Origin of the sequence: Ruminobacter amylophilus (assembly GCF_900115655.1) — a bacterium.
Lineage (GTDB): Bacteria > Pseudomonadota > Gammaproteobacteria > Enterobacterales > Succinivibrionaceae > Ruminobacter > Ruminobacter amylophilus.
The window spans coordinates 1-115,343 of the sequence record NZ_FOXF01000002.1; the positions used below are offsets into that span (position 1 = coordinate 1).

Genomic DNA, 115,343 nt, shown 5'->3' on the forward strand with positions numbered 1-115,343 from the left:
TACCCCTAACTCCGCAGATCATAGTTTCTAATTTTTGATTTGCTTCTTTGGGTAAGGTATGCCGAACAAGTCGAAGAGATCTCTGGTTTTTTTAGGGATCTCTTTTGTTATGTAAGTACCTCTTCCCGGTGCCTTTGTGGCCTGAAGCTTTTTAAGCTGTATCATTGCCTTTTCCAATGATTCTCCTGGAAGTACCTTTCCGTCCGCTTTATGTCCGGCAGCGCTAACGCACATCATCATCCTCAAGGTCTGAGCCAGTAGATGAATGAATATTTTTCCCTTATATGTTGAACCGGTGGCATAGAGGCGTTCTCCTCCGTTCAAAACCTTAAACTGTTTAAAGGCTACTTCTACGATATTCCTTTCTCTGTATATAACAAGAGCATCAAACGGGTTGGAAATTTCATTGGTTCTTAAAGCGAAATATCCATTGTAACGGCAGGCTTTTTCCACTGCGTCAGCTTTCAGATACCAGGTCTTTGTTTTCTTATCCTGCTCTAAATATTTTGAGTATCTCTGCCATAAATTCCGATCGATTTTTAATTTGTTGTTCTGGATGTCTAAAAGTCTCTGTACATCACGCATGAAGTTAACATTTTCCTGTTCTCCTAAAGTTCCTGAGTGATAAAGATGGAGGTAGACATCATGGTCTATGGTATAACCGTCGCAGGTAGAGCTCCATTTCTCGACTTCACCGGTTCTGGCATAAACACCCAAGGCTCCATTCATGAAAACAGGATTGCTCAGTCTTTCCTTATATCGGTCAATCTTTGCCTTTACGGCGTCTTCTGTAAGCTTAACACCAGTTAGAAATTTTATTTGAACGTTAATCTGTTTTTGAACGTTCATAACAGAGGAATAACCACGGTCTGTAACTACTAAAATGTCAGACAGATCCATACCAATGTTTCTCATCCGCATAATAATATCCGGAAATATGGTCATGTCGTTAACAGAGCCTTCTGATTCATATGCATAACAGACATCGCCGGATTCATAATCCACACATAGAGTCAGATTAACCTGTTTGAGAAAGTCATCCTGTTTGGCATGACCAAAAGCCGCATCATCAATCGACTTTGAATATGTGCTGATGCTGGTTGAATCCATGGCCATCATCATGGGAGGTACATACTGCCCTTTCTTATGGGCATATTCCTTTCTTTGCTGATGAAGTTCAGTAAGTCTCGAAAGGCGTAATTTAAAATAATTGTCTATTTTTTCCTGGGTAACAGTGGCCAGAAGCCTGCTGATTTTCTGACTGGATAAAGGTTGGGCATCAGGAAGATAATACATGGAAAGCCAGTCTTCATAATTATGCATGGCCATGGCATGAGAACATAACTCATAAATACCGAGTCTAAGAAGCTCAATGCCATCTTCTCCAAAAGCTGCTTTTAATGAACTGATTATTCCATATCGTTTTGCCATTTCCCACAGGGAATAGGTCAGACCGAATGAGATGCAGTCACATCTCCAGGACAAATCAATATCAGCATCCCGCTGAATGGATAAAGCTTCTTCATCAGACCTGACAACAAGTCGGTTGTCTTCATAAAAGACAGAACAGTCTATATATTCAGGGTGTTGTTCAAGATAGGTTTTTCCCAATGAAACCTTTCCGTTATCGGTATTAAGTCTGCCTACATGAATACGTTTGGCGACACGTGACTGCTTTTTTACTGAATCCCATTTATTGTAGTAAGAGATGATGTAGGTTCTACCTTTTTTGTCTGTATAACTGGAGAAATTCCACTTGATGTCTGTTGAGTCTGTCATATAAATAGTTCATTAGATATATCATGGACTATGTTATACCCATAACGAAAAAAAATAAAGAGAATTTTTTAAAAACATGGGAATAAATGTGATATTTAATGGTTTTATGATGAGATTCGCCCTAGTTATAAACTAGGGCGTGCGGAGTTTAGGTAATACGTATTTTTCTGTAAAGATATAAATACTGAAAGAGTCTGACAGATGTCAGACTCTTTTTTTGTTGAAAAGATAATGTTATAAAATTGTTGCAAAAAAGTATTTAAAACGTGATGTGATTACGTTATTCAGTCAATTTCAGAGAAGATACACATTCTTTATAATAAAATATCAAAATCATTATTTTGATTTTCAAAACAGTACATAAAAAACAAAAACAAAAATAAAAAGATAAAACTGGTCTGTTACTGTTAACCTGTCGGAATAAGAAATTAAATATTAAGAAAAAATAAGACGGGATGATAAATAAAGTAAATATAAACGGGCAGGCAAGAGGTTTTGATGCTTCAGAGAAATATACTGATTGTTGATGATGACAAGAATAATGTTCTTGTGTTAGGGGATTTTTTAAAAGGGTTCAGATTACTGGAAGTATCAAATGTCAGGGAAACCATGCAGACCGCTGCATTGTCTCCTTTTGAATTAATCATTATAAACATGCAGACCAAGGGTCTGGATACTATTCACCTTATAGAGTCACTGAAAAGATTACCTTTAACCAGTTCAATTCCAGTGGTGGTACTGGGTAACGGTGTAAATACCTATGTTGAAGACAGAGCATTCGAACTAGGTGTTGATGATTATATAAATTTAAAATCATCAATTTCCACCATCAGTTCAAGAATTTTAAGGGTTATTGATTATCAGCGCTGCCTGAAAGAAATAGCCCTTAAGGATGAAATTGCAGAGGATAAGATTGAACGGATGCAGAAGCAGATAATAGAATCATTTGCTTCAATAATCGAAGGTCGGGATTCTTCAACAGGAGCTCATATTAAAAGAACGGCAGCTTACGTGGAGATCGTTATACGCGGTCTGATTGAGGCAGGGGATTATCTTGATGAGCTTACCGATGATTTCTGCGAATCATGTGTTGCTGCGGCACCTTTGCATGATATCGGTAAAATAACTGTTTCAGACGTGATTTTATGTAAGCCGGGAAAACTTACCGTGGATGAATTCATGATTATGCAGACTCATGCCAGAATCGGCGGAAAGATGATTGCTGAAACTCTTTCAGGAATGGAAAGTTCACTGATGCTTTCAACTGCAGTGGACATGGCGACTTACCATCATGAAAAATGGAACGGAACCGGATATCCTTTTAATCTGGTGCGAGAGGATATTCCTCTGTGTGCCAGAATAATGGCGATCGCCGATGTCTTTGACGCCCTTGTTTCAAAAAGGTGTTATAAGGAGCCCATAAGCTACGAACAGGCTTTTGATATTATTCGTGACGAATCAGGACGACACTTTGATCCGAAGATTGTTGAAGTTTTCATGAAGTTAAAGGATGAGGTTGTCAAGGCGTCAGATTGCCTGTATCCGTCAGAAAACGGAGTGTGAAATTGCGAAATTAAATAAAATACTGCAAAGGATTTTATTTAATTTCAGTTTATCAATGTGTGTCAGTACTTTCTTTTGTATGAGGCATAAGCAAGCTCACCGAGTGCCTGTCTGTATTCTGAGTCGTTAAAAATGCTTATTGCTTCAATTGCTTCCTTAATCAGTCTGTCAGCTACTCTGTCACATTCGCTGATGGCTCCAGTCTCATTGATGAGTCTGATAATGGCATCAATATCATTGCCGTTTATGGCTGCATAAACTGTTTCAGGAGAAATGCCCTGTCTGTTGTGAATGGTATAGATTAACGGCAGGGTAATTTTCTTTTCCTCTATGTCACGGCCAATGTTTTTACCGAGTACGCTGCTGTCGGAGGTGTAATCCAAAATATCGTCGGCTATCTGGAATGCATAGCCAATGTTTCTGCCGTATTTTGCCAGAGATTCAATTTCTGCGTCACTGCAGTTAAGGACTAATCCCGGAATCTTTGTAGTGATTTCGAACAGAACTGAAGTCTTGGAATATATGGTTTTAAAGTAACTTTCTTCAGTAACCTCCAGATTGGCTGTGTTTGACATCTGGGTGAGTTCTCCCTGAACAAGAGTGGTCAGGGCATCAGAAAAAGTTCTGCTGATACGCGCGTCAGTTGTTTTAATTGTTGCGTTATAGGCTTTGGTGAAGAGATAGTCGCCTCCGAGAACAGCCACCTTGTTTCCAAAAGCACTGTTGGTACTCGGGATACCTCTGCGCATAAGACCTTCATCTATGACATCGTCGTGCATCAGTGTGGCAGTATGAAGAATTTCGACGGCTGCCGCCAGAGACAGAATATTCTCGTTATAAATATCTTTCGGAGAAATAAGGCCGGTAATAAGAGTCATTAGCCTTGGTCTGATGCGTTTACCTCCGGCGGTTATCAGGTGATAGCATGCCTGATTTAACAGTTCTATAGGTGATTTGATCTGCTCTATGATCAACCTGTCTATTTCTTTGACCGGCTCTTCAGTCAGTTTCATAAATAAAGATTCAGACATATCTTTCACCTAATTGCTAATAATGTTATCTAATAAAAGACAGCATCTGATGCTGTCATGCCAGAGATTATCTCCTTATTATATTACATAAATCGCATAATTAAGTTATAAATGATGATATGTGAATAAAAAGATTAGATTGTAATACTTCTCAATATGTGGATTGTTCAGAAGATTTACAGGAATATGGCTGTGTTTTTCCCATAGCAGATTAGTATCAAAGTGCTAAATTTATTTTTTTTGATTTTATTCAAATTTTACCTTGCATAAAGGATAACAAATCTGTATAATTCGCACCATTATCATGTTAAGAATTTTTATGTACCTAGCCTAGCTGGGTACTTTTAAGAGGATTATATAATGTACGCAGTTATTTCAACTAGCGGCAAGCAGTACCAGGTAGCTGTTGACGATGTATTAGAAGTTGATTTAGACGCTTCTAAGAACGTTGGCGATTCTGTAGATTTCGACAAGGTACTCATGGTTGCCGATGGAGACAACGTAAAGGTTGGTGCTCCATATGTAGAAGGTGGTAAGGTAGTTGCTGAAGTAATTAAGTCTATTGGTGGCGAAAAGGTTAGTATTACTAAGTTCCGTCGTCGTAAGCATCATCAGAAGGTTACCGGTCACCGTCAGTGGTACACTCAGGTTAAAATTACCGGTATTAATGCATAAGGAGTAGACAATGGCTCATAAGAAAGCTGGTGGTAGTACACATAACGGTCGTGACTCCCAAGGTCAGCGTTTAGGTGTTAAGATTTTCGATGGTCAGGCTGTTTCAGCTGGTAGTATTCTTGTACGTCAGCGTGGTACTCAGTTCCATGCAGGCAGCAACGTAGGTGTTGCAAAGGACTATACCTTATTTGCAACCAGCAATGGTAAGGTTAAGTACACCGTTGGTGGCCCTAAGCATCGTAGATATGTAAGCGTTATCGCTGACTAATATCTAAGAGATTGACAAAGAGACTCTGCCCTATGTGTTAAGGTAGAGTCTTTTTTTTTGTAGGTTTATGTTTAACGGATTTACTGAAAGGAAATATCATAATGAAATTCGTTGATGAAGCTAAAATTCGTGTTGAAGCCGGCGATGGCGGTAACGGTATTGTAAGCTTTAGAAGAGAAAAATTTATCCCTAAAGGCGGTCCAGACGGTGGTGACGGCGGCAATGGCGGTGACGTTTATATGCGTGCTGATACCAGCGTTAATACATTGATAGACTTTCAGTTTCAGAAGTTTTACATGGCTGGAAGAGGTAAGAACGGCGGTCCGGCCAACTGTACCGGTGCCGCTGGGGAAGATATCATTATCAGGGTGCCTTTGGGAACTCGTGTTATAGATGATGATACAGGTGAAGTTATAGGCGATCTTATAAAGGAAAATCAGGTTCTTCTGGTTGCCAAGGGCGGTTTCCATGGTTTAGGCAATACCCGTTTTAAGAGCTCTATCAATCGTGCTCCTAGACAGAAAACCAATGGTACTTCCGGCGACAAACGATACCTGCGTCTTGAGCTGATGCTTTTGGCTGATGTTGGTATGCTTGGTCTGCCTAATGCCGGCAAGTCAACATTTATAAGTTCTGTAAGTGCGGCCAGACCTAAGATTGCCGATTATCCGTTTACTACTCTTGAGCCGTCACTCGGCGTTGTAAGAGTAGGGGAAGGAAGAAGCTTTGTTGTTGCGGATATACCAGGTCTGATTGAAGGTGCGTCACAGGGGGCTGGGCTCGGTCACAGGTTCTTAAGACATCTTGAACGTTGTCGTGTTCTTCTGCATCTTGTTGATCTTCAGCCTGTTGACGGTTCTGATCCTGTTGAAAACATTATAACCATTGAACAGGAACTTGCTCTGTACAGTGAAAAGCTTGCACAGAAGACCAGATGGCTGGTGTTCAACAAGTGTGATATTCATACTGAAGATGAACTTAAGGAAATTATTGATGATATCCTTACCAGACTGGATCGCAAGGATCAGAAGTACTATGTTATTTCTGCTGCTGCAGGAATTAATGTTAAACCTCTGTGCAGTGACGTCATGAATGAGCTTGAGGCCATCAGAATGAATGAAGAAGCTCAGACTGATGAAGACAAGGCTCAGGCTAACAACGAGAACTTTGTATGGGATAAGCCTGAACCTCCTCAGCCTAAGTTTGATGACGATTTCTTTGATGATGAATTTGATGATTTTGATGAAGAGTCATTTGAGGATGATGATTTACCGGAAGAAGACGATTCATTTGAAGATGTTGGCAATTCAGACAAAGAAAGTTCTGAAAATGAAAATCAAAAGTCAAAAGAGTAGTTTTTACAGAACAGTCTGACGTTGATTGATATTGAGGGCGGGAAAAATTTTTTCCCGCCTTTTTATTATTATGAGTGAAGATGGAGATCTGTTACGGATGTTCTGTTATTCTTTATCCGTATGGCAGGATTCGGTTGCTGTGATTCTATGAGAGGTAGATATGGGATTGTTCGACAGTTTATTTGCTCGGAGACGGATTAAACAGACGCCGTATGATCCGAAGATAGAAGAACCTGTATTACGTATAGGTATCTGTACCGGCGAAAAAGTGGCCGGATTTTCCAATTTAAGAAACGGACATTTCAGAGAGGTAATGCTGATTACTTCAGATAAGGAACTGGATGAATTCTGCCGGCGTTATGACGTAGACAGAAAAAGTATTAAGGAAATAACGGCCGGCTGACTGCTATAGCCGGCCTGAACATTTATCTGATTTTTTCGTAAGTTATAAAATCCAGATCATATTTGTTTTTCTCATCAGCACTGTAATGTTCTGTTCTGATGATTTTGTAGGAGTTCCTGTTGTACTCAGGGAAATATGTGTCACCTTCAATATCTGTATTGATAAGAGTAATGTAGAGACGATCAGCTCTGTCTATAAACTGTTTATATATTGAACCTCCGCCTATAACAAAGAGTTCTGATGCATTTTTGGCGGCTTCAAAAGCTTCCTCTACAGTTTTTACGTATTTAAGGTTTGGATTTTCCGAAGACTGAGGGTTACTGGTAAGAACAATGTTCAGCCTTCCGGGAAGCGGTCTGCCTATACTTTTAAACGTGCGGCTTCCCATCAGTACTGGAGAACCCATGGTGGTTCTTTTAAAATAAGCCAAATCTGCAGGCAGGCTCCAGGGCATACCTCCATCTTTGCCGATAACCATATTTCTGGTGTGCGCTACAATAATGGATAAAATCATAATTATCTCTCTTGCTGTTATTTGTCGAACTTGCTTGGCTGTCTGCTTGGTACACTGTAGATTGTGTCTGTATCATAGCACCATCCGGTCAGACGGTTTCCCCATACACATCCGGTATCAAGCGATTTTATTCTGGGATGCAGACATTTACCGGTAAGTGCTGCCCAGTGACCAAATACCAGTGTATAGTCTCTGTCGGCTTTCAGTGCATCATGACTAAGCAGATCAAACCATGGAACCAGTCCTTCTTCTCTGGCTTCTTCAGGGGAGTTTTTATTTTTAAAATCAAGACTTTTATCCGCATAGCATAATCTGATTCTGGTAAATACATTGGTAATGTATCTTAATCTTGATATACCTGAAAGGTTGTCAAACCAGCAAGAAGGATCGTCACTGTACATTTCTGAAAGAAAGTTGTCCAACTGTTTTTCATCACGTATGACCTGTTCCATTTCTCTGGCACAGCTGATGGCAGTCCCGATATTCCATTGAGGGGTAATTCCCGCGTGAACCGTGCATACGGGTATTTCAGGGTGAATATACAGCAGAGGCTGTTTTCTCAGCCAGTCTGTGATGGAGTCGATTTTTGAAGATTTCAGAATGGGGCTGAGATTATCTTTTTTCTTCGGCTGGTTATGGCCGAAGATAACTGCCAGAAGATTGAGATCGTGGTTTCCAAGAACCATGTGGGCTCTGTCTCCTAAACTTCTGACGTATTCGATGGTTTCAAGCGGGTGAGGTCCCCGGCCAATGATGTCCCCGGTTAAAACAAGTTCGTCATCATTCGGATTGAATTCCATTACGTTAAGCAGATCCTGCAGTTCATGAAAGCAGGCATGCACATCTCCAATAAAATAGACAGACATAGTTAACACCTCTAAAAAACAGGGTATATCATAACACATTTATTAAAAAGGTATGATTGTCAGAGCAGTATCCACAGTTTTAAAAATGAATAGGTCATTTTTGGTTAAATAAAGTGAATACGGTGAACAGAATAAAAAATATGTTTATATTTCTTCTTTGTTTCGTGTATACTGATTTTATATATTTATGGACTCATGGTAATTATTTTATGATGTCCGGATTGGTGGAATGAACCAGTACAACTGACAGGACTGAATGCTGTGTTTCATGTATTCCACTGAGAATGAAATAAAAATTTATAAAACTTAAGGTCGAAATTTAGAAATAAGATAGTATATGTATGTGTGAAGGATTGTAATATGCCAAGAATTAAAGAAAGTTTTATAAACGAACTCCTTGAAAGAGTTGACATAGTTGACGTAATCAGTTCACGTATTAAACTGAAAAAAACCGGTTCGGGCTATATGGCCTGCTGTCCTTTTCATTCAGAAAAGACTCCGAGTTTCAGTGTAAGTCCTCAAAAACAGTTCTTTAACTGTTTCGGTTGCCATGAAGCCGGCAACGCATACCGTTTCATAATGAAATATGACAATGTGAACTTTACTGAAGCTGTTGAAGAAGTTGCCAAAATTGCCGGTATTTCAGTTGAGTATGATGAAAATTCAAAATACAATCCGGAAAAAACACTGGATACATTTGAATTAACGAAAGCAGCCGCCGGTTTCTATCATCAGGAGCTTTTTAAACATCCGGAAGCCCGTCAGTATCTGCAGAATAGAGGTATAACTCAGGAAACCATAGAAAAGTATCAGATTGGTTTTGCTCCGAATAACTGGGATTTTATTTTCAAATCATTATGTGCGGACAGTCGCCAGAATCCTGACAAGGTTTCAAAGCTTCTTGATATAGGACTGATAAAGGAAAATGAATCCGGTCGTTATTATGACATGTTCCGTAATCGTGTGATCATTCCAATTAGAGATAAAAAAGGTAATGTGATAGCGTTTGGCGGACGAGTTCTTGATAATTCAAAGCCTAAATACATCAATTCCAAAGAAAGTGAAATATACAAAAAAGGGTACGAGTTATTTAATCTAGACTATGTCAGAAAACTTCCAAAGGAGGAACTTAACTGCATAATCATCACTGAAGGGTACATGGATGTTATAGCTCTTGATCAGTATGGAGTGCATAATGCGGTCGCCTCTCTCGGAACTGCTACGACTCCTATGCAGCTGAGTCTGCTGTTCAAACAGACCGATAAGATAGTTTTCTGTTATGACGGTGATGATGCCGGTCGCCATGCGGCATGGAGAGCTTTCGGTCTTACTCTTTCTGCCGTAAGGGATGATAAGGTGCTGTCTTTCTGCTTCCTTCCTAAGGAACATGATCCCGACTCGCTTGTTCGTGCACAGGGGGCTGCCGGTTTTAGAAAATACCTTGAAAATTCTCTGTTTTTTAAAGACTATCTGATGAGTGAACTCAGTCATCGTTATGATCTTGGGTCTGATGAAGGTCAGATTAAAGCCGTGGATGAATTCTGCAGTCTGGTAAAACGGATTACAGATGCTCCTATAATGTTGCAGTCCTTGATTGTGGCCATGGCGAAACTTGTAGGGTGGGAGGAAAGACGTATTGAAATCTGCCTTCAGAACAAACAGACGGATGTTCATGAAAGTGAGCCGCAGGAGCGTTCGCAGATTCAGAATCAGAATTCACAGATTGAGATAACCGCCTTACGGGGACTTGTTGCCAGAATTATTCAGAATCCGTATCTGGTGAATCAGATTCCTGAACAGGACAGACTGAACAGACTTCTGAGTGATTATGCTGATCAGAAGGCGGCAATAGTTCTTGATTTGCTTGAAAAAATCAGAGCTAAACCGGATATAACTACAGGAGCACTGCTTGAACAGTACAGAGGTTCGGTGTATGAGAGGATTATGAATCTTCTTGCAGCTGTTAAGCTGGATGACAGTCTGGAGAACGTAAAAATATCCAGCATGCTGATTTTTATAAAAATGTATCTTTCTGAAGCGGTTGAAGCCAAAATATCCTGGCTGCGCCGGGAAAGTTCACGCAGAAATCTGACTAACGAAGAAATGGCTTTATCTACACTGCTGGAAAGAAAATTAAGAAATATCAAATAAATTCACAGATCTTATGAAGCCGCCGGGTGTCCGTCGGCTTCAGTTGATAATATATATAAAACATATGTTTCACGGTTTTATAAAAATCTGATTGAAAAATTCATTTTCGGGCTTATGTATACACGTAGACTGAAGATTAATTTATAAATATAGATCCAGGTTATATTTTTGGAATGATAAGCAATAAAATGCTTGAGATTATTCACGAAAGATCTTGTTTGGTCTTTGAAAAAAGCCTGATAAGTATTTATAATAATGTGTCTGCTTAGTGTGTAATTATTATTTTTTTCTGTTTGTACTTTAGATAGACTGGTCGGCATATATTTAGTTAAGACAGCTATACATTATTGAAATTCAAAAAAACAGGAAATACGCCAAAGGGCTTCAGTTTCTGCTTCCTGCATGAACTGCGGCGTTATCTTAAACAAAATTAGAAAGGTTAAGCAATGGATAGTAAACCGGTTAGTTTTTCTTTGAAGCAACTTCTAAGAGATGGCAAATCCAAAGGTTACTTAACAACTGAAGAAATAAAGGAATTTTTCCCGGCAGAATATCTAGATTCTGAGAAGCTGGAAGAGTTTTTTCAAAGATGTGCCGACATGGATATTCAGATCTGTGAAAAGGCACCGGAGTCAACAGATGATTTAATGCTGCCTCAGAATGTGGCAGAAATCGAAAATATCATTTCTGATATCGGTAAGACCACAGACCCCGTAAGAATGTATATGCGTGAAATGGGCAGTGTGGGACTTCTTGACAGAAGAGCAGAAGTTGATATCGCCAAGAGAATTGAAAACGGCATCAATCAGGTTCAGAGCTGTGTTGCAGAATATCCAAGCGCAATTGATTTTGTGCTTAAGCTGTATGATCAGTATGTGGATGAACAGATCAGACTCAGTGATATCATTACAGGTTTTGCTGAAAATACAGGTAATGAAGAAGAGGAAGTTGCAGTCAAGGACGATGAAGACGAAGTAGTTTTAGACGACGTTAATCTTGATATCGACGCCTCCATAGATCAGGATGGTGAAGCATCCATTGATGATGATGGTGATGATTCATCAGACAAGGTTCAGGTCGACGACGATGATGACGAAGACGGCGATGAAGATGATGAAGACGAAGAAAAGTCTTCAAAAATGATGGATGATGATGAATCCGGTCCTGATCCGGTTTATGCCGCTCAGATGTTTGAACAGCTTAAGGACAAATATAACAATACCACTGAATGTCTTAAGAAGTATGGCCGTGATTCAAAGAGAACACAGAATTCCATTAAGGAACTTGCTGAAGTATTCAAGCAGTTCCGTCTGGTACCGAAGGTTTTTGAACAGCTTATCAAGAACATGAATGATGTTATGGATAAGGTAAAGGTTCAGGAAAGAAGAATCCGTGAAATCATGATCAGATGCGGTATGAAGCCAGAAGATTACCGTGTAAGGTACATTGAATCAAAGAAAGAATCTTCAATGGAATGGTTTGAGAAGATTGTTAAGCTCAAGAAGCCTTTTGCTGAAAGAATGAAGGGGTATGAGAAGGAAATTACCGGTATCGTAGAGCGTTTACGTGAAATCGAGAGTGAAACCGGTCTTCCTATCTGCAAGATTCGTGAAATCAACACCAATATGAAGGTTGGTAATGCTCATGCTCGAAATGCAAAGTCTGAAATGATAGAGGCAAACCTTCGTCTGGTTATTTCCATTGCAAAGAAGTATACCAACAGAGGTCTTCAGTTCCTTGATCTTATTCAGGAAGGTAATATCGGTCTGATGAAGGCGGTTGATAAGTTTGAGTACCGTCGAGGTTATAAGTTCTCTACCTATGCAACCTGGTGGATCAGACAGGCGATTACACGTTCTATAGCCGATCAGGCCAGAACCATTCGTATCCCTGTGCACATGATCGAAACCATTAACAAGCTCAACAGAGTATCTCGTCAGATGCTTCAGGAAAACGGCAGAGAAGCTACTCCGGAAGAACTTTCCAAGAAAATGGGAATTCCTGAAGATAAGATTCGCAAGGTTATGAAGATTTCCAAGGAACCTATGTCCATGGAGACTCCTATAGGTGATGATGATGATTCGCATTTAGGAGATTTTATTGAGGATGAATCACTGCCTCTGCCATCTGATGTGGCAACTTCAGAAAGTCTCAAGGCTGTAACCGAACAGGTACTCTCTGCATTGTCTCCGAGAGAAGCCAAGGTGTTGAGAATGCGTTTCGGTATAGGTATGAATACAGATCATACTCTTGAAGAAGTCGGCAGACAGTTTGATGTTACCAGAGAACGTATTCGTCAGATTGAAGCCAAGGCTTTGAGAAAACTGCGTCATCCAAGCAGATCTGAACCTCTCAAGAGCTTCCTTGATGATTAATTTCTGATGGATTCTGAATAATTAATGCCGATACCGTTTAAAACAGTATCGGCATTATTTTTTGAATGAAGCTGTGGATAAATATTAGTCAAATGATTGGTTATAACCGTGATTTTGAGCAAATACTGAAGTTTAAACTCGACAAATATGAATCACATATGTATAATGCACATGTCTTAATTCATTGGCCCATTAGCTCAGTCGGTTAGAGCAGACGACTCATAATCGTTTGGTCTCCTGTTCAAGTCAGGAATGGGCCACCATCAAATCTCTTGAATTTTTTCCGTTTTTTCTTCTCTTATTCTTTTAATACCATCTATTGCTTAGCATTTTTGTTCAATTGTATTTTTTGAAAGTAATCCTGATAATATAATATATCAGAGTTCATTTATTATAGTTATATCCGAGAGGTTGCTTATGCTCGAAGTCGGTACGATTGCTCCTGATTTTGCATTACCGGATCAGAATGGTATTATTCATAAACTGAGAGATTTTCGCGGGAGAAAGGTAGTTCTGTATTTTTATCCCAAGGACAATACTTCCGGATGCACAAAACAGGCCTGTGGCTATTCTGAAAATATTGCCAGATTTACTGATAACGGAATAGTTGTTTTAGGTATCAGCAAGGATTCTGTTGGTTCGCACGGCAGATTTGCTGATAAGTTCGGACTGCAGTTTACTATACTTTCTGATGAAGAACTTGCCGTGATCAGAAGTTATGACGTGTGGAAAGAGAAAAAACAGTACGGAAGATCGTATATGGGGGTTGTAAGAACAACTTATCTCATTGACGAGAATGGTTTTATCGTTATGGCTAATGATAAAGTAAAGGCTGCAGACGATTATGCTAAAATGCTTGAGTATCTGAAAATTTAAGTTTGTGGAACAGTTGTTTTTTTTCTGAATGTTTCAGGAGTAGGATTTAATGCAGAAAAGTATTCTGGAAATAATTTTAAGATTTTTATTCAGCGGTTCCTCTCAGAGATACGGAAGAGGTTATGGTAGAAGTTACGGGAGAAGAGGAAGGTTCAGTATCATAGGTATTATACTTCTGCTTATAGGAGTCGAGTTTGCCAGTTTATGGACTAACGGTGATGCTAAATTACCCACTTCTCTGGAACCTGAAGCTTATCAGCAGCAGACGGAGCGTGTCCAAGATTCTGAACGAACTCAGACATATGCTGATTCTCAGCAGCTGAGACATCATTACACTTTCAGAAATGACAGACTTTTAAACCAGCATTATGAAAAACACGGAAGAGAAATGGGGTTTTCCAATGCTCAGGCATATCAGGAAGCCGCATTGAATGTTGTAAACAATCCCGCATCTTTTCACAAGGTTGAGATGGATGATGGCGATGATGTTTACTATCTTGAAATCACAAACGAGTTTGTGATTGTATCAACTGACGGTTACATTCGAACCTATTTTAAGCCGTCTAACGGAATCAAATATTATTACAGCAAGTAGTTTCTTATATCTTTTGTGGATCCTTTTTTGATTTATCTGTTTAAAGGAGTTGTTTTTTTTTTAAGACAGCGGCAAATTATTCGGAGAATAAAACGGACATTTTAATGGAAACAGTATTGGGTATTACTAAAATAATTGGATAAAAGATTGAAAAAGGAAAATGTCAGAGAATTGCTTTTGGCAGGGGCGGTAAGACTCGAACTCACAACCGTCGGTTTTGGAGACCGCTGTTCTACCATTAGAACTACGCCCCTAAGCACATGAACAATTATACATATAATTAAGTAAAAATAAAGAAAAAAATCACTTTTGTAAAAAAAAATTGTTTATATGTATAAAACGTATACAAATAGGGGCTTTGCGCAATTTATGATTGACCATTTTTTATTAAAAAATCAAATAACTGAATTTTTTTATTTTTTAAGATGGAATAAAGCTATATAATGTGTACTTCAGATAGCAACGCTAATCTGATGTCCTGAAACCTGATTCTTTATGTCACATTAGCCTTGCTGGGTTTATGAGAGTAGATAATATCTACGTTAGTCAAACCAGGAAAAGATGATGGCAAACAATTTATTCCAGAAAGACATCATTTCAATATCTGAATTTTCTCGTGACGATCTTGAATTGATTATCCACACAGCTCAGCTGTTAAAATCCAATCCTCGTACTGATCTTCTTAAAAATAAACTTGTCGCTAGTTGCTTCTTCGAAGCTTCTACCAGAACAAGATTATCTTTTGAGACTGCAATTCAGCGCCTGGGAGGCAGAGTTATAGGCTTTTCTGATGCAAGCAATACCTCTTTAGCCAAGAAAGGTGAAACTTTTGCAGATTCGATTCGTATTATTACCTCATATGCAGATGCTCTTGTGATGAGACATCATCATGAGGGTGCGGCAAGACTTGCAGCTGACGTATCCCCAGTGCCAGTAATCAACGCTGGTGACGGTTCTAATCAGCATCCTTCACAGACTCTTCTCGATTTATTTACAATTTTTGAAACTCAGAAACATCTTGATAATTTAAGTATTGCATTCGTAGGTGATCTTAAATACGGCAGAACGGTTCATTCTCTGTCTCAGGCTTTATGCAAGTATAATGCGAAGATTTTCCTGGTATCTCCTGATTCGCTGGCCATGCCTGAATATATTATTGATGAGTACGAAGAAAACAATATCGAATATCATATTATGGATAGAATGGAAGATGTTATTCCTGAAGTTGATATTCTGTATATGACCAGAGTTCAGAAGGAACGCTTTGACGAAACTGAATATCGTCACATAAGAGCCAAGTATATTCTTACTCCTGAACTGCTTGAAGACGCAAAGCCTAATCTTAAGGTGTTACATCCTCTGCCAAGAATTGATGAAATTACCGCTGAAGTGGACAAGACTCCTTATGCATATTATTTCCAGCAGGCTGCCAATGGTGTTTATGCCCGCCAGGCTTTATTGTCATTAGTTTTAAACGAAGAGGTTTAACATGACCGAAAAAGAACAGCTTCAGGTTGAAGCCATAAAGAATGGTACTGTAATAGATCATATTCCTGCAGGACAGGCACTGAATATTCTCAAGCATTTCCATATTCTTGATAATAATGACCGTATAACCGTCGGTTTTAACCTTCCTTCAAAAGCTAACGGACATAAGGATCTTATTAAGGTTGAAAATGTTCGTTTTACTGAAGAACAGGCAAATCAGTTAAGTATTTTTGCCCCAAATGCAACTGTTAACATCATTGAAGATTATAAGGTTGTAAACAAGAGAAATATAGATTTGCCGGAAAGTGTGACTGCTGTATTCAAGTGTCCTAATTCCAACTGCATTACAAATGTTGAAAAGACTGCGGTTACCAATTTCAAGGTAATTAATAAGAATGGTAAAATCCAGCTTAAATGCCGTTTCTGTGAAAAGGTATTTAACAAGGAAATCGTTACCGATAATATCTAAAGCTTATTCTTTATTGAAATAACTTTTTATGAAGAGTCTGTCATGTTTGGGTGACAGGCTCTTTTTCTTTCCGTCGGAATATTCAGAGTATAGCAATTTCAGCTAAGCTTATCATAATAAAAGGAGCGGTTGTGGTTATATGTGGATATCTGTTGATTGATATTGAGTATTGTTTACGAAATACTGGGGATAATTATTTGTTGTTTAAATAATAATCAGTATGAGTTGTTAACAAAAAGATGTACACATTTAATTGAATGATTGTTCACAATAAGAACATGCAAAACAGTGGGTAACTATATTTTGATGAAGTTAATATTTTATGAAAATATTTTCATGTAAATTGTGATAATTTATCAAGTAATTAAGTATGTTTTTTGTAAACACGTTATAGACAGGCTATTATTAATATTATCCGCATTAGTCTAAAATTTTGATTGTAGCATTTTTTATTTATTCGTAATGTGGTATATTCTAACAGCATGCTGTTGATTTTCTGTGATTAAAATGTATTAAACGTGTTGACTGATGTATTCAAATTTTTATCCTTCGTAAGGAATTAAGGTTTTTTGATTTTTTACGATGCTCTGACTCTATCAGCAGCTTTTTATTAGGCGGTACATTGCTGAGTAGAGTGAATGATTATAACCTGATAGAGTGACAAAATACCAATATGAAACTGATCAGAATCTGTGCTTTATTTGTTATGTTATTACCTGCAGTTTTTCTGCTTCTGGCTGATGCCGTGGCAGAGGAACCGTCTAAGGTTGTGCGCGTAGGTTGGTTTGATTCTTCTTACAATAACATTGATGGTTCAGGAAGACGAACCGGTTATTCTTATGAATATCAACAAAAGATAGCCGCATACACCGGATGGAACTACGAATATGTTGAAGGTAACTGGGGACAGCTTGTACAAAAGCTCATTAATGGTGAAATTGACATGCTTGGAGGTGTGTCCTATACGGAAGCACGTGCAAACGTTGTTCAGTTTTCTTCATATCCAATGGGAACAGAGGAATATTATCTGTTTATGAATGGAGACAAGGTAGCGGAATATAACGAAGATTTTTCTTACTTCAACGGCAAGAAGATAGGTGTAAATAAACAGAGTGTTCAGCTGGAATTTTTCAAGGAGTGGGAGAAACAGCATAATATTCAGACTGAACTGATTGAACTCCCTGATGGTGAGTCAAAATCAATGAAACTCCTGAAAGATGGCGAGATTGATGGTTTTGTATCTGTGGATAATTATCTTTCTGTTGAAAACATTGTACCAGTGGTAAAGATTGGTTATTCAGATTTCTTTTTTGCCGTAAGCAAAAAAAGATCAGACATTCTGGATGAACTGAATGTTGCCATGGGGAAGATTCAGGACGAAAACCGTTATTATGGCGATGAGCTGTTCATTAAATATATTCGTAATTCAAGAGCAATCACTTATCTCACTCACGATGAACAGCAGTGGTTATCAGAACACAAAACAATCAGAGTTGGATATGTGGATGATTATCTTGCTTATTGCGCTAAGGATAAAGAAACAGAACAGGTAACAGGGGCTCTCAAGGATTATTTACGTAAGGCCAGAACCAGTTTTTCCAATGGCATATTAAATTTTGAAACAAAAGCCTATGATTCAATTTCCGATGCCATGTCTGCAATGCAGAGAGGGGAGGTTGATACTGTATTCCCTTCAAATCTGAGTGTTTATGATGCTGAAGAGGCCGGTGTTCTTATTACACCTTCCATTGTTAATGCGAATCTTTATCTTGTGGTTCGAGCATCAAATGTTGAATATCTGAAAGATATGCAGTACATAAAAGTTGCAGTAGTCGGTGGTGATGATAATTATGAATCCATAGTGAAAACCAAATATTACAACTGGCAGATATATAACTGTGACAATGTTCATGCGTGTATAAGAGACGTGGCCAATGGGAAGGCTGAAGGTTTTTTGATTTCCAACTACAGGTATAACAGCATCAGCAGATTGTGTAGCCAGTATCATCTTGTTGCATTGGATACGGCAAAGGATCTGGATTTTAGATTTGCCGTAAAAAAAGGAGACATGGAACTCTATTCTATTGTTGCCAAAACCACAAACATTGTACCTACATCCTACGTCCATGCCTCATTGACCAAATACTTTTCTGAAGAAGGAAAAATGACAGTATGGGAACTGATTTGCGACAATAAGGCAATTGTGATTTTCCTGATTACGTTAATTATTTCGATGTTATGGCTTATTGTGGTACAGAATCGCCTTATACGTGCCAAGAATGAAGCCAAGAAACACAGTATGAAGGTTCGGGAATTAAGTCATCGTGTTTTTGTGGATGCCCTTACAAGTGTTCGAAACAAAGGTGGATATGATGATTACATACTGCATTTGAAAGAAAGAATTAAAAAGAAGGATGTTGTGGAATTCGGTATCTGCATGTTTGACTGTGATAATCTTAAAGTTATTAATGATAAATACGGACATGAAAAAGGGGATGTGTATTTAAAAACTGCCGCAAAGGCAATCTGTGAAGTATTTCAGCATAGCCCTGTATTCAGAATAGGCGGAGATGAGTTTACTCTGATTTTATTGAATGAAGATTTTAAGAATCGTACAGAATTGATCAATTTGTTTAAGGTAAACTGCAATACTGTTAACGAACAGGCAAAAAATGATTGGGAGCAGATTCATATTTCGATAGGATGTGCTGTCAGTGAATTAAGTAACATGGCGTCTGTTGATGATGTTTTGAGAAAAGCGGATCAACTGATGTATGAAAATAAGAGAAAAAGGAAGGGGAGCAAAGAAGTCCGTTAATCTGTCGTTTTCACAATGTTGGAAGAAAGTTGACTTACAACAGGCTTCTAATGATATACAATAGGTCATGCTTAGGTGATAATCAGGGTTTCACTTTGAAAAGACGGAGCCAGTAGATGTTTAATTTTTTAAAAATCTTTTCCAAGACTGAATGCTACCATTCAAAGTTTATTGTTGAGGGTATGCGGTGTGAAAAATGTGCAGCCAGAGTAATTTCTGCTGTCTCACAGCTTACCGGTGTGCTGAAAGTTGAAGTTTTTATTGAAAAGGATCTTGTTAACGTTTATTCAGATTATGAAATGGAACTGTCTGTTATCGAAGCTGTTATCTCTGACTGTGGATATAAAATTAAAAGCAGTCAAAACCTCGGCAGTGTAATGGTTCGAATCTAACAATGACTAATATCAATAGTGAAATACTGCAGTCAATGAATATAAAGCTGTATTCATTGCGAAAGCCTTCCTTAATAAAAAATGCATCCTCGGAAAACCTGTATTCAGATGTCCTGCGAAGTTTTCCGTTTTTTATTTTTGTCGGTGAAGACAGATATAATAAGGAATGGGTTTTTAATCTTGTAGGATATCTGAAATACATATCCTATCCATGCGGATGGTATGGAAAGGTGAGTGTAAATGCTGAAAGCACTTTAACCATATGTCCTGCTTCAATAAAGGTACTTCCTGATAATTCTGCCCCGGATATTCCTGTCTACCCAGGAGAGAGTGGAAAAAGAAATTTATGGAGCGTTGTGAAAAAATATGTTCAGGAAGTTGAAAAACTTGGAATCGTCAGAACCAGGGTTGAAAAACCATGCTTCATTATAGAGAGTCCTGAAAAGTGCAAGTGGATATTTAATCTGGCTGGTTTTTTTGATTATAACGATATTCCTTTTTCCTGGAATAAAGATGACAGTGACGGGAAAACCATATATATCGGTTTTGATACTGATGATTTTGCCGATAGAAAGATTGTTATTACAGGTAATGGCGAACTTGAGCAGAAAAAACAGGTTTTCAATGAGCTGCTTGGCAGAGGATTCTTGGAAACGGAAAACGGCAGAATAAAGTTGGGAAAATATTTTACTGAAAATGGAAATAAAGAGAATTCACCGGAATGAGCTGGATGCATATCTAAAGCGAATTTTGAGCATTGAACAGCTAGTTCAGGTGCACCCGTGGACTGAAAAGAATATTCTTGAGTCGATTGCAGATAATTACAGATTTTATGTCCTGCTCGATAATGATAATGTTGCGGGCTATGCTGTGTATGACTTTGTACTTGATGAATCCACTCTGCAGAATATTTCAATTTCAGCAGAGTATCAGGGAAAAGGATATGGAAAAAAGCTTCTTCTTGAAAGCATAAAACAGTTAAAAGAAGAGCTGAAAATTGTCAAAGTTATGCTTGAAGTCAGAATTTCCAACAATAAAGCCATTAATCTTTATAAAAGTGTGGGCTTTGAAGAGGACATGATAAGAAAAAATTATTATCCTATGCCCGACGGCTCAAGAGAGCATGGTGTGCTGATGAGTCTTTCGTTTTCTTAAAACTTAATACCATGGTTTTTTAAGTAAAAATATTTTTAAATATAAGTTTTCTAATTATGAAGATTCATAAATTGTTTTCTGTAATAGCCTCTCTGGTGATTGGTGCCGCATGTTTTGGCACGGCAGAGGGTAAAATCCTGCGTTATGTGGATGAAAATGGTGTTGTTTATTACACTGATGATGAAAATTCGGCACAGAGTAGCGGGTATCAGTACGATTCATATGACGACTGGGTTGAACCAGAGCAGGATAAGGTATCGTTAAGTTTTGATCCTGAAACTCATAAACTTTATATTGTTAATGAATTTGCCAGTGAAGTAACGGTAAAGATCAAAGCGTCAGATAAATCACTGATTAAGGATACCAATATTCCTTTTGATGAACCTATTGAAGTCGAGGGAAATCAGAATTATCTTGTCGGCTACGTTATTTATGGCGGCGAGGGGGAACTTACATTATCCAGAACCTTTGATATAGGTAAGATATTCCGTGGTTCGGATTCCTTTTACTATACAACCAATCCTAATGAACTTATTGTTCCGTTTAAAGGGGCTTTCAAGGTTACTCAGGGATGGGAAGGCGGTTTTACTCATCAGGGGCCTAAAAACCGTTACGCAATTGATGTGGCAATGCCGGTGGGAACTCCAGTGCTTGCTGCTAAAGCAGGCAAGGTCGTTGATATGAGAATGGGATCAACATCCGGCGGAAATAATCCAAGTTTTAGACCAATGGCCAACTACATAAGAATTCAGCATGATGACGGTACAATTACAGTGTATGTTCATTTAAATGGAAATTCTCAGTATGTCAGAGTAGGGGATGTTGTTAAGCAGGGGCAGATAATCGCACAGTCCGGTAATACAGGATATACAACAGGTCCTCATCTGCATTTCGCTTTACAGACCAATACTCCTTCAGGAGTTAAATCCATCAAGTTCAAGCTGAACGGTGTTGAACCTCTCAGTGGAGTTCTTCTGCAGAACAGATAAAACAGAAATCAGCTTTCATTTAGAAAAAGGAGCCGAAGGATATTCGGCTCCTTCAGTCGGCATAAATTCCTAACTATATATACGTAAAGTATTCCATTTAAGTGCATAAAAATTTATAAAAGTACGACTCTTCGTAGAAGAAATCGTTTTTTCTGAATAAATATGTAAATTCACGTTATGATAAATAAAAAAAATCATAAAAGAACAGGAGTGCGAATAAGTAACTAATATTGCGTGATAAAGTGAGTAAATACAAAGGTTTATAAAAAGATAAAATCAATGTCTTAATAAAATTTATTTGAAAAAATCTGTACTGAATAACATTTTTAATGCATATTTATGTAAATATTAGTGTATAATTCACTGTTATTTGTGACAAACATAACTATAACTTTTAAATATTTTTTTTATTTAGGAATGTGAATAAATGCAGATAGGTATACCTAAGGAAAGCTTTGCGGGAGAAACTCGCGTTGCTGCAACACCTACTACAGTTACCGCTCTCCAGAAGTTAGGTTTCACTGTTCTTGTTGAATCAGGTGCAGGTGAAGCTGCCAACTTTGCAGATGATGCATATGTAGCTGCAGGTGCAACTATTGGTAATAGTGCTGATGTTTGGTCTAGCCCACTCATCTACAAGGTACTTGCTCCAAATGATAAAGAAATTGAAAAGCTCAAAGAAGGTACTACTTTAGTATCATTCATTTGGCCTCGCCAGAATCCAGAGCTCGTAGAAAAGCTCAATGCTAAGAAGATTACTGTTTTAGCAATGGATATGGTGCCTCGTATTTCAAGAGCTCAGGCTCTCGATGCTCTTTCATCAACCGCAAACATCAGCGGTTACAGAGCAGTTGTAGAAGCAGCTCATGAATTCGGCCGCTTCTTCTGCGGTCAGGTTACTGCAGCAGGTAAGGTTCCACCAGCTAAGGTTCTCGTAATCGGTGCAGGTGTTGCCGGCCTCGCAGCAATCGGTGCTGCAAGTTCTCTCGGTGCTATCGTTCGCGCTTTCGATACCCGTTTAGAAGTAGCTGACCAGATTCACTCAATGGGTGGTGAATTCTTAAAGCTTAACTTCAAGCAGGAAGACGGTGGTTCTTCTGACGGTTATGCTAAGACCATGAGCCCTGAATTCATCAAGGCTGAAATGGAACTCTTTGCAGAACAGGCTAAGGAAGTTGATATCATTATCACTACCGCTGCTATTCCTGGTAAGAAGGCTCCTTTACTTGTAACTGCTGATATGGTTGCAAGCATGAAGGCTGGTTCTGTAATCGTTGACCTGGCTGCCGCTACCGGCGGTAACTGCGAATGCACCGTTCCTGGTGAAGTTGCTCTTACCACCAACGGCGTTAAGATTATCGGTTATACTGATTTACCTTGCCGTTTACCAACTCAGTCTTCACAGCTGTATTCTACTAACTTGGTTAACTTAACCAAGTTATTATCAAAGGAAAAAGATGGTAACATCAATGTAAACTTTGAAGATGTTGTATTACGCAACATGACCATCGTAAGAGATGGCGAAGTTACCTTCCCGCCTCCACAGATCAGTGTAAGTGTTGCTCCACAGAAGCCGGCAGCCGCCGCTCCTGCAAAGGAAGAAAAGAAGCCTGCAAGTCCGGCAGTTAAGTATGCAGTTCTTGCTGCTCTCGTAGTAGTTATGTCATTAATCGGCTTTGTTGCTCCTGAATCTTTCTTACCTCACTTCACCGTATTCGTTCTGTCATGTGTAGTAGGTTACTATGTTGTATGGAATGTAAGTCATTCACTTCATACTCCTTTAATGGCTGTAACTAACGCTGTTTCAGGTATTATTGTTGTTGGTGCTCTTGCTCAGCTCGTAAGCACTTCAACCTATCAGCCTAACGCGTTAATTTATGTTTTATGTCTGGTTGCTATTCTTATTGCTTTCATCAATATCTTTGGTGGTTTCGCAGTAACCAAGCGTATGCTTAAGATGTTCAGAAAGGATTAAGGAGATAATTAAGAAATGACTGGTTTAATTCATGTAGCATACATTATCTCCGCCTTACTCTTTATTTTGAGTTTGGCTGGATTATCTAAGCAGGAAACTGCCAGATTAGGCTGTACCTCCGGTATTATCGGTATGGTTATCGCCTTAGCTGCTTCACTCGTAAACGTAAATACCTGCTGGGGCTGGGTTATCATCGGTGTAGCAATCGTTATCGGTGCCGGTATCGGTCTGTATCTTGCTAAGAAAGTTGAAATGACTCAGATGCCAGAACTCGTTGCAATGCTTCACTGCTTCGTTGGTCTTGCTGCCGTTTTAGTTGGCTTCAACAGCTTCTTCAGCCTTGAACCAAGTGCTGTTTCAAATGCTATCAGCATTAATGTTCCAGCCGGTGCATCTCCTGATCAGATTGCTGAGCTTCAGAAGATGTCTGCCGATGCTATCAAGAAGGCCTCTGAAGTTTCAGCAGTTCCCGGCTTAAGCGGAAAGGAATTATATATTCACCTCGTTGAAATTTTCCTTGGCGTATTCATCGGTGCTGTAACCTTCACCGGTTCTATCGTTGCTTACGGTAAGCTTAACGGTTCATTCAAGCTCGTTATTTTCAAGTCAAAGGCTCTCGTATTACCTGGTAAGAACCTTCTGAATGTTTTAGCTCTGGTTATTTCAGCCGTATTAATGGTTGTATTCCTCGCTACAAATTCATATGCAGTTCAGTTAGGCTGTCTTATCCCAATGACCATCATCGCTTTCGCATTCGGTATTCATCTGGTAGCTTCTATCGGTGGTGCTGATATGCCTGTAGTAATCTCAATGCTGAACTCATATTCAGGTTGGGCTGCTGCTGCTGCTGGTTTCATGCTTGATAACGACTTACTCATTGTTACTGGTTCATTAGTAGGTTCTTCAGGTGCAATCCTCTCTTACATCATGTGTAAGGCAATGAACCGTTCATTCCTCTCTGTAATTCTCGGTGGTTTCGGTAACAAGCCAGAAGCTGCTTCTTCAGATGAAGAACAGGGTGAAATTCGTGAACTTAAGTGCTCTGACGTTGCTGATATGCTTAAGAATGCAAATTCTGTAGTTATCACCCCAGGCTATGGTATGGCTGTTGCTCAGGCTCAGTATCCAGTTGCTGAACTTACCAAAAAGTTACGTGATAAGGGTGTTAACGTTCGTTTCGGTATTCACCCTGTAGCAGGTCGTTTACCTGGTCACATGAACGTTCTTCTTGCTGAAGCTAAGGTTCCTTATGATATCGTTCTTGAAATGGATGAAATCAATGATGATTTCTCTGACACCGACGTAGTACTCGTAATCGGTGCTAACGATACCGTAAACCCAGCTGCTCTTGAAAATCCAAACAGCCCAATTGCAGGTATGCCTGTACTTGAAGTTTGGAATGCAAAGAACGTAATCGTGTTCAAGCGTTCTATGAACGTTGGTTACTCAGGTGTTCAGAACCCATTATTCTTCAAGGAAAATTCTTACATGTGCTTCGGTGATGCTAAGAAGACCGTAGAAGAAATCGTAAGCAATATCTAATCAGATATCTGTTTAATTGATTGAAGAAGAGGGAGTTTAACGACTCCCTCTTTTTTTGTACTTTAGGATGAAATATACAAAAAAGGCATGATATTAAATATCATGCCTTTTACAGTTTACGTATTCTTTCTAACGCTGAGGCTGATCCTCTTTGGCGTTTTCATTATTATTTTTAATGCGAATCTTCATGATTGGTGTGCTTCCGTGTGTGCACCTTTCTGTCATTTTTTCTAATGAAATCAGATTAGGTAATGAGTTCGCAGAAATGAGAATAGGTGAAATAGTGGATTTGAGTCGCTTCTGCAACAGTTCCAGATTGAAATCCATAATTGATTCACCTGCTTTTATGATGTCACCTTCCTTTACGACAGGTGAGAAGATTTCATTGCTGCCAAGATCTACGGTATCAATACCTATATGAATAAACAGGAGAAGGTCATACGGAATTGTCTTCAGTATCAGTGCATGTTTGGTTTTAAAAATTGATTCAACAACACAGTCACACGGAGCAACGACCTTATTGCTTGTAGGTTTGATGGCAATACCGTCTCCAACAATCTTTTCAGAAAAGACCACATCAGGCACATCTTCAATGGGAATTGCAGTCCCTGATATTGGTGCCAGTAAGGTTAAATCAGCATCGTTTTCGTCTTCTTTGGATAATTTGAAATTAAACCACATTATATATAATCCTTATAGAAGGTCGTAAAGTGAAAACATTAATACTTTAAACATGTCAAGCGCTGATAATATCATAACATTTTTTAAGGTAAATATTTACTTAAATTAATTCTCTGACTTTGTGAATTAATCACAAAATGTTTCAGCTTTAATGCGTACTTAAAAGGTATCAGTCAGGAAAAATTGTCAGTCAATCATTCCGGAGTGTCCGAAATTCTGGGCAATAAGGCTTTTATTGAGTTCTATAATTTCCTGTTTTGTGCGAACTGCATTGATTTTGGTAGCAAGATTGAGATCAATTCTTACTTCAAGTTCATGAATTTTTTCCAGAAGTTTGTTGAGGTAGAACGGAGCCACACTAAAGTCCCTTAACCCGATGCTGATGAATAAAGCGAGATAATTGAGGTTGTGAACAAGTTCTCCGCATATGCACACGGGAATGCGGTGTTTTCGTGCATTCTGAACAGTAAGATATATAAGTTTCAGTACGGCAGGTGTTAATTCATCGTTTCTGTGTGTTGCCGCTTCTCTGCTGCATGCTTCCGTATACTGAGTTAGATCATTGGTTCCTATGGAGAAAAAATCCACCAGAGGGGCAAGAGCGTCAGACATCAGGGCTCCTGCAGGAGTTTCGATCATGATTCCTGTTTTAATTCTTCCTGTATCATATCCCTGAGCGGTAAGGTTCTGTTTTACGGTGTTGAAGAGATCAATAAGTTCCATGGTTTCTTCATATCCGGCCACCATAGGAAACATGATTCGAATCTGTCTCTGAGCTGAGGCTCGCAGGATTGCCCTGAGCTGTTTTACCAGTGTGTTTCGGTGATGCTGATTAGTATCAACGTTGAAAGCAGATGACATGCTCATGTACAGAGGAAGCTTATCTGCGTTAAAATCAAATGTTCTGAATGTGATTTCGTAGTTGCTTGGCAGCATGTCCATGATTTTTTTATAAACAAGGTACTGCTGTTCTTCATCCGGTTCCTGACTGCAGTTCATAAACAGAAATTCTGTTCTGAATAAACCGATGCCTGAACTTGGCAGACAGGTGAGTTTATTAATCTCTGAAACGGAATTGATGTTGGCGAGTATGCGCATTCGTTCCCCGTCAGATGAGGTTTTGTACTGAGCCATGAGTGGTTTGATTACATCCACTCTGCTGCTGTCAGTCTTATGGTACTTCTGCGCGTTCTTGTTGGCCTGCCATATCAGTTCATCCAAAGGATCCAGATAAACTCTGTTGGCATAAGCATCTACCAGTACGTTGGTTCCTGGCGCAATAAGTTTTGTTGCATTCGATACGTTGAATATGGCCGGTATTTTGGTGCTTCTAAGGACTATGGCAAGATGACTCTGGGTATTTCCGTCTTCCAGAAGAATCCCCTTGATATGACTGGTATTCATGGTAAGAAACTGAGCAGGTGTTATGTTATTGCATACCAGAATGGAATCTTCGCTGATTTCGGGAAGAACCACCTTCTTTTTTCTTAACTCAAGAATAAGTGTTTCAGCCAGATTATGAATCTCGAACTCGTTGTGCATGACAAAAGGATCGTTAAGACTAATCAGTTCATTGATATAGTCGTGATAACAGCGCATCACTGCTGATTCAGCGTTACACAGTTCGTTGCGTATGCGATCCTCAATAAGTTTTTTTACATAATTGTCTGTCAGATACAGAATTGCTACATCAAGAAATTCTTTTGCCATAACGGACTGAACATTGTTTTTTTCATCCAGAAAAAGACGATGGGTACGTTCAAGTGTGGTATGGTAAAGTTCGATTTCTTTTTCTACGTCTTCTGGTGCTATATGCACTATATTGACCATCGGCGGGTCATTTTTGAAAATAACAGCTGGTGCACAAGCAACACCTTCAGTTATAACAAATCCTTCTTGCACAGTAGCACCTCTATTGATTCTTTCTGACTCTATAGCGAGTAGGCTGTCATTATATGACTAAAGAAAGGGGTTTAAAAGATGGTGATAGACATTTCATTTCAATAATGAAAAAAGTCTTGTTAAAGCTAATAGTCAGATTATAAATCTTTACGCTAATCTGAATGGAAAAATATCAGAATAATTTAACAAAAATCATGTTTTAAATTAAGGATTCAGATAATGAGAACGTGAAAGGCACGTATTGTAGAATGCACGTTGTTAATTTGGGGTGGCAAGGCCACAAAAACAGCTAAAAATTAGGTTAAGTTTTTATCCTCTGATATAATAACGTTGCGTGTACGTATTAGTTGCGGATTTTTAAATAATCTCGTCGGATATTCTTATAAAAACCGCCTCAGTGAAAGCGGTAGATACAGAATGTTAACAGTTAAAATAATGAACAGAATTAAATTCATCTTTTTGGTTGCATGTGTGTTTCTTATCAGTGTAACAGGCGCCAGTGCTAATGAAGTGACGCAGCCGTCAACAAATCTTCAAAAAGAAATACACTTTCAGTTACTGGAACTGGCTGTCGCCAATTTTGACAAGAGTTACTATCGTCAGTATATGCGCATGAGACAGAGTGTGGGAACACCTGACTACGGAACAGAACTGGCCATCAGTTATCTAATGGTAAGAAATTTCAGAAACAGTATCCGTTCAATGAGCTGGGAGGATATTCAGAATTTTCACTTCAGAAAGCATGAACAGCAGTTCACTACTAAAGAAGTCGATCTTTATGAGGAAAGTATCAGAAACGGTTCACTTGAACATATTTTGAGAAATCTTAGACCTGAGATACCGAACTATCTTTCGTATCGTCATGAGATGATTGAACAGTTAAGAAGCACAGCATCAGAGGTGGCTCCGTATCCTTTCAGAATGCTGAAGGAAGGCAGTTCAGGAAAAGAGGTGGATGCACTGAAAATCGCTCTTCAGAAACTGGGGTATCTTGATGTGTACAGCCCTATTAATGGTGATTTTGATTTTGAATTGACAGAGGCTGTGAAGAAATTTCAGGAAGACAAAGGGCTCAAGGCTGATGGTATAGTAGGTAAGCTGTCGTACGATCTGATATTTAAAACACATGAATCCAAAGCAGTCAGTATTGCCCGAACAATAATACGTATGAGTGACAGGGAACTGTACAGATCCCCTGAGTATGTCTTTGTTAACATACCAAAGATGGAGCTTAACGTTTATTATTCAAATAAGAGTGTTCTGGAAAGCAAGGTTGTTGTCGGCAGATTTGATCGTCAGACCCCAAGACTTAAAAGTCTTATTGACAATGTCGTTCTGAATCCTACATGGACGGCCCCAAGTACCATTTCAGAAAAAGATTATCTGCCTAAATTACGTAAGGATAGGGAATATCTGACAAAGAAAGGGCTGACAATGTATTACTCTGGTTATGAGATAGACCCGAACACACTTACGGCTGAAGATTTAACCCCTTCAGGAATCAAGAAATTCAGAATAGTTCAGAAGCCAGGTACCGGTAATGCCATGGGGTTGTATAAATTTAATTTTCCGAACAGTGACAGTATTTATCTTCACTCCACAAACAGTCCTGGAAAGTTTAGAGGAGCATCCAGAATGTACAGTTCAGGATGTGTAAGAGTTCAGAAATCAGATGAACTGGCAAAGTATCTGTTAAAAGACGATCTTAAGCCTGAAAGAGTCGATAAAATTATCGAGTCTGCCAAAACAACATGGCTTAAATTGAGCAGAAAGGTTCCTATTTACCTTGCATACTGGACGTCGTACATCGGTGAAAACGGTCAGGTGTATTATCTTCCTGATATTTATCAGATTGATTCTCTCGATGACAGGTTGCCACCTGATTTACTTCAGTCACTGAAATAGAGGTCGAAGCAGAATGAACTCCATGGATAAGACAAAAATTCTGGAATGTGATTATTCCGTCCTGAGATTGGCCGGTTTTGTATCCTGCGATGAACAAGGCGGTGTTTCCGAACAGGTTGTTACCTGTATAAGAAATATTATTAACAGCTATATGGATTCAAACAGCATGACACTGCTGATTCATGGATTCAAGGAAGGTGTCAGGAAAGGGTATAAAACTGACAGAGATATTAAAATACTGAAAAATGCCTATGGAACGGAGATTGATAATTATCTCAAGGTATTGAGTCTTCTGATTACGGTTCTTCTGGCTGATAGAATTACTGTCTTTTCCCGTGAAAAACTTTATGGAATTGCCGCCTCCTTCGGACTGGAAAAGGATGAACTGGATCTTCTGATAAGCAGAATGGATACTGGTCGTTCGGCAAAACATGAATACACCAGATCATTAATGACTCTGATTGGCTGGATAGCTGCTGCAGACGGGGAAATGACCTCAAGACAGAAAGAGTACGCAAATACGGTGATTTCTGAAGTAGGAGACGTAACATCTGACTTTTATGGTGATTTTGTTCATGGTTTTGAGCTGGATAAGGTTCCTGAATCTGAGATAGGTATTGTTTGCGGTTTTCTTTCAAAATCTTTTGAAAGTGATATTCAGCGTTACAATAACGTCAGAATCGGCTGCCTGTGTCTGTTGATTGGCGGAGTAAGAGAAGATAGACGTCCTCCGGCAGGAGAAACCTACAGCAGACTTCTGATTGTGGCGGAGGCATTGGGATTTTCTGATAATGAACTGAATGCCGTAATAAGGCACCTTGAAAATTCGGAAGACTAACCGGAAAATTCAGGCTCCTGATGTTCTATCAGGAGCCTTTTACTTAATTTAATGTGAATCAGTGTTGTGAGCCACATTATTGTTTTTTATTTTTTCTGCAAAGTTCGGTCTCAGTATATCAACCCATAGAGCAGTGCCTCCACATACTGCGGCAGGAATGATAAACAGATTCAAAAAAGGTATGAGCAGAGATAACCACACGCAGATTCCAAAAATTAGACATGTTTTTCGGTATCTTTTCAGGGCTGGATACGTAGCTTTCAGCGGTATATGATTGTTTTCAAAACCATAGCTTGTAAAGTCCAGAGCATAACACCACCCACCTGTAACCGCGATGACTATCTGGCCTATAACGGGAACAAAAAGCATAACCAGATTAAGCAGCATAATAGGTATTCTATAGACAAACTTTGCCAGTTCACGCCATATCATTGCAGGAGTTTCCTTTAATGTCTGACTAATGGGAATGTCCGGAGTGGGGATGTTCAGCAGGATACTTTCCGTTTTTTCGGCAAGAATACTGTAAAAAGGGGCACCTATTACCAGTGTTATCGTAGTGAACATAAAAAAAGACAACAGAATCACTGCTACAAAAATTACCGGATATAGAATAAAACGAATCCAGTGAAGCCAGTCTGGTGTGATGGAACTGATGAGGTGGCCGGTATAATCAAAAGAATACTTAAAGATGAAGTAGTACCCTATGATCATGAGAATGGTGTTGATGACTATAGGTAGAAAAGTATACCTTTTCATTCCTTTCCCGGTACTCAGACTGAATCCCTTTATAAAATATTTGAATCCAAGGATAAAAGAATTCTGATTAGACTGTTCTCTCATTGATTTAGGTCTCGAATAGAAGTGAATCCGTTCTTTAAATATCAGGCATTATACCGCATTATTTTATGAGAACTCATATAAAATATTTGCAGGTATTGATGACATGTTTTTTGATTGCAGCTACTTTCGTGGCTGAAGGATTTGATTAGTTGCAAGATTAACTGTTTTAAATAAGTAAAAATGTTGTAAACTACGTAAAAATGCGTTTTCATGGGATGATGAAAGCATGATAAGTTTTAATGTTGCTTTTCTTCATGGAAGAACTGCCTTCATCAATTAATGAAATATGTTGAATACAGTATGGAGAACAGTTTGTAATTTTGTTGTCTTGCTCACTGATAATATTTAGATTAGCATCCTTAAACGTGATACCATATACCCGTAAATGTAAGAATGCCTGGGCAGTGTTTATGATTCAGTTTTGAGCAGAAATTCTGCTGGTTTAATTCTGGAAACGGATAAATAGTGATGTAATGAATAAAAATAGGCAAAAAAAAGCTATATTGTAACTATTTTGTCTAAAATGATTAGAGTGTTTTGGGATTTTTGAGCAGATCGAGCATTTTTTATTTATAATTACCCAGTCATGTTTCGATTGTCTGTTTGTAGTATTTAGGATGGGATTTCCATGGATTTGCAGGTTTTAGTCATTATATTGGGAGCGCTGGCTATAGTTGCTTTTATTGTTCACGGTTTCGTAATGGGCAGAGTAGACAGACGTCCGTTGGTACGTGACAGAATGGCTGAAAGTAATGCAAAAGCCAAGACTCCGACATCAAATGACATGGGGCAGGTTCAGGGCTCCGTAAAGATTATTGATAAAGATGTTATCAATGTTGATAACAAGGAATTTATTGATAATGCTGAGGATGTGGTACTTTCAAAAGATGATGCGGACATGAATCAGAATACTCAGAATCAGAAAGAAGATTCTTTTGAAAACGAACAGCAGAATATCAATAGCATGGAAGCTGTTGATTCACCGGCTGACCAGAAAGCTGAGTCAGATACAAAACAAGAGGTTGATAATGATATGTCAGATAATAATTCCATAGTTTCAAGTTGGTGGAAGAAGTTTTGCGGTTTGTTTACCGGCAGTAAGAAGGACGGTAAGAATGCGGAAAATGATATGGAACCGTTGTCTGTGTATCAGATAAATGTGCGCAGAAAGGACGGGCAGCCTATCAGTGCTACTACAGCCGTTAAGATTTGTGAGAACTGTGGCCTTGTTCTGGGAGAACATGACATTTATTATTTTTTTGACAAGAATAATCCTAATAATGAGGTTTTCCGTGTGTGTGGCGGTAAGGATCCATACGGTTTTGCCAAGAGTTATCAGGAATCAGTCAGTTATGAGGTACTCTGTCTGTTTATGCCTCTTCCTGAAAGAGGATTTGCTGAAGATGCCTACCTGCAGATGGCTTCTTTTGCCTATCGTTTCGCACACCAGATTGATGGTGAAATGATCGATAATAACAAGAGAGCCATAGGTGAGTCATTTGTACTTCATCATAGAGAAGTGCTGGCTGCATATGACAGATTGAAGTAGTATCTGTCCTTAGTAATTCATTTCATTAAAAATATGGCAGATAACTGCCATATTTTTTCTTATTAATACGGATCAAAGACTGCTATGACAACACGTACTGAAGATTTGCATGAGATGAAGGAGTTGGTTACCCTTCTTAACAGATATGCTGATGAATATTACAATCAGGATAATCCGTCAGTTCCCGATGCAGAATACGACAGACTGTACAGACGACTCAAAGAATTGGAAAAGGCTTATCCGGACTCAGTTCTTCCAGACTCCCCGACTCACAGAGTCGGCGGAAGCGGTAAAGCCGATTTGGAAAAGTTTGAGCATAAAATTCCAATGCTGTCTTTGGATAATGTTTTTAATGATGAAGAACTGAGTGACTTTGTTGAAAAGGTGGCTAATGGTCTGTCAAAGGCTGAGCAGGAGATTGAATTCTGTGCAGAACCAAAGCTTGACGGTCTGGCTCTCAGTCTCATATATAAGAATGGAGTTCTCGTAACTGCGGCTACCAGAGGAAATGGTCGTATCGGAGAAAATGTAACTGCTCAGGCTAAAACCATTAAAAACATTCCTCTTTCTTTGAAAGGTGACAAGATTCCTTCTTATCTTGAAGTGCGTGGCGAAGTATTTATGCTTCACAGGGATTTTGAGGCTGCCAATGAATTTTTCAGAAAAAGAGACGGCATAAAGGCAAAGCTCTATGCAAATCCCCGAAATGCTGCCGCAGGGGCACTGCGTCAGCTGGATCCTGCAGAAACAGCAAAACGCAAACTGACATTTAATGCGTATTTTGTAACAGAGTGTGAGGGGGCGGATCTCCCTGATAATCATTATGATCGTCTGATGTATGTGGCTTCTCTGGGGCTTCCTGTGAATAAGGAAATTAAATTCGGCAGGGGGCTGGCTTTTCTGCGCGATTATTTTTCAGATATGCACAACAGACGTATGAGTCTGGATTATGATATAGACGGAATTGTTTACAAGGTTAACAGTACTAAGCTTTGGGATGTACTGGGCTTTGTTTCCAGAGCTCCAAGATTTGCCATAGCACATAAGTTTCCTGCTCAGGAACAGATCACTACTCTTAATGCAGTTGATTTTCAGGTGGGGAGAACAGGTGCGGTAACACCGGTTGCAAGACTTGAACCAGTACAGGTGGCAGGTGTAACCGTGAGCAATGCAACTTTGCATAATTTCGATGAAATTGAAAGACTGGGGGTGAAGATTTACGATCGGGTGGTCATCAGAAGAGCTGGTGACGTAATCCCTCAGGTAATGAGAGTCGTAACTGAAGCCAGAACCGGAAAAGAGATTGATATTGAATTTCCTTCAGTATGTCCGATTTGCGGCAGTGCACTGGAAAGAATGCCTGATGAAGCGGTTATTCGCTGCACCGGCGGACTTTCATGCAAAGCCCAGTTAAAAGAATCAATCTGTCATTTTGTTTCCAACAAGGCAATGGATATAAGAGGACTTGGCGATAAAAATATTGAGGCAATGATAGATTCCGGACTGGTGAATGCTGTTCATGATTTATATCATCTTTCTGTAGAAGATATAAAAAATGTCTGTCAGAAAACAGATGATGACCTTCAGGTTAATACAGAGACTGATGGAGATGATTCTGAAGATACTCGGAAGAACAGTCCTCGCGGAAGCAAAGGTGATGATACACCACCAGATGATACCGGCATGTTTGATATGTTTGATTCCATCAATAAGGATGCGGTCTCAAATTCCGTTGCCAAAGAGGCTCCTGATTCAGATGGTACCGGAGAATCCAGGTCTAAAAGATCCAAGAAGAGTAAAATCATCGGAGAAAAAGCTGCCGTCAAAATTATGGCAAGCATTGAAGCCAGCAGAACCAGACCTCTCAATCGTTTTATCTACGCCCTTGGTATTCGTGAGGTGGGTGAAAATACGGCTATGTCATTAGCAAGAGAGTTTGAAAACATTTATGAACTCATGGCTGCTGATGTTGACAGACTTCTTGCCATCAAGGATATAGGGGAAGTAAGCGCGAGACACATAGTTAATTTTTTCAGGGAAAAGCACAATCAGATTATTATTGATGATCTTTTGAAGTCACAGCTTCTTGGCGGATCCGGAGTGATACCTCAGAGGGTGAAGCCTGATGATGCTGATTTGGAAAAGATAAAAGACAATCCGTTTAACCTGAAAACTATCGTTCTGACAGGTACTCTTTCAAGTATGAAGCGAGATGAGCTCAAGGCTGTTTTGCAGAATTACGGAGCAACAGTTTCAGGTTCTGTTTCAGCAAAAACCCATTTGGTTATAGCCGGAGAGGCTACCGGTTCAAAACTGGATAAGGCTACAAAACTTGGAATTCAGATAATGTATGAGGATGAACTGCTGAAGATTCTTGAGGAACTTGAGCAGAAGTAAGCTGTTTTTTGAAAAGTTTAAAAGCTTCCATAATATGATTATGGAAGCTTTTTTGTTCTTCAAATGCTGAGGCAACGATTCTGCCTGTTGTCTGTTCAGACAAATGTAAACTTATTTCTTTGAGCCTGACTTGACATTGCTCTTTGCAATATCATTGGTTTTCCCTTTAAGGGTCACATTTTTGGTCTTGGCCGCTGCAGTTGTATTTCCTAGTTTTTTACTGCTCGCCGAAGCTTTGTTTTTTCCTGCAGATGACTTTGCTGTAGTCACTTTGGCAGAGGCTGAATTCTTTGTGGTGGCAGCTGAAGTCACTTTAGTCGTATTCTTTTTTGCTGTTGATGCCTTTGCAGTAGTAGACTTTCCGTTGGCTTTGTTCGCTGTCCTGGCAGTTGATTTGGAAGTTTTGCCAGAAGCCAGCTCGGTTTTCTGTTTCTTTCTGGTTCCTTCAGCGGCAACTTTAGTATTGCTTTTCTTGGTTGTTTTTGCAGTACTGATGCGATTTGTTGTTGCCTTAGGGATGGAAGGAGTTTTATCAGAATTAGGCTGTTTGTCTTTCTGTATTCTGTTATTCATGGCAGTCTGAACCAAAGCGTTAGACTGGTCTTTGCAACTCATTGATGACGCATTACTAAGTTCTTCCTCAGCTTTTGCCATCATCTGTTCGTAAGCCTTCTGCTCTGCCTTAATGTTAGCGGCAATAGCGTGTTTTCTGTATGATTCTTTTGGTGGATTTGTCACTTTCTGTAAAGAATAGTTTTCAGGTAAATCCATGTTGTTTATAGGCAGAAGCGCATAATTAACCATAGTGGTCGGTTTGTTTTCATTCAAGAATCCTGGATTGAGTTTTTTTAATCTTTCGATCGAAATTCCGGTTTTTTCTGACAGAGATTTTAAAGTAGTACCGGCAGCGATAGGGGTTTTCTTGAATACCGGTCTGTATGGCATGTCAGGGAATTTCAGATTGTTGTGCTTGGCATTACGCAGAAGATCTGTGTAGGCATGAAGCTTTTCAACGTAATTAACTCCGGATCTTGGCAGAGGAAGACTCCATAAATCAGTAGGTCTGTTTTTACTCTTACTGATTTTTATGGCTTTTAATACTGTACCTTCCCCTAAATTATAGGCGGCAATGGCAAGATTCCAATCATTGAAAATCTTATAAAGGTAATTGAAATAAGTCAGGGCGGCATCTGTTGATGCAATAACATCCCTGCGCATGTCATAGGTGGAATCAACTCTTAACTTGAAGTTTCTTGCCGTGATAGGAACAAACTGCCAGATGCCTTTTGCACCGGCAGGAGAAACAGCATATGGGTTAAAGTTACTTTCGATAATCGGGATAACCGCAAGTTCAAGAGGCATATCCCTGCTTTTAAGTTCATTAACAATGTGATAAAGGTACAGATGGCCGTTGGCAAGCTGTTTTTCGAAATATTTCTGTTTTTTCTTAACCTGATTAATCTGCTGGGTTATGTATTTATGCTTGGGATTCACGAGTCCCATGTCGAACACGGCGTATTCCCACAGGCTACTGGTATTACCGGCATCCTTGAGGGCATCCTCTTCATTCTTGTAGTGGACGTTATAACTGTGAATGAGTTCTTCCGCGTAGTTATTGATTGTACTCATTTCAACTTCGGATGGACTCTGACAGAGATCAGATGAGACAGCCTCATTTTCAGGAGAAATAAGGAATGCCTCTTCAGGATTGTGATTGTTGGTAACGCAGCCAGCAAGTATAAAGGATACAGTAGCAGTCTGAAGGATTTTATACAGTATTTCTGTAACCTTCGTCCTGCAGGAGATCTTCTCCCTGTGCTGCCTTCCTGGCAAATTCATCACATTCATTGTTGTAGATGTCATTGTCGTGTCCTTTCACCCAGTTCCATGTTATCATGTGCTTCGATGTGATTTCGGATAACTGCTTCCATAAATCAACATTCTGTACGTTCTTCCAGTTTCTTTTTTTCCATGAAGCAATCCATTTGGTTATGCCGTCAATTACATATTTACTGTCGGAAAACAGGTTTACCCTGCAAGGCATTTTTAATGCGCTAAGGGCTGTAATTACAGCAAGCAGTTCCATTCTGTTGTTTGTAGTAAGTTTATATCCTGCAGAAAGAACCTTTTTATGTTCCTTGTAAAAAAGGATGGCGCAGTAGCCTCCTTTTCCGGGATTTCCCAAACAGGAACCGTCGGTATAGATGGTTACTTCTTTTAAATTATTGTTATTTGTTTCCTGGTTTGTGTTAACGTTTTCCATGCGTTTTTTATAAAAAAATTAACAACGTATTCTTAAATTATATCACAAAATGGTAAAAACTCAAAATTCTTTATATGCTGATGGCGCCGAATATATAAAATAAATATTTTTAGAAATTATCTGCTGATTAAAAATTTGAGATGAAAATTTTGTGTTTTCATAATTTAAATTTATGTCTGAAAAAAGTGAAATAAGTCTGAATAAAATAGAGTATTTTAGCTGAATATATATAATATAGATTAAGATTGATTTGTACATATAAAAATATAATTAAAATGTAAGGATATGTATAAAATTAAAAAATACTATAAATAATATTCCTATATGGATATACAGTTCAAAAAATAGTTTAACAAAGTGCAATATTCTTAAATTTAATCTTTGAATAAAACGGAAAGTTGGATAGAATAGGTATTTCAAATAAAGAATTTATTTAAGTTTATATACAGAGAAAAATTACCAACAGGGTTGATTTGAATTGCTTTTTTTAGCTTTTTTAGCCTTAAATCTTCGTGGTAATTTGAATTTGCGGAAAATATGAATGGCTGAAGTTTATACTGAAAAAAATCAAAGAAAGGTGGTGCTGGATACAGAAACCACCGGTAAATGCGATGACGGAACCCCTGGTGATCATCGTATTATTGAAATCGGCTGTGTAGAGATGATTGGAAGAAAAATTACAGGAAAAAAATTACAGCTCTACATTAATCCTGACAGACCAGTCGATGAAGAGGCGTATAAGGTTCATAAGATTTCTGATGAATTTCTGGCAACTCAGCCGAGATTCCATGAAGTTTTTCAGGAATTCTATGATTTTATTGCCGGATCAGAACTGATAATTCATAACGCAAAATTCGACGTGGGTTTTATTGACAATGAATTCAGACTGAATAACAACAATATAAAAGTAGAGAACATCTGTACTGTTACTGATACTCTCGACATAGCCAGAAAAAAATATCCCGGGCAGAGAATAAGTCTGGATGCTCTGTGTTCAAAACTAAATGTTGATGCTTCAGCCCGTACATCTCACGGCGCGCTGCTCGATGCTGAAATTCTTGCCGAAGTTTTTCTGGCCATGACCGGTGGTCAGGGCGAGTTTGAGTTTAATTCATCAAAATCTCAGACATCAGGGAGCTCTCAGCACGTAAGCAGAGTAGCTGTTTTAGGTGATAGAAAAATACCTGTGATTTTTCCGTCAGTTGATGAAGAGGGAGATGATTTTATTTATCAGATGAAACTGAAAAAGATTGAAGTTCCTGCTTTCAAAGGTAAACTGTCTCAGGCTGACTGCATGGTTGCGCTTCGTACCAATTTCTTCGGTGATGCCAAATATATGCAGTATCAGGAAGCCAAGTCTGATATTATTATTGAAGAGCTTGATAAAAGAAGCAAGCTGTACGATGTTTATAAACGAGTTCAGCAGGCTCAGGTAAGCAGAAGAAAGAAATAGTTTCTCTGCAAACGTTAAACAGGTATCCGTCAGAAGTATAAATGTGGCGGTAGATAATTATAAACAGTTTCTAAATCGGTCCGTGCCGGTTGTATTTATATTGAGGATGACAATGAACGGTTATGATATAAAAGCTTCTCTTATGGAAGCTGCAGATGTTCTGAACAAATTTCTTTCAGATGATAACAACATCGCCGCAATTGAAGCCGCAGCTGAGATTATGGCTGATTCTCTGAAAAATGATGGAAAGATTCTTTCGGCAGGTAATGGCGGAAGTCATTGTGATGCCATGCATTTTGCTGAAGAGCTAACCGGAAGGTATCGTGAAAACCGTCCGGCATACGGTGCGATAGCAATTTCGGATCCGAGTCATTTATCATGTGTTTCCAATGATTTTGGATATGAATTTGTTTTTTCAAGATATCTTGAAGGCGTTGGACGCAAAGGTGATGTATTTTTAGGTATTTCCACAAGCGGTAATTCCAAGAATATTATCAGAGCTGTGGAAACTGCAAAATCCAAGGGAATTAAAACAGTTGTCCTTACAGGAAAGGATGGAGGAAAACTGGCCGGAATGGCTGATGTTGAAATCCGTGTTCCTCATTTTGGTTACGCCGATAGAATTCAGGAGATTCATATTAAGATTATCCATATTCTGATTCAGGCTATTGAATGTAAAATGAAGGAGGCTGGTTTATAGTCTCCCGCTTTTAAGATGACGACAGATTTGTTTATTTAACAGAAAATAAAAAACGGAACTGTAAGTTCCGTTTTTTGGTCTATCTGATTAACAGGATATTAGATAATTTCAACCTGTTCTTCATTATCGGCAGCATTTTCAATTGAGCCGATAACCCAAGCCTTTTCGCCATTGGCATTTAAGATTTCAACAGCCTTTTCAGCGTCAGCCTTATCAAGAGCAACAATCATGCCTACACCGCAGTTGAAGGTACGATACATTTCGTGAGTATCGATGTTGCCGTTTTTCTGTAACCACTTGAATACTTCCGGCCATTCCCAGCTGTCTTCACGGCAAACAGCCTTGGTGTTTGCAGGAAGTACTCTAGGGATGTTTTCCCAGAATCCGCCACCGGTAATATGAGCGAGAGCGTGAATCTTGCAGCTCTTCATTAAGTTAAGGATAGGCTTAACATAGATACGGGTTGGAGTGAGAAGTGTGTCGATTAAAGTACGACCGTCAGACATCTTCTGATCAGGATCAGCCTTAGATACTTCGAGAACCTTTCTTACGAGTGAGTAACCGTTTGAATGCGGACCTGAAGAAGCAATGGCAACAATGGCGTCACCAGGTTTTACTTTAGAACCGTCAATTATTTCGTCTTCTTCAACAACACCCACTGCAAAGCCTGCAAGGTCGTAATCAGGTACGTGGTACATACCAGGCATTTCTGCGGTTTCACCACCGATTAATGAACATCCTGCAAGTTCGCATCCCTTACCGATACCGGTAACTACCTTGGTGGCATCTTCAACGTTTAATTTGCCGGTTGCGTAGTAGTCCAGGAAGAATAAAGGTTCTGCCCCCTGAACAACAAGGTCGTTTACACTCATGGCAACCAGGTCAATACCCACGGTGTCATGCTTCTTGAAATCAATAGCCAGACGTAATTTGGTGCCAACACCGTCAGTACCTGAAACGAGAATTGGTTTCTTGTAATTGGCTGGGATACGGCAGAGAGCACCGAAACCGCCTAATCCACCCATAACTTCTGGTCTGGTGGTTTTCTTAACTACACTCTTGATGTTATCAACAAGAGCATTGCCTGCATCAATATCAACGCCAGCATCTTTGTAGCTTAATTTCTGATTGTCCATTGTTGGATAAGCCTCATGTGTTAAACGAAATAAATTGTGAACATTCTAACAAATTTTTATGCATTTTTCATACTTTTAATAATGCTTAAGGTAAATATTTTTTAGCCAGCTGTGAATGCCTGTATGTCTTGAGCTCAACAGATCTGTAAATATGCATGGGCAATTTGTTTAACAGTTTAAACAAGACAGGCCATTTTACTGTTTTAAGTGTATACTTATTCTTACTGTTTATTTTGGTTAACCGCAAAGTTTTATCAATCATTACATCCTCTTTGATTTATGAATTCAGGATAGAGTGTATGATATGCATGTGTTGGATTATTCTGAGCCTATCGAACTGTTGACATTCATGTCTTTCTTATACTTGTTAGGATGGCTTTATTTACTGTCGACGTTTTGTGACTATAGGAATGCGGTTCAGAAAACATAGATTAGATTAATTGCCGGAATACAGGAAGACGGTAATATATTTTGGGAAGAATTACAGATATGATTTTTAACAAAAGTTTGTCCAGTGGTATTTTAAAGGTTTTGGTCACTTTGGCTTGTACTTCAGTTTTTAATTACGGTCTGGCTGCCGGTAATGGGTATACATACAGAGTTCCTTTCGATGGGGATTTCGATTCGGCTCACAGTGAAGCATTCAATCAGATGATAAGCGCGCTCAGTAACGGAAGTACGGATCCTTCAGCCATAAAAGTGAATGTGGACAGTATTATATCCAATGAAACTATTACTGATGACGGACTTCTTGAAGTTTCTTTTTCAGATTCTGCGGTAAGAAATCTTATCAGCAGTGGAAAAATAACAGTATGGTCAGGCCTGAAAGAACCTCTCCTTGTATGGTTAACAAGAGGAACCATGGTTGACTATGTCGATGGTGAAGGTGCTGTCGATACCAAAACGGAAGCCAGAATTGTTGTTTCCGGCGAGAGAGACGGATTCGTTGATGCTCTGATTGCCAGAGGCAGACTGGAAAAAGTAAACGCCATTCTTCCATTGAATGACCTTGATGACATGGAGGCCGTGACGATTTCTGACGTAATGTCCGGTAATGCCGACAAGATTTCCAAAGCTTCCGCCAAGTATACAGGTGGTATTTCCGTGGCCTCTTTGCTAACAGGGAATAACGGCAAACTGCAGTTAACATATCATTTCATTGATGTTGCTACAGGCCAGAAAATTTTTTCGCAGACTGCAGAAGGTACCGCAAGCGAGGTGGTTGATCAGTTCTACAATGATTTGAAAACCAGTTTAGGTACAAAGAAATCATCAGGTACCGAAATAAGCTCTGAAAGAGGAACAGAAAGAGATGTTTCCGCATATCTTGACGGTTATTCTGATACAAGCGGTCTCAAGTTGGGAATGACTCCTAACGGAAACTATCTTGTTCTGATTAAAAACACACCAGACTTTGATGTAATGATGGATATCAAGCAGAATTTCCTTAAAGCTGGTTTTAAGGATGCTGAAGTTGTCGATGTTAAAGGTGGAGACGTTGTATATTCTCTTTCTACTGTAAGAAATGTCAATCCGGAAAAGCTGATGACGGTTTTTCAGGCTCTTGAACCAGATGAATATGCACCGGGGGTCTTTTATTTCAACAGTAATGTGAAGAACATTATTGTTATCCCTGATGAAAATAAGGCAAAGAGCACTTCTTCCACAGGTGAGGGAATGCAGAATGCTGATAATAATACTCATGAAGAAACAGAAAGTTCCGTAAATACAGCAACTTCATCAAATGAAAATACTGAGACAGTGGTGACCGGTGAATCAAACGGTTCTTCACCAATCCAGCTGAATAACAGAACTCAGAGAGGAGAACGTGGTCGCAGAAAGAGTGGTAATGCTTATCCGGATCCTAATAAAAAGTACAAAACCGGTGGTGGTGTACTTTAGTCATGCTGTTGATTGAATTTTAAGACAGATCGTGCTGCCTGATGAGTTTGTAATCAAATTGGATACTTATTCTTTGTTTACTGTGGCAGCATGATATATCTAAATATAGATGTGCTCTGTATTTTTGTTAGTTAATTTTTAATCAAAATAATTAACATGAGTTTTACAAATGACCTAAAAGTGAAGATTAATCAACAATTTTTGCAATTTTTATCGTTAAAGAAGAAAAAAAATATAGAAGTTAACAACATTAATAATACAATATATGAAGGTATGAGTTTATTATCATATCAGCGTGCGGTTTGCATTGTTTTTTTGCATGCTGCTGTTTGATTTATGTGAAACACAGGTTTGTACGAGATTGAGTTACGATAGAGAGTATAAGCAAATTCCGTTAAGAATAGGATACGGTGAATACGAGGGAACATTTGAGTCTTTCTATGTCACTGATTCTAATCGGATTTCTTATAATTACCTTAAAGAAGCTCTTTCAGGAGATCTCGAGTCAAGTCAGCATTTCATATATCTGTATGGTCCGAAAAACGGTGGAAAGAGTCACCTTCTCACCGCATCAATAAAAGTAGCTCAGGATCATGGCTATTCTACAATAGCCATGGATTTGGCAAATTATATTGATTCAGCTCCGGTATCCATATTACAGGGAGCAGAAGATTGTGATGTGATCTGTCTGGATAACATTGATTCGGTAGCTGGAATTCATGATTGGGAAGCTGAGATTTTCAATCTTTACAACAGGTGGCATGCCAACAAGAAAGGTATATTTATCGTTGTGGCATCCTCTTTCCCGACAATGGCCAAATTCAAAAAAAACGACCTCATAACAAGATTGGGAAGCGGTGTTACCTTAAGTATTCATCCGGTGTCAATTGCTGACCTTCCTAAGCTTCTAATCCAGCGTGAGAATAACAGAGGCACTGATTTGTCCAAAGACTTGGCTGATATTATTGTCAATCGTTTGGGAAATGTTGGTGAGTGTATCGAAGCTGTTGATCTGATTGATTCTCTTGCTGCGTCACTGAAAAAGAGGGTTATTACCAAGACTTTCGTGGAACAGATTGTTAAGTCTGTAAAACAAAAATCTACTAGTGATTACCTGAAAATGATGTAGTTTCTTTTATACTGTTTCTATTTATATTTTTTTAAGAATAATTGAAGCGTATTAGAATTCTGTATATGCATTCAGCATATGTAATGAAAGCTCCGGCATTAGTGATGACGGAGCTTTTGTCGTTCGTTACGAAATGCTTTTTGCTTCAAGCTTTTTGCTTTCTATATATTTTCGATTAACCGGCCATTTGGTAAATATTGTTTTTACGAATGTTGCCAGCGGTATTGCAAGAACAACCCCCCAGAAACCAAGCAGACCGCCAAAAACAACTATGGCTACAAGAATTGAGAACGGATCCAGATTTAGTGTTTCTGAGAACAGCATAGGTGTCAGCACATAACCATCAAGAATCTGAATAATGGTATATATTGCAATCAGCCATACCATATCGCCACTGAGACCGAACTGAATCAGACCGATAATGACAATAGGTATTGTAATAATAATCATACCAACATATGGAATAATCACGCTTAAACCGACTCCTATAGCCAGTAACAGACCATAGTTAAGCCCCAAAATACTGAAAGCGATCCAGTTAACCAGAAAAATGATAATCACATGAATGCATTTACCATTCAGGTACTTTGAAATAAGAATATTCATTTCTGCCCAGAAAGATGTTACCTCTTCATGAGAACAAAGATATTTTTTTGATAGAGAGAGAAATTTATCCTTGTCTTTAAGCATGTAGAAGGCAAAAATCGGTACTATGATAAAGTAAACAACGAAGGACAGCATATCCATGAATAACGGAGCGATTTTGGTGGTGATGAATGGTGTAACCCATCCCTTGACTGTGCGCATAAAGGAAATGGCGTATTCTTTCATCTGCTGATCGGACAGGAGATCTTTATAGGTTTTAGGCAACTTGTCAGTGAGTTGCTGTAGTTTTGCGGACAGCCAGCTTATTGTTGCAGTACTTTCCTGTTTGTCCTCTTCATTCATACGTTTCGGTTCATAACCTGATTTTTTCTCTTCCTGTGCTGATGATGGCTCATTTACAGCTACAGATCCATTATTGGCGTTAATATCTGAATTTTTGCTGATAGGGGAGGTATCTTCAACTGTCAGTGCGGTTTCTGCATTTTCAGATATTTCTGTTTCAGAAGAAGCCTGGTCGTTCTGATGAGCCAATGTGTCAGTTTCCAGATTATTCCGTTGAATATCATTTGATTCCGGAGATGTATTCTTAGAAGACATGACGATCTTTTCTTTGAGAATTTCCTGTATGTTTGCATTCTCGCCATGATTTGAAATTTCTGTAAGAGTTTCACTAATGCTTGTGGAAATTCTTGTCAGCTGTTCGGCAGCTGGTGGTATTACGGCTACAAACAGACATATAAAGAATACGATATAACACAGCATTACCAGAATGGTTGCTCCTAGTCTTGAGGCTCCGTGTTTAATAAGAAAACTTACAGGTCTTTCAAGCATGAATGCCAATACCAGGGCCGCCACCAGTGTTCCGAATACATTTGAGAAAAAGTACAGAATCACGAATGCGGTAATAAACTGCAGTATCAGTATTATAGCTGCCGGATTAGACATGTTTCTCATATACCAATCTTTAAAAAACGATATCATGGTATTATTCCTAAAAATTTTTAACAGTTGAGCGATGTGGCTTATTTTTAATTAACAAATGAGGATACAGGCATTTAAAATCAGGGGTAAATAGATTCTTATCGATGCCTGTTTGGTATGATTAATTTATAAATAATTCACAGTGTCGCGAGGTATTATACTCAATATTTAATCAGTAATAATAAAAAAGTACATAAATGACTACACATTTAAGATTAAAAACGTGAAAATAATATCTAAAAATATGCAAATTAAGATAGTTTTATCTTAAATCAAAGAAGAATATTGTGGAATGACAGGGAGCTTCCGAATATGGCTAAATTAACGTATGAAATGACTGAATTTAAAGTAGTTTCTCTTGTCTAATTCTAAGCTCGGATACCTGTGGATAAATACGAAAATGAAATTTAAGTTAAGCGGTTTAATGGCTGTTCTTGCCGTATGTATGATGAGTTCGTCTGTTTGTGCAGATGACGTGGCCGGCATAACGGATTTTGGTACAGCAGGGGTAAGAGCCATAACAGTAGAAAAAGAGAAGGAAATGGGGGAACTGTTCGTTACAGTTGCAAAGTCTCAGCTTCCTGTTATATACGATCCCGTTTTGGAACAGTATGTTGCTTCTCTTCTGTCCAGAATGGCTGCCAGGGCTGACGGAGTCAAATATCCTTTTGAACCTATAATTGTAGAAGATCACACCATAAATGCCGCAGCATTTTTTGGTGGAAAGATCATGCTTAACAGCGGACTGATAGTCGCAACCGACAACGAGAGTCAGCTGGCATCAGTTCTTGCTCATGAAATGACTCATGTCACTCAGCGACATCTTGCAAGAAGTATGGAAGCCAGACAGGATGCCATGGTCACGGGGATTGCAGGTATAGTAGGGAGTCTTATATTGGGAGTGATAAACCCTGCCGTAGGCATGGCCGGTGTTTCCGCTTCCATTGGAGGAATGGCTCAGAGTAATATCAATTATACCAGAGCGAACGAATACGAGGCTGACAGACTGGGTATAGATCTGCTTTATAATTCGGGGTTCAATCCCAATGCAATGGCCGATATGATGAGAAAGCTTCAGGTAAGAGGTGAAAATTTTAATCCTGCTTTTGAAATGCTTCTTACCCACCCATTATCTTCAAAACGTGTGGCTGAAGCTGAAAACCGAGCCAGATTCTATAAGGTTAAACCATATTATGAAAGCATTGATTTTTCATTTGCCAAAAGCAGAGTAGAGGTCAGGTACAGCAATATAAGCCCAAAGTTTAACCTGGAAGCTGCAAAACAGCGTCTTACCAAATCTCAGAATGATTACGGTGCCTGGTACATGATGGCTCTTGCGGCTCTGGAGCTTAATGATTACGCAACGGCAGAAAAGGCTCTGAACAAGCTGAAGGTTGATTACGGCAGAAATCTTTTTGTCATTGATACCTTAACAGATTTTTATGTTGCAAAAGGTGAATATGCCAAAGCTGAATCTCTTCTTAAAGAAATGATAAAAAGCAAGGGTGAACAGGAAGTTTTTATAGTCAATCTTGCAAATGTTTACATAGAATCAAAAAATTATGCAAAAGCTGAAAATCTTCTGAAGAGATATCGTCGCAATGCTAAATCAGTTACAGCGGATTCATTATTGAAAACAGCCTACATGAAACAGAATAAGACTTGTGAACTGTACCAGATTAACACTGATATTCTGGAATCGAAAGGACAGTGGAATCAGGCTATTAACAGTGTAAATGAAGCCCTCAGATACTGCAATGAAAAGAATACGGTTCTTCGACTTAAGGCTTTGGCTTCAAGAATTGTTGAAGAACGTGACTTTTACGACAAGCTCATAGCTCAGTAGTCTTATAAACAAACAGGCAACCAGCCGTTTCGTGAAGGTTGCCTGTTTTGATTTGCAGTATGGATTAATACATGATTGTGTACAGTTTACTACGATATCTTGACTGCTTAGGATCTCCGTTCATGGTTGAGATGATGTCCAGATAAACCTGCTTAAGGTTTCCAGCGTTGAGATCTTTTCTCAAATATCCCAACAGCAGATCCAGAGCATCTGTTGCTTTTCCGGACTGACTGAGTGCAGTACATAGCTTTTCAACGTTGTCCAAATCATCCGGATTTTGTTTGAGCTTTTCCTGAAGAATATCAATTTCAGGGTTCTGTTGATTTTTTTCAGCCAAAGTAAGTGCTGCTTCAAGATCGGTGTAGATTTTATCTAATCTGCTGTTAGGATCCACTCCTTCCAGTGCTGTTCTGGCTTCACTTAATTTTTTGGCCTTAATGGCAATTTCTACATATGCAAATCTGATATTGATATCGTTTGGTGCCAGAGCAAATGCATCTGCGATTTTTGCAAAAGAGCCATTGACGTTATTTTCGCTGAGTAACTTGGTTGCTTCATGAAGTAAAATCTGTTCTTTGGCTGGCATCAGTCCGGCAACAATTGCGGAGGCACTGTCTGGATTTGATAATTCAGCACTGCTTATAATGTCTACAGGTCTCCCATTTTTGAATACACAGATACTTGGCAGTGATGATATCTGCAATTGCATGCATATTGACTGGATTACAGGATCTGCCGCGTTACCTTTAGCTAAAGTCAGAAATTCATTCTGCTGGCCAACGGTGTTTTCAATAGCTGTAGTAACAGCTTGAGTCTGCTGATTATTAGGATCGTAAACATAAAAAAGGATTGTTTTTTCAGCGGATTTTGCAACAAGTTCTTCCTGAATATTTGATTGATTAACTTCTATAATCATGGGCATTTATCCTTTTGTATTGGATAAGGTGAAAAAAATATACTCTCTACAGTCTATTACATAGTGTCTAAGAGAGTATATTCAAGTACCTTAGTTTGAGAATTTGTTAAGCAGCTTTCTGGCTTTGATGAGAGTACTCATGTTTGGCTGTACTCTTTCTGAATCATTGTCCGTGTAGATTATTGTATTTTCGTGTTTGTCAAAGATAGTAGTCTGATCCGGACTTATGATGTGAAGTTCATCCTGGCTGCCACTAATTACCCAAGGCCTGTTTTGAATTTCTCTCAGGTTGGCACCTGTCGTGTAATCGGCTTCTTCATTCTGGATACCGAGAATTTCATGGGCAATGGTAGGAGCAATATCCTGTGATGATGTTATTGCAGAAATTTTGGCCGGAATAACGGCGTCAGGCCAACTGATGACAAGCGGAACATGGTGATATTCACGACTGTACTTACTGCTGCTGTCTTTAAAGAACTTGCTGATATTGTAACCAGAACTGGAGGTTACTATTATTACCGTGTTTTTGGCATATCCTGAATCAACCACTGTTTTGAACAGCTGTCCAAGTAATCTGTCTGTCTGATACAGACAGTTCAGATATCTGTTGTGCAGATGCTCGTCATCCTTGTCTTTATCAAGTGAATCCAGATTGATATTTCTTGAGGCAATCTGAGGCCTGTATATGATTTGAGCATCAGAGTCAAGATAGAGTGTGCTAGGTGATGTAAGTTTTATGGTGGTGAACTGTGGACGATATCCCCATTCGTCTGCAGATATCCACTTTACAGCATTCTGAATTGTTTGAATGTCGGTTGAATAAGATTTGATATTCTTGGGTCTGACCCCGCTGATAGAAGCCAGCTGTTTTCCGGTTGAGCTTGCAGAGCCGGTTATATATCCTGTGATTTTATAATCCTGCTGCAACATTTCTGTAATAATTACAGGAGAATACTTTTCCGCCTGAACAGTCTTTATGTATTGAGCAGGAATTCCGTAAATCATCTCGAAACTTGCGGAAATGTCAGTATCATTTCCTAGGTAGTTCTTGATATATGAGTCATGCTGTTTGGCAAAATCGGTCAGATTTGGCATATATTCTGAAGTCATGTGCTCGAAATTTAACCCATCAATAGTAATCAAGAGCACGTTGTAAGGATTTTCAGAAGGGGTTACTTTTATTGAACTGAGAGGGTATTTTAGTTTTTCTGATGTCTGGCTGACAACTCTCTCTATCTGAGTGCTCTCACTATTACCGGAATATACCAGAAGTCCGTGTTCCTTGAGGAAGGTATTGGCTGTCATTGGGTAGTAAGCAGGAAATATTGATTTCTGCTGCGTAATCGGGACGTATTTGTATGCATTTGCCCAGATATGCATGATGTGTGTAGTCAGAAAAGAAACAATGAAAATACACGTGAGGAATACTGTAATTTTCTGATACCTGTGAAGGTAGTGATTTCTCCATGCAAGTTTAGAGAAAAGATATTCTATGAAACCTACGACTGGTGTGGCTATATACAGAAAATTGTAATTCAGACCTGTGGAAAAACCTTCCTGCGAGAAGAAAATCTGCAGAACAGACAGATTAAGGTGGATTTTAATTGCCTGATAAAGTTTTACGTCTATCAGCATAACCGTCATGAAGACAGTAGCTAGTATGATGGATAAAACTCTGTAGGTTCGTGTGGATCTGCACAGGAATGTTAACGGGAAAAAAATTAAGATGTAGATGATGAATACTAGAAAACTGAAATGACCGAGCCAACTGATTATAAGATAGGTTGTTCCCAATCCTGTTGATGGGGTAGGTGCGTTATAAAGGTATGCACAACCGATAAGCAGAGCAAGAAAAATATTCAGCAGAACAAACCAGTGTCCCCAGCTGATTGAACGGGAAACTTCATCTTTGTATGTGAAATAGCTACTGTAATTAATACTGTTCATTTCAGAAATACCAAAGCACAACCATAAAGTATAATACAGGATTTATCTGAAAATAATCATATCTGTCATCCCGTACGTTTTACATATTTTACTACATATATTAAAAATTGGGCGATTTAAAGTTTATAAATGGGAATAAAGACCAGAATAACTCTTTGTGCAGGTTGCTCAGTATTGCGTCTGGAGAATGCGCTGGTGCAGTTAAGTAATATTTTAGATTTATGCTTTTGTATAATATTTTAATACTTAGATATTGGTGCATGATTAAGATTTTTTTATGATGTCTGAATTAATCCTGTGAAAAGTGTTTTTGTATAACGTATATCCCGCTTATAAATAAAGAGATATAAATATAGGTGAAATAGTATTTGTAAAGCAAATACTAGTTATATCGGTAAATTATTTATGTTGCATTTCAATGAAAAACAATTCAAATAATTTAATGTTTTAAAAAGAATACCTGTAATAGGCGAAATAAATATTATTTTGATGTCAGGTCATTTATTTAAAAATGATGAAAAAGTAATCAAACGAAATAAAATAATTCATTTTTAATTGTGTGAAAACACTTTCACTGTTAGAGTATGAATTGTGATATTGATCTATTAAAATTTTTTGTTACCTCGGTGCCCTCGAAAAGTAAACAAGAAGTTAATGGGTTTACTAATTAGAGATACTGTTCAAAATTTGAGTAATGGTATGATTTAACGTCATTGTTTGTGGTTTAACATATTAGAATAAACAATTGTTTCGCTGTTTGAATTAATCCTGCGAACTGTTTGAATTAATTTGTTTTTACGCCAGTAGGACAGTGATTATGAGAAAGATATTGTTATCAGCTATTGTGACTGCTGTAGCCATGGGTTTTTTCGGTTCTGCGGTTGCGGAAGGTATTGAGGGTACACATCTTACGGTGTGGGTTAATGGCGATAAGTCGTACAAGGGGATTGAAAAGGTCGGTGAGAGATTTGAAAAGGATACCGGGATTAAAGTAATTGTTGAACACCCGGAACAGCCGGTTATCAAATTTCTGCAACATGCTGCTTCAGGCAATGGCCCGGACTTGTTTATGTGGGCTCATGACAGATTTGGTGAGTGGGTTCAGGTTGGAATTCTCACACCTGTTGAACCTACGCCGGAAGAATTTGACAGATTTCAGTCTGTTGCCTGGGAGGCTATGAAAGTAAAAGACAAGTACTACGGATATCCTGTTTCCATTGAAGCAATCGCTTTTATGTGTAACAAGGATTTGGTGCCGGAAGCTCCAAAGACTTTTGAGGAGCTTGTAGAGCTTGACGAAAAATTACAGAGAGAAGGGAAACACGCCATAGTTTGGGATTATAACGATGGTTACTTTACTTATCCTATTCTTTCAGCAAACGGCGGTTATTCGTTCAGAAAAAATGAAAATGGCGAATATGATGTTACCAAAACAGGTATTAATAGTCCTGGTGCAGTTAAAGGTCTGGAATACATAGTTAATCTCATTAGAGATGAACATATGCAGACATGGGAAGAATTTCCAAAAATGGAAAAGAAATTCATTGACGGTAATGTAGGCTGCATTATAAACGGAGCCTGGGGCTGGGAAAGATACAGTAAACTTAACTATTCTGTTAATCCGTTCCCTACGCTTGATGGTAAACCTGGTAAACCATTTGTCGGTGTGTTGGGGATGACGATAAATAAAGCGTCACCTAACAAGGAAGCTGCAAAGAAGTTTCTGCTTGACTACCTTTTGACTGACGAAGGTCTTGAAGAAATGAATAACGATCGTCCGTTAGGCGCTGTTGCATTGAAGTCGTATCAGGCAAAGCTTGAGAAGGATCCGCGAATAGCGACAATAATGTATAACGCGGAACACGGGGATCTGATGCCGAATATCCCTGAAATGAATAAATTCTGGAGTTCTCTGCAGACGGCCTTAAAAAATGCGACAACTGGTCGTCAGTCAGCTAAGAAGGCTTTGAAAATAGCTGAAGAAAGAGTTTTAAAGAAATAGTAGAGCCGTGAGTGTGTCTGCAGTGCTGCATTATGTGGTGGAGACATGTAATTGCGTGTGATCGAAACTGCTTTCAGTAGGTCTGAATCACATAAAAAACGCAACTAATGCACTCATAATGAGATACATGTTAAAAAAATGCAACTTTTTATTATTTAAAAAAATGCATATGTTCTATTATGTTATCGTTAAATTCGGTTTGAGGCCGATGTTTATTAATACTAAGTAAGGAAATAGACTAATGAAAAAAACTATTTTAGCTACTGTTGTAGGCTTGGCTGCTTTTGGTTTTGCACAGGTTGCTTCTGCATCAGGTATTGAAGAAGGTCAGTTAACAATTTGGGTTAACGGCGATAAGTCATATGACGGTATTGCTAAGGTTGGTAAGAAGTTTGAACAGGCTACCGGTGTTAAGGTAACTGTTGCTCACCCTGACCAGGTTGAAGTTAAGTTCCAGCAGAACGCTGCATCTGGTAACGGTCCTGATATTTTCATGTGGGCTCATGACCGTTATGGTGAATGGGTTAAGTCTGGTCTTTTAACTCCAATTGAACCAACCAAGGAAGAATTAAACAAGTTCCAGGACGTTGCTTGGAAGGCTATGACTGTAGATGGCAAGATTTACGGTTACCCAGTATCTATTGAAGCTATTGCTTTAATTTGTAACAAGGATATCGTTAAGGATGCTCCTAAGTCATTCGAAGAACTTGTAACTCTTGATGACCAGTTAAAGAAGGACGGCAAGCGTGCAATTATGTGGGATTACAATAATGCATTCTTCAGCTATCCATTACTTTCTGCTAACGGCGGTTATGCATTCAAGAGAAATGCAGATGGCAGTTACGATGTTAAGGATTCAGGTGTAAATAACGACGGTGCTAAGGCCGGTGTTCAGTTCCTCGTTGACTTAATTAAGAATGATCACATGCAGAAGGGCGCTGACTACGGTATCATGGAATCTAGCTTCGTAAACGGCAAGGTTGCATGTATCATCAACGGACCATGGTCATGGGGTCAGTACAGCAAGCTTAACTACAGCGTTAACCCAATCCCAACCCTTAAGGGTAACCCAGGTAAGCCATTCGTAGGTGTTCAGGGTATGACCATCAACCAGGCTTCTCCTAACAAGGACTTAGCTAAGGAATTCTTACTCAACTACCTCCTCACTGATGAAGGTCTGGATGAAATGAATAAGGATAAGCCATTAGGTGCTGCTGCTCTTAAGTCTTACGAAGCTAAGCTTGAAAAGGACCCAAGAATTGCTGTAACCATGAGCAACGCTAAGATTGGTGACCCAATGCCAAGCGTACCAGAAATGAATCGTTTCTGGAGTTCATTACAGACTGCTCTTAAGAATGCTACTACTGGTCGTCAGACTTTAGAAGAAGCTCTTAAGACTGCTGAAGATCGTATCGAAAAGTAAGATAACTTTCTAACAAAGAAGCTCTGAGAGGAGCTTCTTTTATGAAAGACTAGAATTAAAAGCTTTAATATGAAAATATTAAAGTTTTTATTTGTAGTAAAAAGTTTTTTTATTACAGTTTTACAAGCTAAATTTAGAATAAGTTATTAGGGTATTAGCATGGATTCTATCGCTGTTGGTAAGAGAGGTAAAACCTCTGGAGGTGGAGCGCCTGGCTTAATGATACTCAAAGTTTTAATATCTTTAACAGTATTACTCTTTGGTGTATTCATGATAAGCTCTATGTTTACTCATGGTCAGTACGCTTTCGCAATTTTATTTACAATAGTCATCGCAGGTGGTTTACTTGTAGCATGGCTTAAGGGATTATATCCTCACAGATATATATTCCCTGCCGTTGCGGGTATGGTGGTTTTCATTATATTCCCGTTGGTTTACACCGTGTACATCGCGTTCACAAACTACTCTGCTAAAAACCTCTTCACTCTTGAAAGAGCTGAGAATTACTTCCTCAGTCAGACCTATAGAGTAGAAGGTGGTGACTACGAGTTTAAGCTTTATGCAAAGGAAGGCAACAAGTACGTAATCGTACTTCAGAATCAGCCAGCTATGCTTGCTGACGGCAATCCTGCTGAAGTTCGCACCTATGCTTCTCCAGAAACTGTGTTCTTTGATAAGGAACAGATGGAAAAGCCTGCAAACAAGGCAACTGCATCAAAAGCTGTTATCCATGTTACTAAGGTAGATAACTCTTATACTCAGGATATGGAAGATTGTGGTATTAAGTGTAAGACTCAGTTCAGAGATTACTTAAAGTCTATTAAGATTAAGATTGATAATCAGGAACTTACTTACACTGGTCTTAAGACTTTCAGTGCTGTTAAGAACAGATACGTTCGTCAGAAGGAAGTTGTTCTTGGCAACCAGGAAAGATTAAGCAATCCACACATGCTTAAGGATCTTTCAAATGATTCTTTAATCGTTCCTGATATGGAAGATGGTTATTACAAGACTATCGATACTCAGACCGGTAAGCCAGTTGGAGAAAGAATGGCTCCAGGTTTCCGCGTTGGTATCGGTTTTGAACACTTCAAGAGAATTTGGAACGATAAGAGTATTTCTACTCCATTCCTTAAGATTTTCATTTGGACTGTTTGTTTTGCTGCTTTAACCGTATTCATTACTCTTGCTATCGGTATGGTTCTCGCTTGTCTTGTTCAGTGGGAATTCTTAAAGGGTAGATCAATTTATCGTCTGATTCTGATTCTTCCTTATGCAGTACCATCATTCATTTCAATCCTGGTATTTAAAGGTTTGTTCAATGAAAACTTTGGTGAAATCAACCGTATTTTAGACTTCTTCTTTGGTTGGAGACCAGAGTGGTACAATGAAGCCGGCTATGCTCGTTCTATGATTCTCATCGTAAACGCATGGTTAGGTTATCCATACATGATGATTCTTTGTATGGGTCTGTTAAAGGCTATTCCTGATGATCTCTATGAAGCATCAGCAATGGATGGTTCAGGTCCTCTTCAGAACTTCCTGAAGATTACTCTTCCTCTTTTAATGAAGCCTTTAACTCCGTTACTCATTGCTTCATTTGCATTTAACTTCAATAACTTCGTGTTAATTATGCTGTTAACTAACGGTGGTCCTGACTTCTTACCAGAAGACGGTGTGGTTACTACTGCAGGTTCTACTGACTTGCTCGTATCTTATACCTACCGCTTAGCATTCGAAGGTGGTGCTGGTGGTAATGACTACGGTCTGGCATCTGCAATTGCTACTACTATCTTCATTTTAGTAGGTGCTTTATCTATAGTTAACTTAAAGCTTTCTAAGATGGGGGCTAGGGACTAATTATGGCAATCGTACAACCTAAGTCAATAAAGTATCGCATTATTGCTACTCACATTGTAATGTGTTTGTTCTTACTTGCTGTTCTGTTTCCGTTATACATGGTTGTGATGATTTCATTCCGTGAAGGTAACTTTGCAACCAACGTATCAGACAGTTTTTACGACCTCTTTTTACCAAGATTGGATTCGTTAACACTGGATCACTGGAAACTTGCATTCGGTATTTCATATGTAGATGCTGATGGTGTAGAACATATGCCTCCATTCCCTGTATTAAAGTGGTTATGGAACTCTATCATTATTTCGTTCTTCACTGCAGCGTTTATCGTACTGCTTTCAACAACCAGTGCTTATGCGTTTGCTCGTTTGAACTTTAAGGGTAAGACTACACTTTTAAACTGTATGCTGATTTTCCAGATGTTCCCTTCAGTGCTTGCACTCGTTGCTATCTATGCATTGTTTGATAACATCGGTGAATATCTGCCTTTCATCGGTCTTGACACCAGAGCAGGTCTGATTCTTTCATATATGGGTGGTATTGCACTTCATATTTGGACCATCAAGGGTTACTTTGAAACCATCGATGCTTCACTCGAAGAAGCTGCAGCAATCGACGGTGCTACTCCTTGGCAGGCTTTCAGACTCGTACTTTTACCTCTGTCAGTGCCAATTCTCGCAGTAGTATTCATCCTTGCATTTATCGGTACTATTACTGAAGTTCCAGTAGCAAGTATTCTGTTAAATGACGTAGATAACTACACCCTTGCTGTAGGTTCTCAGCAGTACCTTGCATCTCAGAACAAGCTCTGGGGTGACTTCGCAGCAGCGGCTGTTATGTCAGGTTTACCAATTACCATCGTATTTATGTTAGCTCAGCGTTGGTTAGTTGGTGGTTTGACTGCCGGTGGTGTAAAGGGTTAATTGATATTTTGCAATGCGGTGTCTAGCGCACCGCATGTTATAAAAGATTTTTATGGAGCTTTAAATGGCTGAAGTTACTTTAACAAACGTTCTTAAGAACTATAATCCAAGTTTATTAAAAGATACCTTACGTAATATCAACCTTGACATCAAAGACGGCGAATTCATCGTATTCGTTGGTCCATCAGGTTGTGGTAAGTCTACTCTTCTTCGTATGATTGCCGGTCTTGAAGATATCACTTCAGGTGAATTAAAAATCGGTTCTAAGGTTATGAACGACGTTCCTCCTGTAGATCGTGGTGTAGGTATGGTGTTCCAGTCATACGCACTTTATCCACATATGGATGTTCGCCAGAATATGGAATTCGGTCTTAAATTAAAGAAATTCGATAAGGATACCATTGAAAAGCGTGTTAATAACGCTGCTCAGATCCTTGGTCTTGATGCTTTAATGGATCGTAAGCCAAAGGCTCTGTCAGGTGGTCAGCGTCAGCGTGTTGCTATCGGTCGTTCTATCGTTCAGCAGCCAGACGTATTCCTCTTCGACGAACCTTTATCAAACCTCGATGCCGCACTCCGTGTAAAGATGCGTATCGAAATTGCTAAGTTACACAAGGAATTAAATTCAACCATTATTTATGTAACCCATGACCAGGTTGAAGCTATGACCTTAGCTGACAAGATTGTTGTTTTAAGTCCGTTAAAGGAATCTGCAGAAACCAATCTTGAACAGTTCGGTACTCCACTTGAACTTTATCATAACCCAACCAATAAGTTCGTAGCTGGCTTCATCGGTTCTCCAAAGATGAACTTCCTCAAGGGTCAGTTAATTGAAATCGGTGAAGAAACCTGTAAGGTTAAGCTTAACACCGGTGACGTAATTACTGCTTGTGTTGATGCTCGTCGCGCTAGCGTTGGTGATAAGGTTGAATTAGGTATTCGTCCTGAACACTTGGTTCCAGTTGAACACCCTGATTCAAAGAGCCGCTTATCAGGTATGGTACAGGTTGCTGAACACTTAGGTGCTGAAAGCTTCGTATACCTCGATGTAGATGGTGAAGACTTCACTGTTAAGGCTGCATCTGAAATCCCTGTTGATACCGGTGACTCTCTTGAAGTTGGTATTCCTGCAGAAGCTTGCTACCTCTTCGATTCACAGGAAAAGGCATTTAAGAGAACTGCAAGATATAACAGAACCTAATAATTAGCTTGTAATTTATTTCAAAGCGACACCTGTGTGTCGCTTTTTTTATCGTTTGGTCATTCAAAAAAAAGTGAACCATACCAGTATGATTCACTTTTTTTATATTTTATTAGAGACTTTAGTTATTATTTTGCTTCAATCTGACTTAAAAATTCTTTCAGCCTTTCATTTTTAGGGTGGTTGAATATTTCGTCAGGACTTCCCTGTTCCTGAATCCCTTTATTATTGAAGAACAACACGCGGTTTGAAACGTTTTGGGCAAACTTCATTTCATGAGTAACTACAACCATAGTCATTCCCTCGTCAGCAAGTTCTTTCATCATGTTCAGTACTTCGTTCACCATTTCAGGATCCAGCGCGCTTGTGGGTTCATCAAACAGTACAATAGATGGTTTCATTGCAATGGTTCTTATTATTGCTACTCGCTGCTGCTGGCCTCCTGACAGCTGTGCAGGGTACTTGTGTGCATGTTGTGCCAGCCCTACCCTTTCAAGCATGTTCATAGCCCATGCGTCTGCTTCATCCTCTGTGTATATCTTATGAAGAACAGGAGAAAGCGTTATGTTCTGTTTTACCATCATATTCTGGAACAGATTAAACTGCTGGAATACCATTCCGATTTTTGGAATTATTTCGGTAAGTTCTTTTTCATTGAGCGATGATAATTCAGTGTTTCCAAAGAAAATTCTGCCTGATGTAGGTTTTTCAAGCAGGTTAAGCATTCTGATAAACGTTGATTTACCACACCCTGAAGGTCCGATAACTGCGATAACATCTCCCTTGTTTATGTCAATGGAAATGTTATTTAATACTTCGTGATCTCCGTATTTTTTGCAGATGCCGTCAATCCGCATAACCGGTATGTTATCGTTCATTTTTCTTTAAATTCCTTTCTAGACGGGCCACACATGCTGACAGTGTGCCTATAATAGCTAAATAGATTAAAGCAACCGCAAGAAGTGGCATGAATGCCTCGAATGTTGTGTTTCTGATAACAACACCTCCTCTGGTCAGATCCATAAGACCTATGTAACCGCAGATTGAGGTTTCTTTGATTAATGAAATTCCTTCATTAGCTAGTGCTGGGAGATTATTCTTGAAAGCCTGCGGTAATATTATGTGTCTTATAATGGTAAATGGTTTTAATCCCAATGCATATCCGGCTTCAAACTGTCCGGTCGGTACTGATTTCATCCCGGCTCTGATTATTTCTTCAGTGTATGCCATAGAGTTCAGACCAAATGCGACAATGGCTACAACAATCTTGCTTATATCAACTGAGGCAAAAATTATGTAGTAGATAATCAGAAGCTGAACCATTACAGGTGTTCCTCTGATTATATTAACGTACATTCTTATCAGAAAATTAAGAATTCTGAAGTTCCCGGTTCTGTTATTCATTATTCTTATTACCGCCATAACGGTTCCCCCAAGGAGTCCTATAATGGCGGAAAACACCGATATAATAATGGTTGTCATAAGCCCGGAAACAAGCATTTTCCAGCGATCTTCTTTAATGAAGTTATTGTAGAACTTGTCTGTAAATGAAGAATGATTCTGCACGGATGTTTTGGAATGGTCAGGTACTATTACAAAAATTTGAGATGAGCAGATGGTATGAGTGAAGTTTATAACCTTGGCTCTTTCCTCTGTTTTTGAAAAACCTGAAAAACCGGCATGAACCTTACCGCTGCTCACCGCATTGATAATACTGTCGAATTCCATGCTTTCGATTTTTAGTTTCATATGCAGACGGTCAGCAATAATTTTTGCTAATTCAATTTCGATGCCTACAATTTCATTGTTTTCGTAGTATTCATACGGCGGAAAATCTGGGCTTGTGGCGATAATAAATTCAGGCCCGTCATTGTTTACAGCTGTGTAGTGATAGTTATCTGTATGAGTTACATATGTGTTGTATATTCTTTCGTACAGCTTTTCATTATGGATATCATCAATGACTGTATTGATTTTTTCCATCAGTTCATTGTTTTCCTTGGGAAGAATAATTGCATATGACTCTGTTTTAAACGGTGTGTTTAGAATTTTGAGCGTAGGATTTTTTTCTACGAATTTTACGGCAGGAAGTTCATCCATTACTACAGCATCAAGTTTTCCCTGAGTAAGAGCTGCAATTGAATCGGGGGAACTGTTGAAGCGTTCAACCGGTGGACAGTTATGCTGTTCAAGATATTCATTGGTTGCTATTTCAACAGTTGTACCTATCTGAACTCCGACTCTGGCTTTACATAGATCTTCAATAGCTCTGACCTGATTTGAATGACTGTCGGTGTCGCAGGCTGAAATATTAAGTGCGGTTACCAGAAATAATATTGCATATGCAGTTTTTTTTAAAATCGATAGTGTCATGTTTATGGTTTGGGAGCTCATAAAGTAGTACTTCCCTGAATAATATTCAAATACAAAAATGTGGTTATTATACGCTCGATGCAGCTTTATATAAATGATTAAAACTGATTCGAACAGTATGTAATGAGTTTAAATCGTATGTAAAATTTGAGGAGACTATAAAAAAAGAAACCAGTACTCACGCATGTGCTGATGAGGACTGGTGTTATCAATGATTAATAACCATAGGACTAATGAACGTGGTTATTATATTAAAAATGTGAAATATGTCAATATTTTTTAATAAAATTATAAAATTGACATGTAATATTAAGTAAGTAGAATATTACAGGTCTGTTGGCTTATATTGATTTTATTTTTATTTACTGGTGAAATCATACTGAATTAACAGATATGTTTGGTTATTCAGTGAAGTTAATTACAGAGATTAACTTAAAGTATTTCGAATTTTGTTTTCAGGATACTTTTTTTGTTTGTGTATGAACGCTTTACATTACTGTAAGTTAGGCTGTTGTTTATTATGATGTTAAGATCAGATTTCTTCTATAATCTCCCTGAAGAGCTTATAGCTAAATTTCCTGCTGATAAAAGGACTCACAGCAGATTATTGGCTCTGAACGGTACAACCGGTGAATTGGCTGATTATCATTTCTACGATGTAGTCAAATTTTTGAAAAAGGGTGATTTACTTATATTCAATAATACCAAGGTAATTCCTGCCAGAATGTACGGACACAAGGAAACCGGCGGTGCAATTGAAATTCTGGTTGAGCGTGTTCTGGATGAGCATCGAGCCCTTGTTCATATGAAATCATCAAAGTCTCCTAAGGAAGGAGCAATCCTTAAGTTTGATAACGGTTATGAAGCAGTTATGCTCGGAAGACAGGATGCTTTGTTCATTTTGGAATTTACCGGTGACAAAACAATTTTTAACATTATGGATGAAATAGGGCATATTCCGCTCCCTCCATATATCGATCGTCCTGATGAAAAATTTGACCGTGAACGTTACCAGACCGTGTATTCCAAAATTCCTGGGGCTGTAGCCGCACCGACTGCGGGACTGCATTTTGATAACGAACTTCTTGCAAAGCTTGGAGAAATTGGTGTGGATACCGGATTTGTCACCCTTCATGTTGGTGCAGGGACATTTCAGCCTGTAAAGGAAGATGATATTTCCAAGCATCACATGCATTCTGAATACGCAGTGGTACCTGAAGAGCTGGTTAACCGTATTTTAAAAACCAAGGCTGAAGGCGGAAGAGTAATTGCAGTTGGAACAACCTCCGTACGTTCACTTGAAAGTGCGGCAATGAAAGCAGAAAAGAACGGCAAACTGATAGAACCATTTGCTGCAGATACCAGTATTTTTATTTATCCGGGTTACAAATTCAGAGTCGTGGATGCACTGATTACCAATTTCCATCTGCCTGAATCTACTTTAATCATGCTTGTGAGTGCTTTCGCCGGTTATGATCATACCATGAAGGCTTATGAACACGCCGTAAGTGACAGATATCGTTTCTTCAGTTACGGAGATGCCATGTTTATCACCCGTAATGATAATGCGGAAACTGCCGAAGACATTGAAAAGAAACTTAGAGGACACTGATTTTGGAATTTACTTTAAAGAACAAGTGCGGAAAGGCAAGACTCGGTGAAATGAAATTTGCCAGAGGCGTGGTAAGAACACCTGCTTTTATGCCTGTTGGAACCTATGGTACAGTTAAAGGCCTGAGTCCTGAGGAAGTTGAAGCAATCGGAGCTGACATCATTCTGGGCAATACGTTTCATTTATGGTTAAGACCGGGGTGTGACATTATGCGTCTACACGGTGATCTTCATGGTTTTATGCAGTGGAATAAACCGATTCTGACAGATTCGGGCGGATTCCAGGTATTCAGTCTGGGAGCTTTGCGCAAGCTCAAGGAAGAGGGATGTTATTTCCAGAATCCGATTAATGGAGACAAGGTGTTTTTATCACCGGAGGTTTCCATGCAGATTCAGGAAGCACTTGGTTCTGATATTGTAATGATTCTTGATGAGTGTACTCCTTACCCTGCAACTCATGATGAAGCGGCCAAGTCAATGCGTTTGAGCCTTAGATGGGCAAAACGTTCCCGCGATGAGTTTGACAGACTGCAGAACAAAAATGCTCTTTTCGGCATTATTCAGGGCAGTGTGTATGAAGATCTTCGTGAAGAGTCGCTTAAAGGTCTGATGGAAATAGGTTTTGACGGCTATGCCATAGGTGGTCTGGCAGTAGGTGAAAAGAAAGAGGATATGCATAAGATTCTTGATTTTATAACCGAAAGAATGCCTGAAAACAAACCTAGATATCTAATGGGGGTCGGGAAGCCTCAGGATATTCTGTCAGGAGTACTTCGCGGTGTGGACATGTTTGACTGTGTTATGCCTACGAGAAATGCAAGAAATGCACATCTCTTCACATCAGAAGGCGTGATTAAACTGCGTAATTCCAAATATAAGCAGGATACACGTCCTCTTGATGAAAAGTGTGACTGCTACACCTGTCGTCATTATTCCAGAGCGTATCTGCATCACCTTGATAAATGTGGAGAAATGCTGGGAGCAAGACTCAATACTATCCATAATCTCAGATTTTATCAGCGTCTGATGGAACAGATTAGAGCTCATATAGCAGATGGTACTCTGAATGAGTTCTCTGAGGAGTTCTTTAAGCTGTACCCGGCAGACAAATAAGTTTTCCCTACTCATGTGAATTACATGTGTATTTAACAGTGATAGCTGTCGGTTAAAGTTGGAAACCAGGGCAAGTCCCTGGTTTCTTTTTATTTGTTTATTCGGAATGTTTTTTTACTTTCTGTTAATGATTTACGGCAAAAAAATGTAAAAATCAGCACTTATGAGATATCACCGATAATCTTTTGAGAACAATTATATGATTTCTTTCGTTTTATGAAAAAGTGCCTGTATTAAATGATCATTCAGTCATTATTGGACACCTTTCATAAATAATTCTGTTAAAACCACATATTTCATATATAATGCAAAATCGTGTTTTATTTTAAAATTCGAGGTTGATAAAGATGAATTTATTTCCAACTGCTTTTGCAGAAGAAGGTGTTCCGGCAGCTGATCCTTCTCAGGTGGCTCCTGCCGCTCCTGATATGACCTTCTTCCTGTTAATGGGTTTGGCCTTTGTTTGTTTTTATTTATTTGTTTTAAGACCTGGTAACAAGAAGAATAAGGAACGTGCAGAGTCTCTTAAGAAGCTTGAAGTGGGTGACGAGGTTTTAACAAACGGCGGTTTAGTCGGTAAAATCGTAAAAATTAATGAAGAGCAGGGGATTCTTACTGTGGAAATCGCACAGGGAACCCAGGTAAAGATCAACAGACAGTACGTTGTAAGTCCTTTGCCAAAGGGAACTTATGATGAACATAAGGTTGAAGCAAACCGTCAGAAAAAATAAAGTTAAGTCCTTATATGTGTGTGGGTATTTAGAACCTACAAAGGAATTCAAGGAGTATAGGTTTTGTTAAACAAGTATCCTTTATGGAAGAATATCCTGATAGTTGTAGTACTGATTGTAGGTGCCATCTATGCTTTGCCTAATATATATGGTGAAGATCAGGCTATTCAGATTAGTGGTTCCAAAGGTATAACTTTGGAAAAGGAAGACTACGAAAAAATTGAAAATGTGATTAAGCAGGACTGCCCAGACTGCAAAGTAGAAAGAAATTTGGGGCAGGCGCTTATCCGTTTCAAGGATAATGATTTACGTCTTCGTATCAAGGAAAAGCTGGTTTCAGAATTAGGTGACAATTATGTTGTTGCACTTAATCTTGCAGCTGCAACTCCTGACTGGTTAAAGTCAATCGGAGCCAAGCCTTTAAAGCTGGGTCTTGACCTTAGAGGCGGTCTTCACTTCTTAATGGAAGTTGACATGGATGAAGCAATCAAAAAGATTGTGAACCAGATGATTCAGGATATTCGTACTGAACTCAGAGAAGAAAAAATCCGCTTATCAGGTATCAGAAGTGTGGGGCAGGATGTTGTAATTTCCTTCCGTGATGCAGATACCCGTGACAGTGCAATGAGACTGCTTGCGTCAAAGCACAATGACTGGGTCTTCACTGATGAGGAATCTTCATCATTCGAAATCAAGGCAGTCATGAAGCCTGAAAAGATTAAGGAAGTTAAGACTTATGCCGTAGAACAGAACATCAATATTATCAGGAACCGTGTAAATGAACTCGGTGTGGCCGAACCTCTGGTTCAGAGACAGGGCGCTGATCGTATTATTGTTGAACTTCCTGGCGTTGAAGATTCTGCTCGAGCAAAGGAAATTCTCGGCGCAACCGCAACTCTTGAATTCCGTCTTGTTGATCAGGCCGCTGATATTCAGAGTGCCGCCAGCGGTACCGTATCAGCAAATGATGAAGTTCTTGTTGACAAGAACGGCAGACCTGTTGTTGTAACAAAACATGTTATCCTTACCGGTGATCATATCATCGATGCAAAGAGCGGTATGGATGAAAACGGTCGTCCTGAAGTGAATATCAGCCTTGATTCCAAGGGTGGTAACACCATGTCCAACTTCACCAAGGATCATATCGGTCAGCCTATGGCAACCAACTTTATTGAATATAAGGTTGTTGATGCTCAGGACAGCGGTGACAAGACAGTTAAGTTCAGAAAGGTTGAACAGATAATCAATGTTGCCACAATTCAGGCCCGTCTTGGTAACAAGTTCCGTATTACCGGTCTTGACAGTCCTACAGAAGCTCATAATCTGGCTCTGCTTCTTAGAGCAGGTGCTCTGATTGCTCCGATTCAGATTGTGGAAGAAAGAAATATTGGACCAAGTTTAGGTAAACAGAACATTGAAAACGGTATGCGTGCAATGTTGTATGGTCTGGCATTCCTTGCTTTATTTATGTTCATATACTACGGAGCATTTGGTCTTGTTGCCAATCTTGCTCTTATTTTCAACATGATTCTTCTTGTTGGTGTTATGTCCATGATTCCTGGTGCCACCATGACTCTGCCTGGTATTGCCGGTATTGTGCTGACCATAGGTATGGCCGTGGATGCCAACGTTCTGATTTTTGAACGTATTCGTGAAGAAATCAGAAACAATCGCGGTGTTCAGCAGGCTATCAACCTCGGTTATGAAAGAGCTTTTGTTACCATTCTTGACTCAAACATTACCTCAATTCTGGTTGCTCTCATTCTGTTTGCGGTTGGAACCGGTGCGGTTAAGGGCTTTGCTCTTGTACTTATGATTGGTCTGATCTGCTCTATGTTTACAGCAGTTACCTGCTGTCGTGCGGTAGTTAATATCGTTTGGGGCGGACGCAATATCAAGAACCTGTGGATTTAGCGGAGGATAAAAATGTTTCAGATTATAAAACAGGGAACAGTAATTCCTTTCATGAGCATTGCCAAGCTGGTAGAAGTGCTCTGTATTGCAGCAGTTCTTTTCTGTATTGGCTGTCTCTGCTATAAAGGTTTGAACTGGGGCCTGGATTTTACTGGCGGTGTGGTTATTGAAGTTCAGTATCCTCAGGAAGCCCGTCTTGATGTTATACGTCAGGATCTGAACAAAATAGGTATTAGCAATGCCGTTGTTCAGAATTTCGGTACACCTAGGGATGTATCAATCCGTATTCAGCCGAAGGGGGATGAAAATCAGAAGGATATTACCGAAAAGGTAAAACAGGCTATTTCATCTGAAAATGCCGATGCGGTGGTAACACGTTCAGAATATGTCGGACCGGCTGTAGGTCAGGAGCTTGTTGTGAGCGGTGTTATTTCCGTTCTTCTGTCACTTGTAATCCTTCTCGTGTACATTGCTGCCCGCTTCGAATGGAGAATGGCAACAGGTGCAATAATCTCTCTGGCATATGACGTTATTATTGTACTGGGTGTGTTCTCATTCTACGGAATTGAATATGATCTGACTGTACTTGCTGCGGTACTTACAGTTATAGGTTATTCATTAAACGATAAGATCGTCGTATTCGACCGTATTCGTGAAAATGCAAGAAGACTTCACAAGATGGCAATGGTTGACCTGTTTAATATTTCTCTGACGGAAACACTGTCAAGAACAATTATTACTTCAGGTACTACTCTGATTACCGTAATTTCACTGCTATTATTGGGTGGCGAAATGATTTTCGGATTCTCTTTGGCTCTGTTAATCGGTATAATTTTCGGTACCATTTCATCAATCTACGTAGCTTCAACATGGCCTCTTTTACTGGGTATAACCAGAGAAAATCTCCTTGTTAAGGAAATAAAGAAGGATCATGAAGAAATTTCAGAAGCTGATTATTAATAATCAGAAACGCTGATTTATTTGAAAAGCTGTTCTCCGTGAACAGCTTTTTTTTGTTATGGGGTGCATGTTGCGGAATTGCTTTATAATCGTGGTTGCATGTCTCAATTTTTATGTATAACATACAGCGGATTAAGTGGTTAAATATTATAATCGACAGGTAGGCCTTGTTTAATAATAAGGAGTACTGAAAAGCATTGAGATAAGTCTGGTTAATCAGTCTGTTTATGTGTTTGTAGGTGTCTCCGGTATTACCGAAAGGTAGTAAACATCTCGGAAAATAGATAATGTTTAAAAAATTATTTCTTACAGCCTGTATGGCTGTAATGATTTCAGGACTTTCAGCATGTGCTTCAACCGGTTCTGAAAATTCAGTTGACGGTCATATTGATCCTGATTTTGTTAAAATTGAGCTTCCAAGGGTGATAACTCCCAATGAACAGCTGAATATGGTAAAACTGGCTCAGCTTCTGGGCAATCAGCGTTTAAATCATGCTCAGCTGAGTAGAATCATGTGGCATAGAGCAGAACTATACAATCGCATGGGGCTTGATTATCTGTCCATAATGAGTCTTCTCGCCTGCGTCAATGAAGATAATCAGAATTTTGACTGTTACCGTGATTACGGCGGGTCTCTGTATTCTCATGCCAAATTCCTTGAGGCTTACGATGCTCTTGATGGTGCCATTGAATTAAGTCCTAATGACAATGCTTCATATTTCAATCGTGGTCTTGCTCTTTATTACGGCAAGAGAGAAAAGATGGCTGAAAAGGACTTCTATAAAGTTTATTTAAGTGACCGTCAGGATCCTTATTTCCAGCTTTGGCTGTATTTTGCCGAGAATGCCTCTGATCCTGAAAAAGCCATAAAGAATCTTCATGACAGATATCGTATGATAAACGTGAAGGAGCTTGTTTTCGGAACCAGAATTATTGAGGTTTTTCTGGGAATGAAGACTGAAAAGGAACTGTGGGATCACGTGTTTGACGGGACAAAGAATTATTTGGAAAGAAATGAAAGACTCTGTGAAGCATATTTCTATATGGGAAAAATGCATCTTCTGAAGGGAGAAAAGACCAGAGCTTTGGATTATTTCAAGCTGTCAAGAACCACAAATGTTTCTTATTTTCTGGAATTCAGCAATTCGTTACTGGAACTTCACATGCTTGACGTCAATAATGAATATGATGATATTGGTTTTGAAGACAAGGTGCTTAATACTGAATCTGAAAACAGGGATTCGGAGAAATAGGTTCCGAAATAAAACATTGAATTGAAACGAATAAAGCCGGTAATACATAACTATTATGTGTATCGGCTTTTTTTGTTGGTACATCTTTGCTAATATAACCATTGAAATTTGTAAGGTGACTGATAATCGGAGAACGCAGATGTCAGACAATTTTGGTTCAGACAGATATTCTTGTCTGAATAACATGGTAATAATACTTGTTGATCCAAGCCATTACGGTAATATCGGTTCAGCATCAAGAGCAATGAAAACAATGGGACTTTCTGAATTAAGAATAGTTTCTGCCAACAAAGACATAATTACCGATGAGGCCCTGGCTTTATCCAAAGGTGCTGCCGATGTACTGAAAAGTGCCCGTGTTTATGACTCTCTGGATGATGCTCTGGCTGATGTTACATTTGTAGCCGGAACATCCGCTCGTCACCGTAGTATAGAATTACCACTGTACCAGCCGAGAGAGGCTGTTGAAAAGATTTATCCGCATATCAGCAATGGCATGAAGTGCGCCATCATGTTCGGAAGAGAAAGGACCGGACTTACAAATGATGAGCTGCAGAGATGTGATATTCATATCAACATAGATGCAAACCCGGAATATTCCTCACTTAATCTGGCAATGAGTGTGCAGGTGCTTTCATATGAACTGAGACAGGCATGTCTGCGTTCAGCGGAGTCTGATGTTCCTGAAAGTTTTGATGAAGGTTTGCGTAAACCGAAGCATTCAGATCTGGAACAGTTCTACAGCTTTATTGAAAAGAATCTGTGTGAGTGCGGTTTTCTGAAAAAGAATCATAACGGTAGCGTCATGGGGCAGATCAGACGTGTTTACGCCAAGTCTGATATGAGTGCACATGAACTTAGAATCATTTACGGGACTCTGGCCTCCATGCTTAAGTACAAAGCTCATGGAGAAAAATAATATTTATTGATTATTCAATGTTTCTGGGCATCAGCCAGTTCCGGAACATTTCACTATTACTCTGGAAAAAGATTGTGTGACTTTTTCCGGAGTTTCCTGTTTTTATGTCTGTAAGACTCCTGGCCTTTCTGAATGAGATTGGCATGGTGGTTGTTCATAATTCCTCGATTTTATCTGTACTGGAACATGGTTCTATGCGGTGTCCTGTATCTGATTTTTCAGCCTATATTGTTTATATGGTATGTGTGACGGCTGTCACTATAATCATATGGCCAAAGAATGACTGAAATAAGGGAATCTTATTGTGAAAAACAACTCGTTTATCACTAAAGTTTTTTAAAATTGAATATATTAATATGTTATATGACAACTATCACATATATGGTAAAAACAAGCATGATTATAAAAAAAATTAGACTTATCTGTTATGAAAAAGTTTTCTTAATGTTTTAAATTTGTTAAAATTAATCAAATCGGCAATGATTTTTGATCACGAAATCACTGTCATGATCTTAATGTCAAATTATATGTTGTTTAACTATTCAGAGTGAATCCATATGAGTAACAAAATGTTAAAAATCAATAGTCTTTCATTAGCTGTTGGTTTGGCAGTTGCTATTCCAAGTTTGGTACTGGCAGATAATGCCTATGCCGGTGACGTGATAGCTGCAACCCATATCTATCATAATCATATGCCAAATTTCTGGCCGTACTACAATACCAGTGAGTACGAAAAGGCTGCTGTAGGAACTCCTATCAGATATACCTATGATGGTCAGGTTTTCAATATTAAGAACAATCCACCTGCAGATTATCCTTATTTCCTTCCGAAATCAGGTGAGCCAATGCCTCATGATAATCTGCAGCAGTACTACGACAGAGATGCAAAGCGAAACGCATACACCGTTTGGCCGGCTCAGACAGCTAATGCAAATCACTCTGCTCATCCTCTGAGTCAGACTCAGGTAACCATGTCTGCTGCTGTTATCAATAATGTACAGAGCTTTGCCGAACTCAACATTTTTGATTTCTACAAAACCGGCTGGTCAAACGACTGGAAGTCAACAGTAGGCAGTCTGAAGACTACCAACGGTTTCAATGCTCTTGAACCAATTCATTTCACAGGTCACCATTCCATGGGACCTTTAGTCGGACCAAAATATTTTCTCAAGGATCTTATTTATCAGAACGTAACCCTGCAGCAGGATTACTTCTTAGGTTCACAGTTTAAATCATCAAAGGGATTCTTCCCGACAGAACTGGGCTTTTCTGAAAGACTTATTCCTACACTTGCCAAGCTTGGTATTGAATGGTCAGTAGTAGGTAATAACCATTTCTCAAGAGCTCTTACCGATTATCCTTACAATTATTCCAACCCTTCATACGATACTCTTGTTTCTCCTCCAAACAGAGCTGATCTCCAGAACACCTTTAGTAAGGGTGGCTGGGAATATGTCGGAATGAATCACGAACAGCAGACCATTCTTAATCAGTATCCGTTCTGTGCCATTCCTCACTGGGTTCAGTATATCGATCCTAATACCGGTAAGGCCGACAAGATTGCCGCAATTCCTGTAGATCAGAACGGTTCATGGACAGAAGGCTGGGAAGGTATCGCCGTAGCAACTGAGGAAATTGACCGTCCTAGTTATAATGCCGCTGCAGGTGACAGAACCATGTACTTTGTTATCGCTCATGACGGTGATAATGGTGAAGGTCGTGCAGGTTCAATTTCCACCTGGCTGGCTTCAGGTGAGGAATACAGCACTGCAGGTGTGGTAGGCATGGGTGTTGAGGAATATCTCAAAGCATATCCTATTCCTGCAGATGATATTCAGCATATTCAGGATGGTTCCTGGGTTGATACCCGTGACTCATCATCAGATCCTGACTGGTACCACTGGCATATTCCTATGGGGGTATGGACAAAGGGACAGCTGGCTGCTTTCAACAAGTCTTTGGGTACAGATTTCGAAGCTCCTAAGAACTTTGCCGGAACTTCTGTACAACATGCTGTTTCCATGGAATACGGCTATCATTATCTCGAAAGAAACTTTGCTCTGCTGCAGGCGGCTGAAAACTATGCCGAAACAGCAGAACAGATCTGGCTTGATGACCATCCTAACTACTGGTCTCCTTCAACCGAAGCGGAAAAACAGGTTACCTACAGTGGAAATCAGTTGAATCCGTACATGATGTCATACCCTGTTAAGGGCGATGAATCAAATGACTACAAGGGGGGCGCAAACCCTGCAGAGTTAGGTTGGTACTTCCTGATTTCATCAATTGACTCAGGTTTCGGTTACTATGATGAAAATACTGATGATAATGTTAAGCCTTCATTAGGTTTTAATCAGTCTCTTTATTTCACCGAGCCGTACGTTAAGGCAAACATTAGCAAGGACAAGACCGGACCTTCAATGTGGTGGGTTCAGCGTTATCCTACAAATCCAGGTTCAGCAAATTCCGGTAAGGCAGAAGGCTGGACTCCGATGTATGCCGATAATGTTTTTGCCATCTACACATATGCGTATGACGTAAGCGGCATCAAGGATGTTAAGGTTTATGTACGTCCTCACAAGGCCAAGAGCATGAAGCCTACCGACATAGCTCCAAGGGTATATAATCCTAAGAGCATAAGCGGTGCTGATGCATCTCAGGTAGGTGAATGGAAGGAATATCCAACCAAGGTAAGAGATCTTACTCCTGACATGAACGGCGTGGATTGGCAGGTTCAGATTGAAACCAAGAACTATGAAGTGCTTCCTGCAAAGAAGATTGGCAGCACATACTACGCATACATCAGTGATTACCGTGATCAGCTGGTTGACTACTATATGGAAGCAACCGATAACCTCGGTAATGTAACCAAGAGTGAAATCAACCATACCTATGTAGGTGCAGGCAGATATAATCTGGTGGACGGAGCTTATATTGAAGATGTTGACGGTGAAATTGAAGGTTCACACATGTTCTTCACAGACGGCTCAGTGGTTAGTACCGATACCGTAACACTTTATGCAAAGACTGATGATGATTCAGTAACCTCTGTATATGCTGAATACAAGGATAAGGGGGCATCAGACTGGAACAGTAAGGAAATGAAGCAGGTTAGTACAACCAAATACTTCAAGACCAGTATTACCTACACCCGTGATGCAACCTGTGCGGACATCAGAGTTAAGGAAAACGGCAGTTCTTCCTACTATAACGGAGCAAACGGTAACTGTCTGTCCAAGGGAACTTACATAATCAACAAGGACGGATCCATCACTGAAGGCGCCCCTCATGATATCGTAACACCGGTTACCTTCTTCTTTAAGCCTGCAAGTGAACTTTCAAAGGTATGTGTTCATTATCGCGGTACTCCGCAGACAGGTGATAAGGGATGGACTACTGTTCCTGGTGTTGAAATGTCTGCTGTGAAGAACGGCTGGTGGAGTTACACTGACAGTACCTCTTTCGGTGCTGAAATTTCCGGTCTTGAATTCCTGTTCAACGACTGTGGCAGTCAGTGGTTCAAGTCATCAAGCGGTGGAAACTTCACTTCTGCTACTGTTGGAGATGTTTGGGTTGACGGTACAAAGATGGGATCAGGTATCCCTGCTGAACTGGATACCGGCAACAAGTCTCCTGTTGCTGTGATTTCTGCTTCTGCTCTTTCAATCAAAAAGGGTGAAAGCGCAACTCTTGACGCTTCAGGTTCATCAGACCCTGACGGTTCCATTGTTGCGTACAAGTGGAGCACCGGTGAAACTACCGCAAAGATTACCGTAACTCCTGAAGAAACCACTAAATATACCGTAACCGTAACCGATAACGACGGTGCAACAGCTACCAAGTCAGTTACCATTAATGTGGATAGTGGTACTGAATGTGAAGTGGATCCTTTCTGGTATCTTTTTGCTGATTTTGACAGCTCTGTAAACGGTGCGACAGTAACTCTGTCCGACAGCACAACCTTCGGTAAGAGAGATAACTGTGATTCAGAAGTTGTTTCAACCGGAATTAAGGTTAAGGATCAGTGTCTTTACGAATTCGGTTCAGTTGCAAATAATTCATGCGGCCTTGTTTACAAGTGGGATTTCGGCGACGGCACCACTTCAGATGAAACCTTCAATGTATCTCATACATATGAAAAATCCGGTACATATGATGTTGTGCTGAAGATTTACGAAGGAAATTCTGTTGAAAATGTTCGTATAGCCACCAAAAAGGTTTCTGTAGAAGTTTCTGCACCTGTAGTGTTACCTGTTGCCAAGATTTCAGCTTCAAAGACTGAAATCACCAGGGGTGAAACCGTAACTCTTGACGGTTCTGCTTCAACCGGTGACGATATTACCTACAAGTGGAACACCGGTGCAACCACTCCTTCTATTACCGTAACTCCGGATGCAACAAGCGTTTACACTCTGCAGGTTGTAGATAAGAACGGTAACAAGTCAGAACAGGCAAGCGTAACCATTACAGTTACCGATGTTGAAAATCATGCACCGAAGGTTACTCTGGTAACATCTGCAGATAACAGTAACAGAACTGTTAAGAGCGGTACTACCGTAGTTCTTGATGCTTCAGGTTCAACTGACGAAGACGGTGATGAATTATCATACTTATGGTCAAATCAGAAGACTTCTTCCAGCATTTCTGAAACCCTGTATGAAACCACTACCTTCACTGTTAACGTAACCGACAGCAATGGAGCCACCACCCAGGGCTCAGCAACCATTACCGTTGTTCCTGCTACTGAAAATATGGCTCCGGTAGCCAGAATCAGTGCAGGCCAGACTGAAGTATCCGTGGGCTCCAATATAGTGTTTGATGGTTCAAGGTCTACTGACGACAAGGCCGTTAAGAGCTATGAATGGTCTGTGAACGGAAACAGAGTAAGTACCAACAGCAGTCTGACCTATACATTCAATACTGAAGGTACATATCTGGTATCTCTGACTGTTTACGATGAAGAAGGTCTCTCTGGAACTGAATCAGTATCAGTTAGGGTTGTTGGTGCCAATGTTCCTGTTGTTGAATTTACCTTAAGTGGTGATACCATCGTTGATCTTAACAAGAACGTACTGTTCACCACCACCCTTGTAAATGCAGAAGCTGCATCTTATGTCTGGTACATCGACGGTGAAAAGGTAACCGGTTCAGACAGTTCACTTAACTATGTGTTTACCACTGTCGGTTCACATGAAGTTAAGGCTGTTGTTACTGATAAGAACAATGAAGAACACAGAGCCTCATTACTGGTAACAGTGTCAGATCCATATGTAAACACTCCTGTGGGCATTGACGCAGGAAGCGATAATCAGACTGAAGGCAACAAGATTAACTTTGTTCAGTCTTCATCTGACGATACCACTCCGGTCAAACTGACAGAGCGTCAGCCTTTAAGCTTCATTATTACCAATATTTCTCATGAAGCTACTGTTCAGGTTGTAAAGCTTGCCGATAATACAAAGGCTGCCGGTTCTGAGCAGGTTTGTCAGATTTTCAGTGGCGGTGCTGTAGACTGTTCGGCTACCGACGGTGTTGATTACCTCCAGGTTTCAAATGACACCAAGGTTTATCTGAAGTTTATTCAGACCGGTTCATATCAGGTAAGAATTTCAGGTAAGAACCTTTCAGAAAATGATTTCAGCGGTTACATTCCTCTTACCGTAACATCTGAATCTACTGATGAACCTGACGAAGGATCAACTGATGATGGAAACAGTAAGTCTTCATCAGGCGGTAAGGGCGGTGGTGCCATCGGCATCTTCGATCTTATCCTCATGGCCGGTGCCGGCTTCTTCTTAAGAAGACGCAGAAAATAATAAAATAACCTAGGCTAATGAAAAGCGGAAGATGGTTCTGATATTGTCTTCCGCTTTGTTTTTATGGTGTCAGTATTTGTCGGAATACGGATGATCTGGGGCCGTCGTGATATTGCTTTTTGAAGCAAATATCATTATTATATTGTGTAAGCTGTTGCTAACATATCCGGTAATATTAACAATGAGATATCATTACAAGGTTCAGGGAATTGACTGTCCTATGTGTGCGCTCGCTCTTTCCAGAATGCTCAGACAGATAAAGGATTTTCAGTCAGTAAATTTAAATATAATGACTCATGATCTGATAATATACACCTGGTTGGATCAGAATGAGCTGGACATTGTTCTAGGCAACAATGCTTTTTCTGCTCATGGACAGCTCACATATAAATTCATGGATGCAGCCTAGGCAGTTTGATCGTGTTAAACATGAAACCGGAATACGCAATGACTGATATAAACAAAAATTTAAATGAGTGCTTCACTCTCCATAATGCCAAGGCTGAATGTCTTGAAAAGCTGAAAAAAGCCAAGGTCAGAATGTCTAAACAGCGTCTTGAACTTCTTGATCTGCTGTTTTCAGGAACCTTTAACTGCACAAAAGAGCTTTACTACGAAGCTCAGGCCAAAAATCCCGAGCTTGGAATGTCAACCGTGTACCGTTTCCTGAAGGTGCTTTATGATATCGGGGTGATTTCCAATAACAAGCTGCTGGACGTGAACTGTTCAAACTGTAATTTCAAGCTGGCTTCCCTCAAGAACAATCAGGGACAGGAGCTTAAGGCGGACGGACTTGATCTGCAGGAGCTTCTCAGACTAGGGATGGTAGTGAAAGGTCTGATTAAATCCGACGAAAAGATTGATATCAAAATGCTTGATGATTCAGTATATATCTCTGTTCATGAGGATGAAAACAAAAAACAGTAACATCGAAAAGTTCTGAATAAAAATTTTCTGTCTGCTGCAGGCATCCTGTATAATAAAACAACAATAATAATAACATCAATAAATATAAATCAGCACTGCTTGTTCTATCGGTTCTGTTTTAATGCTGATTACCTTCATAAGCAGTTTTCAGTATCTGTGTACAACTAATAGTAAGGAAATTTTTATGTCAAAAACAATCATTATCGGTGGCTCTGCCGCTGGAGCCGCCGTTGCCGCCAGGTTGAGAAGACTTGATGAGCACCGGGAGATAACAATTTATGAAAAAGGTCCTGATGTTTCATATGCAAGTTGCGGACTGCCTTATTTCGTCGGCGGTGTTCTTCCTTCCAGACAGTCACTGGTGGTTACTCCCGTAAAAGCCTTTGTCGGCAAATACAATGTAAACGTAAAAACTCTGCATGAGGTTACAGCTGTTTCCACTGAGAACAAAACCGTAACCGTAAAGCGTCTTGCGGATAATACGGTGATAACGGATACCTATGACAGTCTGGTAATTGCTACCGGAGCCTCTCCTTTTGTACCTGAAAGTATTCAGGGGACCTCGCTTCCTCAGGTAAAAACACTGAGAACAATTGAAGATGCAGAAAAAATCCGACAGGCGGTAACCACAGGGAACATCAAATCGGTTGTAATTGCCGGTGGTGGATTCATCGGAGTGGAACTTGCTGAGAATCTTGCCCATGCAGGCGTCGGGGTTACTCTTGTGGAACTGAAACCAGAAGTCCTGGGAATTATGGATCAGGAATTTGGCCGACTGATGACCAATGAACTGACAAGAAACGGAGTTGATGTCAGAACAGGTCTTGGGATTAAGGGGTTTTCCACCGCAAATGAAGAAGATGGAGAAGTACTTAGTGTCGAACTGTCTGACGGAACAGAAATCAAGGCAGGTCTTGCGGTAATGGCTTTAGGTGTAAAGCCTAATACAGCCATTGTAAGAGGTAACGGCATCGAACTTGATTCCAGAGGTTTTATTAAAGTAAATCAGGTTTTTGAAACCAGCGTCAGAAACGTATATGCCGCAGGTGATAATGTTACTGTAAATCATCTGGTAACCGGAAACAGTGTTTCAAGCACTCTTGCAGGTCCTGCTGCCAGAGGAGCCAGAATAATTGCCAATACCATTGCAGGTGTTGACGGAGCATCTGATTTTCCGGGAACATCCGGCAGCGGTATCGTGAAGGCTTTTAATCTTCAGGCAGGCATTACAGGTTTCGGAGAGGAGTATCTTTCTGGTACCGGACTTGTAAAAGACAGGGATTATTTTACGGCTTTTGTTTCTCAGAAGTCCCATGTGGCCTGGTTCCCGGGAGCAGGATTCCTGTTCATAAAGGGTATCTTCGATAAGCAGAACGGAAGAATTTTAGGTGTCGAAGCAGTAGGCTCATCATCCGTAGACAAGATCATTGACGTGGCTTCGGCGCTGATTCTGAAAAAAGGAACATTTCAGGATCTGACGGATCTTGACCTCTCCTACGCACCTCAGTTCAATGCTCCTAAATCTCCGCTTAATATGCTGGGATTTACAGCTGAAAACATCTTCCTCGGTCTTGAAAATCAGGTGGGAGTTGCCGAATACCTGAAAATTGCCGAAGGAAGAGATAAAAATCCTGAAGCTGATGACGGTTACTATCTGCTTGACGTGAGGGAACCTTCCGAGGTAACTGCTTTAAGACTGCCTCACTTCATCAATATTCCGCTGGGAACCTTAAGAGATAATCTCGGAGAGATTCCAAAGGATAAACTGGTGCTTATTACTTGTGCTGTCGGGGTGAGAGCCTGGAATGCCGCCAGAATTCTGGCAGGAAACGGCTACAGAACAACAGTTTTATCAGGCGGGTCTTCAATGTATTCACTGTATGTGAAGTAAAATTCCGGGAGTAACTTCAATATGAGGGATTCGGTGTCGAATCCCTCTGTGTTTTGCTGTTTTGAAAAAGCGGCAAAACATCAGCCGAGCGCCGTTCTATAAAACCTTGACGCAGAGTGATATAATCACTGCGTTTGAATTTGTTTTTTTCAGTTTTTTTAATTATCCTGTTCTGATTTATATTTAGGTGAAATATCCATGAAGCTTCCTGTTTATTTAGATTACGCCGCCACAACACCGGTGGATGCCAGAGTTATAAAAAAAATGTCTGATTGCCTGAGCCTTGAAGGTATTTTCGGAAATCCGGCTTCAAAGTCTCACGTGTACGGCTGGCAGGCTGCTGAAGCTGTTGACATAGCCAGAGGGCAGATAGCGGAGCTTATCGGTGCTGATACCAGAGAGATTGTTTTTACCTCAGGAGCCACCGAGTGTGACAATCTTGCCATTACCGGGGTTGCGCTGGCTCATATGAAGGGAAACAGAAAAAAAATCATAACTTCAGCCATAGAACACAAGGCAGTGCTGGATCCTTGTCATTATGTTGAAACACTCGGTTTTGAGGTGGTTTTCATGCAGCCTAATCAGGACGGTCTTATAACACCTGAAATGCTGGAGCAGGTAATTGATGATAATACCCTTCTCGTAAGTCTGATGCATGCCAATAATGAAATAGGTGTGATTCAGGATATTGAACAGCTGGCCAAGGTTGCAAAAGCACATGGCGCTCTGTTCCACAGTGACTGTGCACAAAGTGCGGGTAAAGTGGAAATAGATGTAAATACCATGCCTGTGGATTACCTGTCACTGTGTGCCCACAAGGTATACGGTCCTAAGGGGATAGGAGCATTCTACGTCAGAAAGGGGGCTCCGAAGCCTAATCCTGTCATCAGGGGCGGCGGACATGAAATGGGAATGCGCAGCGGTACTCTGGCTACGCATCAGATTGCTGGCATGGGAGAGGCTTTTGCTTTAGCGAAGGCTGAAATGAAAAAAGAAAATGCCAGAATTGAGGCTTTGCGCGACAAACTCGCCAGGGCACTGCTGGAACTGCCGGAAACTTCGGTTAACGGAACTATGGAACACAGGCTGCCTGGCAATCTGAATGTCACCTTCAGAGGAATCAACGGGGAAAACTTTATGCTGGCACTGAGAAACATCGCGGTTTCCACAGGTTCTGCCTGCACCTCCGCTTCCCTTAACCCGTCATACGTGCTTAAAGCTCTGGGGTTAAGTGATGCTGATGCCCACAGTTCCATTCGTTTCAGTCTTGGTCGTTTTACCACCGAAGAGGAAATTGACTACGCCATTGAAATTATTTCGTCTGAATATCTTAAACAGAGAAAACTCGGTAATCTCTGGAGCGTATAACGGTATTTCTGGTTCGCAGTCTGAAAATACGGAGACTGAGGTATGATTCCGACAGAATTCGTATGTGATAATCTGCGGAAAAATTAGTTTTAGGAACATTAAAATGGATAATACACAGATACTCAAGGTTTTTAAGGCAGCTCCCGGAACCGCTGCATATCCTTACCTAAAGGACTGTACTCTGAGTTATTCCGGTGAAGGAGCTCTGATACATGCTGACGACAGTGACAGAAAAAGTCATCTGAGAACAATTCAGGCCGCGGCCAGAACTCTTTCTTCAGCAGGATACAAAAAGGTTGAACTTGCCGACAGTGATTCTATGAAATGGACAAGAGAAGAAGCTTATGTATTCTTTCTCGGATTCCGCAGTATCAAAAACGGCGCTGACATAATATACCCTCATGATATTGACACTGATGATTTCAGAACGGAAAGGGATATTATTACCTGGCTCCGTGATACCATTGACGCTCCGGCCTCATCTCTGAATCCTGTGTCCTACAGTGTGTTTCTGAACAGTCTCAGTGCCATTGCAGGCAATTCTTTCTCCATAAAGGCCTATACAGGGGACAAGCTTCATTCAGAGTCTCTTGTCGGACTTATGACCGTAGGCGGCGGTAGTGATAATCCTCCTTGTCTGTATGAACTGGATTACAATCCTACGGGAGACGTGAATGCTCCGGTGTTTGCGGCACTGGTCGGCAAGGGAATTACCTTTGATACAGGCGGATACAGTCTAAAACCGTCTGATCTGATGCGTTCCATGCATTCTGACATGGGGGGATCGGCTACTGTCGCTGCATCACTTGCTTTACTGGCTGTACAGGGTTTTACTGGACGTGTTAAGGCATATCTGTGCTGTGCTGAGAACATGATATCCGGAAAGGCCATGAGAGTCGGAGATATCATCAGCTATCCTAACGGAGTTACCGTGGTTGTGGACAATACTGACGCCGAAGGCCGTCTGGTTCTGGCTGACGGTTTAATCAGAGCAGGCAGAACTTCAGCAAAGTATATAATTGATGCCGCCACACTGACCGGAGCTGCCAAAGTCGCTCTGGGACGTGATTACAATGCGGCACTCAGTCTTAATACCGGATTAAGCAATGCTTTTGTGAAGAGTGCTGCATCTGTGGATGAGGCGGCATGGGCTCTGCCGCTGGAAAAATTCCATTTGGGAATAGTGTCATCATCTTTAGCCGATATAACAAACTCAGCTTCAGGGGACGGTATTGCCGGAGCTACTTCTGCTGCGGCGTTTCTGAGCAGATTTGTTCCTTCAGGACTTCATGATTCCTGGCTGCATATTGATCTGGCCGCAAGTTATCGAAAAACTCCGAATGACATTTATCAGGTGGGAGCCATGGGGCATGGAGCAAGATCCATTGCCGCATTTGTGAAAAAGCTGGCAGAATAGGCTTTTATTTTTCTTTCGGTCAGAGAAAGCCCGGGACTGGATCTTTATGAACAATCCCGGGCTTTTGCATATACGAATCTTTTGAATACGGAATGCCGAACCGAAAGGTTCTGTTCTGTTTTGTCACGATTGCCGTGAACATAAGTATCCAGGCGTAAAATCAGCCTTTAATGTAGATATACATCAAAAATCGGCGGTAAGCAGAATTCAAAGATCACATTTTGAAAAATGCCGCATTACCTGTAATGGTTTTTGGAATTATTCTTGTTTTAAGTTTTACCTGTCGGTATGTGAGTTTTATTGTTTTTAGCCAGGAACTGCATGGAGTTTCGGATGAAACGGTTTATGCTGATTGTTCCGGAAATCTCTGTATTGTGGATATCTGTATGTAGTTCAGCAAGGAGGGCATATGGCATTAGAAAGAACATTTTCCATTATCAAGCCGGATGTGGTTGCTCGTAATCTTATCGGGGATATCTATCACCGTTTTGAAAATGCCGGTTTACGTATTGTGGCTGCCAAAATGGTTCATCTGAACAGAGAGGAGGCTTCGGGTTTTTACTGTCATTTACGTTCAAAGCCTTTTTTTGAGGAATTGCTTCAGTTTATGATGTCTGGTCCGGTAATGGTTCAGGTGCTTGAAGGCGAGGATGCGATTAAACGTCACCGTGAGATTATAGGTGATACTGATCCTAAAAAAGCCCGTGCCGGTTCCATAAGAGCTGACTATGCGACCAGTATTGATCAGAACGCCGTTCACGGCTCTGACTGTGTGGAATCAGCTGAAAAGGAAATCGCTTATTTCTTTACTGATGAAGAGCTGTGTCCTCGTACAAGATAGTCAGCCCGATATATTGGAAGATAAGAGAAAACTCGATCTTTTAAGTTTATGAATCAGTCAAAAGCCGGTTTTAATAATCGGCTTTTGTTTATTAAGGTTCTGAAAAAATTCAGCGTACTGATATTATACTTAATGTGTGGAGAGAGCGTTATTGACGGAGAATTCAGATATGAGAGAGATTCGAAACATAGTAATACTGACCGGAGCAGGAATATCCGCAGAATCCGGTATACCTGTATTCAGATCCGAGACCGGACTCTGGGAACAGCACCGTGTTGAAGACGTGGCTACCTACGAAGGTTTTTTAAGGGATAAGACTCTGGTACACGAGTTCTACAACAGAATGCGCCGTAACCTTGCAAATGTTAAGCCCAATCCAGCTCATGAAGCTCTGGTACGTCTGTCCAGAGAATGGAATAAGGGCAGTGTATCTCTGATTACTCAGAATATTGATAATCTGCATGAAGCCGCAGGTTCGGAAAACGTGATTCATATGCATGGTGAACTGATGCGTATAAGCTGTGAAAACTGCGGAGGTGTTTTTGACTGGAAGGATGATTCTTCCATTGATACCGTCTGTCCGAAATGCGGAAAGAAATCCATGCGCCCTCATATAGTGTGGTTTGGTGAGATGCCGTATGACATGGATTATATTCAGGATCTGCTGTGCGGCTGTGATCTGTTCATATCCATCGGTACCTCTGGTGTTGTTTACCCGGCTGCGGGATTTGCAAGGCTGACTCACGGCAGAGGAGCTTTCAATATTGAGTTTAATCTGGAGCAGTCCGCTACCGCAGGATATTTTGATAAAGGAATTTACGGTAAGGCCGGCACTACTCTGCCTGAATTCGTGGACAATCTGCTTAAATACGGAAATCTGGACTTTATAGAAAAGAGTATTTAGTTTTCATTGGAAAGGAAAATCTGTTTAAAAGAGAAAATTCCTGACTGGAAGCCCCTGATGACAGCAGGGGCTGGAATATGTTGTATTTGTGCAGTACTCCATGATTCCTCGCAGAAAATCCGTGGTGGCTTCCGTTCTGAATGTCAATATGAATTTATTCAGCCGGTCCGATTTGTTAAATTCCTTTCTGTATCAAACGTATTTCGTTCACCCCGATAAAGAATTCAGACTGTCAGCTGATGAATTAAAGTCGAGCGGCTCCGGAAATCATTACCGGAAAATATCAATGTCAGCACCAGCCGGATGATTGTTTAAAAGCTGTTTTCTGAAACAAATAAAAATAGGACAGGTATTGTGTATTCTGATATAATCACGCAAATAATTGTGTTTATATCAGACTTGGGTTATTCATTGTTATAATGGCAGAAAGTAAGATTAATTTATTGAATTTGGATCGTGACGGATTGAGGGCTTTTGTCGCAGATATGGGGGAAAAGCCGTTCAGAGCAGATCAGATTATGAAATGGATATACCATTTCGGTACTGATGACTTTACAAAAATGACCAATATCAATAAGGTTATGCAGGCGAAGCTTTCTGAATGCGCCTATATTCAGGCTCCTGAAATAAAAGCTGAATACCGCAGCGGCGACGGTACCATAAAATGGGCTCTGGATGCCGGAGACGGTCAGCTGATTGAAACGGTTTACATTCCCGACGGTGACAGAGCCACACTGTGTGTATCCACACAGGTGGGATGTGTCATCAATTGTGCTTTCTGTGCCACCGGCGCTCAGGGATTTAACAGAAATCTTACCACTTCCGAAATAATCGGCCAGGTCTGGAGAGCTGCTTCCGTTATTGGCTTTACCCCGAATCCGAAGTACAGGGCAATCGATAACGTAGTGCTGATGGGAATGGGGGAACCTCTTCTGAATTTTGAGAATACCGTCAGAGCCATGAAGATTATGCTGGATGATTTCGGCTTTGGTCTGTCAAAGAGAAGAGTAACCATTTCGACAGCCGGTGTTGTACCGGGAATCGACAGACTGGGAGATGCCATAGACGTGGCTCTGGCAATATCCCTGCATGCCCCTAATGATGAATTAAGAAGCAGTCTCATACCGCTGAATGATAAGTATAATATCAGCAGTATTTTGGCTGCCGTTAAAAGATATGTGGACAAATCAAATGCCAACAGCGGCAGGGTAACAATAGAGTATATTCTCCTCGCCGGTGTTAATGATCGTCCGGAACATGCGCATGAGCTGGCAAAACTTCTGGCCAATACGCCATGCAAGATTAACCTTATTCCTTTTAATCCGCATGAGGCAAGCAGGTTCAGCAAGCCTAAGGCCGCAGATATAGATAAATTCTACAGAATTCTCCTGGATTACGGCTATACTGTGGTTACTCGCAGAACCCGCGGTGATGATATTAAGGCTGCCTGTGGACAGCTGGCGGGTGAAGTTAAAAATAAAATCAAAAAAATAGCATCGTTTAAAGGTGCTGATTTATAAAAAATAATTGGGACTTTAACTAATGAACATGATGAACAAGTTATTACTGGCGGCTGTTGTTTCCGGGGTGCTTACAGGCTGTATAACCTCCAAGGAAATAATTGTGGGTCGTGATGAAAACGGCAACGAAATAGTGCGTAAGGCTGATGATATTGATTACAACAAGGCGGCTCAGGCACGTATAAACCTGGCCTACAGTTTTATGCAGCAGAAGGAAATGAGTGCCGCCAAGGAAAATCTGAATATCGCAGAATCATATGCTCCGGATCTTGAATCTCTGCATCTTGCCTGGGGACGTTATTTCAGCATCGTTGGTGATTATGCAAATTCGGAACAGAAATATCTTCTTGCCATAAAGGAAAATCCTGAGTCAGGCATGAGCTATACTCATTACGGAGACTTTCTCTGTACAAGAGGCAGAAGGGATGAAGGACTTGCCAATCTGATGAAGGCTGTTTCCCAGCCTAAGTTCGCTCAGATGAGTGTTGCTTATGAAACTGCGGCAACCTGTGCATATGAAGCTGGAAAACTTGATGATTCAAAAATTTATTTTGAAAAGGCCATGAGCTATGGTGGAAACAGCCCGTCACTGCTGTTTAATTATGCAATGTTCAGCTTTGAAAACGGGGATTATGAAAAAGCCGATAAACTGATGCGCAGCTATGACATGTACCAGCACAGGGATACAGCCCAGACCATTTATTTAAAGATAAGGATTGCCCAGAAAATGGGTGAATATGCTACATCTGAAATCTATGGAAGAAAACTCCTGAAGGGGTATCCAAAGAGTGAAGAAGCGATGAAATATAAAGCCGGTGAATATTAATTACTGGATCGAGGTATAAAGAAAAAATGATAAACAACAGTGCAAGCAGTGAAGCAGCTCAGTTGCTTGGAAACAAATACAGGGAAGCGCGCGAAAAGAACAACGTATCCCTTATTCAGGCATCAGAGCAGTTAAAGATTAGAAGTTATTTGCTTAATGATATGGAAAAAGGTCGTTTCGGTCATCTTAAGCTTGGAGACTGCCTTGCATATGCTAAGTACCTGTCTGCTGATGTTAATGTTGAAGAACTGAACGCCATTCGTCAGGCTCAGGGCGGAGCTGAAGAATCATATGAACTGGATAAGAGGGTTGTTGTCGGCGGTGGCGTGGTTATCGGAGTTGTTGCCCTTGCCGTTCTGTTCTTTGCCCTGTCCGGAAAGGAAGATAAGACTGAGGTCAGCGATAACGGAGTTCTGCAGCTTCCGCAGGAGCAGGCTTCAGGGGTAATTGAGCTGCCTGTGGCAAATCAGCAGGTTGACGTTGAATTACCTGTTCCTGCTTCTCAGAACGTTCAGCCTGAGAACAGTGTCAAGCCGGCTCCAGCCCCGGTTCTGAAACAGGATGTTGAACAGGGAGTTGTTGTGGGGCCTGAGCGTAAAGATACTATCGTTGAAGAAGAAATTCAGTTCGAAAGTCTTCCTGATGCAGACCCTCTGGATGTTCCTGTAGTTGCCACTCCGGCTCCGGCAAGAAGACCGTCTGCACCGGCTCAGAACACGGTGGTAATGGAAAAACCGGCAGCGAACAGAGCTCAGACTGATAATGTTAAACCGGCCGAAGCACCTGCAAAGAAGCCTCAGAGTGTTCCAGCAGCAGCTCCTGCAAAGAAGACCCAGAACACTCCTGCAAGAAACAGTTCCGTAAACCAGAAGCCTCAGGCATCCACTTCTCAGACAAGAACCTCGGTTCCTGCAAAGTCATCAGGTCTGAAATCAGGTCAGGTGGTATCTCTTGCAGATGAAATGGGATACAAGAAGTCAGCTTCCCCTTCAAAAGCCGCTCAGCAGAAGAGTGTGCAGAAGACTGCTCCCGTTAAGCAGGGAAATCAGAGCGTGAAAAAGACCGCACAGCCTGCAGTAAGCAGTACAAATGCCTCATCTGCAGCCAAATCCGGAAATCTGAAATCTGGTCAGGTTGTATCTCTTGCTGATGAAATGGGATACAGGAAGCCCGCTGCCAAAACAGCTCCTGCAGTAAAGGCTCCTGCACCTGCTTCAAAGCCTAAGGCAAATAACTCAGGAAGTCTCGGTCCGAAGATTACCGATCAGGCCGAAATCAAAAGACGTGCAAGTCAGGTTGTGATTACAGAGGCTGTACAATAAGTCATGATTACTCTAACTGAACAGATAAAAAGACGTAAAACCAGAAAAATCATGGTTGGCAATGTACCGGTAGGTGGGGATTCCCCGATATCGGTTCAGAGCATGACCAATACCGATACTACTGATATTGACGGCACAATTGCCCAGATTAGAGCCATTGCCGAAGCTGGAGCCGATATCGTGCGTGTGAGCGTACCGACACTGAAGGCCGCTGAAGCATTTAAGGAAATCAAGGCCGGTTCTCCGATTCCTGTTGTTGCGGACATTCATTTTGATTACCGCATAGCCCTTAAAGTCGCTGATTACGGTGCAGACTGTCTGCGCATCAATCCCGGTAATATCGGCAGTGATGAAAAGGTTCGGGCCGTGGTTTCATCAGCGAGAGAGCATAAGATTCCAATTAGAATCGGTGTAAATGCCGGTTCCCTTGAAAAAGAAATACTTGAACGCTACGGTGAACCGACACCTGAAGCACTTGTCGAATCTGCAATGCATCATATCGGAATTCTGGAACATCTTGATTTTCCGGATTTCAAAATCAGTGTAAAGGCATCTGACGTGTTTGTGGCTTATGAAGCATACAAACTCCTGAGCCAGAAAATTGAACAGCCTCTTCATCTGGGCATTACCGAGGCCGGTGGTTTCAGAAAAGGTTCAGTAATGAGCGCCATCGGTCTGTCATGGTTACTGAAGGAAGGAATCGGTGATACCATGCGTGTATCCCTGGCTGCAGATCCGGTAGAAGAGGTTAGAGTGGCTTTTGATATTCTCAAAGTGCTTAAGCTGCGCACCAGAGGTATTAATTTCATAGCCTGCCCGACCTGTTCACGTCGCGGTTTTGATGTTATCGGAACCGTCAATGAACTTGAAAAGAGACTCGGGGATGTTACAGAATCACTGAATGTTGCCGTTATGGGGTGTGTGGTTAACGGTCCGGGCGAAGCATCAAGAGCCAATCTCGGTGTCTGCGGTGCGGCTGAAAAGAGTTATTACTATGAAGACGGCGAGAGACTTGATAGAATCCCTAATGAACAGCTCATTGATGAACTGGAGAAAAGAATCAGGGCTTATCTTGCCAGAAACCGTAAATAGGATTATGAATTTGTGACAGATCGGTATTCAGCGGCGGCGGGACGAACAGAAAAAATAAAAACAGTTCCCGTTTATCTGTCCGCTGACAGCATGTCAGTGCTGATGTGACGGTCGGTGTTTTTGTTTTTAGGTTAATGTTTTTTTAAGGAAGCTAAATAAAGTGGCGGTTAAAATTAAAGCAATCAGAGGTATGAATGACCTGCTCCCTCAGGACAGCAGTATGTGGCAGCAGGTAGAAGCGGTTCTCAAGTCAACCGCAGCCTCTTTTGGTTTCAGTGAAATCCGTTTTCCGGTAGTGGAAAAGACCGGTTTGTTCTGCAGAGCCATCGGTGAAGTTACCGATGTTGTGGAAAAGGAAATGTATACCTTTAATGATCGTGACGGAGACTCTCTGTCTTTAAGACCTGAAGGTACCGCAGGCTGCGTAAGAGCATGTCTGGAAAATTCACTTATCCACGGACAGGAACAGAGACTCTGGTATACCGGTCCGATGTTCCGTCACGAAAGACCTCAGAAGGGCCGTTATCGTCAGTTCCATCAGTTCGGCTGTGAGGTGTTCGGTTTAAAGGGACCTGACATTGATGCTGAAATCATTGCATTCACCGCTGAAGTTCTGGCAAAGCTCGGTCTTACAGAACATGTTACCCTGCAGCTGAATTCTCTCGGTTCATCTGAAGAGAGAGCAGCCTACAGAGATGCTCTGGTTGCATTTCTGGAACAGCATCAGGATGTTCTTGATGAAGACTGCAGGAGAAGAATGTATACCAATCCTCTCCGTGTTCTTGACACCAAGAATGAAGACATTATTGCAGTTCTGAAGGATGCTCCTAAGTTGAGTGATTACTTCGGGGAAGAAACAAAAGCTCATTTTGCCGGCCTCTGTTCACGTCTTGAAGGACTAGGAATAAAGTATGAACTGAACAGTCGTCTGGTTCGTGGTCTTGATTATTACAATCTCACGGTTTTTGAATGGGTTACAGATGCTCTTGGTTCACAGGGAACTGTCTGTGGCGGCGGACGTTACGACGGTCTTGTTGAACAGCTTGGCGGTCAGAGTACTCCTGCCATAGGTTTTGCAGTCGGTCTGGAAAGAATGATTCTTCTTCTTGAGACTCTTCAGCTGGTTCAGCGCAAGCCTGCAGTGGATATTATGATCTGCGCCATGGGTGAAGAACCTGAACGTCAGCAGCTCAAGCTTGCTCTTGAACTCAGAAGAGCATTGCCGGGTCTCGGAATCATGACTCACTGCGGCGGTGGCAAATTCAAGAAGCAGATGGCTCATGCTGATAAGTCCGGTGCACGCTTTGCCGTGATTATCGGTGATGACGAAATCAGCAACAATGTATTAAGTGTTAAGGATCTGCGTTCAGGTGAACAGCAGACCATAGAAATGGCGGCAGCAGCTGCTTATTTTAAGAGCGTATTTTAACAGGAGTGAAATAAATGGACGTTTTTGAGGCTGATGCACAACAGAGAGAAGAAGAACTTCACAGATGGTGGCAGGAAAACTGGAAAAGCATTGTTATGGGAATTGTTCTGGCAATTGCCATTATTACAGTGGTTTTCATGTACAGAGACTATACTAAAAAAGTGAAGTATCAGAATGCTGTTGATTTCTATGCCATTGTAATGAACAGTGACCTGTCTGACGCCAACAGTGTTAATGACGTTAAGAAATTCATCGGTGACCACAGCAGTGACGTGTACAGTCAGCTTGCATCTCTTTCACTTGCCAAGCAGTATGTTGCCGAAAAGAAGTACCAGGAGGCTGCCGATCTTTTAAAGGCCAGTATCGGTGCATCACGTGACAATATTCTTGATGACGTAATCCGTCTGAGAGTGGCAAGACTCAATATTGAGTTAAAGAAGTTTGATGAAGCCAATGCTGTTTTAGATGCCATTACCAACAGGGAAGCATTCAAGTTTGAAGTTGCTTCACTCAAGGGTGATGCGGCATATGCCAATAAGGATAATGCGGCTGCTCTTAAGTTCTATGAGGAAGCTCTTTCATCAGCAAAGGCTGACGATGATACCAATGTGGTTAAGATGAAGAGAGATTCTCTTAAAACCGTTAAGGGTGTGACTGCGGTAAAGGCAGCTGAAAAGCAGGAAGGCGCTTCACAGCAGCCTGCAGCTGATGTTAAGGCTGAAGAAGCAGTGAAGGCTGAAGATATTGCTGCTAAAACCGTAGCAGCGGAAGAATCTGCAGCTAAATAGCAAAAATAAACATGTATTCTGTTCATAGCATGGTTTTACAGTAAAGAGATTTGTCGATGTTCAGCTTTTGTAAGAAGCAGCTAATTTCAGGAATGGCCCTGGCCGTATCAGTATTACTGAACGGCTGTTCCAATGATGTGGACGTATATCAGCCCGTGAGTTCTCCTCAGGTTGTAAACAGTGTGGCTACCAAGGTTGTATGGAGCCGTTCTGTAGGTTCCGGCGTTGGAAATTACTTCACCCGTCTTTCTCCGGTTGTTGATGAAGTAAAGGTTTATGCCGCGTCAAGAAACGGTGATGTGTATGCCATGAACAAGGATGACGGATCACGTGAGTGGCATCTGGATCTGGATGACGAGGATGAGAATGATGATCGTCGTTCCACCCGTTTGTCCGGAGGACTTGTGCTTCAGTACGGTGTGCTGTATGTTGCCAGTGAAAATGGGTATCTGTATGCCATTGATGCAGAAGAGGGAACACTGAAATGGAAGGCCAATGTAGGTCAGGAAGTTCTTGCAACTCCTGCCGTAGGTTACGATAAGGTGTTTGTTCTTACAATCAGCGGTCAGATGTTCGCCTTTAATTCAGATACCGGAGAAAAGGTGTGGGCCAACGGTAATGACGGTAACATGATATCGCTTCGCGGAGACAGTAATCCCGTGGCCATTGCCGACAAGGTTGTGATTTACGGTACCGCCAACGGCAAAATCAATATTGTTTCTCAGGAAACAGGTGTGCTGATACATCAGCTCAATGTCAATGTTTCCAGCGGTGCTACCAGAATTGCCCGTCTGAATGATGTTAACAGTACTCCGCTGAGTATTATGAATGAGGTGTATTCTGTTGCTTTCAACGGTAATCTGCAGGGATTTTTAATTCCTGAATTCAGCTCCATGTGGAAGAGACAGTATTCTTCATGTCTTGATCTTGCCAGCGACTCTACTGATATTGCACTGACTGACGTGTCCAGTCATATTTATGCGATTATAAGAGTCGACGGAACACAGAGATGGGCAAATACCCAGCTGACATATCGCAATGTAACTGCTCCTACGTACTTCAAACGTCATGTGGTTGTGGGCGACTATGAAGGATTTATCTATTTCCTGGATGATGCTACCGGAGAGATTAAGTCAATGCGTGAGCTTGACAGCAGCGGCATGTATACTGCTGCGGTGACAGATGATAACTATCTGTATTTCCAGTCAAGAGACGGAACTCTCTATGCCGTAGACATTGATGATGAAAATAAAGAGGATTAGTACTGCCGATACCCGTGTGCCGTCAGTGCTGATTCCGTTAATGAATTAACCGAACCGGCTTATCCTGAGGATAAGCCTGTTTTTTGATTATTAAGAGGAACTGAATTGTGTCCAAGGTTGTTGCTTTAGTAGGGCGTCCTAATGTGGGTAAGTCCACACTGTTTAATCGTTTGACCAAAACGAGGGACGCTTTGGTTGCGGATTTTCCGGGACTTACCCGAGACAGAAAATACGGTCGCGCCATGTATAATGACAGCGAGTATATTCTGATTGATACCGGCGGTATTGACGGCAGTGAGGAAGGTATTGAAACTCATATGGCCGAACAGTCTCTGCTGGCAATAGATGAAGCTGATCTGGTGTTTTTCCTGGTTGATGCCCGCAGCGGTCTGACCTCCGGTGATTACATGATTGCTGATTATGTACGCCGCCATCAGAAAAAGACCGTTCTTGTAGCAAACAAGATTGACGGCCTGGATTCAGACGTGGCAACGGCTGAACTGTATGCACTCGGCATCAGCGCGGTATATCCTATTTCGGCAAGTCACGGCCGTGGCTTAAGCTCTCTTCTGGACGAGGTTCTGGCTCCTGTTTTAGCTGACGGTGAGGAACATCTTCTTCCTGAAGCAGGTCCTTTCGATGATCCTGACGTTATTGCGTGGGAAAAGGGCTTTGACTTTCTGGAAAACGTTCCGATGGACAAGGAGGCCGGCGGCTTTGACTGGCATGCCTGGAAAAAGCGTCATCAGAATAAGGATGAGAATTCTGAGTCAGCCGAAGGGTCTGAAGAAGCCTCAGAAAAGAAAACTGCTGACAGCAGTGAAAAGGAACATGACGGTTCATTCTCCGATCTTCCGGTAAAGTTTGCGATCGTAGGTCGTCCTAATGTGGGTAAGTCAACCTTAACAAACCGCCTCCTGGGTGAAGACCGCGTTATCGTTTACGACATGCCTGGTACAACCAGAGATTCCATTTATATTCCGCTCAAGAAAGATGATCAGGAATATATTGTTATCGATACCGCCGGTGTGCGTAAGCGCAAGAAGGTTAATGAAGCTGTTGAAAAGTTTTCTGTTGTTAAGACTCTGCAGGCGATAGAAGACAGTAACGTAACCATTCTGGTTATTGATGCCAATGCAGGTGTTACCGATCAGGATTTAAGTCTGTTAAGCTTTATTATTCAGAGCGGTCGTTCTCTGGTTATAGCTGTTAACAAGTGGGATGGTCTGGATAAAGAGGTGAAGGAAAAGGTTAAGCAGGATCTTGAACTCCGTCTCGGCTTTGTGGATTTTGCTGAAATTCACTTTATTTCCGCACTTCACGGTACCGGAGTAGGTCACCTGTTTGAATCAATTCTGAGTGCCTACCGCTCAGCAACCACCAGAGTAAGCACTTCCAAGCTCAACCGTATCTTAACCATGGCCACTCAGGAGCTTCAGCCTCCACTTTCAAACGGCAGACGTGTTAAGCTTAAGTATGCTCATGCCGGTGGTTACAATCCTCCACGCATCATTATTCACGGAAACAAGACCGGTGATCTTACGGATGCGTATAAGCGTTATCTGAATAACTACTACCGTAAGAGTCTGCATATCATCGGTACTCCTATCAGTCTGGAATTCCATGACAGTGAAAATCCGTTTGAAGGTAAGAAGAACAAGCTTACACAAAGCCAGATCAGAAAGCGCAAGCGCATGATGGACTTTGTTAAGAAGGCTAAGAGAGACCGTAAAAAGAAGAAGTAGGTCCTGAGCAACTGAATTAGAGTCCTGACTTTTGAGTCGGGACTTTTTTTGCACCAGCGATTACGTATGACAATTGGGATGTTTATATGGCTGTCGGAAAGAATAATATATGTCACTGCGGGCTGTCAGGTAAAGACTATGGAAACTGCTGCGGAAGATATCATACAGGTGTTAAGGATACGGAAAAATCTCCGCTTGAGGTACTAATGACCCGTTACAGCGCGTTCTGTGAAGGTAAAGCTGACTATCTCCTGAAAACCTGGCATAAAGATTTCAGACCTGATATTTCAGCCAAGAAATTCAGCAGAGAAATCAAAAACGGAGGTAAATGGCTAAAGCTTCAGGTTCTTGGTGTATGGTTAAACGAGGATCGTACCAGAGCCATGATAAAGTATGAGCTGACATTCAGAGATGCCGGAGGCGTATGCAGAAGCATCTGTATATCCAGCTTCGTATACGAAGATGGAAAATGGTTCTACACGGATGAAGTGGATTCAGCAGATAATAATCAGCTACCCGGAGAACTTGATTCTAAGGATTCAGTGCTTCGTGAACTTGCTGCTATCGGTATTAAGGCGTAACTGAAACACTTATGTTTTTTCAGAATGCAGATAAAGAAGAAGGCCTCACAAAAATGTGAGGCCTTCTTTCTGCTTATGATGACTAAAGCACCATGTATGAACTAGGTATTAAACGATACCCTGAGCGTACATAGCCTTAGCAACCTTAACGAAGCCAGCGATGTTAGCACCAGCAACGAGGTTGTTCTTATCACCGGTGTATTCTTCAGCAGCAGAAGCAGCAGCGTTGTAGATGCTCTTCATGATCTGCTGGAGCTTAGCGTCAACTTCTTCGAAGGTCCATTCAAGACGCTGTGAGTTCTGGCTCATTTCGAGAGCAGAAGTAGCTACACCACCTGCGTTGGCAGCCTTAGCTGGTCCGAAGATGATCTTAGCGTTCTGGTAAACAGCGATAGCCTGGTTGGTAGAAGGCATGTTAGCACCTTCACCAACAGCCCAAGTACCGTTAGCGATGAGCTTCTTGGCGCTTTCTTCGTCAATTTCGTTCTGAGTAGCACATGGGAGTGCGATATCACACTTAACGTCCCAGATGTTACGGCAGCCTTCAACGTACTTAGCTTCAGGATGAACAGTTACGTATTCCTTGATACGAGCACGCTTAACTTCCTTGAGTTCGTGGATTAACTTGAGGTCAATACCGTTAGCATCGTAGATGTAACCGTTTGAGTCACTCATAGCTACAACCTTAGCGCCGAATTCAGTAGCCTTTTCAGCAGCGTAGATAGCTACGTTACCTGAACCAGAAATAACGGTGGTAGCACCCTTGAAGCTCTTACCGTTGGCAGCGAGAGCTTCTCTCATGAAGTAGCAGAGACCGAAACCGGTAGCTTCGGTACGAGCAAGAGAACCACCCCAGCCGAGGCCCTTACCGGTTAATACGCCGGTGAATTCATTGCGTAAACGCTTGTACTGGCCGTACATGAAGCCGATTTCACGACCACCAACACCGATATCACCAGCTGGAACGTCGGTATCAGCACCGATGTGCTTTGATAATTCGGTCATAAAGCTCTGGCAGAAAGCCATGATTTCACGGTCAGACTTGCCCTTTGGATCGAAGTCTGAACCACCCTTACCGCCACCGATAGGAAGAGTGGTAAGGCTGTTCTTGAAAATCTGTTCGAAACCTAAGAACTTGATGATACTTAAGTTTACTGAAGGATGGAAACGGATACCACCCTTGTATGGTCCGATAGCGCTGTTGAACTGAACACGGAAACCGCGGTTAACCTGTACATTACCGTTGTCATCAACCCAAGGTACACGGAACATGATCTGACGTTCAGGTTCAACTAAACGGTCCATGATGCCAGCCTTTACCCATTCAGGGTGTCTTTCTAAAACTGGTTCAAGAGTTTCTAAAACTTCCTGAACTGCCTGGTGGAATTCAGGCTGGTTTGGATTGCGAGCTAATACGCTATCCATTACAGGCTTTAATAATTTCATATTTTGTTATCCTAAAAGTTATTTATCTGGATTTTGTTAATACCTAAAATTTGTGTGCAACAACATCTGGCAATAACCAAAATACACGCAAATACATATTATTTTTTTAAACGGTAAAAATGTCAAGAATTTATAATTAAAAATCGATAATTTTTCTGTTTAAATTCTGAGCTAAAATGATGGAGAAGCCTTGATATTACTTGAAAATACTGAAATTTGAAAAATGAATAATTATGCGTAAATATGAATATTTATACACCGGTGGTTGAATAATATACAGCAGAATCAAGGCTTTTTTTTCTGTTTTCCTGTAAGAATCAGAGGTGAAAACAAGAAACCGGAAAACTTAAAATTTTCCGGTTCCGTATATGATATGAGATGCGCTGTTTTCAGAAAAAACATTAAACCTCGGTTTTTTCAAAATGAATGGTATAAAGCACATGTCGGCGCTGTCTGTTTCTGCGCTTGGCAACAAGTGATGGAACTCTGTGCTTGGACAGTCTGCTTGCTGTAAATCTTGAGAGTTTCAAACCTCTTTTCATGGTGTAATCCTTTGTTTTGACTATTCTTTATTACCAAAAAATAAGACTGGCTGACTTACGAAGATGCTTCCTCTCGTCTCTCGCCGTTGTAGCCTGTGCCATATCCCTGTTGTTTTGAGATTCGGAAAAGGATATTTAGCTGTCTCTTTGCAAATATGGTGACAGAGTATACTACTAATGGTCTGATTTGTTAAACAAAATTGCTAAATTTACACCGTTTGCCTTAATACGGCAGTGGTTGAGAGTAAAGACCGTTACCGATCGGGAGATGCCGGTATAGTGCCTGATATCAGATAAAAAGGAAGAAATCAGTATGTTCCGTGTGCGTAAATACAGAACCGGGACATAATCACGGAAAAGCATGCGATGAATATTGTGTGTAAATAAATCAATAGTGTACTTTTATCACATTTTTCACTATAATTACCCTGTTTTTTGTCACAAACTTTTTTCTGAAAATCTGTGCCATGCACAGATTGTTGTAAACGTTCAAATTGAGAAGTCTTATGGAAATTTTACGCGGTGCTCCGGCTCTTTCTGAATTCCGTACCAAAAAGCTTTTATCCGGTTTTGCAGAAAAGGGATTAAAGATCAATTCCGTATATGCGGAATATGTTCACTTTGCAAATGTCAGTGCTCCTTTAACAGATCATGAAAAGGATGTTCTGGTTAAGCTTCTGACTTACGGTCCTCATATTAATGAAAGTGAAACCAAGGGTACTCTTTATGTGGTTACTCCACGTCTGGGAACCATTTCTCCATGGTCATCAAAGGCAACCGATATTGCTCACAACTGTGCTTTATCAAAGGTTATCAGACTTGAAAGAGGTATTGCTTACTACATCGAAGGTGAAAGCAGTAACTGTGCGGAAGAAATTCTTCCTCTGATTCATGACCGCATGATGGAACAGGTGTTCACCAACCTGAATGACGCTGAACAGCTGTTCAGCACTCAGGAACCAAAGCCTCTTGTTTCTGTTGATATTTTAGGTCAGGGTAAAGCAGCTCTTGAAAAGGCAAACGTTGAACTCGGTCTTGCTCTTTCAGACGATGAAATGGACTATCTGGTAAAGAGTTTCACTGCTTTAGGCCGCAATCCTAACGACGTTGAACTTTACATGTTCGCTCAGGCAAACTCTGAACACTGCCGTCACAAAGTGTTCAATGCAGACTGGGTGATTGACGGTGTTCCACAGGAAAAATCACTGTTCAAGATGATTAAGAACACCTATGAAAAGAATCATGATTACGTGCTGAGTGCATATAAGGACAATGCAGCCGTAATGGAAGGTTCCGTTGCCGGAAGATTCTTCCCGGATCCTGTAAGTCATACCTACAGTTATCATCAGGAACCTGTTCAGATTTTAATGAAGGTTGAAACCCATAACCACCCAACCGCAATTTCTCCGTATCCTGGTGCTGCAACTGGTTCAGGCGGTGAAATCCGAGATGAAGGTGCTACCGGTGTCGGCTCCAAGCCAAAAGCAGGTATGTGCGGTTTCAGCGTATCCAATTTACGTATCCCTGGTTTTGAACAGCCTTGGGAAACTGACTTCGGCAAGCCAAACCGTATCGACAGCGCTCTGGACATCATGCTTGACGGTCCTTTAGGAGCAGCAGGTTTCAACAACGAATTTGGCCGTCCAAACATCAATGGTTACTTCAGAACATATGAAGAATCTGTAGACAGCCATAATGGTCGTGAAATCCGCGGTTACCACAAGCCAATCATGCTTGCCGGCGGTCTCGGTAACATCAGAAACGAACACATTCAGAAGGGTGTTATTCCTGTAGGTGCCAAGCTTATTGTTCTCGGCGGTCCTGCAATGAACATCGGTCTCGGCGGCGGTGCTGCTTCATCAATGACCAGCGGTCAGTCAGCAGAAGATCTCGATTTTGCATCTGTTCAGCGTGACAATCCTGAAATGGAACGCCGTTGTCAGGAAGTTATCGACGTATGCTGGCAGATGGGTGCTGATAACCCTATCCTCTTTATCCATGACGTAGGTGCAGGCGGACTTTCAAACGCTCTTCCAGAACTGGTAAATGACGGTAATCGTGGCGGTATCTTTGAATTACGTAAGGTTCCTAATGATGAACCTGGCATGTCACCATATGAACTCTGGTGCAATGAATCTCAGGAACGTTATGTTCTCGCAGTAAGTGCCGAACAGTACGAAACCTTTGAAAAGATCTGTAAGCGCGAACGTGCAAACTTTGCCGTAGTAGGTACCGCAACTGAAGAACGCCGTCTTGTTCTCAATGATGAACACTTCAACAACAAGCCGATTGATCTTCCTCTTGACGTGCTTCTCGGCAAGCCTCCACGCATGCACAAGAATGTTAAGACTCTGAAGGCTGAAGGTAAGAAGCTGGATCTGACCGGCGTAACTCCTAAGTCAGCAGCTGAACGTATATTACGTCTTCCTGCAGTTGCCGAAAAGACCTTCCTCATCACCATCGGTGACCGTACCGTAACCGGTCTCGTTGCACGTGATCAGATGGTAGGACCATGGCAGGTTCCTGTAGCAGACTGCGGTGTAACAGCAGCTTCCTATGACACCTATTACGGTGAAGCCATGGCAATGGGTGAAAGAACTCCTGTTGCTCTGCTTGACTATGCTGCTTCCGCACGCATGGCTGTAGCTGAATCAATTACCAATATCGCTGCCGCCTACATCGGTGACATCGAAAGAGTCAAGCTGTCAGCAAACTGGATGGCCGCTGCCGGTCACCCCGGCGAAGACGCTGGCTTATATGCTGCAGTAAAGGCTGTAGGTGAAGAACTCTGTCCGGCTCTCGGTATTACCGTGCCTGTCGGTAAAGACTCCATGTCAATGAAGACCAAGTGGACTCAGAATGGTGAAAACCGTGAAATCACAGCTCCTCTTTCACTGATTATCAGCTCTTTTGCCCGCGTTGAAGACATTCGTTTAACCAAGACCCCTCAGTTAAGAACGGATCTCGGTGAAACCAGACTTGTTTTCATCGATTTGGGTAACGGCAGAAACCGTCTCGGCGGTTCAGCACTGGCTCAGGTTTACAAGCAGCTCGGTGATGTAACTCCGGACGTTAACAGCCCGTCACAGCTCAAGGGCTTCTTTGAAGCAATCCAGTTCCTTAACAAGAAGGGCTACATCATTTCTTACCACGACAAGTCAGACGGCGGTCTGTTCACAACTCTGGCTGAAATGTCATTTGCCGGCCATACCGGTATCACCGTTGATCTCGACAGCTTAGGCAGTGATGACCTCGCTGTTCTCTTCAATGAAGAACTCGGCGCCGTAATTCAGGTAAGAAAGGATCAGGTTGAAGACGTTCAGAACATTCTGTCAGGTCACGGCCTTGCCAATAACATCTACACCATCGGTACTCTGAACGATGAAGATCGCATCATCTTCAGAAGAAACGGTGCAGACGTAATCAATGAAACCAGAACCTACTTCCGTTCAATCTGGGCTGAAACCACTTACCACATGCAGGCTCTCAGAGACAATCCTGCCTGTGCCGCCAGTGAATTCAAGGCTAAGTCAGATGATAAGGATCCGGGTCTGAATGTTAAACTTACCTTTGACGTTCATGAAGATGTTGCTGCTCCGTATATTGCCAAGGGGGCCGCTCCTAAGATTGCAATCCTTCGTGAAGAAGGTGTTAACTCACAGGGGGAAATGGCTGCTGCCTTTAACCGTGCCGGATTCGAATGTATCGATGTTCACATGTCAGATATTCTGAATGCCCGCGTAACACTCAAGGACTTCAAAGCTCTGGCTGCATGCGGCGGCTTCTCATACGGTGACGTACTCGGTGCCGGTGAAGGCTGGGCCAAGTCAATTCTGTTCAATGCACGTGCACGTGATGAATTCGAATCATTCTTCAAGCGTAACGATACTCTTGCTTTAGGTATCTGTAACGGCTGTCAGATGATGTCAAACTTAAGAGATATCATTCCTGGTGCTGAATTATGGCCTCGTTTCGTACGTAACGAATCAGAAAGATTTGAAGCAAGATTCAGTCTGGTAGAAATTCAGAAGTCTCCATCACTGTTCTTCTCTGATATGGCCGGCTCTCATATGCCGATTGCAGTTTCTCACGGTGAAGGCCGTTCAGAATACCGCGATGCAGCTCATCTGAAGCAGGTTTCAGAAAGCGGTCTTGTAGCCGTTCGTTACATTGATAACTACGGTAATATTACTGAACGTTATCCAGCAAACCCTAATGGTTCACCTGAAGGTATTACCGGTCTCACCACTACCGACGGTCGTGTAACCATCATGATGCCTCATCCTGAACGCAGCATGAGAACTGTTGCAAACAGCTGGCATCCTGATGACTGGGGTGAAGGCAGCGCATGGCTGAGAGCCTTCAGAAACGCACGTAAGGCTTTAGGCTAACCGCGGGGCTTTCTGAAATGTTTATGCCGTGCTTTCCGGAAGGGGAGTACGGCATCAGGATAAAAAAACAAAAATGTCATACCGGTCGGTATGACATTTTTTTTGTGAGGAAATTTTTAATCTGTTCGTGGTTACTGAAGGACAACGGCATAAAATTCCGTTGAACCGGGGAAGTGATTTATCCTTCTGAACTGTTACACCCTGTATGATCTCCCGGTCTGCAGGCTTCATTTGCATGAGCATATACGCCAAAGGACGACATATAAGCAGGGCAGGAAATGACATCATGAAAACAATATGTTTTTTGTCGGAAGTCCGATATTTCATTGAGGTTTCTTCTCCGATGTTTTTTATAATCAGGATGTGTCGCCGGTTCGGAATACTGCAGTTTCCTGAACTGCTGACGCTAAGTATTAAGCCTTATGTTGCCACTGCTGTGCAAGAATTTTTGGTTTTCTGGGAATAAAAAAACCTGAATGAGGATCATTCAGGTTTTGCAGTTTGAAATTAAAGCTGATGAATCATCGCGTTAGGCAATGTTTCTGAACTTTCTGCGGTGAGGTTTCACTGCATCTTCACCGTAGGTCTTCACCTTCCATTCTTCGTATTCGGTAAAGTTTCCGTCGAAGAAGGTGATCTTGCCGTCATCCTGGTAGTCCAGAATATGGGTGGCAATACGGTCAAGGAACCATCTGTCGTGGGAAATAACCATGGCAGAGCCAGGGAACTCCAGTAATGCGTTTTCCAGAGCACGCAGTGTTTCCACGTCGAGATCGTTGGTAGGTTCGTCAAGAAGCAGCAGGTTACCGCCGGTCTGTAAAAGCTTGGCAAGATGTAATCTGCCTCTTTCACCGCCGGAAAGATCGCCTACGCGCTTCTGCTGATCGGTGCCCTTGAAATTAAAGCGTCCGATATATGCACGGCTTGGAATTTCGTAATTACCGATGCGCAGAATATCCTGTCCCTGAGAGATTTCTTCAAAAACAGTCTTCTTGTTATCCATCTTGTCGCGGAACTGTTCAACGTTGGCAACAACCACGGTTTCGCCGAGAGTAATGCTGCCTGAATCAGGCTGTTCGGTACCGCTGATCATTCTGAACAGAGTGGACTTACCGGCACCGTTGGCACCGATGATACCGACGATGGCTCCCTTTGGAACAGTGAAGCTTAAATCGTTGATAAGAGTTCTGCCTTCATATCCCTTGGTAAGATTGGTAACTTCAAGAACCTTGTCACCGAGTCTTGGTCCAGGCGGAATGAACAGTTCGTTGGTTTCATTACGTTTCTGGTAGTCAACGCTGTTAAGTTCTTCAAAGCGGGCAAGACGGGCTTTGGATTTGGCATGTCTTCCCTTCGGAGACTGTCTGACCCATTCAAGTTCTTTCTGAATTGATTTCTGGCGGGCGTTTTCACTTGCCTGTTCATGAGCGAGACGAGCTTCCTTCTGTTCAAGCCATGAGGAATAGTTTCCTTCCCAGGGAATACCTTCACCGCGGTCAAGTTCCAGAATCCAGCCGGCTACATTGTCAAGGAAGTAACGGTCGTGGGTAATGGCAACTACGGTACCGCTGTACTGGTTAAGGAAGTTTTCCAGCCATGCTACTGATTCAGCATCCAGATGATTGGTAGGTTCGTCCAGAAGAAGCATGTCAGGATGTTCAAGAAGAAGGCGGCATAAGGCTACACGTCTTCTTTCACCACCGGACAGAACTTTAATTTTTGCATCAGGATCTGGTAATCTTAAAGCATCGGCAGCCTGTTCAATCTGGTTGTCGATGTTGTGTCCGTCGCCGGCCTGTATAATGGCTTCGAGCTGAGCCTGTTCTGCTGCCAGAGCATCAAAGTCAGCATCAGGATCCGCATAGGCAGCATATACTTCGTCTAAGCGGGCAAGGGCTTTTTTTACGTCACCGAGGGCTTCTTCAACAGTTTCCTTAACTGTCTTTTCAGGATCCAGCTGCGGTTCCTGAGGAAGGTAACCGATCTTGATACCAGGCTGAGGACGTGCTTCACCCTCAATGTCGGTGTCAATACCGGCCATAATCTTTAACAGTGTTGACTTACCTGCACCGTTAAGACCTAATACACCTATCTTTGCTCCCGGGAAAAATGATAATGATATATCTTTTAAAATGTGGCGCTTAGGCGGTACGATCTTGCCTACGCGGTTCATTGTATAGATGAATTGTGCCATATTTTTCCTATGGGTTGGTTAATGAAAAAAACATGCCTATTTTATCATAAACGGCCTGTTTCCTCCATAAGAGAGCTTTGTCTGTGGAATGTCGTGACACGGGACTGTGAATTTTACAGCTTACGCAGCTGCAGAGCTGATTAAAAAATTTAAAACCCTCTTAAATAAAATTCAAGAGGGCGGTGATATTAAATCTTTGGTGGTGGATTTCTTTTTCCGGAGGACTCGCTCGGAAGTGGAATTTCTGGTTTCGAATTTTTTAATGTGATCATAGCAAACTACCTCAATATTAATTTTTCATTATCCTTAATACCGGGTGCTCATTTGCTGTGCTTTAGAAAGACTGTCTAACAAGCACGCCGGTTTTCTTAATGCAACATGTATACTTCATACACTGCCCCGCGTTTTGTTTTTTCTTATTGTTAAGGGTTTGAGATTATTTTATCCAGGTATCTCTCAACCTGCGTCACATCATTACTTAACGTAATTAAAGTGGTATTCACGGGTTACTGGAGCATAAGTGTTGTTTTCAATTTTCTTCATAAAGTATCTCATTTTGATTACCTCTCTGAATTTAAATCAACTTACCACTGGTTCCGGTTTTTACTTAACGTAACTGAAGTGATATTCACGGGTTACTGGAGCATAAGCGCTGTTTTCATTCTTCTTCATAAAGTATCTCATTTTGATTACCTCTCTGAATTTAATTTAACTTACCACTGATTCCGGCGTTTTACTTAACGTAACTGAAGTGATATTCACGGGTTACTGGAGCATAAACGCTGTTTTCAATCTTCTTCATAAAGTATCTCATTTTGTTTACCTCTCTGTATTAAAACTGCCAAACTCTGGTTTACTGCTTATTACTTAACGTAACTGAAGTGGTATTCACGGGTTACTGGAGCATAAGCGCTGTTTTCAATCTTCTTCATAAAGTATCTCATTTTGATTACCTCTCTGAACTTAAACTGACTTACTGCGGTTCCGGCGTTTTACTTAACGTAATTGAAGTGATATTCACGGGTTACTGGAGCATAAACGCTGTTTTCAATCTTCTTCATAAAGTATCTCATTTTGTTTACCTCTCTGTATTAAAACTGCCTAAACTCTGGTTCGCTGCTTATTACTTGGCGTAACTGAAGTGGTATTCACGGGTTACTGGAGCATAAGCATTGTTTTCATTCTTCTTTAAAAAGTATCTCATTTTATGTTTCCTCATATTTGATTGTCTTTATTATTTTCGAGCTCTATTCCGTAGCTCTTGATTATATGATAGTGATACTTATCACGGTTTACAAGCAAAAATATTAAAAAACTTTCAAAAAGTTTCATGAAAACATTTACATTTGTATGAAAATATTTTCAAAACAATGTATATTTTTTATAAAACCCCAAAAAAGTGCGACTAATATCAAAAAACGATTACTTTGTAACCAATTTGTAAATTTTTAACATGAAATAAACTTTCATTAAACATGAAAGTAATGTCAATTAAAAAATGAAGTCCTGTGACTTTGAGAAATTTTATGGAATTTGGAACATATTACCGGTATGAAGATTAGAATGTCTTTTGGCTTTAACTTTAACTTCCTGCCGGTTAATGATCAGGACGATAGTGTCTTTTCAGATTCTCGTTTCGCCTTACCATCCTGTATAAGGATTGTGGCATTTTGACGTATTTTCTGTTTTATCGGCTGTGATTGAGCTGTTAAGGTTTTTCTTTATTTTAAGAATATTCTGCGGTACGGCGGTTTTTAGGTAACGATGACATTTTTCGGATCTGGCAATCCAGGGGAATATGTCAGATGAAGCGGTTTTCAGACTATACAGATAGTCAATCAGCCTGTCAGTGGCTGATATGCTACCTTGTTCTGCGGCATCGGTGAGAAATCTGATAATTGTTTCCTGGGCATTCGGAATATCTTTTACCGATGTTATATATATGTCTGCCAGAATTTCGTTTGAGAGGGAATCTTTAAGCTTGACTCCTTTTAAGGCAAATTTTTCTGCCTTATCCACAGACTGCAGCAGGTGGTAATAAAGATGAGCCAGAATACCGTAGGATTCAGGAGTTTTCAGAACAGCAGCCCTAAGAAGCAGTTTTTCGGCTTCCTTTATCTGAGACGGTTCTGGATTTTCAGTGTTAAGCAGGGCTTTTGCTGTTTTTATCAGTGATTTAGGCTGATTCAGTTCGGCTCCTTTGCGGTACATTCTGTAGGCAGTTATGACATCATGGTCCTGATGAAGTCTGCAGTCTCCGAGAGCGGCATAAATGTCTTCCTGTTCATAATTCATGTTTGCTGCTTTTTTAAAGAAGAAACATGCAGTATCCATATTGAAAAAGTCTGATTCTGTACTGCTGTATATGCTGCCAAGTCGGTATGAAGCTTCGGGTGAACCGTTATCTGCCGCTCTTCTGTAATAATTTACGGCTGAATTCATGTCCCGTGGAACATATATGCCTTCAGCATAAAGTCCTGCCAGAAAGTTGAGAGCCTGCAGATTGTTAAGAGCTGCAGCTTTCTGAATATACTTAAATCCTTCTGTTTTGTCTGCATTATCAGTTTTTTCATGAAAATGCATCAGTCCGATATTAAGGTATGCGCTGGTATTCCCTCTTTCTGCTGAAAGAAGGTAGTAGTGCATTGCTTTTTCATTGTCTTTTAATTCATCCGAGTGTTCGTAGACTGAACCAATCAGATAGTCGGTAATTCCGTTCTCGTCGTCATGAAGTTTTTTTAAAAGACGTATTTTTTCTGCATCACTGTCATTTGCGAAGTGGTGATACGGATTTCTTCTCCAGTATGATTCTTCGTTGTCATCAGCTGGCAGAATGGTCTTATGTTCACTGATTTCTGGTTTTTCCAGATGAAAACGGTAATTTGGAGATTCTCTGTCGTATAGCTTAAGCTGATGTTCCGGGGAGATTTGAACTGCGAAGTATTTGGTTGCAGCTTCTGTGAACAGATATTTTTTCTGTTTAACCGTAATCAGAGCTATATCTGTATCTGTCAAAGGTGTTCTGGTTGTGTCATAACCTTTGATTGTAATGCTTTCAATGTAACTGTCAGCGTAATCGTCAGGGGATAGCAGTGTGGAATTTAAAGTACGGCTGTTGTTTGTGCACTTTGACATTACAACCTCAGATCTGTCGTAAATGCATTTTTCCAGTTCCTGTTTAATTTTTTCGCACTGTTCCAGCATATGTCCGAGAGCATATTTTTTCTGAAAATCTGCGAAAGCGTAGACGGTAAATATACCGGCGGCCGTAAATGACGCCAGAAAAAAAGCTATGGTCAGGTATTTCCCTGATATTCTGTTCTGTAAACTGCCGTGGTTCATAGCTTCATGGTTTTTATAATGTCGAAAATCTGATGATAAATGTCGTGTGGCACATTATATCAAATCAGTAAAAGATTTATGTAATATAAGAAATAAGGAAATACATCTCAGTGACAGATGATAAAAAAAGCCTGAGATTGAACTCAGGCTTTCTGATACTTATCTGCTGATTGTTAATTCAGTCATTAAGCTCCGAAGAACTTTATTGCATAAACAACTAAAGCTGCAATTGACAGAACAGCGGCCAGACCATAGAGTACATAGTGATGTACACGAGTGGTGTGGATGCAGAGATCATGCAGACCGTGATAGATTCTGTGGAAACCGTGCCATAAAGATGCTGAAACGATTACGAATAAAGCACCGGCACCCCACCAGGTCTTAACAATTGCTGCCAGCTTGAAGCAGTCAACACCGAAGCCCTGAAGAATCATGAGGGTTAAAATTGCAGGTAACGCGAAAGCGATAACCATACCACCAAAACCGAATAAACCCCAGTAAATCGGTTCATCTGAACGACGAGTAGTCATTATGGTTCTCCTTTAAACTAAACAGGTACATGCCAGAACGATTACTGCGAATGCAATCGCAGCACCAATCCATTCAGCTGTAACAATCAGTTTAGCTGGAATAAGCTTGGTGTCAGTTGGTTTCTTGGTCGCAAACATACGAACTGCTTTAGGCATCAGATTGAACCAGGTAATGGTGTGGTACATTACAGAAGCTAAAGAAAGAATGTTTACGATAATAACCAGCGGATTCTTTAAGAAGGCTGTTACAGATTCTGCTGAGAGGCAGCTTAAAACTAAAAGTTCAAGTGCTACAACAACAGCTAAAACGGCAGTAGCTTCACGAATCATATAAGCGATATAGAAACCGCGATCAGTCCACCAGTTTGCCTTTACAGGACGAACGTATGGCTTACGATATGACTTTACATTGTTTTCCATTATTCTTCCTCACCTGGCTTGAACATCTTGATAACATAGTCGATAGCACTTGCCTTCTTTCCGAGCTGAATAGCTGAAGCAGGGTCTACGTGCTTTGGACATACCTGTGAACAGTAACCTACGAAAGTACAGCTCCAAACACCTTCATCAAGGCTTAACAGCTTCATACGTTCAGCAGCGCCAGCATCACGGCTATCAATGTTGTAGCGGTAAGCAAGAGTTAAAGCAGCTGGTCCGATGAAGTTCTTGTTCAGCTTGTACTGAGGACATGCAGCGTAGCAGATACCGCAGTTGATACACTGAGCGAACTGAAGGTAGCTGGTCATCTGCTGTGGAGTCTGAATGTAACCTTCGGTTAATGGCTTGTTTTCATTTTCCTTTGAAGGAATGATGTAAGGCTTGATGCGTTCAAGCTTTTCAATGAAATCAGAAATATCAACAACGAGGTCGCGTTCGATAGGGAAGTTGGCTAAAGGTTCAATCTTCATTGTCTTGCCGGCGTAATCTCTTAAGAAGGTCTTACAGGCGAGCTTTGGTACACCGTTAACCATCATACCGCAAGAACCGCAAACTGCCATACGGCAAGACCAGCGGAAGCTGAGTTCAGGTTCCAGGAAATCCTTGATGTAGTTAAGAGCTTCAAGTAAAGAGGTTTCCTTTCTGTAAGGAACTTCAAAATCCTGAAGGTATGGTTCTTTATCTGTTTCAGGACGATAGCGTGAAACAGAAATTTTCATGATCTGATTGTCTGACATTACTTAGCTGCCTCCTGTTGTCTCTTCTTTTCAGCATCTTCAGCAGCTGCGCCGTATACACGTTCAGCAGGCTTAAAGCGGGTGATCTTAACATCGCTGTAGCTGATGGTTGGAACGTCGTCGCCATTCTTGAATGCAAGAGTGTGCTTTAAGAAGTTTACGTCATCACGCTTCTTGTATGCGCCGTCCGGACCGTCAAGACGCTGGTGAGAACCGCGGGATTCCTTACGGTTGATAGCAGAGTTAGCCATACATTCTGCAACGTCAAGAGTATAGCCGAGTTCGATGGCATTAAGGAATTCAGTGTTGAATACGCGACCTGAAGTATCCTTGATCTTGATGTTCTTGTAGCGCTTCTGCAGAGCCTTGAGGGTGTCGATGGTCTTCTGCATTGATTCTGCTTCACGGTAAATACCAACACCTTCTTCCATGGAATCGCCCATTTCATGACGAATCTTAGAGCAGCTTTCAGTACCGGTGCTGTTTTCAAACAGCTTGGTAGCCTTGAGAACAACTTCTTCAGCCTGCTTGGTGAGGAATTCTTCATTGCCGAACTGTACTGACTTGGCGTACTTGGCAGCTTCAATACCGGCAACCTTACCGAATACGATGGTTTCAACAAGAGAGTTAGAACCGAGACGGTTAGCACCGTGAATACCAACAGAAGCACATTCACCGGCTGCATATAAACCAGGCTTGCGGGTTGCAGTCTTGCCGTCGGTTTCAATACCGCCCATGGTGTAGTGAACTACTGGACGAATTGGTACTGGAGATTCTGCTGGGTCAACACCGGCATAAGCCATAGCTAATTCACAGATCAGAGGGAGACGTTCATGGAGATAATCCTTACCAAGATGTCTTAAGTCAAGGTGAACTGCATCGCCTAACGGAGTCTTGATGGTTCTGCCCTTCTTCTGTTCGTTCCAGAAAGCCTGTGAAACACGGTCACGCGGACCAAGTTCCATGTACTTGTTCTTTGGCTGTCCTACAGGAGTTTCAGGGCCGAGACCGTAGTCCTGGAGGTAACGGTAGCCGTCCTTGTTAACAAGGATACCGCCTTCACCACGACAGCCTTCGGTCATTAATACACCGCAACCGAGCAGACCGGTAGGGTGGTACTGAACGAATTCCATGTCGCGTAAAGGTACGCCGTGGCGGTAGGCGAGAGCCATACCGTCGCCGGTTACGATACCGCCGTTGGTGTTGAAGCTGTATGCACGGCCGGCACCACCGGTAGCAAGAATAACAGACTTGGCAATAATGGTACGGCATACACCGTTCTGGATATCGTAGGTTACAACACCCTTGATCTGACCGTCTTCTTCAAGAAGGTCGAGAACGAAGTGTTCGTCGAAACGCTGAATTGAAGGGTACTTGATTGAAGTCTGGAATAAGGTGTGGAGCATGTGGAAGCCTGATTTATCTGCGGCAAACCAGGTACGTGGTACTTTCATACCACCGAAACGACGTACGTTAACTTCGCCGTTAGGTTTTCTACTCCAAGGACAACCCCAGTGTTCGAGCTGGAACAGTTCTTCAGTGGTGTGAGCTACGAAGTAGTCAACAACATCCTGTTCGCACAACCAGTCACCACCGGCAACAGTGTCTTCAAAATGCTTTTCAAGGGTATCGTCTTCACCAATTACACCTGCAGCACCACCTTCTGCGGCCACGGTGTGGCTGCGCATTGGGTATACCTTGGAAATCAGTGCAATCTTAGTGGTTGGATCCTGTTCTGCAACAGCAATAGCTGCTCTGAGACCAGTACCACCTGCACCAACTATGGCGACGTCGGTCTTAATAATCTCCACGTTATTCTCCTAAAAAGGTACAAAAATAAAAAGTTAAAAGGTTAAAAAATAAGACAGCCGTTTATGACTGACATGCTGTTCGCTATTTTACCAAAAATCAGCTAAAAATTCTCACTTTTTTTGCAGTAAATTTCGTGTGTGAACGGAGCCTGTGTGTATGATTTTTTTATGAATGGCTTATGTTTTTATCAATAGATGACTATATTGAGAGACTGATTTCAGGTAATGCCTGTGATTTGAGACGGTGATACTGAGAAAAGATGACTGAAGATGAAGGTTGTCAGGTACTCATCAAAGGACGGAATAGAAGAGCCGGAAAATGATATTCCGGCTCTTTTTCTGATTAGTTAGAGGTGCTGTCCGCCAGCGGTTCACCTAATTTGACTGGTTTGCCGGATTCGAGTCCGTCAACGAAAGATACCGCATCCTGACCGAACAGAAGAATTACTGTTGAACCAAGGTAGAATTTCCCCATCTTTTCTCCCTTTTTAAGAGATATATCCTTGTCTGAATAATCCCATACAGTAACCTGTTTCAGTTTGTTCGGTGACACTTCTCCGTGCCATTCAGTTGAAATGCTGCCCACTATTGTTGCTCCGACCAGAACCATGGCCATAGGTCCTGCCGGTGTGTCAAACAGGCATACCGCTCTTTCATTTTTGGTGAAAAGTTCACTGATGGTTTTTACGTAGGTCGGGTTGACGCTGTAATATTTGCCGGGAACGAAAAGCATCTTTTTCAGAGTGCCGTCTATCGGCATGTGAATGCAGTGATAGTTTGCAGGGGAAAGGTAGATGCAGATGAATTTACCGTCCTTGAATACGGCTGCGTCTTCATCGTTACCGCCCACCAGCACTCTGAAACTGTAGTCCTGGCCCTTGGCTGCCACAATTCTTCCCTGTGTTATGTCGCCGAATTCCGCTATTGTTCCGTCCACAGGCATGCAAAGTCTGTTTTCTTCAGGGCATATAGGTCTGGCACCGTCTTTCAGATCTCTGGTAAAGAATTCGTTGAATGTCTTGTAATCCTCAGGTTTTTCCTTCTGAGCTTCACTCATGTCAATGCCGTATTTACTGATGAACTTGGTGATTGCCCAGGTAGTGAGGCTGCCCAGTTCATTGCGTGCCAATACGCCGGCTAATCTCGTAAGCAGGTATTTTGGCGTCATGCGGTGGATGATTGTCTTTACTGATTCGTTCATATCGGTTATTTCCTTGTTTTCTTGCCCGGAGAACTGAAACTTGTCGGGGCATTCTGCTGCATGGATTCAATTATACGGTGATAGTTGTTAAAGCGCAACTGAGCAATTTCGGAATTTTTCACTGCTTCAACAACTGCGCAACCGGGATCGTTCAGATGTTTACAGTCTCTGAACTTGCAGTAGGGGGTATGCTCAAGAAATTCGGGATATCCCTTGATTACTTCTTCAGGAGTCAAATGCCAGAGACCGAATTCTCTTATCCCCGGAGAGTCGATAATGGTCGTGTGATCCGGAAGATGATACAGTCTTGAGCTGGTGGTGGTATGCTGTCCCAGACCGGAAATATCCGAAACTCTGTTGGTTGAAGCGTTTGCTTCAGGGATGATTCGGTTGATGATGGATGACTTGCCTACGCCTGACTGTCCGACAAGAATCGTGGTTTCTCCCCTGATGATTTCTTTTAATTCATCAATTCCTTCGCCGTTTTCAGTACTTACCCAGAGTGCTTTATAGCCTATCTTCTCATAGGTTTTCAGAATATCTGAGATTTCGTTTCTTTCATTTTCAGAAAAAAGGTCACTCTTATTTATAATCAGCACAGGCTGAACGTTGCAGTGAATACAGGCAATGAGGTACCTGTCTATGATGTTGGTGGAAAACTCAGGTTCCCTTGTGCTTACTATAAGAATTCTGGTTATATTGGCGGCAACAGGTTTAACACCGTCATAATAATCAGGACGGCTGAGAAGACTTGTTCTTGGTTTAAGTACTTCGATGAGACCGTTCTGTTCGGTTTCATTCTTGATGTTTGCCCTGAACAGAACCCTGTCACCTGTGGTGAGACCTTCAATTGTTCTTCTGATATAGCATCTGTGAACGGATAAATCAGCATCGTTTTCCACATCAGCCTGTTTACCGTATCTGCTGATTACAGTACCTTCGGTCAGAGGCCCCAGAGATGAATCATCGGGTAAAAGTTCTTCTGTGTTTTTCAGCAGACGTTCATGTCGGGCCTTAATATTGCGTGCCTGTCTGGTGGTAATTTTGTTTTTTGCCATTAATTATGGTGAATCCTATATCTGAAAATTATTTTTATTTCGTATGCCCATATTTTACTTCATTTTTGATGTTTAACGAAAATATTGAACAAAAGATAGGATGTGTTCGGGATAAATCGTTGTCGAGATGCTTTGTCTCGCATGAAGTATCTATGGTATGAGATGAAAAATCTCCGTATTTTCCGTAATAGGCCTGGGATTGTAAAAATTTGATTTAATTTTAATCAGGTGTGGTTAAAAAATATAAAATTCAAAGAAAATTTTGATTATTTGGAAAAAAATTGTTGCAAGAGTCTGAAATACAGGTATAATGCACCTGTTTTTTCAGCGGGAATAACTCAGTTGGTAGAGTGCAACCTTGCCAAGGTTGATGTCGCGAGTTCGAGCCTCGTTTCCCGCTCCAGAAACTTCAGATAAACTTGTTATCGTTTTGATGCGGGAATAACTCAGTTGGTAGAGTGCAACCTTGCCAAGGTTGATGTCGCGAGTTCGAGCCTCGTTTCCCGCTCCAAATTTTTTCAGATAACCAATCTTGTTTCAGATTCTGCAGATTCTTCTGTTTTATTTGTTTTCTGTTGTTGGGTTCGAGCATTATGGCTGCAAAGGTATTCAGATTTAAATCTTTTTCCATCACGCGTGAAAAGGCGGGAATGAAGTTAAGTACCGATGCAGTGCTTCTGGGGGCATGGACAGCAGATTTGCTTAAAGATAAAAAATTTTCCGCTATCCTTGACATTGGCACGGGAACCGGAATTCTGGCCCTCATCATGGCTCAGAATTTTACGAATGCTAAGGTTGATGCTGTTGATATCGATGACGGAGCAATTCATGATGCCAGCCTGAATTTTTCCGCAAGCCCCTATAAAGACAGATTAACTTTGATAAAAGAGGATATATCAACTTTTGGTCTCGAAAACAGCTACGGTAATTGCCGTAACGACAAAAGAGTTTATGAACTCATTATCTGTAATCCTCCATATTTTGATTTCAGTGCTGAACTTGCCGATGATTCAAGAAAAAATGCCAGGTGCAATGTCAGTCTGTCTGCAGATGCGTTGTTTTCCTCTATAGCCAGATTAATGGCGGATGACGGCAGAGCCTGCATAATAATTCCGGTCGAGCAGGAAAAATCATATTTAACTGTTGCTCAAAAATGCGGTTTGATCGCTGCTGACAGAGTAATGGTCAGATCAAAAAAGGATAAGGAGCCTTATGTCATTCTGCTTGGTTTTGTAAAATCAGGTAAGCTGCCTGTATTGGGTAATCAGGATGCAGATGAGACAGATAATGAAAATCATTCTGTTTCTGTTGGAGAAATGAACAGTATTCATGAGTGTTATCTGCATGAAGATGATGGCTCCAGAAGTGTTTTTTTCAGCAGGATTACCGCTAATCTTTATCTTTTCAGCACATGACATGTTTTGAATCTGCAAAAAATCGAAATATCTTGTTAAGGTTCTTGATTGAGTTTATTATGGCTTCGGTGTCAGATATAGGTATGCATGCGGAATAACAGAGAAAACGGCCTGTATGTTTAACATGGCAGGCGGTTGTAATGTGTCCCTCATTTTATTTGCATTTGAATTGGAGAATAAACAGTGAGAGGCGGAGATTTGAATGACGGTTACAATAGAGATTATCGCAACAACGAAAATCGTGTTGAGAGAAACGGTCAGCAGGAGTATTCCAATCCTTTTCCCTGTGAAGAGAATAATTTAAGAAATGTTGAAAGATTTGGATTTCAGCCGAGCGGAAGAGAAAAGGCGTCAATTCGTGTTGAAGCCCAGAACTGTTCTGTTTTCATGCATATGGGGCTTTGGTCAAATGTTGCAAGTGTAATTCTTGCAATGCTTGATGCAACAACAGTACTCGGCATTTTATCTCTGGTGTTTACTTTGATCGGACTTTCAAAAGTAAAAAAATTTTTTACCAGAGTCAATTCTGAGGAAAACAGAAAATTTGCAGCCGGTACAGCCTACACATACTGGGCCTCAATAGGAGTGCAGGTAATTATGATTATTCTGATGATGAAAGGCTTTATTAGTTCTCTCGATCATTCGTCTGATAGTGAGGATGGTGATGTCTATGATTTTGTTTTCCAGGGATTAAGCGGACTGGAAATTGGAGTGATGTTATTATGCACTGTGGCTGTTATTTTAATCAGTTTATACATGCTGTACGCCTGGTTGAGATTGCATAAGGCATTGAAGGCATACTATTAAAAGGTTTGAAAGTATATAAAAATTATATTGCAGGGAGGCTGGACACAGCCTCCCTGTTTTTTTTAATGTTTTCAATAATTACAGTGGTTTTTTGCGGTATGCCCTGAGTTCTAAAAAACATTTTTTGATTTTTGTTTATTTTTGTATAGAATATAAAACTTTTTAATAAAAAGTGTGCGTTAACTGATTATTGTTTGGTTAACAGCAGAAAAAGAAATATAAATTTTTACCATGGATTCCTTCTATGAGGATTGATGAACCGCAGGTATGAACAGGAACAGGTAATTATTTAAATAAAGGAGAGAATGCTGTATGTACAATAATGATTATCATAACAAAAGAAGTAAAAGTGTTACTGTATCTGCACAGGTAAATCATGATGTGGAGAATGTGAAATCATGGATGATGGGAGGTCTGATTATTACATTGGCCACATACCTTGTTTCATTTCTGGGGATATTTGCCGTGGTGGTAAACTTTATGGCAATGGTAAAAGTAAAAAAAATGCTTGATGATATAAGAGCACCTGAGTTCCTGAGACTGCTTTCATTCAGCTCCATAGTTGCCAATATAGTTCTTCAGGTGTTCGGTTTATTCATGGGGATGTTTTTATTTAAAATTGCGGTAAGAATAGGAATGGAACCGTTTGATATGATGTTCAGTACTTATGAACTTATCAACAGGGCCTTATCCAATCTTTCTTCTATTGAAACAGTAATTATCAGCGGACTTCTTGTAGTCACTTTGGGTATACAGGGATTTCTTCTTTTTGTCTGGATAAAGTTATTTTCTTTTTTTAAAAATACTTTTTAAATATAAGTGACAAAATGAGGCTTTGCGTGGTATACCCTGACGTAAAGCCTTCTTTCAGAGTCGTGTCCTTTGAGGAAAGTACACGACTTCGTTTTTTACAGGTGAAGATAAAATTCTGAAGTTTTGGTTTTTATAGACGGAAAACGTTCGTTTTCACAGTAATATAATTATTCAGTATTTCAAAAATATGTTTATGTTATTATGTATTATGAATGTTCGAAGGAATGTTCTGATATGTTTTTTATATAATAACATAATTGTCTGTTGTGACCTTTGTTGTTAAGGTCTGAATTCAATTAACATATTAAGGAGAAAATGAATGATATATGATTACGTTATCACTACCGGCAAGGGTGATAAGCTGAATCTCAATGATTATCGCGGCAGGGTGATTATGATTGTAAATACCGCCACAGGATGCGGTTTCACCCCTCAGTATGAGCCTATTGAACAGCTTTACAGAAATTATCATGAGAAGGGACTTGAGATTCTTGATATCCCGTGTAATCAGTTCGGTGGTCAGGCACCGGGGACTGATGATGAAATACATGAATTCTGTACTCTGCATTTCAATACAACCTTTCCTCAGATGAAGAAAGCCGATGTCAACGGACCTGATGAGCTTCCTCTGTATACCTATCTTAAGTCCCAGAAGGGATTTGCCGGTTTTGATGAACACAAACTGAAACCTCTTCTTGAAAAAATGCTGGCTGAAGCAGATCCGGAATGGGATAAAAAATCGGATATTAAGTGGAATTTCACCAAATTCGTAATAGACCGAAATGGTCAGGTTGTCGCCCGTTTTGAACCTACGGCCGACATGAGTGACGTGGAAGATTTTATCAGGTCACTTATTTAACGTGTGAATCATTATCCTGTTCTGTTTCGAAGGACGGAACAGGATTCTCTCATGTAATTTAAGTTCTCCGGTCTCGGAATTTTTACGATTGTGCATACGTAAAAATGAGATCTCTAACATATATTTGTAAATTTAAAAGAGTATGTCATTGAAAAAACGCAAGGCATAACATATTTAAAATATAGCATTCAGATTTTTTTAACTTGGGCATTGACAGAGAGAATCCATTTATATAGTGTGCAGTAGCCCATTACTGACGAATTATGCTAAGACAAACAGCATGTATTACTGTAAAATACAGAACCATATGTGTAAAAAACGTTTGTATACGGATGAATTATAAAAATAACTGGTTAGAATAATGTTTCAGACAATACTTACAAAAATTTTTGGCAGCAGCAATGATCGTATAGTTAAGCAATTAAATAAGGTTGTTGTTAAGATTAACGGTTTAGAACCTCAGTTCAAACAGCTTAAGGATGAGGATTTCAAAACCTATACAGAGAATTATAAAAAGCGCGTGGCTGAAGGTTTAAAGCTTGAAGCTGACGGAAAGAAACAGTACGGCAGCACTCTTGATGAGATTCTTCCTGAGGCTTTTGCCCTGGTAAGAGAAGCTTCAAAGCGTGTTCTCGGACTCAGACCTTTTGATGTTCAGCTGATGGGCGGTATGGTTCTCAATGAAAACCAGATTGCTGAAATGAAGACCGGTGAAGGTAAGACTCTGACTGCACTTCTTCCTGCATATCTCAATGCACTTACCGGTAAAGGCGTTCATGTTGTTACAGTAAATGATTATCTTGCCAAGCGTGACAGTGACTGGTGTCGTCCTCTTTTTGAGTTCTTCGGAATGACAGTGGGATGTAACATTCCGGGAATGGATGCGGAAGCAAAGCGTGCCGCATATGCCTGTGACGTAACATACGGTACCAACAATGAATTCGGTTTCGACTACCTCAGAGATAACATGGCTTATATTCCTGAACAGCGAGTTCAGAGACCATTGTTCTATGCTCTGGTGGACGAAGTGGACTCAGTGCTCATCGATGAGGCTCGTACTCCTCTGATTATTTCCGGTGCTGCAGAAGACAGTTCCGATCTTTATGTGGCTGTGAACAAGATTATTCCAGAACTTGTAGAACAGGAAAAGGAAGATTCTGACGATTACCACGGCAATGGTGACTATACACGTGATCTCAAGAACAAGCAGGCTTATCTTACTGAAAACGGTCAGATTCATGTTGAGGAACTGCTTCAGAAGGCAGGTATTCTTCCTGAAAACCAGACACTGTATTCAAGTGCAAGTATTACCCTGCTGCACCACGTGATGGCTGCACTGCGTGCTCACGTACTTTTTGAAAAGGATGTGGATTATATCGTTAAAGACGGTGAAGTAATCATTGTTGACGAACACACTGGCCGTACCATGATCGGCCGCAGATGGAGTGACGGTCTTCATCAGGCCGTTGAAGCCAAGGAA

The 115,343-nt window shown here is 40.8% G+C and carries 87 protein-coding genes and 4 tRNA genes (1 of these 91 running past the window's edge); 65 read left to right on the top strand and 26 right to left on the bottom strand.

The window, feature by feature from the left end; all coding sequences use genetic code 11:
- Positions 1-27: 27 nt before the first annotated feature.
- A complete protein-coding gene (locus BMY80_RS00600; protein ID WP_093139944.1) occupies positions 28-1,779 on the bottom strand; it encodes an IS1634 family transposase in 1,752 nt (583 codons plus the stop codon).
- Positions 1,780-2,277: 498 nt separating this feature from the next.
- On the opposite strand from BMY80_RS00600, the gene BMY80_RS00605 reads away from it, so the two are divergent.
- Positions 2,278-3,342, top strand: coding sequence for an HD-GYP domain-containing protein (locus BMY80_RS00605; protein ID WP_093139946.1), 1,065 nt, complete (start codon positions 2,278-2,280; stop codon positions 3,340-3,342).
- Positions 3,343-3,404: 62 nt separating this feature from the next.
- On the opposite strand, the gene BMY80_RS00610 is transcribed toward BMY80_RS00605, so the two are convergent.
- Positions 3,405-4,373, bottom strand: a complete 969-nt coding sequence (locus BMY80_RS00610) for a polyprenyl synthetase family protein (protein WP_093139948.1) — start codon at positions 4,371-4,373, stop codon at positions 3,405-3,407.
- A 360-nt stretch (positions 4,374-4,733) separates the two neighbouring features.
- Here BMY80_RS00610 and rplU point away from each other — a divergent pair, with 360 nt between their 5' ends.
- The 4 genes from rplU (at position 4,734) to BMY80_RS00630 (ending at position 7,074) form a co-directional block, all read left to right on the top strand.
- Positions 4,734-5,048: a 50S ribosomal protein L21 gene (gene rplU, locus BMY80_RS00615; protein WP_031579769.1), complete on the top strand. Its 315-nt coding sequence runs from the start codon at positions 4,734-4,736 to the stop codon at positions 5,046-5,048.
- A 10-nt stretch (positions 5,049-5,058) separates the two neighbouring features.
- Positions 5,059-5,316 carry a 50S ribosomal protein L27 gene (rpmA, locus tag BMY80_RS00620; protein WP_031579767.1) on the top strand — a complete coding sequence of 86 codons (258 nt, stop codon included), beginning with the start codon at positions 5,059-5,061 and terminating at the stop codon, positions 5,314-5,316.
- A gap of 101 nt (positions 5,317-5,417) precedes the next feature.
- Positions 5,418-6,671 (top strand): Obg family GTPase CgtA, encoded by a 1,254-nt coding sequence (cgtA, locus tag BMY80_RS00625; RefSeq protein WP_093139950.1) that lies wholly within the window; start codon positions 5,418-5,420, stop codon positions 6,669-6,671.
- A 166-nt stretch (positions 6,672-6,837) separates the two neighbouring features.
- Positions 6,838-7,074, top strand: coding sequence for a hypothetical protein (locus BMY80_RS00630; protein WP_218140301.1), 237 nt, complete (start codon positions 6,838-6,840; stop codon positions 7,072-7,074).
- 22 nt (positions 7,075-7,096) lie between these two features.
- On the opposite strand, the gene folA is transcribed toward BMY80_RS00630, so the two are convergent.
- Positions 7,097-7,588, bottom strand: coding sequence for a type 3 dihydrofolate reductase (folA, locus tag BMY80_RS00635; RefSeq protein WP_093139954.1), 492 nt, complete (start codon positions 7,586-7,588; stop codon positions 7,097-7,099).
- Between the two features lie 17 nt (positions 7,589-7,605).
- Positions 7,606-8,454 carry a symmetrical bis(5'-nucleosyl)-tetraphosphatase gene (locus BMY80_RS00640; protein ID WP_093139957.1) on the bottom strand — a complete coding sequence of 283 codons (849 nt, stop codon included), beginning with the start codon at positions 8,452-8,454 and terminating at the stop codon, positions 7,606-7,608.
- Positions 8,455-8,814: 360 nt separating this feature from the next.
- On the opposite strand from BMY80_RS00640, the gene dnaG reads away from it, so the two are divergent.
- The 5 genes from dnaG (at position 8,815) to BMY80_RS00665 (ending at position 14,451) form a co-directional block, all read left to right on the top strand.
- Entirely contained in the window at positions 8,815-10,605 is a 1,791-nt protein-coding gene (dnaG, locus tag BMY80_RS00645; protein WP_093139960.1) for a DNA primase, read from the top strand.
- A 446-nt stretch (positions 10,606-11,051) separates the two neighbouring features.
- The gene (gene rpoD / locus BMY80_RS00650; RefSeq protein WP_093139963.1) at positions 11,052-12,980 is read left to right on the top strand and encodes an RNA polymerase sigma factor RpoD; all 1,929 of its coding nucleotides are present in this window, start codon (positions 11,052-11,054) and stop codon (positions 12,978-12,980) included.
- Positions 12,981-13,166: 186 nt separating this feature from the next.
- Positions 13,167-13,243 (top strand) — tRNA-Ile (locus BMY80_RS00655).
- Between the two features lie 154 nt (positions 13,244-13,397).
- The gene (bcp, locus tag BMY80_RS00660) at positions 13,398-13,856 is read left to right on the top strand and encodes a thioredoxin-dependent thiol peroxidase (RefSeq protein ID WP_031579759.1); all 459 of its coding nucleotides are present in this window, start codon (positions 13,398-13,400) and stop codon (positions 13,854-13,856) included.
- A gap of 49 nt (positions 13,857-13,905) precedes the next feature.
- Complete coding sequence (locus BMY80_RS00665) at positions 13,906-14,451, top strand: hypothetical protein (RefSeq protein WP_093139966.1); 546 nt, start codon at positions 13,906-13,908, stop codon at positions 14,449-14,451.
- 178 nt (positions 14,452-14,629) lie between these two features.
- Here the strand turns inward: BMY80_RS00665 and BMY80_RS00670 are convergent.
- Positions 14,630-14,705 (bottom strand) — tRNA-Trp (locus BMY80_RS00670).
- 310 nt (positions 14,706-15,015) lie between these two features.
- On the opposite strand from BMY80_RS00670, the gene pyrB reads away from it, so the two are divergent.
- The 9 genes from pyrB (at position 15,016) to pntB (ending at position 25,279) form a co-directional block, all read left to right on the top strand.
- The gene (gene pyrB / locus BMY80_RS00675) at positions 15,016-15,939 is read left to right on the top strand and encodes an aspartate carbamoyltransferase (protein ID WP_031579756.1); all 924 of its coding nucleotides are present in this window, start codon (positions 15,016-15,018) and stop codon (positions 15,937-15,939) included.
- A 1-nt stretch (position 15,940) separates the two neighbouring features.
- Positions 15,941-16,408, top strand: coding sequence for an aspartate carbamoyltransferase regulatory subunit (gene pyrI, locus BMY80_RS00680; RefSeq protein WP_031579755.1), 468 nt, complete (start codon positions 15,941-15,943; stop codon positions 16,406-16,408).
- A gap of 673 nt (positions 16,409-17,081) precedes the next feature.
- Complete coding sequence (locus BMY80_RS00685) at positions 17,082-19,226, top strand: transporter substrate-binding domain-containing diguanylate cyclase (protein ID WP_093139969.1); 2,145 nt, start codon at positions 17,082-17,084, stop codon at positions 19,224-19,226.
- 116 nt (positions 19,227-19,342) lie between these two features.
- The gene (locus tag BMY80_RS00690; RefSeq protein WP_031580115.1) at positions 19,343-19,618 is read left to right on the top strand and encodes a heavy-metal-associated domain-containing protein; all 276 of its coding nucleotides are present in this window, start codon (positions 19,343-19,345) and stop codon (positions 19,616-19,618) included.
- Positions 19,619-19,620: 2 nt separating this feature from the next.
- A complete protein-coding gene (locus tag BMY80_RS00695) occupies positions 19,621-20,343 on the top strand; it encodes a hypothetical protein (protein ID WP_031580116.1) in 723 nt (240 codons plus the stop codon).
- Positions 20,344-20,368: 25 nt separating this feature from the next.
- Positions 20,369-20,773 carry a ribosomal protein S18-alanine N-acetyltransferase gene (gene rimI, locus BMY80_RS00700; protein ID WP_177178450.1) on the top strand — a complete coding sequence of 135 codons (405 nt, stop codon included), beginning with the start codon at positions 20,369-20,371 and terminating at the stop codon, positions 20,771-20,773.
- A gap of 56 nt (positions 20,774-20,829) precedes the next feature.
- Complete coding sequence (locus BMY80_RS00705) at positions 20,830-21,762, top strand: M23 family metallopeptidase (protein WP_093139972.1); 933 nt, start codon at positions 20,830-20,832, stop codon at positions 21,760-21,762.
- A gap of 427 nt (positions 21,763-22,189) precedes the next feature.
- Positions 22,190-23,737 (top strand): Re/Si-specific NAD(P)(+) transhydrogenase subunit alpha, encoded by a 1,548-nt coding sequence (locus BMY80_RS00710; RefSeq protein ID WP_031580120.1) that lies wholly within the window; start codon positions 22,190-22,192, stop codon positions 23,735-23,737.
- A gap of 15 nt (positions 23,738-23,752) precedes the next feature.
- Positions 23,753-25,279 carry a Re/Si-specific NAD(P)(+) transhydrogenase subunit beta gene (pntB, locus tag BMY80_RS00715; protein ID WP_093139976.1) on the top strand — a complete coding sequence of 509 codons (1,527 nt, stop codon included), beginning with the start codon at positions 23,753-23,755 and terminating at the stop codon, positions 25,277-25,279.
- A 129-nt stretch (positions 25,280-25,408) separates the two neighbouring features.
- On the opposite strand, the gene BMY80_RS00720 is transcribed toward pntB, so the two are convergent.
- On the bottom strand, positions 25,409-25,960 hold the full coding sequence (locus BMY80_RS00720; protein WP_051621742.1) for a PTS sugar transporter subunit IIA: 552 nt from the start codon (positions 25,958-25,960) through the stop codon (positions 25,409-25,411).
- Between the two features lie 186 nt (positions 25,961-26,146).
- A complete protein-coding gene (gene ptsP / locus BMY80_RS00725) occupies positions 26,147-27,862 on the bottom strand; it encodes a phosphoenolpyruvate--protein phosphotransferase (protein WP_093139979.1) in 1,716 nt (571 codons plus the stop codon).
- Between the two features lie 435 nt (positions 27,863-28,297).
- Between ptsP and BMY80_RS00730 the strand changes: the two genes are divergently transcribed.
- Entirely contained in the window at positions 28,298-29,767 is a 1,470-nt protein-coding gene (locus BMY80_RS00730) for a L,D-transpeptidase family protein (protein ID WP_177178451.1), read from the top strand.
- Between the two features lie 22 nt (positions 29,768-29,789).
- Positions 29,790-30,605: a hypothetical protein gene (locus BMY80_RS00735; protein ID WP_093139985.1), complete on the top strand. Its 816-nt coding sequence runs from the start codon at positions 29,790-29,792 to the stop codon at positions 30,603-30,605.
- 48 nt (positions 30,606-30,653) lie between these two features.
- Here BMY80_RS00735 and cysZ read toward each other — a convergent pair whose 3' ends face one another.
- Positions 30,654-31,445, bottom strand: coding sequence for a sulfate transporter CysZ (gene cysZ / locus BMY80_RS00740; RefSeq protein ID WP_031578566.1), 792 nt, complete (start codon positions 31,443-31,445; stop codon positions 30,654-30,656).
- A gap of 628 nt (positions 31,446-32,073) precedes the next feature.
- On the opposite strand from cysZ, the gene BMY80_RS00745 reads away from it, so the two are divergent.
- The gene (locus BMY80_RS00745) at positions 32,074-32,994 is read left to right on the top strand and encodes a cell division protein ZipA C-terminal FtsZ-binding domain-containing protein (protein WP_093139988.1); all 921 of its coding nucleotides are present in this window, start codon (positions 32,074-32,076) and stop codon (positions 32,992-32,994) included.
- An 84-nt stretch (positions 32,995-33,078) separates the two neighbouring features.
- Positions 33,079-35,391, top strand: coding sequence for an NAD-dependent DNA ligase LigA (ligA, locus tag BMY80_RS00750; RefSeq protein ID WP_093139991.1), 2,313 nt, complete (start codon positions 33,079-33,081; stop codon positions 35,389-35,391).
- Between the two features lie 111 nt (positions 35,392-35,502).
- On the opposite strand, the gene BMY80_RS00755 is transcribed toward ligA, so the two are convergent.
- Together BMY80_RS00755 and rnhA are read right to left on the bottom strand one after the other, a co-directional pair.
- Positions 35,503-37,254 carry a transglycosylase SLT domain-containing protein gene (locus tag BMY80_RS00755; RefSeq protein ID WP_093139994.1) on the bottom strand — a complete coding sequence of 584 codons (1,752 nt, stop codon included), beginning with the start codon at positions 37,252-37,254 and terminating at the stop codon, positions 35,503-35,505.
- On the bottom strand, positions 37,160-37,654 hold the full coding sequence (gene rnhA / locus BMY80_RS00760) for a ribonuclease HI (RefSeq protein WP_093139997.1): 495 nt from the start codon (positions 37,652-37,654) through the stop codon (positions 37,160-37,162). The genes BMY80_RS00755 and rnhA overlap by 95 nt, the downstream gene beginning before the upstream one ends.
- Positions 37,655-38,195: 541 nt before the next feature.
- On the opposite strand from rnhA, the gene dnaQ reads away from it, so the two are divergent.
- Together dnaQ and lpcA are read left to right on the top strand one after the other, a co-directional pair.
- Positions 38,196-39,107, top strand: a complete 912-nt coding sequence (gene dnaQ, locus BMY80_RS00765; protein ID WP_084155382.1) for a DNA polymerase III subunit epsilon — start codon at positions 38,196-38,198, stop codon at positions 39,105-39,107.
- Between the two features lie 112 nt (positions 39,108-39,219).
- Positions 39,220-39,807: a D-sedoheptulose 7-phosphate isomerase gene (lpcA, locus tag BMY80_RS00770; RefSeq protein WP_031578560.1), complete on the top strand. Its 588-nt coding sequence runs from the start codon at positions 39,220-39,222 to the stop codon at positions 39,805-39,807.
- A gap of 98 nt (positions 39,808-39,905) precedes the next feature.
- Here the strand turns inward: lpcA and purM are convergent, their stop codons facing one another.
- Entirely contained in the window at positions 39,906-40,943 is a 1,038-nt protein-coding gene (purM, locus tag BMY80_RS00775; RefSeq protein WP_031578559.1) for a phosphoribosylformylglycinamidine cyclo-ligase, read from the bottom strand.
- Between the two features lie 540 nt (positions 40,944-41,483).
- Between purM and BMY80_RS00780 the strand changes: the two genes are divergently transcribed.
- Positions 41,484-42,845 carry a DUF2066 domain-containing protein gene (locus BMY80_RS00780; RefSeq protein WP_177178452.1) on the top strand — a complete coding sequence of 454 codons (1,362 nt, stop codon included), beginning with the start codon at positions 41,484-41,486 and terminating at the stop codon, positions 42,843-42,845.
- Between the two features lie 361 nt (positions 42,846-43,206).
- Positions 43,207-43,974 (top strand): DnaA ATPase domain-containing protein, encoded by a 768-nt coding sequence (locus BMY80_RS00785; protein ID WP_031578557.1) that lies wholly within the window; start codon positions 43,207-43,209, stop codon positions 43,972-43,974.
- A 126-nt stretch (positions 43,975-44,100) separates the two neighbouring features.
- On the opposite strand, the gene BMY80_RS00790 is transcribed toward BMY80_RS00785, so the two are convergent.
- Complete coding sequence (locus BMY80_RS00790) at positions 44,101-45,534, bottom strand: AI-2E family transporter (protein ID WP_177178453.1); 1,434 nt, start codon at positions 45,532-45,534, stop codon at positions 44,101-44,103.
- A gap of 427 nt (positions 45,535-45,961) precedes the next feature.
- On the opposite strand from BMY80_RS00790, the gene BMY80_RS00795 reads away from it, so the two are divergent.
- Positions 45,962-47,407, top strand: a complete 1,446-nt coding sequence (locus BMY80_RS00795; protein WP_093140009.1) for a M48 family metalloprotease — start codon at positions 45,962-45,964, stop codon at positions 47,405-47,407.
- Between the two features lie 64 nt (positions 47,408-47,471).
- Here the strand turns inward: BMY80_RS00795 and BMY80_RS00800 are convergent, their stop codons facing one another.
- Together BMY80_RS00800 and BMY80_RS00805 are read right to left on the bottom strand one after the other, a co-directional pair.
- Complete coding sequence (locus BMY80_RS00800; RefSeq protein WP_093140012.1) at positions 47,472-48,323, bottom strand: tetratricopeptide repeat protein; 852 nt, start codon at positions 48,321-48,323, stop codon at positions 47,472-47,474.
- Positions 48,324-48,413: 90 nt separating this feature from the next.
- On the bottom strand, positions 48,414-50,270 hold the full coding sequence (locus BMY80_RS00805; RefSeq protein WP_093140015.1) for a DUF3413 domain-containing protein: 1,857 nt from the start codon (positions 50,268-50,270) through the stop codon (positions 48,414-48,416).
- 817 nt (positions 50,271-51,087) lie between these two features.
- Here BMY80_RS00805 and malE (BMY80_RS00810) point away from each other — a divergent pair.
- The 5 genes from malE (BMY80_RS00810) (at position 51,088) to BMY80_RS00830 (ending at position 57,676) form a co-directional block, all read left to right on the top strand.
- A complete protein-coding gene (malE, locus tag BMY80_RS00810) occupies positions 51,088-52,272 on the top strand; it encodes a maltose/maltodextrin ABC transporter substrate-binding protein MalE (RefSeq protein ID WP_093140018.1) in 1,185 nt (394 codons plus the stop codon).
- 241 nt (positions 52,273-52,513) lie between these two features.
- Positions 52,514-53,695, top strand: coding sequence for a maltose/maltodextrin ABC transporter substrate-binding protein MalE (gene malE, locus BMY80_RS00815; RefSeq protein ID WP_093140021.1), 1,182 nt, complete (start codon positions 52,514-52,516; stop codon positions 53,693-53,695).
- A 219-nt stretch (positions 53,696-53,914) separates the two neighbouring features.
- Entirely contained in the window at positions 53,915-55,555 is a 1,641-nt protein-coding gene (gene malF, locus BMY80_RS00820; RefSeq protein ID WP_051621743.1) for a maltose ABC transporter permease MalF, read from the top strand.
- Between the two features lie 2 nt (positions 55,556-55,557).
- The gene (gene malG / locus BMY80_RS00825) at positions 55,558-56,475 is read left to right on the top strand and encodes a maltose ABC transporter permease MalG (protein WP_031578548.1); all 918 of its coding nucleotides are present in this window, start codon (positions 55,558-55,560) and stop codon (positions 56,473-56,475) included.
- Between the two features lie 64 nt (positions 56,476-56,539).
- Positions 56,540-57,676, top strand: a complete 1,137-nt coding sequence (locus BMY80_RS00830; protein ID WP_031578547.1) for an ABC transporter ATP-binding protein — start codon at positions 56,540-56,542, stop codon at positions 57,674-57,676.
- Positions 57,677-57,804: 128 nt separating this feature from the next.
- On the opposite strand, the gene BMY80_RS00835 is transcribed toward BMY80_RS00830, so the two are convergent.
- Complete coding sequence (locus BMY80_RS00835; RefSeq protein ID WP_093140024.1) at positions 57,805-58,554, bottom strand: amino acid ABC transporter ATP-binding protein; 750 nt, start codon at positions 58,552-58,554, stop codon at positions 57,805-57,807.
- Complete coding sequence (locus BMY80_RS00840; RefSeq protein ID WP_245730014.1) at positions 58,544-60,070, bottom strand: ABC transporter substrate-binding protein/permease; 1,527 nt, start codon at positions 60,068-60,070, stop codon at positions 58,544-58,546. Before BMY80_RS00840 ends, BMY80_RS00835 begins: the two co-directional genes overlap by 11 nt.
- Before the next feature lie 502 nt (positions 60,071-60,572).
- Between BMY80_RS00840 and queA the strand changes: the two genes are divergently transcribed.
- The 24 genes from queA to BMY80_RS00970 all read left to right on the top strand — a co-directional run bounded on the left by queA (position 60,573) and on the right by BMY80_RS00970 (position 92,279).
- Positions 60,573-61,661, top strand: coding sequence for a tRNA preQ1(34) S-adenosylmethionine ribosyltransferase-isomerase QueA (gene queA, locus BMY80_RS00845; RefSeq protein ID WP_031578544.1), 1,089 nt, complete (start codon positions 60,573-60,575; stop codon positions 61,659-61,661).
- A 2-nt stretch (positions 61,662-61,663) separates the two neighbouring features.
- Positions 61,664-62,773, top strand: a complete 1,110-nt coding sequence (tgt, locus tag BMY80_RS00850; protein ID WP_093140026.1) for a tRNA guanosine(34) transglycosylase Tgt — start codon at positions 61,664-61,666, stop codon at positions 62,771-62,773.
- A 347-nt stretch (positions 62,774-63,120) separates the two neighbouring features.
- Complete coding sequence (gene yajC, locus BMY80_RS00855) at positions 63,121-63,504, top strand: preprotein translocase subunit YajC (protein ID WP_051621736.1); 384 nt, start codon at positions 63,121-63,123, stop codon at positions 63,502-63,504.
- A gap of 63 nt (positions 63,505-63,567) precedes the next feature.
- The gene (gene secD, locus BMY80_RS00860; protein ID WP_093140029.1) at positions 63,568-65,418 is read left to right on the top strand and encodes a protein translocase subunit SecD; all 1,851 of its coding nucleotides are present in this window, start codon (positions 63,568-63,570) and stop codon (positions 65,416-65,418) included.
- Between the two features lie 12 nt (positions 65,419-65,430).
- Positions 65,431-66,378, top strand: a complete 948-nt coding sequence (gene secF, locus BMY80_RS00865; protein ID WP_031578540.1) for a protein translocase subunit SecF — start codon at positions 65,431-65,433, stop codon at positions 66,376-66,378.
- Between the two features lie 287 nt (positions 66,379-66,665).
- Positions 66,666-67,631 (top strand): hypothetical protein, encoded by a 966-nt coding sequence (locus BMY80_RS00870; RefSeq protein ID WP_031578539.1) that lies wholly within the window; start codon positions 66,666-66,668, stop codon positions 67,629-67,631.
- Positions 67,632-67,770: 139 nt separating this feature from the next.
- Positions 67,771-68,550, top strand: coding sequence for an RNA methyltransferase (locus tag BMY80_RS00875; RefSeq protein WP_093140032.1), 780 nt, complete (start codon positions 67,771-67,773; stop codon positions 68,548-68,550).
- Positions 68,551-69,107: 557 nt separating this feature from the next.
- Positions 69,108-74,366 carry a PKD domain-containing protein gene (locus tag BMY80_RS00885; protein ID WP_093140037.1) on the top strand — a complete coding sequence of 1,753 codons (5,259 nt, stop codon included), beginning with the start codon at positions 69,108-69,110 and terminating at the stop codon, positions 74,364-74,366.
- A gap of 181 nt (positions 74,367-74,547) precedes the next feature.
- Positions 74,548-74,775 carry a heavy metal translocating P-type ATPase gene (locus BMY80_RS00890; RefSeq protein WP_093140040.1) on the top strand — a complete coding sequence of 76 codons (228 nt, stop codon included), beginning with the start codon at positions 74,548-74,550 and terminating at the stop codon, positions 74,773-74,775.
- 38 nt (positions 74,776-74,813) lie between these two features.
- Complete coding sequence (locus tag BMY80_RS00895) at positions 74,814-75,293, top strand: transcriptional repressor (RefSeq protein WP_031578533.1); 480 nt, start codon at positions 74,814-74,816, stop codon at positions 75,291-75,293.
- 184 nt (positions 75,294-75,477) lie between these two features.
- Positions 75,478-77,184 (top strand): FAD-dependent oxidoreductase, encoded by a 1,707-nt coding sequence (locus BMY80_RS00900; RefSeq protein WP_177178454.1) that lies wholly within the window; start codon positions 75,478-75,480, stop codon positions 77,182-77,184.
- Between the two features lie 198 nt (positions 77,185-77,382).
- Positions 77,383-78,552 (top strand): IscS subfamily cysteine desulfurase, encoded by a 1,170-nt coding sequence (locus tag BMY80_RS00905; protein ID WP_093140046.1) that lies wholly within the window; start codon positions 77,383-77,385, stop codon positions 78,550-78,552.
- Between the two features lie 103 nt (positions 78,553-78,655).
- The gene (pepB, locus tag BMY80_RS00910; RefSeq protein ID WP_093140049.1) at positions 78,656-79,969 is read left to right on the top strand and encodes an aminopeptidase PepB; all 1,314 of its coding nucleotides are present in this window, start codon (positions 78,656-78,658) and stop codon (positions 79,967-79,969) included.
- A gap of 409 nt (positions 79,970-80,378) precedes the next feature.
- Entirely contained in the window at positions 80,379-80,810 is a 432-nt protein-coding gene (gene ndk, locus BMY80_RS00915; RefSeq protein WP_031578529.1) for a nucleoside-diphosphate kinase, read from the top strand.
- Between the two features lie 169 nt (positions 80,811-80,979).
- Entirely contained in the window at positions 80,980-81,714 is a 735-nt protein-coding gene (locus BMY80_RS00920) for an NAD-dependent deacylase (protein WP_031578528.1), read from the top strand.
- Positions 81,715-82,133: 419 nt separating this feature from the next.
- Complete coding sequence (gene rlmN, locus BMY80_RS00930; protein ID WP_031578526.1) at positions 82,134-83,234, top strand: dual-specificity RNA methyltransferase RlmN; 1,101 nt, start codon at positions 82,134-82,136, stop codon at positions 83,232-83,234.
- Between the two features lie 22 nt (positions 83,235-83,256).
- Complete coding sequence (locus BMY80_RS00935) at positions 83,257-84,060, top strand: hypothetical protein (protein ID WP_093140055.1); 804 nt, start codon at positions 83,257-83,259, stop codon at positions 84,058-84,060.
- A gap of 26 nt (positions 84,061-84,086) precedes the next feature.
- Complete coding sequence (locus tag BMY80_RS00940) at positions 84,087-85,382, top strand: helix-turn-helix domain-containing protein (protein ID WP_093140058.1); 1,296 nt, start codon at positions 84,087-84,089, stop codon at positions 85,380-85,382.
- A 3-nt stretch (positions 85,383-85,385) separates the two neighbouring features.
- Positions 85,386-86,474, top strand: coding sequence for a flavodoxin-dependent (E)-4-hydroxy-3-methylbut-2-enyl-diphosphate synthase (gene ispG / locus BMY80_RS00945; RefSeq protein WP_093140061.1), 1,089 nt, complete (start codon positions 85,386-85,388; stop codon positions 86,472-86,474).
- A 160-nt stretch (positions 86,475-86,634) separates the two neighbouring features.
- Complete coding sequence (gene hisS / locus BMY80_RS00950; protein WP_093140063.1) at positions 86,635-87,903, top strand: histidine--tRNA ligase; 1,269 nt, start codon at positions 86,635-86,637, stop codon at positions 87,901-87,903.
- Between the two features lie 14 nt (positions 87,904-87,917).
- The gene (locus BMY80_RS00955) at positions 87,918-88,691 is read left to right on the top strand and encodes a YfgM family protein (RefSeq protein ID WP_031578520.1); all 774 of its coding nucleotides are present in this window, start codon (positions 87,918-87,920) and stop codon (positions 88,689-88,691) included.
- A gap of 56 nt (positions 88,692-88,747) precedes the next feature.
- Positions 88,748-89,953 (top strand): outer membrane protein assembly factor BamB, encoded by a 1,206-nt coding sequence (gene bamB / locus BMY80_RS00960; protein ID WP_245730015.1) that lies wholly within the window; start codon positions 88,748-88,750, stop codon positions 89,951-89,953.
- Positions 89,954-90,060: 107 nt separating this feature from the next.
- Positions 90,061-91,698 (top strand): ribosome biogenesis GTPase Der, encoded by a 1,638-nt coding sequence (gene der / locus BMY80_RS00965; RefSeq protein ID WP_093140066.1) that lies wholly within the window; start codon positions 90,061-90,063, stop codon positions 91,696-91,698.
- Between the two features lie 86 nt (positions 91,699-91,784).
- Positions 91,785-92,279 carry a YchJ family protein gene (locus tag BMY80_RS00970; protein ID WP_051621732.1) on the top strand — a complete coding sequence of 165 codons (495 nt, stop codon included), beginning with the start codon at positions 91,785-91,787 and terminating at the stop codon, positions 92,277-92,279.
- Positions 92,280-92,387: 108 nt separating this feature from the next.
- Here the strand turns inward: BMY80_RS00970 and gdhA are convergent, their stop codons facing one another.
- Both gdhA and BMY80_RS12170 read right to left on the bottom strand, forming a co-directional pair.
- On the bottom strand, positions 92,388-93,725 hold the full coding sequence (gdhA, locus tag BMY80_RS00975) for an NADP-specific glutamate dehydrogenase (protein ID WP_093140069.1): 1,338 nt from the start codon (positions 93,723-93,725) through the stop codon (positions 92,388-92,390).
- A gap of 401 nt (positions 93,726-94,126) precedes the next feature.
- On the bottom strand, positions 94,127-94,267 hold the full coding sequence (locus BMY80_RS12170) for a hypothetical protein (protein WP_157608040.1): 141 nt from the start codon (positions 94,265-94,267) through the stop codon (positions 94,127-94,129).
- A 506-nt stretch (positions 94,268-94,773) separates the two neighbouring features.
- Between BMY80_RS12170 and purL the strand changes: the two genes are divergently transcribed.
- A complete protein-coding gene (gene purL, locus BMY80_RS00980; RefSeq protein ID WP_093140071.1) occupies positions 94,774-98,658 on the top strand; it encodes a phosphoribosylformylglycinamidine synthase in 3,885 nt (1,294 codons plus the stop codon).
- A 529-nt stretch (positions 98,659-99,187) separates the two neighbouring features.
- Here the strand turns inward: purL and ettA are convergent.
- From ettA to rsgA, 8 genes are all read right to left on the bottom strand, one after another.
- Positions 99,188-100,852: an energy-dependent translational throttle protein EttA gene (gene ettA / locus BMY80_RS00990; RefSeq protein WP_031578511.1), complete on the bottom strand. Its 1,665-nt coding sequence runs from the start codon at positions 100,850-100,852 to the stop codon at positions 99,188-99,190.
- Between the two features lie 1,641 nt (positions 100,853-102,493).
- Positions 102,494-104,194, bottom strand: coding sequence for an SEL1-like repeat protein (locus BMY80_RS00995; RefSeq protein ID WP_093140077.1), 1,701 nt, complete (start codon positions 104,192-104,194; stop codon positions 102,494-102,496).
- Between the two features lie 185 nt (positions 104,195-104,379).
- Positions 104,380-104,724 carry a fumarate reductase subunit FrdD gene (frdD, locus tag BMY80_RS01000; protein WP_093140080.1) on the bottom strand — a complete coding sequence of 115 codons (345 nt, stop codon included), beginning with the start codon at positions 104,722-104,724 and terminating at the stop codon, positions 104,380-104,382.
- Positions 104,725-104,736: 12 nt separating this feature from the next.
- Positions 104,737-105,144 carry a succinate dehydrogenase/fumarate reductase transmembrane subunit gene (locus BMY80_RS01005; protein ID WP_093140083.1) on the bottom strand — a complete coding sequence of 136 codons (408 nt, stop codon included), beginning with the start codon at positions 105,142-105,144 and terminating at the stop codon, positions 104,737-104,739.
- Positions 105,144-105,899: a succinate dehydrogenase/fumarate reductase iron-sulfur subunit gene (locus tag BMY80_RS01010; RefSeq protein ID WP_093140086.1), complete on the bottom strand. Its 756-nt coding sequence runs from the start codon at positions 105,897-105,899 to the stop codon at positions 105,144-105,146. The genes BMY80_RS01005 and BMY80_RS01010 overlap by 1 nt, the downstream gene beginning before the upstream one ends.
- A complete protein-coding gene (gene frdA / locus BMY80_RS01015; RefSeq protein WP_093140089.1) occupies positions 105,899-107,710 on the bottom strand; it encodes a fumarate reductase (quinol) flavoprotein subunit in 1,812 nt (603 codons plus the stop codon). The genes BMY80_RS01010 and frdA overlap by 1 nt, the downstream gene beginning before the upstream one ends.
- 343 nt (positions 107,711-108,053) lie before the next feature.
- Positions 108,054-108,911 carry an archaetidylserine decarboxylase gene (asd, locus tag BMY80_RS01020; protein WP_093140092.1) on the bottom strand — a complete coding sequence of 286 codons (858 nt, stop codon included), beginning with the start codon at positions 108,909-108,911 and terminating at the stop codon, positions 108,054-108,056.
- A gap of 5 nt (positions 108,912-108,916) precedes the next feature.
- Complete coding sequence (gene rsgA / locus BMY80_RS01025) at positions 108,917-109,969, bottom strand: small ribosomal subunit biogenesis GTPase RsgA (protein ID WP_093140096.1); 1,053 nt, start codon at positions 109,967-109,969, stop codon at positions 108,917-108,919.
- Positions 109,970-110,296: 327 nt separating this feature from the next.
- On the opposite strand from rsgA, the gene BMY80_RS01030 reads away from it, so the two are divergent.
- From BMY80_RS01030 to secA, 7 genes are all read left to right on the top strand, one after another.
- A tRNA-Gly gene (locus tag BMY80_RS01030) sits at positions 110,297-110,372 on the top strand.
- A gap of 32 nt (positions 110,373-110,404) precedes the next feature.
- Positions 110,405-110,480: transfer RNA gene (locus BMY80_RS01035), tRNA-Gly, on the top strand.
- A gap of 82 nt (positions 110,481-110,562) precedes the next feature.
- Complete coding sequence (locus BMY80_RS01040; RefSeq protein ID WP_093140098.1) at positions 110,563-111,384, top strand: tRNA1(Val) (adenine(37)-N6)-methyltransferase; 822 nt, start codon at positions 110,563-110,565, stop codon at positions 111,382-111,384.
- Positions 111,385-111,567: 183 nt separating this feature from the next.
- Positions 111,568-112,191: a hypothetical protein gene (locus BMY80_RS01045; protein WP_031578421.1), complete on the top strand. Its 624-nt coding sequence runs from the start codon at positions 111,568-111,570 to the stop codon at positions 112,189-112,191.
- A gap of 312 nt (positions 112,192-112,503) precedes the next feature.
- Positions 112,504-113,004, top strand: a complete 501-nt coding sequence (locus BMY80_RS01050) for a hypothetical protein (protein WP_031578422.1) — start codon at positions 112,504-112,506, stop codon at positions 113,002-113,004.
- 319 nt (positions 113,005-113,323) lie between these two features.
- Positions 113,324-113,863 carry a glutathione peroxidase gene (locus tag BMY80_RS01055; protein WP_031578423.1) on the top strand — a complete coding sequence of 180 codons (540 nt, stop codon included), beginning with the start codon at positions 113,324-113,326 and terminating at the stop codon, positions 113,861-113,863.
- A gap of 361 nt (positions 113,864-114,224) precedes the next feature.
- Positions 114,225-115,343: the beginning of a preprotein translocase subunit SecA gene (gene secA, locus BMY80_RS01060; RefSeq protein WP_093140101.1), read on the top strand. It continues 1,623 nt past the right edge of the window; 1,119 of the gene's 2,742 nt are visible here — the first part of the coding sequence; it begins with the start codon at positions 114,225-114,227; its stop codon lies off the right edge, out of view.

Coding starts and splice junctions, on each gene's coding strand:
- BMY80_RS00640 (WP_093139957.1), bottom strand. CDS start 8,454: ATGTCTGTCTATTTTATTGGAGATGTGCATGCCTGCTTTCATGAACTG.
- BMY80_RS00795 (WP_093140009.1), top strand. CDS start 45,962: ATGAAATTTAAGTTAAGCGGTTTAATGGCTGTTCTTGCCGTATGTATG.
- frdD (WP_093140080.1), bottom strand. CDS start 104,724: ATGACTACTCGTCGTTCAGATGAACCGATTTACTGGGGTTTATTCGGT.
- BMY80_RS00940 (WP_093140058.1), top strand. CDS start 84,087: ATGATAAACAACAGTGCAAGCAGTGAAGCAGCTCAGTTGCTTGGAAAC.
- malF (WP_051621743.1), top strand. CDS start 53,915: ATGATACTCAAAGTTTTAATATCTTTAACAGTATTACTCTTTGGTGTA.
- ligA (WP_093139991.1), top strand. CDS start 33,079: ATGACAACACGTACTGAAGATTTGCATGAGATGAAGGAGTTGGTTACC.
- bamB (WP_245730015.1), top strand. CDS start 88,748: ATGTTCAGCTTTTGTAAGAAGCAGCTAATTTCAGGAATGGCCCTGGCC.
- BMY80_RS01010 (WP_093140086.1), bottom strand. CDS start 105,899: ATGTCAGACAATCAGATCATGAAAATTTCTGTTTCACGCTATCGTCCT.
- pntB (WP_093139976.1), top strand. CDS start 23,753: ATGACTGGTTTAATTCATGTAGCATACATTATCTCCGCCTTACTCTTT.
- yajC (WP_051621736.1), top strand. CDS start 63,121: ATGAATTTATTTCCAACTGCTTTTGCAGAAGAAGGTGTTCCGGCAGCT.
- BMY80_RS00890 (WP_093140040.1), top strand. CDS start 74,548: ATGAGATATCATTACAAGGTTCAGGGAATTGACTGTCCTATGTGTGCG.
- BMY80_RS00730 (WP_177178451.1), top strand. CDS start 28,298: ATGAACAGAATTAAATTCATCTTTTTGGTTGCATGTGTGTTTCTTATC.
- pepB (WP_093140049.1), top strand. CDS start 78,656: ATGGATAATACACAGATACTCAAGGTTTTTAAGGCAGCTCCCGGAACC.
- purM (WP_031578559.1), bottom strand. CDS start 40,943: ATGGACAATCAGAAATTAAGCTACAAAGATGCTGGCGTTGATATTGAT.
- pyrI (WP_031579755.1), top strand. CDS start 15,941: ATGACCGAAAAAGAACAGCTTCAGGTTGAAGCCATAAAGAATGGTACT.
- ettA (WP_031578511.1), bottom strand. CDS start 100,852: ATGGCACAATTCATCTATACAATGAACCGCGTAGGCAAGATCGTACCG.
- BMY80_RS00695 (WP_031580116.1), top strand. CDS start 19,621: ATGACTAATATCAATAGTGAAATACTGCAGTCAATGAATATAAAGCTG.
- BMY80_RS12170 (WP_157608040.1), bottom strand. CDS start 94,267: ATGAAAAGAGGTTTGAAACTCTCAAGATTTACAGCAAGCAGACTGTCC.
- BMY80_RS00710 (WP_031580120.1), top strand. CDS start 22,190: ATGCAGATAGGTATACCTAAGGAAAGCTTTGCGGGAGAAACTCGCGTT.
- bcp (WP_031579759.1), top strand. CDS start 13,398: ATGCTCGAAGTCGGTACGATTGCTCCTGATTTTGCATTACCGGATCAG.
- BMY80_RS00665 (WP_093139966.1), top strand. CDS start 13,906: ATGCAGAAAAGTATTCTGGAAATAATTTTAAGATTTTTATTCAGCGGT.
- BMY80_RS00935 (WP_093140055.1), top strand. CDS start 83,257: ATGAACATGATGAACAAGTTATTACTGGCGGCTGTTGTTTCCGGGGTG.
- folA (WP_093139954.1), bottom strand. CDS start 7,588: ATGATTTTATCCATTATTGTAGCGCACACCAGAAATATGGTTATCGGC.
- BMY80_RS01050 (WP_031578422.1), top strand. CDS start 112,504: ATGTACAATAATGATTATCATAACAAAAGAAGTAAAAGTGTTACTGTA.
- BMY80_RS00830 (WP_031578547.1), top strand. CDS start 56,540: ATGGCTGAAGTTACTTTAACAAACGTTCTTAAGAACTATAATCCAAGT.
- cysZ (WP_031578566.1), bottom strand. CDS start 31,445: ATGAGAGAACAGTCTAATCAGAATTCTTTTATCCTTGGATTCAAATAT.
- dnaQ (WP_084155382.1), top strand. CDS start 38,196: ATGGCTGAAGTTTATACTGAAAAAAATCAAAGAAAGGTGGTGCTGGAT.
- secF (WP_031578540.1), top strand. CDS start 65,431: ATGTTTCAGATTATAAAACAGGGAACAGTAATTCCTTTCATGAGCATT.
- BMY80_RS00870 (WP_031578539.1), top strand. CDS start 66,666: ATGTTTAAAAAATTATTTCTTACAGCCTGTATGGCTGTAATGATTTCA.
- BMY80_RS00835 (WP_093140024.1), bottom strand. CDS start 58,554: ATGAACGATAACATACCGGTTATGCGGATTGACGGCATCTGCAAAAAA.
- rnhA (WP_093139997.1), bottom strand. CDS start 37,654: ATGGAAAACGTTAACACAAACCAGGAAACAAATAACAATAATTTAAAA.
- BMY80_RS00705 (WP_093139972.1), top strand. CDS start 20,830: ATGAAGATTCATAAATTGTTTTCTGTAATAGCCTCTCTGGTGATTGGT.
- BMY80_RS00900 (WP_177178454.1), top strand. CDS start 75,478: ATGTCAAAAACAATCATTATCGGTGGCTCTGCCGCTGGAGCCGCCGTT.
- cgtA (WP_093139950.1), top strand. CDS start 5,418: ATGAAATTCGTTGATGAAGCTAAAATTCGTGTTGAAGCCGGCGATGGC.
- BMY80_RS00895 (WP_031578533.1), top strand. CDS start 74,814: ATGACTGATATAAACAAAAATTTAAATGAGTGCTTCACTCTCCATAAT.
- malE (WP_093140021.1), top strand. CDS start 52,514: ATGAAAAAAACTATTTTAGCTACTGTTGTAGGCTTGGCTGCTTTTGGT.
- BMY80_RS01055 (WP_031578423.1), top strand. CDS start 113,324: ATGATATATGATTACGTTATCACTACCGGCAAGGGTGATAAGCTGAAT.
- pyrB (WP_031579756.1), top strand. CDS start 15,016: ATGGCAAACAATTTATTCCAGAAAGACATCATTTCAATATCTGAATTT.
- BMY80_RS00685 (WP_093139969.1), top strand. CDS start 17,082: ATGAAACTGATCAGAATCTGTGCTTTATTTGTTATGTTATTACCTGCA.
- rplU (WP_031579769.1), top strand. CDS start 4,734: ATGTACGCAGTTATTTCAACTAGCGGCAAGCAGTACCAGGTAGCTGTT.
- BMY80_RS00885 (WP_093140037.1), top strand. CDS start 69,108: ATGAGTAACAAAATGTTAAAAATCAATAGTCTTTCATTAGCTGTTGGT.
- rsgA (WP_093140096.1), bottom strand. CDS start 109,969: ATGGCAAAAAACAAAATTACCACCAGACAGGCACGCAATATTAAGGCC.
- lpcA (WP_031578560.1), top strand. CDS start 39,220: ATGAACGGTTATGATATAAAAGCTTCTCTTATGGAAGCTGCAGATGTT.
- BMY80_RS00605 (WP_093139946.1), top strand. CDS start 2,278: ATGCTTCAGAGAAATATACTGATTGTTGATGATGACAAGAATAATGTT.
- purL (WP_093140071.1), top strand. CDS start 94,774: ATGGAAATTTTACGCGGTGCTCCGGCTCTTTCTGAATTCCGTACCAAA.
- BMY80_RS00755 (WP_093139994.1), bottom strand. CDS start 37,254: ATGACATCTACAACAATGAATGTGATGAATTTGCCAGGAAGGCAGCAC.
- BMY80_RS01005 (WP_093140083.1), bottom strand. CDS start 105,144: ATGGAAAACAATGTAAAGTCATATCGTAAGCCATACGTTCGTCCTGTA.
- BMY80_RS00905 (WP_093140046.1), top strand. CDS start 77,383: ATGAAGCTTCCTGTTTATTTAGATTACGCCGCCACAACACCGGTGGAT.
- asd (WP_093140092.1), bottom strand. CDS start 108,911: ATGAACGAATCAGTAAAGACAATCATCCACCGCATGACGCCAAAATAC.
- BMY80_RS00720 (WP_051621742.1), bottom strand. CDS start 25,960: ATGTGGTTTAATTTCAAATTATCCAAAGAAGACGAAAACGATGCTGAT.
- BMY80_RS00610 (WP_093139948.1), bottom strand. CDS start 4,373: ATGTCTGAATCTTTATTTATGAAACTGACTGAAGAGCCGGTCAAAGAA.
- rpmA (WP_031579767.1), top strand. CDS start 5,059: ATGGCTCATAAGAAAGCTGGTGGTAGTACACATAACGGTCGTGACTCC.
- dnaG (WP_093139960.1), top strand. CDS start 8,815: ATGCCAAGAATTAAAGAAAGTTTTATAAACGAACTCCTTGAAAGAGTT.
- BMY80_RS00600 (WP_093139944.1), bottom strand. CDS start 1,779: ATGACAGACTCAACAGACATCAAGTGGAATTTCTCCAGTTATACAGAC.
- BMY80_RS00690 (WP_031580115.1), top strand. CDS start 19,343: ATGTTTAATTTTTTAAAAATCTTTTCCAAGACTGAATGCTACCATTCA.
- BMY80_RS01040 (WP_093140098.1), top strand. CDS start 110,563: ATGGCTGCAAAGGTATTCAGATTTAAATCTTTTTCCATCACGCGTGAA.
- BMY80_RS00955 (WP_031578520.1), top strand. CDS start 87,918: ATGGACGTTTTTGAGGCTGATGCACAACAGAGAGAAGAAGAACTTCAC.
- BMY80_RS00800 (WP_093140012.1), bottom strand. CDS start 48,323: ATGATTATAGAAGTTAATCAATCAAATATTCAGGAAGAACTTGTTGCA.
- BMY80_RS00790 (WP_177178453.1), bottom strand. CDS start 45,534: ATGAGAAACATGTCTAATCCGGCAGCTATAATACTGATACTGCAGTTT.
- queA (WP_031578544.1), top strand. CDS start 60,573: ATGTTAAGATCAGATTTCTTCTATAATCTCCCTGAAGAGCTTATAGCT.
- malG (WP_031578548.1), top strand. CDS start 55,558: ATGGCAATCGTACAACCTAAGTCAATAAAGTATCGCATTATTGCTACT.
- BMY80_RS00875 (WP_093140032.1), top strand. CDS start 67,771: ATGTCAGACAATTTTGGTTCAGACAGATATTCTTGTCTGAATAACATG.
- BMY80_RS00840 (WP_245730014.1), bottom strand. CDS start 60,070: ATGAGCTCCCAAACCATAAACATGACACTATCGATTTTAAAAAAAACT.
- BMY80_RS00735 (WP_093139985.1), top strand. CDS start 29,790: ATGGATAAGACAAAAATTCTGGAATGTGATTATTCCGTCCTGAGATTG.
- BMY80_RS00745 (WP_093139988.1), top strand. CDS start 32,074: ATGGATTTGCAGGTTTTAGTCATTATATTGGGAGCGCTGGCTATAGTT.
- BMY80_RS00970 (WP_051621732.1), top strand. CDS start 91,785: ATGGCTGTCGGAAAGAATAATATATGTCACTGCGGGCTGTCAGGTAAA.
- ispG (WP_093140061.1), top strand. CDS start 85,386: ATGATTACTCTAACTGAACAGATAAAAAGACGTAAAACCAGAAAAATC.
- ndk (WP_031578529.1), top strand. CDS start 80,379: ATGGCATTAGAAAGAACATTTTCCATTATCAAGCCGGATGTGGTTGCT.
- BMY80_RS00920 (WP_031578528.1), top strand. CDS start 80,980: ATGAGAGAGATTCGAAACATAGTAATACTGACCGGAGCAGGAATATCC.
- rpoD (WP_093139963.1), top strand. CDS start 11,052: ATGGATAGTAAACCGGTTAGTTTTTCTTTGAAGCAACTTCTAAGAGAT.
- malE (WP_093140018.1), top strand. CDS start 51,088: ATGAGAAAGATATTGTTATCAGCTATTGTGACTGCTGTAGCCATGGGT.
- BMY80_RS00805 (WP_093140015.1), bottom strand. CDS start 50,270: ATGAACAGTATTAATTACAGTAGCTATTTCACATACAAAGATGAAGTT.
- gdhA (WP_093140069.1), bottom strand. CDS start 93,725: ATGAAATTATTAAAGCCTGTAATGGATAGCGTATTAGCTCGCAATCCA.
- rlmN (WP_031578526.1), top strand. CDS start 82,134: ATGGCAGAAAGTAAGATTAATTTATTGAATTTGGATCGTGACGGATTG.
- BMY80_RS00995 (WP_093140077.1), bottom strand. CDS start 104,194: ATGAACCACGGCAGTTTACAGAACAGAATATCAGGGAAATACCTGACC.